This is a genomic window from Paenibacillus lupini, from assembly GCF_011761355.1.
In the GTDB taxonomy this organism is placed as follows: domain Bacteria; phylum Bacillota; class Bacilli; order Paenibacillales; family Paenibacillaceae; genus Pristimantibacillus; species Pristimantibacillus lupini.
In genome coordinates this window covers 1-115,343 of the sequence record NZ_JAASRW010000007.1, presented here as the reverse complement: position 1 = coordinate 115,343, position 115,343 = coordinate 1, and the positions used below count along the sequence as shown (strand labels likewise).

Annotated in this window: 115 protein-coding genes, 1 pseudogene and 1 riboswitch; of the genes and pseudogenes, 92 read left to right on the top strand and 24 right to left on the bottom strand. The window is 46.5% G+C overall.

Annotation, left to right across the window (positions count from 1 at the left end; genetic code table 11):
* Window positions 1-47: 47 nt before the first annotated feature.
* From FHS17_RS22375 to FHS17_RS22285, 19 genes and pseudogenes are all read left to right on the top strand, one after another.
* Window positions 48-821 carry a DUF3388 domain-containing protein gene (locus FHS17_RS22375; protein ID WP_167280690.1) on the top strand — a complete coding sequence of 258 codons (774 nt, stop codon included), beginning with the start codon at window positions 48-50 and terminating at the stop codon, window positions 819-821.
* An 18-nt stretch (window positions 822-839) separates the two neighbouring features.
* Complete coding sequence (locus FHS17_RS22370; RefSeq protein WP_167280689.1) at window positions 840-1,793, top strand: helix-turn-helix domain-containing protein; 954 nt, start codon at window positions 840-842, stop codon at window positions 1,791-1,793.
* Between the two features lie 23 nt (window positions 1,794-1,816).
* Window positions 1,817-2,308 (top strand): YajQ family cyclic di-GMP-binding protein, encoded by a 492-nt coding sequence (locus FHS17_RS22365; protein WP_167280688.1) that lies wholly within the window; start codon window positions 1,817-1,819, stop codon window positions 2,306-2,308.
* A gap of 219 nt (window positions 2,309-2,527) precedes the next feature.
* Window positions 2,528-3,106, top strand: coding sequence for a CDP-diacylglycerol--glycerol-3-phosphate 3-phosphatidyltransferase (pgsA, locus tag FHS17_RS22360; protein WP_167280687.1), 579 nt, complete (start codon window positions 2,528-2,530; stop codon window positions 3,104-3,106).
* Between the two features lie 81 nt (window positions 3,107-3,187).
* Window positions 3,188-4,438 carry a competence/damage-inducible protein A gene (locus FHS17_RS22355; RefSeq protein ID WP_167280686.1) on the top strand — a complete coding sequence of 417 codons (1,251 nt, stop codon included), beginning with the start codon at window positions 3,188-3,190 and terminating at the stop codon, window positions 4,436-4,438.
* A gap of 265 nt (window positions 4,439-4,703) precedes the next feature.
* Window positions 4,704-5,759 (top strand): recombinase RecA, encoded by a 1,056-nt coding sequence (gene recA / locus FHS17_RS22350; RefSeq protein WP_167280685.1) that lies wholly within the window; start codon window positions 4,704-4,706, stop codon window positions 5,757-5,759.
* A 122-nt stretch (window positions 5,760-5,881) separates the two neighbouring features.
* Entirely contained in the window at window positions 5,882-6,562 is a 681-nt protein-coding gene (locus FHS17_RS22345; protein WP_167280684.1) for a regulatory protein RecX, read from the top strand.
* 182 nt (window positions 6,563-6,744) lie between these two features.
* Window positions 6,745-8,286, top strand: a complete 1,542-nt coding sequence (gene rny / locus FHS17_RS22340) for a ribonuclease Y (RefSeq protein ID WP_167280683.1) — start codon at window positions 6,745-6,747, stop codon at window positions 8,284-8,286.
* A gap of 72 nt (window positions 8,287-8,358) precedes the next feature.
* The gene (locus FHS17_RS22335) at window positions 8,359-9,156 is read left to right on the top strand and encodes a TIGR00282 family metallophosphoesterase (RefSeq protein ID WP_167280682.1); all 798 of its coding nucleotides are present in this window, start codon (window positions 8,359-8,361) and stop codon (window positions 9,154-9,156) included.
* A gap of 139 nt (window positions 9,157-9,295) precedes the next feature.
* Entirely contained in the window at window positions 9,296-9,556 is a 261-nt protein-coding gene (locus tag FHS17_RS22330) for a stage V sporulation protein S (RefSeq protein WP_005550495.1), read from the top strand.
* 131 nt (window positions 9,557-9,687) lie between these two features.
* Complete coding sequence (locus FHS17_RS22325; protein WP_167280681.1) at window positions 9,688-10,632, top strand: dipeptidase; 945 nt, start codon at window positions 9,688-9,690, stop codon at window positions 10,630-10,632.
* Between the two features lie 196 nt (window positions 10,633-10,828).
* Window positions 10,829-12,562: a 2-oxoacid:acceptor oxidoreductase subunit alpha gene (locus tag FHS17_RS22320; RefSeq protein ID WP_167280680.1), complete on the top strand. Its 1,734-nt coding sequence runs from the start codon at window positions 10,829-10,831 to the stop codon at window positions 12,560-12,562.
* Between the two features lie 2 nt (window positions 12,563-12,564).
* A complete protein-coding gene (locus tag FHS17_RS22315) occupies window positions 12,565-13,431 on the top strand; it encodes a 2-oxoacid:ferredoxin oxidoreductase subunit beta (protein ID WP_167280679.1) in 867 nt (288 codons plus the stop codon).
* A gap of 82 nt (window positions 13,432-13,513) precedes the next feature.
* On the top strand, window positions 13,514-14,089 hold the full coding sequence (locus FHS17_RS22310; RefSeq protein ID WP_167280678.1) for a phosphate propanoyltransferase: 576 nt from the start codon (window positions 13,514-13,516) through the stop codon (window positions 14,087-14,089).
* Between the two features lie 144 nt (window positions 14,090-14,233).
* Complete coding sequence (miaB, locus tag FHS17_RS22305) at window positions 14,234-15,805, top strand: tRNA (N6-isopentenyl adenosine(37)-C2)-methylthiotransferase MiaB (protein ID WP_167280677.1); 1,572 nt, start codon at window positions 14,234-14,236, stop codon at window positions 15,803-15,805.
* A 31-nt stretch (window positions 15,806-15,836) separates the two neighbouring features.
* The gene (locus tag FHS17_RS22300) at window positions 15,837-16,322 is read left to right on the top strand and encodes a YlbF/YmcA family competence regulator (RefSeq protein ID WP_167280676.1); all 486 of its coding nucleotides are present in this window, start codon (window positions 15,837-15,839) and stop codon (window positions 16,320-16,322) included.
* A gap of 94 nt (window positions 16,323-16,416) precedes the next feature.
* Window positions 16,417-17,580: an iron-containing alcohol dehydrogenase gene (locus FHS17_RS22295; protein WP_167280675.1), complete on the top strand. Its 1,164-nt coding sequence runs from the start codon at window positions 16,417-16,419 to the stop codon at window positions 17,578-17,580.
* A 460-nt stretch (window positions 17,581-18,040) separates the two neighbouring features.
* A pseudogene (locus FHS17_RS22290) lies at window positions 18,041-18,502 on the top strand (NUDIX hydrolase).
* Between the two features lie 20 nt (window positions 18,503-18,522).
* The gene (locus FHS17_RS22285; protein WP_167280674.1) at window positions 18,523-19,539 is read left to right on the top strand and encodes a S66 family peptidase; all 1,017 of its coding nucleotides are present in this window, start codon (window positions 18,523-18,525) and stop codon (window positions 19,537-19,539) included.
* 63 nt (window positions 19,540-19,602) lie between these two features.
* Here the strand turns inward: FHS17_RS22285 and FHS17_RS22280 are convergent, their stop codons facing one another.
* Window positions 19,603-20,220: a biotin transporter BioY gene (locus tag FHS17_RS22280; protein WP_167280673.1), complete on the bottom strand. Its 618-nt coding sequence runs from the start codon at window positions 20,218-20,220 to the stop codon at window positions 19,603-19,605.
* 113 nt (window positions 20,221-20,333) lie between these two features.
* Here FHS17_RS22280 and FHS17_RS22275 point away from each other — a divergent pair, with 113 nt between their 5' ends.
* Window positions 20,334-21,179 (top strand): ATP-binding cassette domain-containing protein, encoded by an 846-nt coding sequence (locus FHS17_RS22275; RefSeq protein WP_167280672.1) that lies wholly within the window; start codon window positions 20,334-20,336, stop codon window positions 21,177-21,179.
* Complete coding sequence (locus tag FHS17_RS22270; protein ID WP_167280671.1) at window positions 21,173-22,867, top strand: ATP-binding cassette domain-containing protein; 1,695 nt, start codon at window positions 21,173-21,175, stop codon at window positions 22,865-22,867. The genes FHS17_RS22275 and FHS17_RS22270 overlap by 7 nt, the downstream gene beginning before the upstream one ends.
* Window positions 22,868-23,742: 875 nt before the next feature.
* On the opposite strand, the gene FHS17_RS22265 is transcribed toward FHS17_RS22270, so the two are convergent.
* Window positions 23,743-24,933 (bottom strand): MFS transporter, encoded by a 1,191-nt coding sequence (locus tag FHS17_RS22265; protein WP_167280670.1) that lies wholly within the window; start codon window positions 24,931-24,933, stop codon window positions 23,743-23,745.
* A 149-nt stretch (window positions 24,934-25,082) separates the two neighbouring features.
* On the opposite strand from FHS17_RS22265, the gene lepB reads away from it, so the two are divergent.
* The 16 genes from lepB (at window position 25,083) to FHS17_RS22185 (ending at window position 39,047) form a co-directional block, all read left to right on the top strand.
* Window positions 25,083-25,619, top strand: coding sequence for a signal peptidase I (gene lepB / locus FHS17_RS22260; RefSeq protein ID WP_167280669.1), 537 nt, complete (start codon window positions 25,083-25,085; stop codon window positions 25,617-25,619).
* 26 nt (window positions 25,620-25,645) lie between these two features.
* On the top strand, window positions 25,646-26,455 hold the full coding sequence (locus FHS17_RS22255) for a VanW family protein (protein ID WP_243865511.1): 810 nt from the start codon (window positions 25,646-25,648) through the stop codon (window positions 26,453-26,455).
* 81 nt (window positions 26,456-26,536) lie between these two features.
* Complete coding sequence (locus FHS17_RS22250; RefSeq protein WP_167280667.1) at window positions 26,537-26,860, top strand: DUF3889 domain-containing protein; 324 nt, start codon at window positions 26,537-26,539, stop codon at window positions 26,858-26,860.
* 104 nt (window positions 26,861-26,964) lie between these two features.
* The gene (locus tag FHS17_RS22245) at window positions 26,965-27,276 is read left to right on the top strand and encodes a heavy metal-binding domain-containing protein (RefSeq protein ID WP_167280666.1); all 312 of its coding nucleotides are present in this window, start codon (window positions 26,965-26,967) and stop codon (window positions 27,274-27,276) included.
* 119 nt (window positions 27,277-27,395) lie between these two features.
* Window positions 27,396-27,776, top strand: coding sequence for a DnaJ family domain-containing protein (locus FHS17_RS22240; protein ID WP_167280665.1), 381 nt, complete (start codon window positions 27,396-27,398; stop codon window positions 27,774-27,776).
* A 1-nt stretch (window position 27,777) separates the two neighbouring features.
* Entirely contained in the window at window positions 27,778-28,086 is a 309-nt protein-coding gene (locus FHS17_RS22235) for a rhodanese-like domain-containing protein (RefSeq protein WP_167280664.1), read from the top strand.
* A gap of 136 nt (window positions 28,087-28,222) precedes the next feature.
* A complete protein-coding gene (locus tag FHS17_RS22230; protein WP_167280663.1) occupies window positions 28,223-30,469 on the top strand; it encodes a heavy metal translocating P-type ATPase in 2,247 nt (748 codons plus the stop codon).
* 65 nt (window positions 30,470-30,534) lie between these two features.
* Window positions 30,535-30,751: riboswitch (cobalamin riboswitch) on the top strand.
* Window positions 30,752-30,897: 146 nt separating this feature from the next.
* On the top strand, window positions 30,898-31,893 hold the full coding sequence (locus tag FHS17_RS22225; protein ID WP_167280662.1) for an ABC transporter substrate-binding protein: 996 nt from the start codon (window positions 30,898-30,900) through the stop codon (window positions 31,891-31,893).
* A 1-nt stretch (window position 31,894) separates the two neighbouring features.
* Window positions 31,895-32,932: a FecCD family ABC transporter permease gene (locus tag FHS17_RS22220; protein WP_167280661.1), complete on the top strand. Its 1,038-nt coding sequence runs from the start codon at window positions 31,895-31,897 to the stop codon at window positions 32,930-32,932.
* Window positions 32,929-33,729, top strand: a complete 801-nt coding sequence (locus FHS17_RS22215) for a heme ABC transporter ATP-binding protein (protein WP_167280660.1) — start codon at window positions 32,929-32,931, stop codon at window positions 33,727-33,729. Before FHS17_RS22220 ends, FHS17_RS22215 begins: the two co-directional genes overlap by 4 nt.
* A gap of 32 nt (window positions 33,730-33,761) precedes the next feature.
* Complete coding sequence (gene cobT / locus FHS17_RS22210; protein WP_167280659.1) at window positions 33,762-34,826, top strand: nicotinate-nucleotide--dimethylbenzimidazole phosphoribosyltransferase; 1,065 nt, start codon at window positions 33,762-33,764, stop codon at window positions 34,824-34,826.
* 11 nt (window positions 34,827-34,837) lie between these two features.
* Window positions 34,838-35,458, top strand: a complete 621-nt coding sequence (gene cobU, locus FHS17_RS22205) for a bifunctional adenosylcobinamide kinase/adenosylcobinamide-phosphate guanylyltransferase (RefSeq protein ID WP_167280658.1) — start codon at window positions 34,838-34,840, stop codon at window positions 35,456-35,458.
* Window positions 35,455-36,435: an adenosylcobinamide-phosphate synthase CbiB gene (gene cbiB, locus FHS17_RS22200; RefSeq protein ID WP_167280657.1), complete on the top strand. Its 981-nt coding sequence runs from the start codon at window positions 35,455-35,457 to the stop codon at window positions 36,433-36,435. Before cobU ends, cbiB begins: the two co-directional genes overlap by 4 nt.
* Window positions 36,417-37,229, top strand: coding sequence for an adenosylcobinamide-GDP ribazoletransferase (cobS, locus tag FHS17_RS22195; protein WP_167280656.1), 813 nt, complete (start codon window positions 36,417-36,419; stop codon window positions 37,227-37,229). The genes cbiB and cobS overlap by 19 nt, the downstream gene beginning before the upstream one ends.
* 19 nt (window positions 37,230-37,248) lie before the next feature.
* Complete coding sequence (gene cobD / locus FHS17_RS22190) at window positions 37,249-38,340, top strand: threonine-phosphate decarboxylase CobD (RefSeq protein WP_167280655.1); 1,092 nt, start codon at window positions 37,249-37,251, stop codon at window positions 38,338-38,340.
* On the top strand, window positions 38,337-39,047 hold the full coding sequence (locus tag FHS17_RS22185; protein ID WP_167280654.1) for an adenosylcobinamide amidohydrolase: 711 nt from the start codon (window positions 38,337-38,339) through the stop codon (window positions 39,045-39,047). Before cobD ends, FHS17_RS22185 begins: the two co-directional genes overlap by 4 nt.
* A 58-nt stretch (window positions 39,048-39,105) precedes the next feature.
* On the opposite strand, the gene gluQRS is transcribed toward FHS17_RS22185, so the two are convergent.
* Complete coding sequence (gene gluQRS, locus FHS17_RS22180) at window positions 39,106-40,074, bottom strand: tRNA glutamyl-Q(34) synthetase GluQRS (RefSeq protein WP_167280653.1); 969 nt, start codon at window positions 40,072-40,074, stop codon at window positions 39,106-39,108.
* Window positions 40,075-40,199: 125 nt separating this feature from the next.
* On the opposite strand from gluQRS, the gene corA reads away from it, so the two are divergent.
* From corA to FHS17_RS22115, 13 genes are all read left to right on the top strand, one after another.
* On the top strand, window positions 40,200-41,153 hold the full coding sequence (corA, locus tag FHS17_RS22175; RefSeq protein ID WP_167280652.1) for a magnesium/cobalt transporter CorA: 954 nt from the start codon (window positions 40,200-40,202) through the stop codon (window positions 41,151-41,153).
* A gap of 30 nt (window positions 41,154-41,183) precedes the next feature.
* On the top strand, window positions 41,184-42,002 hold the full coding sequence (locus FHS17_RS22170; RefSeq protein ID WP_167280651.1) for a hypothetical protein: 819 nt from the start codon (window positions 41,184-41,186) through the stop codon (window positions 42,000-42,002).
* 109 nt (window positions 42,003-42,111) lie between these two features.
* Window positions 42,112-44,604, top strand: a complete 2,493-nt coding sequence (hrpB, locus tag FHS17_RS22165) for an ATP-dependent helicase HrpB (protein ID WP_167280650.1) — start codon at window positions 42,112-42,114, stop codon at window positions 44,602-44,604.
* A 20-nt stretch (window positions 44,605-44,624) separates the two neighbouring features.
* Complete coding sequence (locus tag FHS17_RS22160) at window positions 44,625-44,909, top strand: DUF1294 domain-containing protein (RefSeq protein WP_167280649.1); 285 nt, start codon at window positions 44,625-44,627, stop codon at window positions 44,907-44,909.
* A gap of 196 nt (window positions 44,910-45,105) precedes the next feature.
* Window positions 45,106-47,187, top strand: a complete 2,082-nt coding sequence (locus FHS17_RS22155) for a HelD family protein (RefSeq protein WP_167280648.1) — start codon at window positions 45,106-45,108, stop codon at window positions 47,185-47,187.
* 104 nt (window positions 47,188-47,291) lie between these two features.
* Window positions 47,292-48,080, top strand: coding sequence for a DsbA family protein (locus tag FHS17_RS22150; protein ID WP_243865497.1), 789 nt, complete (start codon window positions 47,292-47,294; stop codon window positions 48,078-48,080).
* 6 nt (window positions 48,081-48,086) lie between these two features.
* Window positions 48,087-48,533, top strand: coding sequence for a disulfide oxidoreductase (locus FHS17_RS22145; RefSeq protein WP_167280647.1), 447 nt, complete (start codon window positions 48,087-48,089; stop codon window positions 48,531-48,533).
* A gap of 149 nt (window positions 48,534-48,682) precedes the next feature.
* The gene (gene modB / locus FHS17_RS22140) at window positions 48,683-49,366 is read left to right on the top strand and encodes a molybdate ABC transporter permease subunit (protein WP_167280646.1); all 684 of its coding nucleotides are present in this window, start codon (window positions 48,683-48,685) and stop codon (window positions 49,364-49,366) included.
* Between the two features lie 92 nt (window positions 49,367-49,458).
* Window positions 49,459-50,562, top strand: coding sequence for a nitric oxide synthase oxygenase (locus tag FHS17_RS22135; protein WP_167280645.1), 1,104 nt, complete (start codon window positions 49,459-49,461; stop codon window positions 50,560-50,562).
* A gap of 21 nt (window positions 50,563-50,583) precedes the next feature.
* Window positions 50,584-51,723 (top strand): DUF3900 domain-containing protein, encoded by a 1,140-nt coding sequence (locus FHS17_RS22130; RefSeq protein ID WP_341805893.1) that lies wholly within the window; start codon window positions 50,584-50,586, stop codon window positions 51,721-51,723.
* 14 nt (window positions 51,724-51,737) lie between these two features.
* Window positions 51,738-52,097, top strand: coding sequence for a Lin0512 family protein (locus FHS17_RS22125; protein ID WP_167280644.1), 360 nt, complete (start codon window positions 51,738-51,740; stop codon window positions 52,095-52,097).
* A gap of 139 nt (window positions 52,098-52,236) precedes the next feature.
* Window positions 52,237-53,535 carry a hemolysin family protein gene (locus tag FHS17_RS22120; protein WP_167280643.1) on the top strand — a complete coding sequence of 433 codons (1,299 nt, stop codon included), beginning with the start codon at window positions 52,237-52,239 and terminating at the stop codon, window positions 53,533-53,535.
* A 150-nt stretch (window positions 53,536-53,685) separates the two neighbouring features.
* Window positions 53,686-54,474, top strand: a complete 789-nt coding sequence (locus tag FHS17_RS22115; RefSeq protein WP_167280642.1) for an undecaprenyl-diphosphate phosphatase — start codon at window positions 53,686-53,688, stop codon at window positions 54,472-54,474.
* A gap of 67 nt (window positions 54,475-54,541) precedes the next feature.
* Here FHS17_RS22115 and FHS17_RS22110 read toward each other — a convergent pair whose 3' ends face one another.
* Window positions 54,542-55,954, bottom strand: coding sequence for a hypothetical protein (locus tag FHS17_RS22110; RefSeq protein ID WP_167280641.1), 1,413 nt, complete (start codon window positions 55,952-55,954; stop codon window positions 54,542-54,544).
* A 209-nt stretch (window positions 55,955-56,163) separates the two neighbouring features.
* Here FHS17_RS22110 and FHS17_RS22105 point away from each other — a divergent pair, with 209 nt between their 5' ends.
* Entirely contained in the window at window positions 56,164-56,442 is a 279-nt protein-coding gene (locus FHS17_RS22105) for a hypothetical protein (protein ID WP_167280640.1), read from the top strand.
* Window positions 56,443-56,500: 58 nt separating this feature from the next.
* Here the strand turns inward: FHS17_RS22105 and FHS17_RS22100 are convergent, their stop codons facing one another.
* Window positions 56,501-57,127: a DedA family protein gene (locus FHS17_RS22100; protein WP_167280639.1), complete on the bottom strand. Its 627-nt coding sequence runs from the start codon at window positions 57,125-57,127 to the stop codon at window positions 56,501-56,503.
* A 211-nt stretch (window positions 57,128-57,338) separates the two neighbouring features.
* Here FHS17_RS22100 and FHS17_RS22095 point away from each other — a divergent pair, with 211 nt between their 5' ends.
* From FHS17_RS22095 to FHS17_RS21965, 28 genes are all read left to right on the top strand, one after another.
* Complete coding sequence (locus FHS17_RS22095; protein ID WP_167280638.1) at window positions 57,339-58,751, top strand: MDR family MFS transporter; 1,413 nt, start codon at window positions 57,339-57,341, stop codon at window positions 58,749-58,751.
* An 18-nt stretch (window positions 58,752-58,769) separates the two neighbouring features.
* Window positions 58,770-59,750: a serine hydrolase domain-containing protein gene (locus FHS17_RS22090; protein WP_243865496.1), complete on the top strand. Its 981-nt coding sequence runs from the start codon at window positions 58,770-58,772 to the stop codon at window positions 59,748-59,750.
* Window positions 59,751-59,832: 82 nt separating this feature from the next.
* A complete protein-coding gene (locus FHS17_RS22085) occupies window positions 59,833-61,794 on the top strand; it encodes a stalk domain-containing protein (protein ID WP_167280637.1) in 1,962 nt (653 codons plus the stop codon).
* Window positions 61,795-62,092: 298 nt separating this feature from the next.
* Window positions 62,093-63,679 carry a PucR family transcriptional regulator gene (locus tag FHS17_RS22080; RefSeq protein WP_167280636.1) on the top strand — a complete coding sequence of 529 codons (1,587 nt, stop codon included), beginning with the start codon at window positions 62,093-62,095 and terminating at the stop codon, window positions 63,677-63,679.
* A 43-nt stretch (window positions 63,680-63,722) separates the two neighbouring features.
* Window positions 63,723-65,048 (top strand): 5'-deoxyadenosine deaminase, encoded by a 1,326-nt coding sequence (locus tag FHS17_RS22075; RefSeq protein ID WP_167280635.1) that lies wholly within the window; start codon window positions 63,723-63,725, stop codon window positions 65,046-65,048.
* A gap of 53 nt (window positions 65,049-65,101) precedes the next feature.
* Window positions 65,102-66,169 carry an XdhC family protein gene (locus FHS17_RS22070; protein ID WP_167280634.1) on the top strand — a complete coding sequence of 356 codons (1,068 nt, stop codon included), beginning with the start codon at window positions 65,102-65,104 and terminating at the stop codon, window positions 66,167-66,169.
* On the top strand, window positions 66,051-66,692 hold the full coding sequence (locus FHS17_RS30705; protein WP_341805904.1) for a nucleotidyltransferase family protein: 642 nt from the start codon (window positions 66,051-66,053) through the stop codon (window positions 66,690-66,692). Before FHS17_RS22070 ends, FHS17_RS30705 begins: the two co-directional genes overlap by 119 nt.
* A gap of 184 nt (window positions 66,693-66,876) precedes the next feature.
* A complete protein-coding gene (locus FHS17_RS22065) occupies window positions 66,877-68,034 on the top strand; it encodes a BMP family ABC transporter substrate-binding protein (RefSeq protein ID WP_167280633.1) in 1,158 nt (385 codons plus the stop codon).
* 312 nt (window positions 68,035-68,346) lie between these two features.
* Window positions 68,347-69,891: an ABC transporter ATP-binding protein gene (locus tag FHS17_RS22060; protein ID WP_167280632.1), complete on the top strand. Its 1,545-nt coding sequence runs from the start codon at window positions 68,347-68,349 to the stop codon at window positions 69,889-69,891.
* Window positions 69,888-71,006 carry an ABC transporter permease gene (locus tag FHS17_RS22055; protein ID WP_167280631.1) on the top strand — a complete coding sequence of 373 codons (1,119 nt, stop codon included), beginning with the start codon at window positions 69,888-69,890 and terminating at the stop codon, window positions 71,004-71,006. The genes FHS17_RS22060 and FHS17_RS22055 overlap by 4 nt, the downstream gene beginning before the upstream one ends.
* A 17-nt stretch (window positions 71,007-71,023) precedes the next feature.
* Window positions 71,024-71,953 carry an ABC transporter permease gene (locus FHS17_RS22050; protein ID WP_167280630.1) on the top strand — a complete coding sequence of 310 codons (930 nt, stop codon included), beginning with the start codon at window positions 71,024-71,026 and terminating at the stop codon, window positions 71,951-71,953.
* Window positions 71,954-71,972: 19 nt separating this feature from the next.
* Window positions 71,973-72,875, top strand: coding sequence for an FAD binding domain-containing protein (locus tag FHS17_RS22045; RefSeq protein ID WP_167280629.1), 903 nt, complete (start codon window positions 71,973-71,975; stop codon window positions 72,873-72,875).
* A 21-nt stretch (window positions 72,876-72,896) separates the two neighbouring features.
* A complete protein-coding gene (gene pucD / locus FHS17_RS22040) occupies window positions 72,897-75,209 on the top strand; it encodes a xanthine dehydrogenase subunit D (protein ID WP_167280628.1) in 2,313 nt (770 codons plus the stop codon).
* Window positions 75,206-75,727, top strand: coding sequence for a (2Fe-2S)-binding protein (locus tag FHS17_RS22035; RefSeq protein ID WP_167280627.1), 522 nt, complete (start codon window positions 75,206-75,208; stop codon window positions 75,725-75,727). The genes pucD and FHS17_RS22035 overlap by 4 nt, the downstream gene beginning before the upstream one ends.
* Complete coding sequence (uraD, locus tag FHS17_RS22030) at window positions 75,708-76,202, top strand: 2-oxo-4-hydroxy-4-carboxy-5-ureidoimidazoline decarboxylase (RefSeq protein WP_167280626.1); 495 nt, start codon at window positions 75,708-75,710, stop codon at window positions 76,200-76,202. Before FHS17_RS22035 ends, uraD begins: the two co-directional genes overlap by 20 nt.
* Window positions 76,203-76,217: 15 nt before the next feature.
* A complete protein-coding gene (gene pucL / locus FHS17_RS22025; RefSeq protein WP_167280625.1) occupies window positions 76,218-77,177 on the top strand; it encodes a factor-independent urate hydroxylase in 960 nt (319 codons plus the stop codon).
* Window positions 77,178-77,182: 5 nt separating this feature from the next.
* Window positions 77,183-77,563, top strand: a complete 381-nt coding sequence (gene uraH, locus FHS17_RS22020; RefSeq protein ID WP_167280624.1) for a hydroxyisourate hydrolase — start codon at window positions 77,183-77,185, stop codon at window positions 77,561-77,563.
* A gap of 12 nt (window positions 77,564-77,575) precedes the next feature.
* Window positions 77,576-78,982: an allantoinase gene (locus FHS17_RS22015; RefSeq protein WP_167280623.1), complete on the top strand. Its 1,407-nt coding sequence runs from the start codon at window positions 77,576-77,578 to the stop codon at window positions 78,980-78,982.
* A gap of 15 nt (window positions 78,983-78,997) precedes the next feature.
* Window positions 78,998-80,254 (top strand): allantoate deiminase, encoded by a 1,257-nt coding sequence (gene allC, locus FHS17_RS22010; RefSeq protein ID WP_167280622.1) that lies wholly within the window; start codon window positions 78,998-79,000, stop codon window positions 80,252-80,254.
* Window positions 80,251-81,492 carry a pyridoxal-phosphate-dependent aminotransferase family protein gene (locus FHS17_RS22005; protein ID WP_167280621.1) on the top strand — a complete coding sequence of 414 codons (1,242 nt, stop codon included), beginning with the start codon at window positions 80,251-80,253 and terminating at the stop codon, window positions 81,490-81,492. The genes allC and FHS17_RS22005 overlap by 4 nt, the downstream gene beginning before the upstream one ends.
* 217 nt (window positions 81,493-81,709) lie before the next feature.
* On the top strand, window positions 81,710-82,753 hold the full coding sequence (gene add, locus FHS17_RS22000) for an adenosine deaminase (protein WP_167280620.1): 1,044 nt from the start codon (window positions 81,710-81,712) through the stop codon (window positions 82,751-82,753).
* A gap of 125 nt (window positions 82,754-82,878) precedes the next feature.
* Complete coding sequence (locus tag FHS17_RS21995; protein WP_167280619.1) at window positions 82,879-83,334, top strand: VOC family protein; 456 nt, start codon at window positions 82,879-82,881, stop codon at window positions 83,332-83,334.
* Between the two features lie 24 nt (window positions 83,335-83,358).
* Window positions 83,359-84,030: a ThuA domain-containing protein gene (locus FHS17_RS21990; protein WP_167280618.1), complete on the top strand. Its 672-nt coding sequence runs from the start codon at window positions 83,359-83,361 to the stop codon at window positions 84,028-84,030.
* Between the two features lie 89 nt (window positions 84,031-84,119).
* On the top strand, window positions 84,120-84,488 hold the full coding sequence (locus FHS17_RS21985) for a metalloregulator ArsR/SmtB family transcription factor (RefSeq protein ID WP_167280617.1): 369 nt from the start codon (window positions 84,120-84,122) through the stop codon (window positions 84,486-84,488).
* Between the two features lie 36 nt (window positions 84,489-84,524).
* Entirely contained in the window at window positions 84,525-85,031 is a 507-nt protein-coding gene (locus FHS17_RS21980) for a YfcE family phosphodiesterase (protein WP_167280616.1), read from the top strand.
* A gap of 13 nt (window positions 85,032-85,044) precedes the next feature.
* Complete coding sequence (locus FHS17_RS21975; protein ID WP_167280615.1) at window positions 85,045-85,821, top strand: metallophosphoesterase; 777 nt, start codon at window positions 85,045-85,047, stop codon at window positions 85,819-85,821.
* A 24-nt stretch (window positions 85,822-85,845) separates the two neighbouring features.
* Entirely contained in the window at window positions 85,846-86,031 is a 186-nt protein-coding gene (locus FHS17_RS21970) for a hypothetical protein (protein WP_167280614.1), read from the top strand.
* A gap of 14 nt (window positions 86,032-86,045) precedes the next feature.
* Window positions 86,046-86,318 (top strand): HesB/YadR/YfhF family protein, encoded by a 273-nt coding sequence (locus FHS17_RS21965; RefSeq protein WP_167280613.1) that lies wholly within the window; start codon window positions 86,046-86,048, stop codon window positions 86,316-86,318.
* 71 nt (window positions 86,319-86,389) lie between these two features.
* Here the strand turns inward: FHS17_RS21965 and FHS17_RS21960 are convergent, their stop codons facing one another.
* Window positions 86,390-87,037, bottom strand: a complete 648-nt coding sequence (locus FHS17_RS21960; protein ID WP_167280612.1) for a metal-dependent hydrolase — start codon at window positions 87,035-87,037, stop codon at window positions 86,390-86,392.
* Window positions 87,038-87,181: 144 nt separating this feature from the next.
* The gene (locus tag FHS17_RS21955; RefSeq protein ID WP_167280611.1) at window positions 87,182-87,490 is read right to left on the bottom strand and encodes a hypothetical protein; all 309 of its coding nucleotides are present in this window, start codon (window positions 87,488-87,490) and stop codon (window positions 87,182-87,184) included.
* 122 nt (window positions 87,491-87,612) lie between these two features.
* On the opposite strand from FHS17_RS21955, the gene FHS17_RS21950 reads away from it, so the two are divergent.
* From FHS17_RS21950 to FHS17_RS21905, 10 genes are all read left to right on the top strand, one after another.
* Window positions 87,613-88,461 carry an HAD family hydrolase gene (locus FHS17_RS21950; protein ID WP_167280610.1) on the top strand — a complete coding sequence of 283 codons (849 nt, stop codon included), beginning with the start codon at window positions 87,613-87,615 and terminating at the stop codon, window positions 88,459-88,461.
* 14 nt (window positions 88,462-88,475) lie between these two features.
* Entirely contained in the window at window positions 88,476-89,756 is a 1,281-nt protein-coding gene (locus FHS17_RS21945; RefSeq protein ID WP_167280609.1) for a D-alanyl-D-alanine carboxypeptidase family protein, read from the top strand.
* 185 nt (window positions 89,757-89,941) lie between these two features.
* Complete coding sequence (locus tag FHS17_RS21940) at window positions 89,942-90,901, top strand: nucleoside hydrolase (protein ID WP_167280608.1); 960 nt, start codon at window positions 89,942-89,944, stop codon at window positions 90,899-90,901.
* Entirely contained in the window at window positions 90,898-92,301 is a 1,404-nt protein-coding gene (locus FHS17_RS21935; RefSeq protein ID WP_167280607.1) for an 8-oxoguanine deaminase, read from the top strand. The genes FHS17_RS21940 and FHS17_RS21935 overlap by 4 nt, the downstream gene beginning before the upstream one ends.
* Before the next feature lie 37 nt (window positions 92,302-92,338).
* Window positions 92,339-92,851, top strand: a complete 513-nt coding sequence (locus tag FHS17_RS21930) for an acyl-CoA thioesterase (RefSeq protein WP_167280606.1) — start codon at window positions 92,339-92,341, stop codon at window positions 92,849-92,851.
* Between the two features lie 298 nt (window positions 92,852-93,149).
* Window positions 93,150-93,692 carry a hypothetical protein gene (locus FHS17_RS21925; protein WP_167280605.1) on the top strand — a complete coding sequence of 181 codons (543 nt, stop codon included), beginning with the start codon at window positions 93,150-93,152 and terminating at the stop codon, window positions 93,690-93,692.
* Between the two features lie 115 nt (window positions 93,693-93,807).
* Window positions 93,808-94,524 carry an SDR family oxidoreductase gene (locus tag FHS17_RS21920; RefSeq protein ID WP_167280604.1) on the top strand — a complete coding sequence of 239 codons (717 nt, stop codon included), beginning with the start codon at window positions 93,808-93,810 and terminating at the stop codon, window positions 94,522-94,524.
* Window positions 94,512-95,609, top strand: a complete 1,098-nt coding sequence (locus tag FHS17_RS21915) for an aminotransferase class I/II-fold pyridoxal phosphate-dependent enzyme (RefSeq protein ID WP_167280889.1) — start codon at window positions 94,512-94,514, stop codon at window positions 95,607-95,609. The genes FHS17_RS21920 and FHS17_RS21915 overlap by 13 nt, the downstream gene beginning before the upstream one ends.
* Before the next feature lie 44 nt (window positions 95,610-95,653).
* Window positions 95,654-96,616, top strand: coding sequence for an ATP-binding protein (locus FHS17_RS21910; RefSeq protein ID WP_167280603.1), 963 nt, complete (start codon window positions 95,654-95,656; stop codon window positions 96,614-96,616).
* 24 nt (window positions 96,617-96,640) lie between these two features.
* The gene (locus tag FHS17_RS21905) at window positions 96,641-97,531 is read left to right on the top strand and encodes a tetratricopeptide repeat protein (protein ID WP_167280602.1); all 891 of its coding nucleotides are present in this window, start codon (window positions 96,641-96,643) and stop codon (window positions 97,529-97,531) included.
* A gap of 50 nt (window positions 97,532-97,581) precedes the next feature.
* On the opposite strand, the gene FHS17_RS21900 is transcribed toward FHS17_RS21905, so the two are convergent.
* On the bottom strand, window positions 97,582-98,466 hold the full coding sequence (locus FHS17_RS21900; protein ID WP_167280601.1) for a LysR family transcriptional regulator: 885 nt from the start codon (window positions 98,464-98,466) through the stop codon (window positions 97,582-97,584).
* Between the two features lie 137 nt (window positions 98,467-98,603).
* Here FHS17_RS21900 and FHS17_RS21895 point away from each other — a divergent pair, with 137 nt between their 5' ends.
* The gene (locus FHS17_RS21895; RefSeq protein ID WP_167280600.1) at window positions 98,604-100,004 is read left to right on the top strand and encodes an MFS transporter; all 1,401 of its coding nucleotides are present in this window, start codon (window positions 98,604-98,606) and stop codon (window positions 100,002-100,004) included.
* 294 nt (window positions 100,005-100,298) lie between these two features.
* The gene (locus FHS17_RS21890) at window positions 100,299-101,045 is read left to right on the top strand and encodes a MerR family transcriptional regulator (RefSeq protein ID WP_167280599.1); all 747 of its coding nucleotides are present in this window, start codon (window positions 100,299-100,301) and stop codon (window positions 101,043-101,045) included.
* Between the two features lie 557 nt (window positions 101,046-101,602).
* On the opposite strand, the gene FHS17_RS21885 is transcribed toward FHS17_RS21890, so the two are convergent.
* The 14 genes from FHS17_RS21885 to FHS17_RS21820 all read right to left on the bottom strand — a co-directional run bounded on the left by FHS17_RS21885 (window position 101,603) and on the right by FHS17_RS21820 (window position 112,192).
* Window positions 101,603-101,926, bottom strand: coding sequence for a hypothetical protein (locus FHS17_RS21885; RefSeq protein WP_167280598.1), 324 nt, complete (start codon window positions 101,924-101,926; stop codon window positions 101,603-101,605).
* A gap of 182 nt (window positions 101,927-102,108) precedes the next feature.
* Window positions 102,109-102,753 carry an HAD-IA family hydrolase gene (locus tag FHS17_RS21880; RefSeq protein ID WP_167280597.1) on the bottom strand — a complete coding sequence of 215 codons (645 nt, stop codon included), beginning with the start codon at window positions 102,751-102,753 and terminating at the stop codon, window positions 102,109-102,111.
* A gap of 303 nt (window positions 102,754-103,056) precedes the next feature.
* Window positions 103,057-104,343 (bottom strand): IS110 family RNA-guided transposase, encoded by a 1,287-nt coding sequence (locus FHS17_RS21875; protein WP_167280596.1) that lies wholly within the window; start codon window positions 104,341-104,343, stop codon window positions 103,057-103,059.
* A 306-nt stretch (window positions 104,344-104,649) separates the two neighbouring features.
* Window positions 104,650-105,114, bottom strand: a complete 465-nt coding sequence (locus FHS17_RS21870; RefSeq protein WP_167280595.1) for a hypothetical protein — start codon at window positions 105,112-105,114, stop codon at window positions 104,650-104,652.
* Between the two features lie 150 nt (window positions 105,115-105,264).
* On the bottom strand, window positions 105,265-105,567 hold the full coding sequence (locus FHS17_RS21865; RefSeq protein ID WP_167280594.1) for an Imm53 family immunity protein: 303 nt from the start codon (window positions 105,565-105,567) through the stop codon (window positions 105,265-105,267).
* 202 nt (window positions 105,568-105,769) lie between these two features.
* The gene (locus FHS17_RS21860; RefSeq protein WP_167280593.1) at window positions 105,770-105,988 is read right to left on the bottom strand and encodes a DUF7660 family protein; all 219 of its coding nucleotides are present in this window, start codon (window positions 105,986-105,988) and stop codon (window positions 105,770-105,772) included.
* Between the two features lie 65 nt (window positions 105,989-106,053).
* Window positions 106,054-106,506 (bottom strand): hypothetical protein, encoded by a 453-nt coding sequence (locus FHS17_RS21855; protein WP_167280592.1) that lies wholly within the window; start codon window positions 106,504-106,506, stop codon window positions 106,054-106,056.
* A gap of 316 nt (window positions 106,507-106,822) precedes the next feature.
* Entirely contained in the window at window positions 106,823-107,407 is a 585-nt protein-coding gene (hisB, locus tag FHS17_RS21850; RefSeq protein ID WP_167280888.1) for an imidazoleglycerol-phosphate dehydratase HisB, read from the bottom strand.
* Between the two features lie 615 nt (window positions 107,408-108,022).
* Window positions 108,023-109,309 carry an IS110 family RNA-guided transposase gene (locus FHS17_RS21845; protein ID WP_167280591.1) on the bottom strand — a complete coding sequence of 429 codons (1,287 nt, stop codon included), beginning with the start codon at window positions 109,307-109,309 and terminating at the stop codon, window positions 108,023-108,025.
* A 124-nt stretch (window positions 109,310-109,433) separates the two neighbouring features.
* Window positions 109,434-109,709, bottom strand: coding sequence for a hypothetical protein (locus FHS17_RS21840; RefSeq protein ID WP_167280590.1), 276 nt, complete (start codon window positions 109,707-109,709; stop codon window positions 109,434-109,436).
* A gap of 146 nt (window positions 109,710-109,855) precedes the next feature.
* A complete protein-coding gene (locus FHS17_RS21835; protein ID WP_167280589.1) occupies window positions 109,856-110,260 on the bottom strand; it encodes a HEAT repeat domain-containing protein in 405 nt (134 codons plus the stop codon).
* A 240-nt stretch (window positions 110,261-110,500) separates the two neighbouring features.
* Window positions 110,501-110,899 carry a hypothetical protein gene (locus tag FHS17_RS21830; RefSeq protein WP_167280588.1) on the bottom strand — a complete coding sequence of 133 codons (399 nt, stop codon included), beginning with the start codon at window positions 110,897-110,899 and terminating at the stop codon, window positions 110,501-110,503.
* A gap of 198 nt (window positions 110,900-111,097) precedes the next feature.
* The gene (locus FHS17_RS21825) at window positions 111,098-111,562 is read right to left on the bottom strand and encodes a hypothetical protein (RefSeq protein WP_167280587.1); all 465 of its coding nucleotides are present in this window, start codon (window positions 111,560-111,562) and stop codon (window positions 111,098-111,100) included.
* Between the two features lie 180 nt (window positions 111,563-111,742).
* On the bottom strand, window positions 111,743-112,192 hold the full coding sequence (locus FHS17_RS21820) for a MerR family transcriptional regulator (protein ID WP_167280586.1): 450 nt from the start codon (window positions 112,190-112,192) through the stop codon (window positions 111,743-111,745).
* Window positions 112,193-112,362: 170 nt separating this feature from the next.
* Here FHS17_RS21820 and FHS17_RS21815 point away from each other — a divergent pair, with 170 nt between their 5' ends.
* Window positions 112,363-113,214, top strand: a complete 852-nt coding sequence (locus FHS17_RS21815; RefSeq protein WP_167280585.1) for an aldo/keto reductase — start codon at window positions 112,363-112,365, stop codon at window positions 113,212-113,214.
* Between the two features lie 191 nt (window positions 113,215-113,405).
* Here the strand turns inward: FHS17_RS21815 and FHS17_RS21810 are convergent, their stop codons facing one another.
* Together FHS17_RS21810 and FHS17_RS21805 are read right to left on the bottom strand one after the other, a co-directional pair.
* Window positions 113,406-113,675 (bottom strand): hypothetical protein, encoded by a 270-nt coding sequence (locus FHS17_RS21810; protein ID WP_167280584.1) that lies wholly within the window; start codon window positions 113,673-113,675, stop codon window positions 113,406-113,408.
* 256 nt (window positions 113,676-113,931) lie between these two features.
* Complete coding sequence (locus FHS17_RS21805) at window positions 113,932-115,023, bottom strand: FUSC family protein (RefSeq protein WP_167280583.1); 1,092 nt, start codon at window positions 115,021-115,023, stop codon at window positions 113,932-113,934.
* Between the last annotated feature and the right edge of the window lie 320 nt (window positions 115,024-115,343).

Genomic DNA, 115,343 nt, shown 5'->3' with positions numbered 1-115,343 from the left:
AAGCGATTCAATCGATTGGGATTGGTGACAACAAGGGACGGTGTGAAATGGGATCAAAGCAGCAATATTATATGGAGTATAAAATACATAAGAACAGGCCGGGCCTGCTCGGTGATATCGCATCACTGCTTGGGATGCTTGAAGTAAATATTATGACCATAAACGGTGTAGAGGATCGTACACGGGGGATGCTGCTTCAGACTGACGACGAAGAGAAGATCGTGCTGCTTGGCAAAATGCTTCAGAAGGTCGATAATATTACAGTCAACAAGCTTCGTACGCCAACAATCGTTGATATATTGGCTGTTCGTCATGGACGTTATATCGAAAGGGATTCCGATGATCGTAAAACGTTCCGTTTTACAAGGGATGAACTTGGTCTCTTAGTTGATTTCCTTGGTGAAGTATTCAAACGGGACGGCAATCAGGTGATTGGGCTTCGCGGTATGCCTCGTGTAGGTAAGACGGAATCGATTATTGCGGGCAGTGTTTGCTCCAATAAGCGGTGGACCTTTGTATCGTCAACGCTGCTCAGACAAACCGTAAGAAGTCAACTCTCCGAAGATGAGATGACGGATAACAATATCTTTATCATTGACGGTATTGTCAGCACAATCCGCTCAAATGAGAAGCATTACTCTCTGCTGCAGGAGATCATGGCGATGCCATCTACTAAAGTGATTGAGCATCCGGACATTTTTATTAAGGAATCGCAATATGACTACAGCCATTTTGATATGATTATTGAGCTTCGTAATACACCAGACGAAGAAATTACATATGAATCATTTACAGCAAATTATTCTGATAATGAATTCTAGCAGAGAGGAGTAGACACCATGTCAGATTTAGGAGCGTTGCTGCGTCAAGCAAGGGAAGAACGCGGATTAACGCTTGAGGATGTTCAGGAAACGACGAAAATACGCAAACGCTATCTGGAAGCAATCGAAAGCGGCGATCACAGCGTGCTGCCCGGAACCTTCTATTTACGTGCTTTTGTTAAAAACTATTGTGAAGCTGTTGGCCTAGATGCAGATGAAGTGCTGCGTCTCTATCAGCATGAGGTTCCTGCCTCGGTGACCGATCAGATTGTTGAAGCGGTACCAGCCAGACAGCCAAAGCGGGTTCAAACACGCTCATCGGAACGGATTAGCAAGCTCAGCTTCAACGTGATGATGTGGTCGTTCTTGATCTTGATCGTCGTTGTTGTATGGGTTTATTTCGTTAATAACAAATCCAGTGATACAAAAGAAATGGATGATACCAATATTACGGATCAGGCATCACCGCCTGCTGAGACCCAATCGCCGGACACGTCGAATGGCGGTACAAGTACTGGAACTCCAACTTCGACACCTACGCCAACACCAAGTCAAGACCCAACTACGCTGACATTCTCGTCTAAGATCGGTAAGGTGGATCATTATGACGTCGCTCCGGCAGGCGTGCTGCATAAAGTGGAGATCAAAGTCTCCGGCGGAACAAGCTGGACAGAAGTGCGTAAGGGCAGTAAGGACGGCGAAGCTCTGATTTCGAAAAATACAGAGGATGGATCTGTTCTCACTTATGATCTTGATCAGCCGCTTTACATTAACGTGGGTCGTGCAGACCTCAGTGCCATCACAGTTGACGGCGTAGCCATTAATGATGGCGACCGTGCCGGCTCGAAGAAAATCCAGCTAAACCCTGCTGAGGGTGCTGAAGGGACAGAGGGAACACAAAGCCAAAGTCCTGATAATACATCAACACCTGGGGATACAGCAGACACAGATAACCAACAAGGAACGGAATAGAACAAAGGGAGAGTTGTTTAAAGATGAGTTCAGAAAGTTCATTTGATATTGTATCGAAGATGGATATGCAAGAATTAAACAATGCCATTACACAAGCGGAACGCGAAATCGAGACGCGTTTTGACTTTAAAGGAAGTAAGAGCAGCATCAAGCTTGAGAAGGAAGAACTTATCATTGTTTCCGATGATGATTTCAAGCTGGAGAGTGTTCTTGATATTCTGAAGTCGAAGATGGCTAAGCGCGGCGTTCCGATTAAAAACCTGGAGTATGGCAAGGTCGAATCGGCTTCTGCACATACCGTTCGTCAAAAGATTAAGCTCAAGCAAGGTATTGAGCAGGATGATTCCAAGAAAATTAATATTCTTATTCGCGATTCCAAGCTGAAGGTGAAGAGCCAAATTCAAGGCGACCAGATCCGTGTAACCGGAAAAAGCCGAGATGATTTGCAGGCTGTTATGGCTTTGCTTCGCGGTGCGGATTTGAAAATCGAGCTGCAGTTCACGAACTACCGTTAATACGCCTTAATCCGGCCCTTCGCTGACGCTCCACGCGGCGGTTGAAGGGCTTTCGAACGATGATGCTTTCGTGTTTTGACACAGGAAATGGCATGTATTATACTAGTTGATAGCTTTTGGAAACGATCCGGGGGACATACAAATGACAGTACAAGCAATCATGCATCATTGCAGGAACAGGGCTAAACGCAATTCGGATTTGACCGGGGGTGTAAACAAATGAACCTGGCGAATAGGATAACGCTGGCTAGAATTATTTTAGTGCCGATCATTATGGTATTTCTGCTCGTCAATATTGATATTAAGCCGCTTGAGTTCGGCGACGATTACTCCATTACATACAATCAGATCATAGCGGCTATCATCTTTATCATAGCGGCAAGTACTGATGGGCTCGATGGCTACATCGCACGTAAGAACAAGATCGTAACGAATCTTGGGAAACTGCTTGATCCGCTTGCAGACAAACTGCTTGTTGCGGCTGTCCTGATCTCACTTGTGCAGATGGACAAGCTTGCGGCGTGGATGGCGATCGTGATTATCAGCCGTGAATTTGCTGTAACAGGTTTGCGTCAGATTGCTCTGCTTGATGGCAGTGTTATGGCTGCGAGCACTTGGGGCAAGTGGAAGACTGCCGTTCAAATTACGATGATTATTTCGCTCTTGCTTAACAACTTTCCGTTCTCGTTCATCGATTTTCCGTTTGACGAGATCATCAGCTGGCTGGCCGTTCTGATTACGGTGTATTCCGGTTTTGATTATTTCTTCAAGAATAAACATTTGATTCCTGTGCAATAAACATAAGTAATGATAAAGCATCTTTCCTGAAGAGGAGAGGTGCTTTTGCTTCCTAATGCTAAAAATCAAGGGGGAAATCGAATGAAAGCGGAAATTATTGCAGTTGGTACGGAGCTGCTGCTTGGTCAGATTGTAAATACAAACGCACAGTACTTGTCAAGAAAGCTTGCTTCGTTTGGCATTGATGTTTACTTCCAAACGGTAGTTGGCGATAATCCCGCCCGCATTCGTGAAGCAATTGAGATCGCGCGTGAACGTGCAGATTTGCTCGTCTTTACTGGTGGTCTTGGTCCTACTCAGGATGACTTGACGAAAGATGTGCTCGCAGCATATTTGAATCGGGGGCTGTCTATCCACCAGCCATCCATGGAAAAGATCGAGCACATGTTCAGCTCCCGAGGCATTCATATGGTGGAGAGCAATAGGCGGCAAGCGTTGATGATTGATGGCTGTGTACCAATCGATAATGAAGCGGGACTCGCCGTTGGGAATGGACTCTCTGAAGAGGGGACACATTATTTGCTGCTTCCTGGTCCACCGCGTGAAATGAAGCCGATGATTGAAGGCCCGGGTGCAGAGTGGCTGCGATCTATCCTTAGTACGGAAGAGCCGCTGTATTCACGGATTCTTATGTTTGCAGGTATTGGCGAATCTACGCTTGAAGCGAAGCTTATTGATCTTATCGAAGCACAGTCTGATCCTACTATTGCTCCTTATGCGAAGGAGGGTGAAGTAGCGATCCGTGTGTCAACGAAAGCGGCTAATGAAGCAGATGCAACGGCAAAGCTTGATAAAACCACCGCGGACATCATGCAGCGTGTAGGTCAACACTTATATGCAAGAGAAGAGATCACTTTAGAAGAACAGGTGGTTCAGCTCCTTAGGGCTTCCAGAAGAAAGCTTTCGACAGCGGAGAGTATAAGCGGAGGACTGCTAGCGGAGCTAATTACCGGCATTCCTGGCAGCAGCGGCGAATACTCAGGTGGTGTCGTCACCTATACAAACGAAATGAAGCATAAGCTGCTTGGCATTCCAATGGCCCAACTGGAGGGTGATGGAGCACCAGGTGCGATCAGTGAGTCCACTGCTGCGATGATGGCTGAGCGAGTGCGTCAGATTGGTGATTCCGATTTTGGTGTATCTTTAACGGGTGTTGCAGGTCCGGCTCAAGCGGAAGGCCATCCGGTAGGGCTCGTCTACTATGCCGTTGCAGAGCGTGGCAAGCCGACGGCGGTCTTTACCGGCCACTTCTCGGGTACTCGTGCGATTATCCGGATTCGAGCTGTTAAAGCTGCGTTATATCAATTATGGCTTAAACTAAGCGAACAGTAATTTGTCGGATTAACGTGAAAAAGCTTGCCTGATTGTACCAATTCCGTTATAATTGTCACTATACGGAAGAACCGTGGCGAAGATTACTTTGCTGCGGTTTTTTTATGTCTATTTTTAAAAGCTACTTAAGATGAGGAAAGCCGTTTTATCTTAGGAATGAAAGGACGTGGAAATAAAAAGACGAATGTATGTTCGAAAAAAAGCTTGGCTTTTGACTAGAAACAAGGTATCATACAATTATAAATGAATGAAGGATGTGAGTGGCTTGTCGGATCGTCGTGCTGCTTTAGAGATGGCTTTACGTCAAATTGAGAAGCAATTTGGTAAAGGTTCCATCATGAAATTAGGAGAATCCACACATATGCAAGTTGAAACCGTGCCGAGCGGTTCCCTTGCTTTAGATATTGCACTTGGAATTGGCGGTTTGCCGAGAGGTCGTATTATCGAGGTTTATGGACCGGAATCTTCCGGTAAAACAACAGTTGCCCTTCACGCGATTGCGGAAGTACAACGTATTGGCGGACAAGCAGCGTTTATCGATGCCGAGCATGCGCTCGATCCATCGTACGCCAATAAACTTGGCGTTAACATCGATGAGTTGCTGTTGTCTCAACCAGATACAGGCGAGCAAGCACTTGAAATTGCAGAAGCTCTCGTACGCAGCGGCGCGGTTGATATTATCGTTATCGACTCCGTTGCGGCTCTTGTACCAAAAGCAGAGATTGAAGGCGACATGGGTGATTCCCACGTTGGTCTGCAAGCACGTCTGATGTCGCAAGCACTTCGTAAATTGGGCGGCGCAATCAGCAAGTCGAAGACAATTGCAATCTTCATCAACCAATTGCGTGAGAAAGTCGGCGTTATGTTTGGTAACCCAGAGACAACACCAGGCGGACGCGCACTCAAGTTCTATTCTTCCGTTCGTCTTGATGTACGCCGTATTGAAACAATCAAACAAGGCAACGACATGGTCGGTAACCGTACACGTATCAAAGTCGTTAAGAATAAAGTTGCTCCGCCATTTAAGCAAGCTGAGGTCGATATTATGTACGGTGAGGGCATTTCGAGAGAAGGAAGCCTTGTCGATATTGGTACAGAGATGGACATCGTTCAGAAGAGTGGAGCATGGTTCTCCTACAACGGTGATCGCTTAGGTCAAGGCCGCGAGAATGCGAAGCAGTTCTTGAAGGACCATCCGCAGATCGCTGCAGTAATCGAGAAGCAAATCCGTGAACAAAGCAATTTGTCTGCTACGGCAGAGCCAGCTGACTTCTCAAAAGATGATGACGATGATTTCGATGAGTCGGAACTTGATGATTAATAATTCAACTTTCGCAGCTATGAATCCATACTGCGGAAGTTAAGTTAATAGCTTAGGAGCAACGCCGTCCCATTGAGGGCGGCGTTGCTTCTTTTTCGCCATAAAGAACGGAGTGAGTCTGAATGGTTATCGAGATTTCAGCGGTCGAGCAGGACCGCAAGGGACGAAAGCGTTACAACATCTTTACGAATGGTATGGAAGAGCCTTTATTCTCGGTGCACGAGGATTTATTAATTAAACACCGATTATTTAAGGGCACGACGCTCACCACGGATGAAATTACTGAGATAACGGAAGAAGATGATCGTTACAGGGCTTATGCGCTCGCAATTTACTATTTGGGGTTCAAAGCAAGGACTCGCAAAGAAATTGAGCAATTTTTGATGCGCAAGGCGTTCGAGTCGGAGCCAATTGCTTATACGCTTGAACGTTTAGAATCGGAGCATATTGTTGATGATGAAGAGTATGCGCGGCAATTTGCCAAGCAGCGTATCCGTTATAGTCAAAAGGGCAGCCGTTGGATAAAGCAGGAGCTGCAGCAGCGAGGAGTAACAAATCAAGCTGCGTCAGAAGCACTGGAAGCCATCGACCGAGATGATGAACTTGCGTCTGCGATTCATGCCGCAAAGAAGAAATGGCGCTCTCTTAAAGGAGAAAATAGAGAGAAACGTCAAAAACTCTTCTCCTTTTTAATGCGAAGAGGGTTTCCTTCGGATGTCGTTAAAGAGGCGGCAAAATCAGCAATAGATGAAGCGGAAATGGAACAGGTAGATGACGATGATGGGCTTTTGCTTGACAATTGATTTTGCCAAAAGATAAAATAAAATTGTATTCCTTTTATATCAGATCAATTTTCCTTCCAAAAGTTGATTTGAAACGATTATTTTCGTCAATAAGTTTTGAGAATGAATCGGTATGGAAACCGGCTAAAAACCTAATATCATCCCAAGCATTGCCTTGGTGAATGCAACGAGGAGGTGAACAAATGGACCCTATTTGGACGGTGTTGATCTGTCTCGTTGTTGGCGTTATTTTCTTTGGGATTGGTTATTTTATTCGCAAGTCGATTGCCGAGGCCAAAATTTCCAGCGCTGAGCAAGCTGCTGTTGTCATCGTAGAAAATGCGAAGAAGGAAGCAGAAGCTCAGAAGAAAGAAACGGTGCTCGAAGCAAAAGATGATATCCACAAACTCCGTACGGAGGCTGAAAAAGACATCCGAGAGCGGCGTAATGAGTCTTTGCGTCAAGAAAGACGTTTGCTCCAGAAAGAGGAGTCGCTGGATAAAAAGATAGAAGCACTCGAGCGCAAAGAAGAGTTAGTTGCCAACAAAGAGAAACGGATCGATGACACACAAGAACAAATTGATTCCATTTACAAGCAGCAGCTTAGTGAATTGGAGCGTATCTCCAGCTTGACTATGGAGGATGCGAAATCGATTATTTTGTCGAATGTGGAACAGGAAGTACGTCACGAAACAGCACAGATGATCAAAGAGATCGAGCAGCAGGCTAAAGAAGAAGCCGATCGTAAGGCGCGGGACATTATTTCACTCGCTATTCAACGTTGTGCGGCGGATCACGTAGCAGAGACGACTGTATCGGTCGTAACGCTGCCTAACGAAGAAATGAAAGGCCGCATAATTGGACGTGAGGGCCGTAATATCCGTGCACTCGAAACATTGACTGGTATCGATCTAATTATCGACGATACACCGGAAGCGGTCATTCTGTCAGGCTTTGACCCGATTAGACGTGAAATTGCTCGGACTTCACTTGAGAAGCTTGTTGCAGATGGTCGTATACATCCGGCTCGCATTGAAGAGATGGTCGAGAAGTCCCGTAAGGAAGTGGATGAGCGGATCCGTGAATACGGTGAGCAAGCTACTTTCGAGGTTGGGGTTCACGGTTTGCATCCTGACTTGATTAAAATTCTGGGACGTCTGAAGTATCGGACAAGCTACGGTCAGAACGTGCTGAAGCACTCGATGGAAGTTGCTTACTTGACAGGCCTGATGGCTGCTGAGCTTGGCGAAGATATTACTCTGGCTAAGCGCGCAGGCCTCCTGCACGATATCGGCAAGGCACTTGACCACGAGGTTGAGGGCTCACATGTTGAGATCGGCGTAGAACTGGCTAAGAAGTACAAAGAGCATCCTGTTGTTATCAACAGTATTGCTTCCCACCATGGAGATGTAGAAGCAACTTCTGTAATCGCGATGTTAGTAGGAGCAGCGGACGCCTTGTCTGCCGCACGTCCTGGCGCACGTCGTGAAACGCTTGAAACGTACATTAAACGTCTGGAGAAGCTGGAAGACATTTCGGAGTCGTTCGACGGCGTTGAGAAGTCTTTCGCAATCCAAGCAGGACGCGAAGTCCGTGTTATGGTTCAGCCTGAGAAGATTGACGATACGGAAGCATTCCGACTTGCACGCGACATTACGAAGAAAATCGAGAGTGAACTCGATTATCCGGGACATATTAAAGTTACGGTTATTCGTGAGACCCGTGCAGTTGAATATGCGAAGTAACACAAGCAAATAGCAAGAACGAAAAGTGGCTGCTTGTCAGCCACTTTTTTTGCATAATAAAGGAGTGGCAGAGTGAACGTATTATTTATTGGTGATATCGTAGGTAGTGTAGGCCGTAAAGCCCTGAAGCAGGTGCTTCCGGCACTTAAAAGTAAATATAATCCACATATTATTATCGTGAACGGTGAGAATGCTGCAGCAGGCCGTGGCATTACACAGACCATTGCCCGTGAGTTTTTTGAATGGGGCGTTCATGGTATTACGATGGGCAATCATACCTGGGACAATAAGGATATCTTTGAATGGATAGATGAAGAACCACGCATCGTGCGTCCGGCTAACTTCCCGGAAGGGACTCCAGGCCAAGGTTATGCATTAATTAAAGCAAACGGAAAGCAGTTAGCCATTATTAATTTGCAAGGCCGGACATTCCTGCCGCCAATTGACTGCCCATTCCGGAAGGCAGAAGATCTAGTTACACTGGCGAAAGAGAAGACCAACAATATTCTGGTTGATTTCCATGCAGAAGCTACCTCTGAGAAGATTGCTATGGGTTGGCATTTGGCTGGTCATGCTTCGATCGTAGTTGGTACCCATACCCATGTACAGACGAATGATGACCGTATTCTGCCGGGCGGAACAGCCTATCTTACAGATGTGGGTATGTCGGGTCCTCGTGACGGGGTGCTCGGTATGGATCGTAACGCTGTCCTGCATAAATTTTTGACGCAGCTGCCTACTCGATTCGTCGTGGACGAAGGGGATTGGCATTTGCATGCGGTATCGGTTCACATTGATGATGCGACTGGTGAAGCTACGAAAATTCAAAAAATCCGGTTGACGGAAGATGAATGGCTGCTCATGCAGTAGCTATATGAATATTCGAAAAGTTTAGTCAATTCTGAATTGTGTTGAAAGTTATTAGGATAATAGCAGGAATTTTTTAACCTCTCTCGAATACTATCTAAATAGTGGAATCCATCCATCATTCCCGAGGAGGTCCTTTTTCATGGAAGTATTAAAAGTTTCAGCAAAGTCCAATCCAAATTCCGTTGCAGGTGCGCTAGCCGGAGTTTTGCGTGAGCGCGGCGCCGCTGAATTGCAAGCCATCGGGGCGGGTGCACTAAATCAAGCGATCAAAGCAGTAGCGATTGCTCGCGGATTCGTAGCTCCGAGCGGGGTGGATTTAATCTGTGTGCCGGCATTTACTGACATTGTGATTGATGGAGAAGATCGTACAGCGATAAAGCTAATTGTAGAACCTAGGTAATTCGAAAAACCAAACGTCAAGTGCGGAGCTGAATTAGACCGGGTATTTGAACCTGTTTACGTAGTAGACAGGTTTTTTGCTTTGTTGGGGTTAATCCAGTTATTTATCTTGGTTGCAAAAGGCGGTGCGAAATGACCTTTACGGTGGCGGATTTTCATTGTGATGTATTAAGCAAACTGCTGGTTGATCCGAAGCTTTCTTTTCGAGATAGTGAATCTAATGCACTTGATGTTACGTATAAGCGATTAAAGGAATCGGGTGCTGTTCTTCAGACGTTTGCCGTCTACATACCGGAAAAGCTTAATGGCTCTATCGAACCCATTCTAGAAAGTATCGATCATTTCTATGAACAGGTGCTTACTTGTCCGGATATGATGCTTATTCGCAATCAAGCTGATTTAAGAGAGAGTCTCGCTACAGGAAAGATAGGTGCTTTGCTGTCCCTTGAAGGAGTAGACGGTCTGCAGGGCAGCATCCCCATCCTAAGGCTCCTACAACGCCTTGGCGTGCGAGCGGCAGGGCTAACCTGGAATTATGCGAACTGGGCCGCAGACGGCGTTATGGAGCCTCGTGGAGGGGGTCTGACGGCGAAGGGGAGAGCATTCGTCCAAGAATGCGATAATCTGGGTATACTGGTGGATGTATCGCATTTATCTGAGAAAGCGTTCTGGGATGTAGCGGATCTAGCCTCAAGAACGATTATAGCTTCTCATTCTAACGCAAAAGCGCTTCTTAACCATCCCCGTAATCTAACGAATGAACAAATAAAAGCTATTCTCGCTCTGCAGGGCTTAATCGGTGTGACATATGTGCCTTGGTTCGTAGCTGAAGGGGAGCAGGTCACAATCGATCATGTGCTAAGACATATCGAACACATATGTGAGCTTGGCGGCGAGCAGCATCTTATGCTTGGATCAGACTTTGACGGAATCGACAAATATGTAAGTGGTTTGACTCATCCTGGTGAGGTGTACAGGCTTCGGGAGGCTCTGCTGAAAAGGTACTCGGAACAGCAGACCAAGCAGTTTTTATCGGGTAATGCGCTTTCATTTTTAGCTGCCCATTTGCCTGCGTAATGAGCTGCTTGTCCCATCTTAATCCGCTATAAATTCAATCGAAAATGATTATGCGATCATTAAGCGTTTACATCTTGCAATTTTCAAACCACACCTTTACACTTGTTGTGACTGTTTATTCATAATACAAATTATTGTTGGATATTGCCTTAGTAATGTACGCGGCTTAAGCCATCAAAAAGAGGAGATGGGCGTTTTGATTAGTCAATTGTCTTGGAAGATCGGAGGGCAACAAGGGGAAGGCGTCGAAAGTACGGACCGTATCTTTTCCACGGCGCTTAACCGGCTTGGGTATTATCTATATGGATATCGTCATTTCTCGTCGCGAATCAAGGGCGGACATACGAATAATAAGATTCGAATCAGCACATACCCAATTCGGGCGATCTCCGATGATCTGGACATCCTCGTGGCGTTCGACCAAGAAAGTATAGATTTGAATGCAAAAGAGCTTCGCACCGGCGGCGTAATCGTGGCAGATGCGAAGTTTAATCCGGTTGTACCTGAAGGAATCGATGCTAGACTCTTCGCAGTACCAATTACGAAGATGGCAGAAGAGCTTGGTACTTCCCTAATGAAGAACATGGTTGCTTCCGGCGCATCCTGGGCATTGCTTGGGCTGCCGCTTGAAGTATTCAATAAAGCAGTAGAAGAAGAGTTCGGCCGTAAAGGCGCAGCAATCGTGGAGAAAAATATCGAAGCGGTTAAGCTTGGTGCGGAGTTCGTACTAGAGCAAGCGGGTGGACCACTTGACGAGTTTAAGCTGGGTGATGCAGATGGCCAGCAAAAGCTGTTTATGATTGGCAACGAAGCAATTGGCCTTGGTTGTATCGCAGCTGGCTGCCGACTTATGTCAGCGTATCCAATTACTCCCGCATCTGAGATTATGGAATATCTTATTAAGAAGCTTCCTGCGCTTGGCGGCACAGTTGTTCAAACGGAAGACGAAATCGCAGCCGTTACGATGGCAATTGGCGCTAACTATGCTGGTGTCCGTACGATGACGGCATCTGCCGGACCTGGTCTATCACTGATGATGGAAGCCATTGGCCTAGCAGGTATGACAGAGACTCCGCTTGTCATTGTGGATACGCAGCGCGGTGGTCCTTCCACAGGTTTGCCAACAAAGCAGGAACAATCCGACTTGAACGCGATGGTATACGGTACGCATGGCGAGATTCCTAAGATCGTTATCGCACCGGCATCGATCGAAGACTGCTTCTATGATATGATCGAAGCCTTTAACTTAGCTGAGCAGTATCAAGTACCAGTTATCGTGATGACGGATCTACAGCTGTCGCTCGGCAAACAATCCTGTGAGCCGTTTGACTTTAATTCGATCCAGATCAACCGCGGCAAGCTGGTAGAAGAAGGGCCTGAGCTTGAGCAGCATCAGCTGTTCAAACGTTATGAGTTGACAGAAGACGGCGTCTCGCCTCGTATACTGCCTGGTGCCAAAAATGGTATTCACCATGTCACTGGCGTGGAACATGACGAGACAGGACGTCCTTCGGAGAGCGCCACTAACCGTCTGAAAATGATGGATAAACGTCTGCATAAGCTGGATGATCTCTTTATTCGTGAAGGTCTTCGTGTTGATGCGCCTAACGAGACGCCGGATCTTCTCATTATCGGCATGGGCTCAACAGGCGGCACGATCGATCAAGCCCGCGAATGGCTGACAAATGACGGTATTACAACGAACCACATTACAATCCGTCAGATTCATCCGTTCCCAACAGAGCAATTGCTTCCTCACTTGCAACAGGCGAAAAAAGTCGTTGTTATCGAGAACAATGCGACGGCACAGCTCGCTGGCCAGATCAAAATGAATGCAGGCTTTGCTGAAAAAATCCGCAACCTGCTGAAATATGACGGCAATCCGTTCCTGCCATCTGAAGTTTATAAAGCGTGCAAGGAGTTGGACTAATTATGGCAACATTTAAAGAGTTTAGAAATAATGTGAAGCCGAACTGGTGCCCGGGCTGTGGAGACTTCTCCATCCAAGCAGCTATTCAACGTGCGGCAGCTAATGTAGGCCTGGAGCCGGAAGAGCTTGCTGTTATTTCGGGTATCGGCTGTTCCGGCCGTATTTCCGGTTACATTAACGCATACGGTCTTCATGGTATTCATGGCCGTGCGCTTCCGATCGCACAAGGTGTTAAGCTTGCTAACCGCGAGCTGACTGTTATCGCATCTGGCGGTGACGGCGACGGATTCGCGATTGGTATGGGTCACACCGTGCATGCTATTCGTCGTAACCTGAACATTACGTATATCGTAATGGATAACCAAATCTATGGTCTGACGAAGGGGCAAACATCTCCACGAAGCGCTGAAGGCTTCAAGACCAAATCGACGCCGGAAGGCTCGATCGAGTCGACATTGTCGCCGCTTGAGATTGCTTTATCTGCTGGTGCTACTTTTGTAGCCCAATCTTTCTCCAGTGATCTGAAACAGTTGACTGCTTTGATCGAAGCGGGTATTAAGCATGAAGGCTTCTCGCTGATCAACGTATTCAGCCCATGTGTTACATTTAACAAAATCAACACGTACGACTGGTTCAAAGAAAATATCGTTAACCTGGAGCAATTCCCGGATTACGATCCTACGAACCGCGTAACCGCAATGAATAAAATCATGGAGACAAACGGCATGCTCACGGGTCTGATCTATCAGAACACGGTGCGTAAGTCGTATGAGGATATGATTACCGGCTTCCGTCAGGAAGCGCTGGCTAAACAAGATCTTTCACTGTCCGAAGAGCACTTCGCGAAGCTTGTAGCTGAATTTAAATAAGTGTATGATGGGCATACGGCCTTTTTTCACAAAAAGCCGTATGCTTTTTAATTTTGATAGGATTACAAAGGAGTAGAATCAAATGGAACAAAAATTAGTGCCCGTAGGCGTATCGGCAAGACATATTCATTTATCTGCGGAGCATGTCGCTATATTATTTGGAGAAGGCAGCGAACTGACGATTGCTAAACCGTTGTCGCAGCCTGGTCAATATGCTGCTAATGAGACGGTTGCAGTCATCGGACCAAAAGGTACTTTCCCGAAAGTAAGAATTCTAGGTCCTGTACGCCAGTCTACACAACTGGAAGTATCGCGTACAGATGCGTTCTCGCTTGGTGTAAACCCGCCTGTAAGGGAATCTGGCAATACTGCAGGCTCGGCCGGCATTACCCTTAAAGGACCAGCTGGTGAAGTGACAATTGAAGAGGGCGTAATCGTTGCTGCTCGTCATATTCATTTCCATACCTCTGATGCTAACAAGTGGGGAATTGCCGATAAACAACAGCTGAAAGTTCGCTTCCAAGGCGAGCGTGGCGTTGTATTCGAGCATGTAATCGCTCGTGTATCTCCAGACTTTGCACTGGATATGCATATTGATACCGACGAGGCGAACGCTGCAGGCATCAAGAACGGCGACACAGCAGAAATCATCGATTAGGTCGTTGAGTGGATAAAGAGGCTGACAAGCGGTTATACACCGTTGTCAGCCTCTTTTGTCGCCCGCGGATTAATAGATATCAATGTGGCAGTTATGCTATAATTTTGTATTAGGGATATTTCATGTAGAGGGAAGTGAACAACCATGTCTAAGGGTAAAGCTCAAGCCGACAAGGTTAAAGACTATTCCAAATACTTTGACTTCTCGGATGCTAAGGTGCTAAGTGAGGAAGACGGGGTAACGACCTATCGGATTAAAGGGCGGAACGTTCAAATTAACTCCACGCCTGATTACAAAGAAGAAAAGAAACGCGGCAAAGAAGACATTGAAGTTCATTATGATTTCATCATTCCTGAGGAGCTTCAGTCACTCGGTAAGGGGAAATTTTACTTAATACAAACATACGGCTGCCAAATGAACGAGCATGACACAGAAGTGATGAAGGGCATGTTCGAAGAGATGGGTTATACAGCCACGGATGACCGCCAGCAGGCGGATGTGATCCTGCTTAATACTTGCGCCATTCGGGAGAATGCCGAAGATAAAGTATTTGGTGAGCTTGGTCATCTGAAGACGTTAAAGCTGCAAAAGCCAGGTTTACTGCTAGGTGTTTGCGGATGCATGTCACAGGAAGAGTCGGTAGTAGGCAAAATCCTGCAAAAGCATGCTTTTGTCGATATGATTTTTGGTACTCATAACATTCATCGGTTACCGCATTTGTTACAAAACGCTTATTTCAGCAAAGAGATGGTCGTTGAGGTATGGTCCAAAGAAGGCGACATCATCGAAAATATGCCCAAGAAGCGGGATGGCATGCGTGCATGGGTCAACATCATGTACGGCTGCGATAAATTCTGTACATACTGCATTGTACCCTATACAAGGGGGAAGGAGCGCAGTCGTCGTCCTGAGGATGTGATTGCCGAGGTTCGTGAGCTCGTTCGCCAAGGGTTTAAAGAGATTACTCTGCTTGGACAAAATGTAAACGCCTACGGCAAGGATTTTGAAGATATCTCCTATCGGTTTGGCGATTTGATGCAGGATATTTCTAAGATAGATATTCCTAGGGTTCGTTTTACGACCAGCCATCCGCGGGATTTCGACGATCATCTGATTGATGTTCTGGCACAGGGAGGCAATCTGGTCGAGCATATTCACTTGCCGGTCCAATCCGGCAGCACGGAAGTGCTCAAACGAATGAGCCGCAAATATTCGAGCGAACTTTATCTGGAGCTAGTTGCCAAGATTAAACGGGCGATTCCGAATGTTTCTCTTTCAACCGATATTATCGTTGGTTTTCCTGGTGAGACTGATGAGCAGTTTGAGGAGACGATGTCGTTAGTTCAGAAGGTTGGATTCGACTTTGCCTATACGTTCATCTACTCTCCTCGTGAGGGAACACCTGCAGCAGGTATGGAAGACAATGTCCCTGCGGAAGTGAAGAAGAAGCGTCTGAAGAGGCTCAATGAGCTGATGGCAGAGCTTGGCCGCAAGAGCCATGAGCGAATGGAAGGCGAGATTGTTGAGGTGCTTGTCGAAGGCGAGAGTAAGAACAATGCACATATTTTGGCGGGCCGGACTCGTACGAATAAGCTCGTTCACTTCGAAGGTCCAAAGGAATGGATTGGACAATTTGTACATGTTCGTGTAACAGAAGCAAAAACATGGTATATTAAAGCAGAACCTTTGGCGAATTCCGCCAGCAATGTATCTTAAGATGTGACTCAAATAATGGGAGAGATGATAGATGTCCGAACAGCAGACTGCAGTTAATACTCACCACCATCATGATCATGAGCATGGCCATACGTGTGATGTGCCGAAATTTGATACACGTGACCTTCTCGTACGTGATGATATTATGGAAAAAGCGAAGGAGCTTGCTGGCTTGATCTTTACTTCCGAGGAAGTACAGCAATATCGCCGTGCCGAGAAGCAAATTCAAGGCAATGACCGCGTTCAATCGCTTATCACAATGATTAAGAAGAAGCAAAAAGAAGTGGTAGCCTTTGAAACAACTTTCAAGAATGAGCAAATGGTGAAAAAAATCGAAGGCGAAATGGAAACGCTGCAGGATGAACTGGATGGCATTCCAATCGTATCGGAGTTCCAGCAAAGCCAATCCGACATTAACTATTTGCTTCAGCTTGTTATCTCAATCGTTCGTGATACCGTATCAGAGAAAATCAATGTAGAAGACGCTCAAGTTGAAGCGCCTGAAGAATGTGACTAAAATAAATGGAGAGGCGGTTCTTTTTTATGAAGAACGCTTCTCTTTCTTTTTCACCCCAATAAAAATCATGTTCCTTAAAGGAGAGAGATAAACCATGAATCCATTTACATACTATAACCCTACCCGCCTGCATTTTGGTGAAGGGCAACTGAAACAGCTTCCTGTCGAAGCAGCTAGCCTTGGTAAACGTGTACTGCTTGTCTATGGTGGTGGCAGCATTAAGCGTAACGGACTATATGAGCGAGTTCTTGCGAAGCTGAATGAAGCAGGTTGTTCAGTTACTGAACTGAGCGGAGTTGAGCCTAACCCGCGTTTATCGACGGTACACCGCGGTGCTGACCTATGTCGTTCGGAGTCCATTGATTGGGTACTTGCAGTTGGCGGCGGCAGTACGATTGACTGTGCGAAAGCAATTATTATTGCTGCGAAATATGAGGGGAACTTCTGGGATGTCGTCAGCAGGAAGGCGAAACCGGAAGCGGCTCTTCCGCTTGGTACGGTCCTTACACTTGCAGCAACCGGTTCAGAGATGAATTCCGGTTCTGTTATTACAAATGAAGAAACGCTTGAGAAGCATGGCTGGGGCAACGTCCTTGCTTACCCGACCTTCTCGATTCTTGATCCTGCGTTTACGGCGAGTGCTCCAAAAGATCACACGGTCTATGGTATGGTCGATATGATGGCACATGTGATCGAACAGTATTTCCACCATGATGCCAACACGCCAGTTCAGGACGGCTTCTGTGAGACGATCCTGCGTACGGTTATTGCGACGGCTCCAGGTCTTGTGAATGATCTGACGAATGTAAAGCTGCGTGAAACGATTCTGTATTGCGGTACAATGGCACTGAACGGTACGCTGTCGATGGGTGTAATCGGCGATTGGGCGAACCATGATATGGAGCATGCCGTCTCCGCTGTATACGATATTCCACATGGCGGTGGTCTGGCGATCCTGTTCCCGAACTGGATGAACTACGTGGTTGAAGATAACGTAGGTCGCTTTAAGCAATTCGCGGTAAATGTATTCGGAGTTGAAGCAGCAGATCGTGACGATCTCGAAGTTGCACGCGAGGGAATCGCGAAGCTCCGTGAGTTCTGGAATTCGATCGGCGCTCCTTCGCGCCTCGCGGATTATGATATTGACGACAGCAGACTCGAGGAAATGGCGGAGAAAACAACAGGCAGCGGTACACGCGGTAACTTCCGCAAGCTGAAGAAAGAAGATGTGGCGGCGATTTATCGTTTGTCGCTGTAAGGAATTGAGTGGGGAGAGGCTGTCTTGTAAGCCATGTTTTGTTCGGAGAATCCAAGTACTGCGTAAAAGGTTTGGACCTCCGATCGCTGTTGTTCTCGGATTTCTTGATTCCAACTCGCTTAAGCGGTTGAAATCCGAGAACAAAGGCGAGCACTGCGTTTCTCCGGCTCAAACCTTTTACTCCGCACATTGGCCCTCCCACAACGCAAGAGCTAAGCTTAAAGATCCAGCCTAATTTTTTTGCTAGAATGGTTGGTGGTCGTTCTATTCTCACAAAGAGTGGAATTCGATTGGAAGAACATTCGTATACGGCAGATGCTGCTTAACCTATAAAAGAGGGGTTATCCCATCGTCATTTTGATGACTTTTGGGACAGCTCCTTTTTTGTTTTGTAATATGGAGGGATATTCCAAATGGATGTCGTATTTGTTAATCATTATAAATTTAGAGGTATGAATCTATGTCTAACAGTCCTAACTATATTCGATTTATTCGTGAGAAAGCAGGAAATGAATTAATCTTTCTCAATTTAACAGGGGCGATTATTTGCAATGATAACAATGAGATACTGCTGCAGAAGAGAGGCGACCGCAATGCTTGGGGGTTTCCAGGAGGTGCAATGGAGCTTGGAGAATCTGCAGCAGAAACGGCAGTTCGTGAGGTATTAGAGGAAACAGGGTTAACAGTGGAGGTGGAGCACCTTATCGGTGTGTACACTAAATATTTTGATGAATAGGACAAAGCTCAGACGATTGCGTTCTTTTTCAAATGTAAGCCTGTTGAAGGAGAACTTAAAATTGACGGGGATGAAACGCTGGAGCTTGCCAATTTTCCAATTACAGATGTCCCAACGCTCTTTGTTCAGCAGCATCAGGATGCCTTAGAAGATTATTTGGCGCATCGCACGGGTTGTTATAGATAAGGATTGAAAGGGGGATGTGTATGATTCATTATCCGCTACTTCACAAAGGTGCGACGATAGGGGTAACGGCGCCTTCCTCAGGAGTAAGTACAGACCTGCATGAACTGTTGAGATTAGCCTGCAGCCGTATGGAGGCCAATGGATACAGCCTGATTTGCGGAGAGACCGTGTGGACGGAGCATAAAGCGAAGTCAGCTCCTGCGAAAGTAAGGGCAACGGAATTCAATCAGATGATGAAGGATGATACGATTGGAATGATTTTTCCACCTTGGGGTGGTGAGCTGCTGATCGAAGTGTTGGAGTTTATAGATTGGGAGCAGATCAAGAGAAAGTGGATAATGGGCTATTCCGATATAAGTGTATTATTGCTGGCCGTTACATTAAAGACAGGAATCGCCACGGCACATGGGGCAAATCTAATTGATCAGCGAGGAGAATGGTCTGATCAGACGACTGGGATGTGGGAAAACGTTTTAACTACGAACATCGGGGAATCTGTCGTTCAGCAATCATCTCCCTATTATCAAAAAGAATGGAACCATGATGATCCCTCTCCATGTGTTTTTCATTTGAATGAATCAACTTCCTGGCAAGTCGTCTCGCATGAGGCTGTGAAAATTCAAGGGCGCTTACTAGGTGGATGTATTGATGTTATCAGACATTTAATTGGGACTCCTTACGGTGATGTCAGGCATTTTCAACAGCATGTGATTTCGAAAGAACCCATTGTGTGGTATCTGGAAAATTGTGAGCTCAATACAGCAGATATACGGAGATCACTTGTGCAAATGAAGCTGGCTGGCTGGTTTGACCATTGTGCAGGTATTTTGTTTGGCAGAAGCGGGGTTAATCGGCCAGTCGGTAACTATACGTTGGAGGATATGTATCAGGAGCTTGCGGAAGAATTGGAGATTCCGATTGTTTATGATATCGATTGTGGTCATGTTCCTCCTCAAATGACGTTTATAAACGGAGCGTTGGCAGTGATTGAAGCAGGGGATGGAAAAGGAGTTGTGAGACAATTTTTCGCTCCTTAATGGGGTTAAATATATATTCATTAAAAGAACCATCCCGTCGTCAAAGGATGGTTCTTTATTATTTTAAGCAGTTGTATGGATCGACTTGTTACCTTTTGTCGATTGGATTGACGACTGAATTCGTTGAATATATGGTTTAAGAGATAGTACAATAATAACCGCCACAAAGGATTTGATCGCGTCGCCTGGCAGGTATGGATAACAGGCAGCGGTCATTGCTTTGCTGAAGTCTAGACCCGTAACATGCATCAGCCAAGGTACTCCAGGTACATAAGTCAGGAACGAACCTAGCAATTCAAACACAATAAATAAAGCAATAATGGAGAAAATGCGGTTACGCATGATGAATTCAGTCCGGAAGAGTGCTTGAGTAGCAAAGCCAATCAATAGAGCACAGAATGGGAAGGCAAAAATAAATCCGCCTGTATGGCCTGTTAAAGTCTCAAGTCCCCCTTTGCCACCAAAAAGTGGCAAGCCTGTTGCCGCTAGGGCAATGACGATCACAATGGAGATAAAGCTCTTACGCGGACCTAGAATGGCACCGGCCAATGTAACGGCGAGCGTCTGGAGAGTAATAGGCACGTAAGAACCAACTTTAATCTGAATGGCGCTCATAACAATGAATAGGGCTGCGAATAGGGCGATAAATACAGAGCTTCGAATAGAACTACTTGTGCGCATAATGGATCGACTCCTTTAATTATTGCGTTTTTAATGTTAACCATTTATATTTGAATTAGGTTAACAAATCGGATTTTAGCACAGCTTGATCATTTGGGGAAGAGGTTAGATGAATGTTTTTGGCAAAAAATTTGGTGGAGCTGTCCAACGTGTCAGTAAAGCCTCTTACATATGGAGACAAAATGAATGCCCAGCCATACTTGCTTCAGCATATTGAGGTGTCGATGGCTGGAGGGGAATGGATCACCTTTATTGGCCGCAACGGAAGCGGGAAAAGCACACTGGCAAGGGTGATCGCGGGATTTGGTGCGATGCATATAGAGGGAAGGGTTGAGCGGGATCCGGTTCGTTTTGTAACGGGGCAGGTTCCAATTGTTCTGCAACAGCCAGATGCTTCAATGATTGGTTCGACGCCATGGGAAGATGTCGTCATGATGCTTGAGCAGCATGGAGTAGAAGGATCGAAGATTCCAGAGCTTGCGGAAGACGCGCTGCGTCTAGTTGGTATGCATATTCGAATGCATCAACGCGTTGAGACCTTATCCGGCGGGCAAAAGCAGCTGACGGCAATTGCAGGCTGCCTAGCCGTGCAATCGCCTATGTTAATCCTCGATGAAGTAACAGCGATGCTGGACCCCGAAGCCTGTATCCATGTTCTAGAGAAGGTGCGAGAGTTGAATAAACGAGGAGTTACCGTCATCTGGATCACTCAGAAGCTTGAAGAGCTTGCAGCAAGTGACCGTGTATTGGCACTCGAGCAAGGGGAAGTGCGTTTTGATCATAAAGCAGAGAGTTTCTTCGCGAGGGATGAGGATGGCCGTAGCATCTGTGAGAGTATGGGCTTCACGGCTCCATATGTGATACAAACCGCATGGGAGTTAGAGAAGCTAGGGTTGCCGCTTGAATCGCTGCCTATGACACCTGAGACCTTAGCGAAGGCGGTGCAACAAAGATGGTAGGGGATTGGAAGTTAAATCAGGCAACGGTTGTTGCACAAAATGAACGGGAAAAGCAATTGCTGAGCGGGATTAATCTTACTTTCCGTTCAGGCGCCATTACTTTACTTGTTGGCCATAACGGTTCAGGCAAATCAACCTTATTGGAGACAATAGCAGGATTAAGACGCCTGCATAGTGGGAGTATTGAACAAGGCAATGAATCGTTATGGACAAGCGAAGGAAGAAAACCCCGGTTAAACAAGACTATCGTGATGAATACCGGAATTGCGCTGCAGCAATCGGAATCACAATGGTTCGCTTCAACCGTTAGGGAAGAGTTTGACTACTCTCTTAAACCATATGGAATCACATCGGAGGAGAGGGAGAAGAGGATTATCAGTGCAATGGAGCAGGCGGGGCTGCCACTGGAATTGCTTGAACGGGATCCTTGGACGCTAAGCGGAGGACAGCAGCGAAGGCTTGCGATCGCATGTTTATTGGCATGCGAGCCGCAATGGCTGCTGCTTGATGAGCCGACGGCGGGGTTAGACGCCGACGGCATCCGCCGCCTGTGCGCGATGCTTGATGCGCACAGGGCGGCGGGGCGCGGAGCGGTCGTGGCAACGCACGACCTCGACGCGCTGCTGCCGCTCGCGGACGAAGTCGCCGTTATTGACGGCGGCTCTGTCCGCGAAGCGGCTCCCGCGGCATCGTGGGCGGCGGCACACGCCCACGATGCCGCAGCGCCGCAGGCACAGCGCGCGCTTGCGCAGCTGCGCGCGGCAGGGTTTGCGCCGCCGGCGGAGCCAAGCGGCGCGCCGTGGCCGGCGCCGCGCGAGCTCGCGGCGCTGCTGGCGGCGCAGCGCGCCGCCACACCCGTGCAGGCTGCTGCTGCGCAAACCGCAGCCGCCTGCACGGCAGCAACAGAGCCGCCGCCAATATCGGCGGCTCCCATTACAACCACCACGCTCGCGCAGCCTAACCGGCTCGCTTCGCGCTTCGATCCGCGGGCGCTAATCGCCGCGTATCTGCTGCTTGCGACAACGATCCTGCTCCAGCATAGCTGGGCAGGGCTCGCTGTCGCCGCAGCCTTATCCGCAGCAGCGCTAATCCCGCTGTGGGAACAAATAAGGCCCTGGCTAAAAGCCATCCGGGCCTACATCATTATGATCGCAATTATTGCCATTATTGCGGGACTGCATTTTAATCCAGTATCTTTTGACTGGGCACCGGCGATGCAAAACTTACAGCGCTTCAGCGGGCTTCTGCTCGTCATGATGCTTGGCATGCCGCTTATGGCTCTCGTAACTCCGCTTCGTGTGCAGCGAAGCTTGGAGCAGACGTTTGGCTGGTTGAATCGATTTAAAGTTCCAGTTACACAAGTTGCGTTAACGGTCACCTTAATCTTCCGCTTCATTCCGCTCCTTGCAGATGAGTGGGAGCGATATGTTAAGATCGCTCATGCACGGGGGAAAGCAACAACAGCATCCAGATCACTTCCATTCCGAATGCTGCTTCCTGCAATGGTACCCTATATTCGTTCTTTACTTCGTATGGCAGAGCAAATGGCAGATGCACTGGAAGCACGGGGTATCGGACACCCGGCTGCAAAGCCAACCCAAGGCCTGCGTCTGCGATTTAGCCGAGAAGATATGCTGATTGTTATATTCGCTGCAACTGCCGCAGCCATCCTGATCTTTATTCGTTGATCTAAAATTGAACTGATACTAATTAGTTAGTCTCTAACCATTCTGATCTTTATTCCTTAGTCTCAATGATTAACCGAACTGATCTTTATTAGTTTCTGTCAATCATTTTACTGTTCTGATGCTTATGAGTTGTCTTGGTGGTTTAACCGTTCTGACCCATATAATTAGCCACATTAAATAAATGTTTATGATGATCCTGACTCTTTTAGTCAGCCCCTGCAAATCATTAATTCAATTAATATTTAACCTAATTAAATAATCAAGGGCTCAAAGGCAAAATGCAAGAGAGCTCTCTCTTCATCAAACTTTTCACTACACCAGCTGGACTTAGAACACTTGAAATAAGACCCTGCGAGGGTCTTATTTTTTAATTTTGCAAAGAATCAAGCTATCTCGAGCATCTGAAATGCAATAAGACCCTGCCTGGGTCTTATGCAGTGAACATTAAGTGGAATTAGTAATCATAAGACCCTCGCAGGGTCTTATTTTATTAATCTTCGCACAAAAATCAAGCTGCCTCGAGCATCAGAAATGCAATAAGACCCCGGGAGGGTCTTAAGAAGTGTTCGTTAAGTGCAACTAGTAATCATAAGACCCTGTGAGGGTCTTATATTCTTATTTTGAGCAAAAAATCAAGCTACATTGAGCATATGGAATGAAATAAGACCCTGCTAGGGTCTTATGCTGTGTTCATTAAGTTGTATTAGTAATCATAAGACCCTCGCAGGGTCTTATTCTCTTAATCTTGGCAAAAAATCAAGCTTCCTTAAACATCAGAAGCAATAATCGTTCGTTATATGTAACTGGTAGACAGCCATAAGACCCTCTGAGGATCTTATGACTACTATCCCATTGGACTGGACAACTCCATCACCCTACTTCAATACTCCCCTCATCATCTTCCTCCGATCATGCCTATAAAACACAACACATAACAGAACTGCCATTAATCCAAAAACTCCGCCAAGAGCGAAGCCGCTGTTTAATCCCCAGCTTTCGTTCAGCCAGCCTGCCAGGAAGGGACCAGCGAACATGCCGGCTGCGTATACCGCTTGATACAGACCCATAGCGGTCGCGCGGCCTTGGGGATTTACGTCGCGGATGGCGAGCCCAAGAAGAAGTGGGATATGCAGGCCTTGGGCAAAGCCATTAATGATCTGTGTAAACATAAGAACCCAAATATTATGAACGAAACAGATCGATATGGTGCAGATCGCACTAAGGACGAAGCCTGTGCCAATCGTGACCCAGTTGCCAAACCGCGGTGCGAACCAGCTTGCTGTGAACATCGAAGCGAGAGCATGAGGCGCCATGAAGGCGAACACAAGCAGGGTAAGCTCGAGTCCGCTGCTGCCCAGTGCCTCGGCTTTGAGCGGCGTAAATCCGAACATCGTAATGAACAGTACACAATGCGCAAGTAAAGACAGCATAGCAACCTGCAGCAGAAGCTTCGTTTGGATCACACTTCGAATCATCGAGAACGAGATTCCGCTGCGCTCATGCAGCGGTTTGTCTGGTTCATGAATGAGAAGTGCGAGCAGCAAGCCAATTCCTCCGATAACGGCCCCGAGCACAAATGGAGCATCTTCTCCAAATCCATCGGACATCCACCCACTAAGCAGCATACCGATCATCTGACCGGAGACGGTCATCACACTAATATTGCCCATCGCTTTAGTCGCTTCCTCAGCGGCAAAATAATTCGCATACATTACCGTAAAAGCGACCCATGTCGAGGCGCATAATCCTGCCATAGCACGGCCCGCAAGCGGCCACAACCAGCTTCCCGGAATAATGAACAAGAGACAGCTGACACTTGCAGCCAGCATGCCAAGCAGTATAAACGGTTTTCTTTTTCCCCAGCGATCAGACAACATCCCTAATGGAAAACGAATGAGCAGCTGCACAAAGCCGTAGCTGCCAAGCACAATACCGATTAAATCAAGCGACAGCCCTCGTGTGCTCAAATACGGAGACAATGTTGGTACGTATGTATACATCGCAATCCAGAACATTAAGGTAACCGTCATAAAAAGTAGTCGATGATTTCGTGTTGATGGTTCCATTCCTGCTACCTCCCTCATATAAATCTACTTTATAAGACATGCCTCAGCCTGTCACTTCTAATTTTGCTTACCTCCAGGAAACCTTTCACCGGGTAGAAGCGTTATAGGTGTGGCCCCTGTCAATTTTTTCTAGTGCAAGGGGTGCTGGAATGGATGAACAACTAACCAGGAAGACCGTAGTGTTAAGAGAGCTTCGAGATTGGACGCTGTCTATAATCTTGGCGATCATCATCGCATTACTGTTCCAAAATTATGTTTACGCGCAATCCGAAGTACATAACATCTCTATGCAAAATACACTTGTCGCAGGTCAGAGACTGATCGAGGATAAATGGTCCTATCGGTTCAAGTCACCAGAACGTGGTGACATTGTTGTCATCCATGGCCCAGAAAGCCCCTTAAGGTTAGTAAAGCGAGTAGTAGGACTCCCCGGCGATATCATTGATGTGCGTGATGGTGCAGTTTATTTGAACGGGATGCAATACGTAGAACCCTATGTAAAAGGGCAAACGTTATCTGGAACAATGTCATTTCCGTACACCGTTGCACCCAAGCAGTTGTTCGTCATGGGAGATAACCGCGAGCATAGTGAAGACAGCCGGGAGATTGGCCCAATTGCTTTTTCCAGTATCGAAGGGAAAGTTGTTATCCGGATTTGGCCTCTTACCAAATTTGGACTTCTATGAGAGGAGACTTAAGGTTGAACAATCTGATGCAGCATCGTCCGGTCAAACGATCGATATTACGCCTGAAGGCGGGCAAATGGTGGTTTACCAACAAGAGGAGATTGAAATGGCTGCTAAGCGGAACAAAGCTGGCCAAGATCCGCAAAGAGCAATCTTTGCCTTGTGTCGTTTATACGCATGCAACGCCGTTAATGAGACAACTACGCAATGTCGAAATGTGGCTCCAGACAAATAAAGTAATAAATCTGCGGCTGGCAGCGGAAAAGCTAAACGGCATTGTTCTGATGCCTGGCGAGACCTTTTCCTACTGGCGTGCAATTGGCAAACCTACGAGGCAAAAAGGATACGTTGACGGAATGATCTTATTTTATGGGACTTATAAGACGGGAGTTGGCGGGGGACTTTGCCAGATGTCTAATCTTCTTTATTGGATGACGCTCCATACTCCATTGCAGGTTGTTGAGCGGCATCGCCACAGCTACGATGTATTCCCTGACGCAGGACGCACGCAGCCCTTTGGGAGTGGAGCAACCTGTGCATACAATTATTTGGATCTGCAAATCTATAATTCGACGGATGAGCCGTATCAGTTGGTCGTAGGTCTTACGGAAGATAAGCTTGTGGGAGAATGGCGCTCATCTCTGCCGGCCAAATACCGTTATGAAGTGCTCGAGAAAGATCACCGCATCGAATTAAAGCCTTGGGGTGGTTATATCCGAAGCAATGCCATTTATCGAAAAAAGTATGCTCTGGAGGAAGGTGACCTGCTGGGCGAAGAATATATTACAGGCAATGAAGCGATTATGATGTACGCACCATTGCTTGAGCAGAGCTGACCATGTATGCTTGCCGCTTTCTACAGCCACACTAACCTATAGACCAATTCTTTTAGATTGGAAAATAGGAGGCTGTACGGGATGAAGTCCTTGAGACAACCGTTAATCTATATGATTCTAGTCACGATGTTTGTTATGGCTGCTCCATCGATGGCGTATGCTGAACCGGCGTATGCCAAATACGGCAGAATTGCGATGCAGGAGGCAGCTAACCGGTATCCGGAAGCTGATATTATCGATTACAAATATGAAGGACGTTTTCCATCTGGGACAACAAATGCGGAAGAGCGGTTTGTTTTATGGCTCAGAGGAGCCGGCTCCGAATTTGGCGTGCGGGTCCGCATACAAGTGGTGGCGGATACAGGCGATGTGAGAGACGTTCAATTAGAAGAAATCAATCAGTAGTCAGGATTTAAAAAAAATGAAACATCTGACGGAAGCTGACGTATTTCATGATAAGTCTTTTAGTTATAAAGTAAGTTTCATTATACCGAGAGGGGTAAATAATCATGTTAGTGTCAACAACTGCAACGCTTGAAGGACATCCTATTATCGAATATTCAGGTATTGTAACGGGTGAAGCCATTATGGGGGCGAATGTTGTCCGCGACTTTTTCGCATCAATCACCGATATTGTTGGGGGTCGTTCGGGAGCCTACGAAAGCAAACTGAAAGAAGCAAGAGATGTCGCTTTTGCCGAAATGAAAAATCAGGCTTCACGGCTTGGAGCAAATGCGATTGTTGGTATCGATATTGACTATGAGGTTGTACGTGACGGCATGCTGATGGTAGCCGTAAGTGGTACGGCAGTACGAATTTAACAAACTTTAGAGGAAGCTTCCGGCTGACCGGGGGCTTCTTTTCCATTCCTATGACCTTACGCTAGACATCGAATACTTGAAACCGTTACAATTCAGAAGTATAGGAGGCGGGATCGAATATGGATTTCATGTCCTCAATGGTTGAACAACGCATTAAGGAAGCAATGGCAAAAGGGCAATTCGATAATCTGAAAGGCAAGGGTCAGCCACTGGAGCTTGAGGATAACTCTCATGTGCCGGAAGAGCTGCGTGTGGCTTACAAGCTGCTGAGTAATGCTGGCATGATTCCTGAAGAGATGGTTATCCAGAAGGAAATTGTGAGTCTCCGTGATCTGATCCGTTTATGCCAGAATCCTGATGAACAGGCTGTCTTGAAGAAGAAGCTGACCGAGAAGGAAATCAGGTATAAGATGCTTATGGAAGCTCGGGGACTGCAGCAATCACCTGCCTTTCAGCAGTATGAGTCTAAGATCTTGAAGAAATTTGAAGGAGTGGAATGACGTGTATTCCGAAATTACACCAGCAGAAGTAGAAGAGCGCCTGAAGAGTGGCGAGAAATTGCATTTGATCGATGTTCGCGAGGATGACGAGTGGGAATCCGGACATATTCAGGAAGCAGTTAGTCTTCCTCTATCTGTGTTCGGAGAACGCTTTGGCGAGCTGCCGAAAGACGAATCACTGATTATGGTTTGCCGCAGCGGTGGTCGCAGTGGAAAAGCTTGCGATTTCCTGCATGCACAAGGCTATAAGGTAACGAATATGACCGGTGGTATGCTCGCGTGGGACGGCGAAGTCGCATACGGCAAATAATAAGGAAGCGTGCATAGTGGGAAATCCCCATTAGCACGCTTTTTTTTGTGCATGGTAACTCCATTCGTATCATATAGATTAACGCAGGAGCTTGTTCGAGTGGACGGATGGACAAGTAAAGGGCGGGTGAAGCTGTATGGACAGTATGGATGATAAGGGAATAACGATAGATCTTTCTGTGCAAGGGATGAGTTGTACCGCATGTGCGGCAAGAATTGAGAAAACAGTAGGGAAAATGCCAGGTGTTGAAGCAGTAGCGGTCAGCTATTCAGCAAGAACAGCCTGGGTGCAATATAAGCCTGATCAAATTCAACCGCTTAAGATTATGGAGCAGATAGGCAAGATCGGTTTTAAGGCGGCTCTGCCTGAGCATGCGAAGGAAGGTTTTGAGAAGGAACGCAGCCTGCTTAAGCTAAGGCTGATTATCTCGCTGATCTTAACGGCTCCTTTGCTAACGGCGATGGTTCAGCACTTGGCACCTTTTGCCAAGATCGAGATGCCTTCGTTGTTGACCAATCCTTGGCTGCAGCTTGGACTAGCTACGATTATTCAGTTCATTATTGGCCTGCCATTCTATATCGGGGCTTATCATGCGGTGCGTTCGCGTGCGACCAATATGGACGTGCTGGTAGCGACAGGTACGTCGGCTGCTTATTTGTACAGCCATTACCTCGTGTTTAATGCGGATCGTGCTGCTTTATTTGCTCATGAAGTACCCTTATATTTCGAGACATCAGCTGTTGTCATAACGGCCGTTCTACTTGGCAAATTTATCGAAGCGTCAGTGACCTCTCGGGCACAGTCGGATGCTTCGGGTTACAGCAAGCTGCTGAATACAGTGGTCAGGGTGGAGCGGGCAGGCGTGATGATGGACATTCAAACGGAATTTGTCCGAGAGAATGATTATGTCATTGTTCAAGCTGGACAGGTTATCCCTGTCGATGGGATTATAGCGAGTGGTGAATCGGAAATAAACGAGTCTTTGCTTACAGGTGAAAGCGTACCTCTAGCCAAACGTCCCGGCGATCCCGTGTGGGCGGGTACGAGGAATGACAGTGGGGCATTACGCATTCGAACGACGGCAGCAGGCCATTCCACCATGTTAAGCCGGATTGTGGATTTGGTACGGCAGGCGCAGCGTTCGAAGTCCATGATTCAACGTCAGGTGGATACGGTATCTGCCTGGTTTGTTCCTGCAATGCTGATGCTGTCGCTTGGTACTTTTGTTCTTTGGATAACGGTGGCCGACCCAGGGAATTGGACGATGGCATTCCGCTGTGCGGTTGCGGTTGTGCTTGCTGCATGCCCATGTGCATTAGGACTTGCTACACCAATCTCGCTTGTTGTAGCTTCAAGCAGGCTTGCGAAACGGGGAATTGTCGTCAAAGAGGCGGGAGCGCTCGAACGGTTAGCTCAGCTCGATATGCTTGTGCTTGATAAGACAGGTACCTTAACAGAAGGGAAGCCGCGCGTCAGTCAAGTGCACACGACGTTTGGCAGCCGTCAAGGTTTGCTGCGTCTTGCAGCTGCGGTTGAGGCAAGCTCCACACATCCACTTGCCATTGCGGTACGAGCGGAGGCTATGCAAGCGGGTCTTGTTCCACCGGCTGCAACGGATTTCGAATATACAACGGGTAAAGGGGTAGAAGCGGTTGTGGAGCAGCGGAAAATTGGTGTTGGCAACGCTAGCTTCGCAGCTACAAAGCATTGGACGTTCGCAAGCGCTTCGATTCGCAGCTTTGCAGAGGAGCGCCAGCAGCTTGGTGAGACGGTGCTCTATACATCGGATAATAATAAGGTGATCGGAGCGATTTCCTTCATTGATGCCGTTAAGCCTTATGCAAAAGCAGCAGTGACCCAGCTTCGTAAAGCCGGGGTGACGGTAATCGTAGCGACAGGAGATCATCCGGCACCAGCACTAAATGCGGCACAAATTGCCGGTATCAACCCAACACAAGTACATGCGAATATGCTCCCTGAAGATAAGCTTGCGCTCGTAGAGAGATTGAAAGAGCAGGATTATAAAGTCGGAATGGCCGGTGACGGCTGGAATGACGCTCCTGCACTAGCTGCAGCCGATGTAGGGATGGCGATGGGAGATGGAACAGATGCTGCCTTAACGGCTGGCCATATTACACTGCTGCAGCCTCGGATGACAGCTATACCGGAGGCTTTGCTGATCAGCCGTCTGACAGTTCGTAATGTCCGGCAGAATTTGACGTTTGCTTTTATCTATAACGCGCTCATTATTCCATTCGCAGCATGCGGACTGCTTCAGCCTTGGATGGCTGGAACAGCGATGGCGTTTAGTTCCGTCTCTGTTGTTGGCAATGCGATCCGGCTTAATGCTCGTCTTAGAAAAGCAGCTGTTCAACCAAGTTAGGTGCATCAGTGTAAGCTTGGCTGGACAATTCTAGAATATGGGTGGTATAGTTACGTTGGTCGTAATTGAATATTCGTGAAACAGGTGCTGCTAGAGCCATGAGGCTCTTGCAAGCTTAATAGGGAAGTCCGGTTAAAATCCGGCACGGACCCGCCACTGTAAGAAGCGGTCTACTTTGTTTAGACCTGTACGTCAGCATAAGTCACTGGGTAATGAGAGCCTGGGAAGACGCTGTACGTATACGCTTCAAGTCAGGAGACCTGCCTGTTTGCATAACGCTGTACCTACGTGGAATTAGGGAAGTGTTGGAATGAGGGATCTTGTCCTTTTTGCGTTCGCGCGCAGGGGACTTCCGGCATTTCCGGCACATTTGCCGGGAATGCCTTTTTTAATTTCACAAATAGTAGATGAGGGAGTGCAAAGGTACAATGAAAGAGAGAAACATGAAGAAACTGATTTTGGCAGTCATGCTGACCGCAATGCTTGTCATCATGGCGGCTTGCGGCTCGAACAAAGACAACACAAATGAGGGAGCAAATACAGGCACAGCCAATTCGGCAGCTCCAAGTGAGCAGCCTAGCAATAGTCCTGCTGCTGCAGCAGAGACAGTATATCCCCTTAAAGTAACGGATGCGACAGGTACTGAGTTATCCTTCGAGAAGGCGCCAACAAAGGTTGTTTCCATAGCGCCAAGTGAGACCGAAGTGATTTATGCTATTGGAGCTGGTGAAGAGGTTGTTGGTGTAGACTCTAACAGCAACTATCCAGAAGAAACAAAGTCGAAGGCTCAAGTAGGGGACATGAATACGAATATTGAAGCAGTAGTAGCGCTTAATCCAGATCTTGTACTGGCTTCATCAAGCATGAATGTCGATGCGATTGAACAGCTTCGTAAGTTGAACATTCCAGTTCTTGCAACTGATCCGTTGACTTATGATGAAACCATTGCCAAAATTGAGACAATCGGTAAAATTATGAATAAGAACGATGAAGCTGCTGGTGTAGCAGAGCATATGCGTACGGTGAAGCAGCAGGTAACTGATGCAGTGAAGGATGCTCCTAAGAAACTTGTTTATCTTGAATTCTCGCCAGGCTGGACAGTTGGTTCGGGTACATTCCTCGACGAGCTGCTCACGATTGCCGGCGGAACGAATGCAAGCAGTGCACAAGCAGGCTGGTATGAAGTAAGTGCAGAAGAGATTGTTAAGCAGAATCCTGCTATTATCCTATATCCTGATTTGGAGGTAGATCCGAACCCGATCGTCTCCGCCCTTAACAGCCGTCCAGGCTGGGATGCGATTGATGCAGTGAAGAACAAACAAATGTTTGCCATTGGCAATGACGAAAGCTCACGTGTAGGCCCACGCCTTGCAGACAGTCTGCTGGAAATTGCGAAAGTTCTTCACCCGGATCTTATTAAGTAATATGAAAAGAAAATTAGCGGTCTACGGAGGAGCAGCCATGCTCCTTCTTGCTGTTTCTATCGTAGCTAGCCTATCGATCGGCTCTTCGACGATTTCGTTCTCTGATGTATGGGGAATTCTATTACATCAACTTCCATGGATGGATGATGCAAGTGACCATTGGAGTGCTGGAGAGATCGCGATTGTCACACAAGTCAGGCTCTCCCGCGTATTGCTTGGTGTCTTAGTCGGCGCATGTCTTGGGCTTGCCGGAGCGGGATTTCAAGGTGTACTGCGTAATCCACTTGCCGATCCATACACACTAGGCGTGTCATCTGGCAGCTCGGTAGGAGCGGCTTTTCTTATTTTATTTGGTTACCAGACATTAATTGGCGAGTGGACCATTCCGGTCATTGCTTTTGTAACGGGGACACTCACTTTGCTTGGCGTATTTTTTCTTGCTCGCAGCAGAGGTGTTATGCAGATCGAGACACTTGTATTATCCGGTGTTATTATTCAATCCTTCCTTGGAGCTTTTGTATCGTTGATGGTATCGATGTCGAATGATGTGGTTAACCAGATTTTGTTCTGGCTGATGGGGTCGCTCGCGATGAAGAACTGGGCAGACATTTATGTCGTACTGCCTTGCCTTGTTATCGGCTTGCCGCTGCTCATCGCTTATGGTCAAGCGCTCAATCTGTTTGTGCTGGGTGAGCGCCATGCCGCACATCTTGGTATTCGAGTGGAACGGACGAAGCTCATTGTACTTATCGGCTCGACGCTGCTTACGGCGGCAGCTGTATCGGTCAGTGGAGTAATCGGATTTGTAGGACTGGTTGTTCCTCATCTCATCCGATTAATTGTTGGCCCTGATTATCGGCTGTTAATCCCCTTATCAGCGTTTGGCGGAGGCATCTTCATCTTATGGTCGGATACCATCGCACGAGTGGTGCTCGCACCAAAGGAAATCCCGCTAGGTGTTGTTACGGCATTATTAGGGGCTCCGTTCTTTGCTTATTTATTGTATCGACGTAAAAAAGGACAGGAGGGCCAAGTATGATCTCCGTAGAGCGATTAAGCAAGACGGTTAACGGCCGTCCTGTACTAGACAACATCACATTCGAACTGGAGCCTGGCCGAATTCATGGGATTATCGGACCAAACGGTGTAGGCAAATCAACTTTACTGCAGCTGTTATCTGGAGTCATGAAGCCTTCATCTGGCGAGGTGAGTTTTGATGGAGCGAGGATGTCTGGTTACTCCCGGAAGGCGCTTGCGAAAAGGCTTGCCGTGCTTCAACAAGGCGGCCTGCCGCCTGCTGGTTTTACGGTTAGGCAGGTCATTGAGATGGGCAGATTCCCTTATCAGAACTGGTTTGGTGATGAGAGGGAGGACCATTCGGCTTTGATTGATTTTGCTTTAGAGTCGATGGGGCTCTCCGATCTAGCCAATCGGGCATTGGATCAGCTCAGCGGTGGTGAGCGGCAGCGCGTCGCACTGGCGAAAGTGATGGTGCAGGAGCCGGAAGTAATATTACTTGATGAGCCTACAACGTATTTGGACATCGGTTATCAAGTGCAGCTGCTGGATACGGTCCGGCAATGGCAGCAGGATCGTGGCCTCACCGTTGGTGCTGTCTTGCATGATCTTAATCTGGCATCCTTGTATTGTGATCAGATTATAGTTCTGCATCAAGGCGGAGTAGCTGCAAGAGGTACACCAATGGAAGTGCTAACCGAAGCCTTAATCAGTGAAGTGTATCAGACGGAAGCTTCGATCGTGATTCACCCTATTACTGGAACACCACAAATCTTGCTGCAGCCTAAGGGTTCAAGACAGATACTAGCTGTTACATAGATACATAACGAATCGAAAGAAGGTTTGAACCAATGGCTAATTCAGCTTATGCTCAATTAGAGAACGTAATCGGACAAATTACACTTTACCAGGAATCAGCTGCTCAGCATGCAAAAGCGCATTCCGACCAATTGACAAAGCCAATTGGCAGTCTCGGTAAGCTAGAGGAAATCGCATTCCGATTAGCCGGTATATCCGGCAGATTATGGCCGAACCTCAGCCGGAAAGCAGTAGTTGTGATGGCTGGTGACCATGGCGTCTGTGAGGAAGGAGTAAGTGCTTATCCTCAAGAGGTTACTCCACAGATGGTGTTGAACTTCCTTGGCGGCGGAGCTGCGGTAAATGTGCTTGCTCGTCAAGCAGGAGCTGATGTGTATTGCGTGGATATGGGCGTTAATGCCGATATTGAGCATCCTGATTTGATCAACCGCAAGGTTGTACGAGGAACAGCCAATATGGCGAAGCAGCCTGCGATGAGCCGGGACGAGGCGATGCAGGCCATTATGGCCGGTATTCAAGTTGCCGACGAGTTGGCGAAGCAGGGGTATCGATTGTTTGCGACAGGTGAGATGGGGATTGGTAATACAACGCCTAGCGCAGCACTAACTTCGGTATTAACCGGATTATCACCGGAACAGTCGGTTGGCAGAGGGACTGGCATTAATGATGAGAGCTGGAGACATAAGATTGAAGTCGTTAAACGGGCGATTGCTGTCAACGAGCCAGATGCAGCAGATCCGATCGATGTGCTTGCCAAGGTTGGCGGAGCAGAGATTGCGGGGATGGCTGGCTTCATCATTGGAGCAGCGGCAAATGGCTGCCCAGTTGTGATAGACGGTTTTATTTCTTCCGTTGCTGCGCTGGTAGCGGTACGTCTGGCGGAGCAAGTGAAGCCTTATCTATTTGCATCCCATCTATCCCAAGAGCAAGGCCATGCTACAGTGCTGGAATCGATGGGTTTGTCGCCGATGATTCAACTGGATATGAGGCTTGGCGAAGGAACAGGTGCCGTATTATGCTTCCATTTCATTGATGCAGCATTAAAGCTGATGCAGGAAATGGCGACTTTTGATAGTGCAGGTGTCTCCAGAGAGTAGGTGCTATAAAGATGGTGATGTTAGTGACCGGTGGGGCGAGGAGCGGCAAAAGCTCCTTCGCTGAGCAGTTGGCTGCCCGGTTAGGTGAAGATGGAGTCTACCTCGCTACGAGCCGGGTGTGGGATGAAGAAATGGCGGAGCGGGTAGAGATGCATCGCCGCAGCCGGGAGCAAGGCGATTTCAAATGGGAAACCATAGAAGAACCGTTGGAGCTGCCTAGACGTCTGCTTGAGTTGACAAGCGAAGCAGCCAAGCAGATAGAGCTCGGACAGAAACCACCAGTAGTACTCGTTGATTGTTTGACCTTATGGCTGACGAATCTACTGCTGGAAGTAGAAGAGCGGGAACAATCCGAATCAGCGGTAGAACAACATCCTGTTCCTGTTATATGGATGGGTGAACAAATCGATGCGTTTATCCGAGCTGCATCGGAATACCCTTATCCTCTCATACTTGTTACCAACGAAGTGGGAGATGGGATCGTTCCTGCGTATCCGCTTGGCAGAAGATTTAGAGATGAAGCGGGAAGGCTTAATCAACGGATTGCTGCCGCTTCCGAGAAGGTTTTCCTTGTTACAGCGGGAATTCCAATTGAACTAAAAGCCTTACAATTTCGGTGGGAGAGCTTATGATCTTTTATTCTTTGCATGAAATCTTGCTGCTTATTGCTGCAGCTATTGCGATAGACTGGATCATCGGCGATCCGAAGTGGCCGACCCATCCTGTAATTTGGATCGGTCGGCTTATTCGTGTGCTTGAGAGGTATCTTCGGGCTAATGAGGAGGGGCGAAGCGCAGCACAGGTAAAAGCAACTGGGATCCTCCTCATGGCGGTAACCCTGGTTCTATCTTTTGGAACAATGTGGGCAATTACGGCCGCAGCAGCTTGGATTCATCCATGGGTCGGCTATATCGTCAGCGCTTGGTTTATTTCGACGACAATTGCTGTCAAAGGGCTGAAGGATGCAGCGATGCTCGTCTACCGCCCTTTAATTGCCGATAGATTAGAAGACGCACGTAAATACGTGGGATATATCGTAGGTCGTGATACCTCACAATTAACGCCTTCAGAAGCTTCAAGAGCGGCTGTCGAGACGGTAGCGGAAAATACGGTAGATGCCTTTGTATCACCAATATTGTTCGCTCTGATAGGCGCTGCGCCAGTAGCGATGATGTATCGTGCTGCCAATACCCTTGATTCCATGGTTGGTTACCGTAATGAACATTATGTAAACTTTGGGTGGTGTTCAGCAAGAATCGATGATGTTCTGAATTATATACCGGCACGATTAACAGGATTGATGTTAACGGTTGCAGCCCTCCTGCATAAAAGGATGTCTGCTGCACGTGCCTGGTCATCCATAAGTAAGTTTGCCCGCCGCCATCCAAGCCCTAACAGTGGTATCCCGGAATCAGCTGTAGCAGGTGCGCTTGGCATTGAGCTTGGCGGTCTCAATTATTACTTTGGCGAGCCAAGCGAGCGGGCAAGAATGGGTTGGCCGCTAAGAGAGCTGGAGCCTTATGATATCGTGCGTTCCGTTTGGCTGTTATACGTGGTAAGTATTCTGATAATGGTTGGAGTGTTAACGATATGGTTATTTCTACTATAAAGCGCCATGGACAAGCCGCAGCCGCTGCTTTACAATTTCTGACGCGAATCCCGGTACCGCTTACGGTTCCTTTTGAGCCGGTGACGCTTGCACGGACGGTCATTTATTTTCCATTGGCTGGTGTAATCATCGGAGCTATACTTGCTGGTGTGCTTGGTGTGCTCGAGCTCTTTTCACCATCCATGCCTTCAGCGGTGCTGCTGCTTATTGTCTGGACAGCGTTAAGTGGAGGGCTGCATCTTGATGGCTGGATGGATACGGCCGATGGTGTACTGAGCCATCGCTCGCGTGAACGGATGCTGGAAATTATGAAGGACAGCCGTGTTGGCGCTATGGGTGTAATCGCCGCGGTCCTGCTGCTGCTGTTCAAATTTGCTGTGCTGGCAGAATGGCTGGGACAGGAGGATGGAAAGCATGTGGTGTCACTACTTGCAATTGTCCCGATCTGGAGTCGTTGGTGGATGGGAGCAGCCATTGCAGGCTGGCCAAATGCGAGACAAGGAGAAGGGATCGGGGCATTGTTCCATCTTGCTTCCCTTCGTCAAGTGACGGGAGGATTTGTAGTAGCAGTTCTCTTAACGGTTATATGTACAACGATTGATGGTTTTTCATTGTATGAAACGATAGTCGTCTTGATTGGTTGTGTGTTGCTTACATGGATAAGTGGGACATTGCTCGCGGTATGGCTTAGCCGTAAACTTGGCGGATTAACAGGAGATACCTACGGTGCTTTGAACGAAGCAGTTGAAGCGGTTCTATTATTTGCAGGTTTACTGGCTATTCACGTAATCTAGCGATGAGAGGGGAACAATCATGCTTGAACGTTATGGACATGGGGGAGACTTACGGACGGCGGAAGAAACCTACGGCTTTCCTGCAAGGCAATTTATTGATTTCAGTTCCAATATGAATCCATTTGGCCCGCCTGAGGGAGTGAAACGTGTCCTATTGCAATATGCCGAGCAGATTGATCGGTATCCGGATCCTGCCGTGCGAGGGCTTCGAGCAAAGCTGGCGCAGCTTCATAGGGTGGACGAGCAGTCGATTCTGATTGGGAATGGTGCAGCAGAATTAATTGATCTGGTCGTTCGTGCAATTAAGCCAACGATGACTGCATTAGCCTATCCTTGTTTCACGGAGTATGGTGATGCGATTATTAAGGCTGGAGGCTCTATTACACCGGTGATGTTATCGCCTGAAAATGATTTTGCCTTGACTGAATCGATGCTTGCCGAATGTAATGCTCGTTTTTATATGTTTGGTTCCCCAAACAACCCTACAGGCCAACTAGTTGATCCTACTCTTATTATGAAGCTGGTCTATAGAGGTGCCACGGTTGTGGTAGACGAAGCATTTATGGATTTTATACCGGAAGAAGAGAAGTTTACGCTAATTCGAGAAGCTGCTGTTAATGAGCGGCTGTTTGTGATTCGATCCATGACCAAATTTTATGCGATACCGGGTATTCGTCTTGGCTATATGGTGGGAGCACCTCAGCAGATTACGGCATTACGCAAGCTTCAAGTACCATGGAGCGTGAATTCTCTGGCTCAGTTAATTGGAGAAGCGGTACTAGATGAACAAGAGTATGCCGCCCGTACAATGGAATGGCTGAAGGATGAACGTCCTTGGCTCATTGGCAGGCTGGAAGAGCTTGGCCTGCGGGTTATTCCAGGTGCGGTTAATTATTTGCTTGTACAGCTGCCAGAACGGCCAGGACTGACAGCGGCTAGCCTGCAGTATGAGATGGGGCGGATGGGTGTGCTCATTCGCGATGCTTCCCATTTTATTGGACTAGATGACTCATATTGCCGATTTGCTATAAAGCTTAGGCATCAAAATAAATGGCTGCTGCAAGCGCTTGAACGAGGTTTATCTAAATTCCAGGAAGCAGGCATCCGATGAGTCAGCCTTTTCGTCATGGAGAGAGCTTTGAGTCTGTCGTTTGGAAAGGCGTTAAAATTACACTCCTGGAAGATCGAATCGAAATCGCTAGTCCAGTTCAGCTAAAGACACTAAGTAATGCGATACATAACGGTGGTATGGCAGATGCTTTTACGGTTGTGAATTGGAAAGTTCCACTTGATTATGCGGGGATGGATCCGGTGAAGGATACGGAAAGTCAGTTTAACCAATGGGGATATACGCCGGAACAAACCATAGGTTTGCTAACGGCGGCCAAGCTGACACATGCCTCGGTAGCCGAGTTGGAAGGGGATCGCTATAAGCTGCTGTGCATTACTACGGCTGGCACTCGTAATGCAGCTAGAGCGGGGGTGCAGCGGGAAACATTCTCGGCCTATTCGGCTGGTACAATTAATACAGTGCTGCTCATAGACGGCCAAATGACGGAATCAGCTATGACGAATGCAGTGATCACGTATGCGGAAGCGAAGGCAGCAGCTTTACAGGACTTACAGCTGCTAGATCCGGATAATGGCCAAATTGCCACAGGAACCACGACAGATGCGATCGTTATTGGGGTTAGCGGGAGTAAGGAATATGAGGCCATACATGCTTATGCTGGAACCGCAACAACAATAGGCAACGCCATTGGCAGACTCGTATACGAGACGGTATATGAATCATGCCAAACACAGCACGAGAGCTGATTCCGATCCATCACGTTGAACGTGGGGCTGGAACTAGCTCTCGTTTTTTTTACTCTATTCAGTTGAACAGCCGCTTCATCAAAGTATCATGAATGGTAATTGACTCGGTTGGAATCCGAGTTAAATCAAAACAATGAATAAGCTCAGATGCTGCAACGGGTTCGAACCGTTCGAGTTGACCAGCTAGATAGGCCAGCCAACCGATTATTTGTTCGGAGCGTACGCCTGCTGCCTTTAGCCCCGCGAGGGAAGTATCTCCATGGCGTTTGGCAAGCCGCTTGCCGTCTTCACCAAGCAAGAGGGGGATATGTGCAAAACGTGGCGCTTGCAAACCAAGAGCATCGTACAACATGAGCTGACGTGGTGTGGAATCCAGCAGATCTCCTCCACGCAGGACATCTGTGATTCCCATAGCTGCGTCATCTACAACAACCGCAAGTTGATAGCTCACGATTCCGTCCGCGCGCCGGACAACGAAGTCGCCGCCTGCTCCAGGCGGGAAATGTTGGATACCGGCTATGCCATCGTTAAATAGAATTGGCCTTTCTTCGTCTGTACGGAACCGAAGGGAAGGATCCTTATGGACTTGCCGTTCCTGTCTCTCTTCAGCGGTAAGCAGACGGCAAGTGTCTGGATAGGCTGGTCCTTCGGCTGACAGCCCATGTGGTGCGCTGGCGATAGCATGAAGCTCAGCGCGGCTGCAATAGCAGGGATAAAGTTGACCGCTTTGCAGAAGCTTCTCCATGGCGGCTCCATAGAGATGAATTCTTTCACTTTGTGTGTAGGGAGCATACGGCCCGCCAACATCCGGGCCTTCGTCCCAATCCAGCCCAAGCCAGCGCAAATCGGCGAGCGCTTGCTCTGCAAGCTCTGGGCGGCAGCGCGGCCCATCGATGTCTTCCATCCGCAGAACAAATTGTCCGTTCTGTTTGCGGATCTGCAGCCAAGCGAGCAAGGCTGCCCAAGCGTTGCCGAGATGCATCATCCCGGACGGAGTAGGGGCGAAGCGTCCGCGTATATTCGACATAACGATCGACTCTCCTTTATTGACAACGATGATAGCATGACCTTTTTACCGTGTGCAACTTTTTTACAGAATGGCTTCTACACGTTAAAATAGGAGAATCGGTTATTACGATGGAGGATACAGCTATGATTCGAATAAAAGGGTATACGAAAGATAAGACGTGGATGAATGACCTGCAACTAAATGATTTGAAGGAGCTCGATTTGGACTGGTATTGGGTGGACTTCAGTGAACCGGTTCCTGCGGAAACGAAGCTGCTCGACAGTTATTTTCATTTTCATCCTCTGGCCATTGAGGACTGCTGCCACTTGCTGCAGCGTCCGAAGCTTGACCACTACGATGATACGCATTTTTTTGTACTGCATTCAGTTGACGCCAAGAGCCTGGAGGTACAAGAGGTTAATCTATTTATTGGTCCCCGGTTTATTGTGACCTATCATGTGCAGGAATCGCATGAGATTAACGATGCGTGGGGGAAGATTCAGCATGCCTCCAAGCTTGGTGAGGACGGCTATATGTTCGCGGCATATATGATCATTGACCAGTTGGTCGATCAATATTTTCCCGCTGTACAGGAGCTTGAAGAGCAAGTGCTCGATATGGAGATTGGAAGTGGAAGTGAAAGCTCGGATCAGATGACGATGGACGCGATCTTTAATATCCGTTCACGGCTGTTAAGGCTCCGTAAGACGATTTTGCCAATGCGGGATTTGCTCTACCGTACGCTTAATACCGAACGAATTGAAGGACTTAACGGTTATCTAGCATTCTATAGGGATATTTATGACCATCTCCTCAAGTTGACGGAAATGACAGATGCTGCACGTGAAATGACTGCGGATTTACGGGACAGCTTTATGTCCTATAGCTCGAATCGGATGAACTCGATTATGAAGACGCTGACGGTTATTACGACAATCTTTATGCCACTGACGTTTCTTGCTGGGATCTATGGAATGAATTTTAATAATATGCCGGAGCTTAGCTGGCACTGGGGATATTTTGGCCTAATAGGCTTTATGGTGTTGATCGGGGCAGGTATGTACGTCTGGTTCCGTAGAAAAGGCTGGTTCGATTAGGAAGAGAATGGCGGGGGATTGAAGTACATAATGAATAACGAATCGATAGAGACAATCAATCGAAAGAGAAAACTGCAAATCATTGCCGTGATGGGAGGGATCTTCCTAGTCCTTGCACTGCTGTTTGCTGTGATGCTCTACGCTCTTCAAGTAAAGAGTAAAGGGTCTGTAGAAAAGGGGCCATCTGCCTATACATACGAAGAACTGTTATCATCAAACGGGATGGAACTGCATGTGCTAAAGACGAGCCCATCGAATGTAACGCTCACTTCTATTCAGAATAATGTTGCACTAACACCGTTTTATGGCGTGAATGGCGGATTCTTCTACGAGAAGGCGCTGCTTAGTATTGCTGTTGTTGACGGGATGCCTGTTAACGGTGAGATCAAAGAGTATGGTTCAGGTGATGAAAATGCTAAATATGCACGGGGAACACTCGTCTGGGATGGAGCATCCGATAAGTTGTCTGTCCAAGTGGTACGTAACGCATCTGATCTGAAGGTAATGGATCATACGAGATTTTGGGCGCAGGGCGGAATTAGTATGAGCCTTGGCCAGGATCAAGATTGGCTTAAACAAATGAAGCACGAGCAGGCACCAAATCCAGAGGATAATCGTCTTCGTTCCGCGATGGTATATGACCATGAAGGTATGCTGTATTTGATCGTCAGCAGTACCAAAGGCTCCCTGCAAGCGTTCCGTGATGCCATTGTAGAGCAAGTGGCTGTGGGCAACCTGGAGGACGGTATTTTCTTGGACGGCGATGGCTCTTCTCAGCTTCGGTCAGCGGAAAAAATATTGACCGGCGATAATCGCCCGGTTGCTCAGATGGTCCGGCTTGTGAAATAATTTACGGCATTAATTATTATTTATTTTACGTCATTAAATAATATTTATTAATGGCATTAATTTGTTGGTGATTAACGAGGTTAAACGATTGAAAGGATATGTGTGAATCATGACGCAACTGCCAATAGACCGAGTATTGCCTCAAGTGTTAGAGGCGCTGCAGAAAGGAACAAATGCTGTATTAGTCGCTGAGCCTGGGGCAGGTAAGACGACTCGAGTTCCGCTTGCACTTCTTAAGGAAGCTTGGCTGGAGGGACGCAAGATTATTATGCTGGAGCCGCGCCGACTTGCTGCACGATCTGCTGCGAAGTATATGGCGAGCATGCTTGGAGAACAAGTTGGCGATACCGTTGGTTACCGTGTTCGTCTTGATACAAAGGTAAGCGCGCGAACGAAGATTGAAGTCGTTACAGAAGGTGTCCTAACGAGAATGCTGCAAGAGGATCAAGCTTTGGAACAGGTTGGGGCTGTCTTGTTTGATGAATTCCATGAGCGGCATCTTCACGGTGATCTTGGACTGGCGTTAGCCTTGCAATCCCAAACCCTGCTGCGAGAGGATCTACGTCTTGTTGTCATGTCTGCAACACTTGATGCGGAGCCGGTGGCGGAACTGCTAGGTGGAGCTCCAATCATAAAGAGCAGCGGGCGAGTATACCCGGTGGAGACGTTTTATCGGAGCACAAGGATAGAAGGCAAGGTTGAGCCGCAAATTGCTCAGACAATTGTACAAGCTCTACGTGAACATGCTGGTGATGTACTTGTCTTTCTACCTGGTATAGGGGAGATTCGGCGTACAGCTGGTTTACTTGCTCAAGCCGGGCTGGATTCATCCATTCGAATTACCGAGCTGCATGGCAGTCTGCCGCTGGAAGCACAGGATGCGGCAGTTGCACCATGCAAGCCAGGCGAGCGCAAAGTTGTTCTCGCCACCTCGATTGCGGAGTCCAGCTTAACAGTAGAGGGAATACGGATTGTTGTGGACAGCGGCCTTATGCGGGTACCACGCTTCTCGCCTCGTACGGGGATGACAAGACTTGCGACAACTTCTGTATCTCAGGCTTCCGCTGATCAGCGGCGAGGTCGGGCAGGACGCCTCGCACCTGGTGTCTGTTACCGGCTTTGGACCGAGCAGGAGCATCCTTATTTGCCACTTCAGAACACCCCAGAACTGCTAGAGACAGACTTGACGCCGTTAGCGCTCGAGCTTGCCGTATGGGGAGTGATGAAACCAACTGAACTGGCATGGCTTGATCCTCCACCACAAGTTGCCTACCGCCAATCGTTTGATCTCTTAACGCTACTGCATGCTATAGATGAAGAGGGAAGACCAACGGAGTGGGGGAGCCGAATCGCGAAGCTAGGCCTCCATCCAAGGCTAGGCTTTATGCTGCTGAAGGCAGAGCAGCTTGGCTTAGCAGCGGCAGCATGTGAACTCGCTGCTCTGCTTAGTGAGCGTGATCTGCTGCCACAGGAGCGTAATGTGGATGTTAGGCTTCGACTGGAAGCGCTGCGTGGCTATAGTGGCCGGCTGGTAGCGGATCGGGGAGCCATACAGCGAGTTAAGGCTCAGGCTCAGCAATGGAGCCGAATGCTTCAGGAGAATGGAAAGCAGCAGCAATTGGCTGATGGCTCAGAAGGTATTGCCGATATAGGTTTGCTTCTTGCCTTCGCTTATCCGGACCGAATTGCACAGCGGCGATCGGATGGCCGATATTTGCTTGCGAACGGAAGAGGAGCTGTGCTGCCAGAGCTTCAGCCCATGTCTCGAGCGGCGTATCTTGTGGCTGCTGAGCTGGATGATGCGGGAGTGGAAAGCCGAATCCGGCTCGCGGCTGAGCTGAATATGGACAGGCTGGAGCAGGCAGCAGGTGAACAGCTGCAAGTTGAAGAAGCAGTGGAATGGGATATGGACGCTCATGCGGTTCGTGCCCGCCGAAGAATTCGGCTGGGCGCTATTATTTTAAAGGAAGCGCCGCTTCAGCAGCCCTCACCTGAACGAGTAGCTATAGCGCTGGCTGACGGGATTGCCCGCGAAGGGCTGGAGCTTTTGTCCATGTCGAAAGCTGCTAAGCAGCTGCAGGCGAGAATGCTCCTGATGGCACAACATAACAGCGGCTGGCCAGATGTATCCGAAGAAAACCTTCTAGCAACGGTCCAAGACTGGCTGTTGCCTCATCTATATGGAATGAAAAACCGCTCCGATCTGCAGCGGCTTAATATGGTCCAGCTGCTGGAAGGCTTGCTTAGCTGGACACAGAGGCAGGAGCTTGACGAGCAGGTGCCAACACATATGACGGTTCCAAGCGGTTCGCGAATACCGATTGATTATAGCGATCCAGATGCCCCGTTTATTGCGGTGCGTCTCCAGGAGCTGTTTGGACTTCAAGAAACGCCGCGGCTTGCAGGAGGAAGGCTTCCACTAACGCTGCACTTGCTGTCGCCTTCGCAGCGACCAGTTCAAGTGACAAGAGACTTACAAAGCTTCTGGAATGAGGCTTATTTTGAAGTGAAGAAGGATTTGAAGGGACGATATCCGAAGCATTATTGGCCGGATGATCCTTATGCGGCACAGCCGACGAATCGGGTAAAGCCGCGTACTTAAGCAGGAGCAGGGGGATTATTATGGAGATTCTTATTATCTATTTACTTGTTATTAATATAATTGCTTTTGTCATTATGGGAATGGACAAGAGCTATGCCAGACATAAGAAGAGACGTGTACCGGAGAAAAGGTTGTTTGGTATTAGTGCAATCGGCGGGGCACTTGGTGCCTGGATCGGGATGCAGGTATGGCGGCACAAAACCAAACATACTTCTTTTCGGGTAGGTATTCCGCTCTTATTTGTCTTTAATCTGGTAGTCATCTATTACCTATTGAGATTGATCGGAATGAATTTCGAGCTGTAATTGCTTACAACTCTCGTCCTGTGGTATATTGGTTATTCGTTTTTTCCAAAATGCTTACGAGGTAAGAATCACCGCCAACGGCTGTATTGCAGCCTATGGTACGATAATTCTTTGGATTATGCTTACGAGGTAAGAATCACCGCTTTGGCAATAGTAATGCCACATCTGTGGTAATTCTTTTTAGGAGGTAACTGACATGACACAGGTTCAAAGTGCCTATCAAGAAGAGCAAGAAAGACTGGCTCGATCGATGGACGATATTAAGAGTCAGCTGGCTGGCATTGGCCCCCGTTATACGGGTGATGATTTTACGGAGCAAATGCTCGATTTGCAGCGTGAAGAACGCAAACGGCGTCTGGAGGTAGCCTTCCGTGAACCCTACTTCGGTAGAATTGACTTCGAAGAGCTGCCAAATGGCGAGAATAAGCCGTTGTATATCGGCAAAGCTGGTGTTGCGAAGCAAGGCAGCAATGAGCTGCTCGTCGTAGATTGGCGTGCCCCTGTAGCCAGCCTATTCTATTCTTTTACAGGCGGGGAGGATGCAGCTGCCTATGTCGCGCCGGAAGGCGAGATTGAAGGCTTTGTTCATCTGAAGCGTAACTTTATGGTAAGGCAAGGCGAGCTTGTCCGTATGGTAGACAGCTATGTTCGTGGGAAAGATGAAGAATCCGTAACGGATGAATTCCTTTTATACCGCCTAGGCGAGAACAAAGATAATAAATTGAGGGATATCGTTTCTACGATCCAGCATGAGCAGGACAGAATCATCCGGTCGGAACGTAATAAGGCCCTGTTCATTCAGGGGGTTGCAGGTAGTGGTAAAACAACAGTAGCTCTTCACCGGCTGGCGTTCCTGCTTTATCAATATGCTGACCGAGTAAAAGCTGAGCGGATGATTATCTTCGCTCCCAACCGTATGTTCCTTGATTATATCTCCGGAGTCCTCCCTGAGCTTGGGGTAGGCGACATTCTGCAAACGACATTCGTTGACTGGTCGCTGGAGCTGCTTGGCCATGAGGTGAAGCTGCGCAGTGCATCAGATGCTCTATCGTATTGGTTTGAGGAGCATCGATCGGCAGAAGAGATGGCGAATGCACCGGGCAGAATAAAAGGCTCGCTCACATTTAAAGAAGCGATCGACACCCGCATCGAAGAGCTCGAGCAGCGGCTTGTACCCGTTATTCCTTTTGAGCCTCTGCCAGGATTGATTTTAAAACCAGAACTCATGAAAGAATGGTTCGAAACCGATTACGGTGATGAGACTTTAATGAAGAAGCGGGACCGACTCGTCAACCGTATTCGCCGCTGGTTTGAATCGGAGCTGAAGCTTCGGAAGGTCGTTGATAAGAAGCTGCGCGCCAAAGCACAGACCAAACTGAACGCCTTTTCGAAGAAAATTCCTTCTTTCACGGCACCTCAGCTATACGCTTCCTTGTTCGGAGGAAAACAAGCTGTAACGGTTATCCCGAAAGCAATTGCTTCAGCAACGGCAGCTTCCTTAAAGAACGGACAGGTAGAAGCTGAAGACCTAGCACCGCTAGTGTACATTCATCTGCGTCTGTATGGCCTGCAGATTTCGTCTTACGATCATATCGTAATTGACGAAGCGCAAGACTACTCTCCATTCCAGCTAGAAGCGCTGAGGTTGTGTCAGAAATCACCATCGATGACGGTGCTTGGTGACTTGCAGCAGGGGATTCATGCTTACGCTGGTATTCAGAGCTGGACGGAGCTTATTGATCTATTCACAGAAGAGCAGACAGGTTTCTTCGAACTGAACCGAAGCTATCGTTCAACTATGGAGATTATTGAATTCGCGAATCGTATTCTGGGAGCAATGGGTGGCGGTGTGAAACCGGCGGTACCTGTGTTCCGTAGCGGTGATCCGGTTGAGGTCGAGCAAGTCACGGATAAAGAATGGTTGAGCAGAATCGTATCGTCTGTACAAGAATGGCAGGCTACTGGCCAATTCCAGACGATCTCGGTTATCGGCCGCACAGCAGAGCAATGTTCCGAACTACATGAGTTCTTGCTTAGCAAGGGACTTGATGCATCACTAGTCCAAAGCAAACAGCCGGAGTATGGCGGAGGCTTATCTGTTGTGCCGGTGTATTTGTCCAAAGGATTGGAGTTCGACGCGGTATTAATTGCTGATGCCGGGGCTGATAAGTATTCGGAAAATGATGCGAAGCTGTTGTATGTTGGCTGTACAAGAGCACTTCATAAGCTGAAATTACTTCATCGCGATTCATTAACGTCATTAATTAGTAAAGAATAGTTACTTTAAATATGACAGTATTTCGTCATGTCTCAGCTTCATATTGACATTAATGCCCGTTGTAACTAGGCTACAAGTATAGGCGTATTCCGAGCACCGTACGCATGAAATTGTGTGCGGTGCTGCTGAGCCTCATTCAAATGCCGGGAAGGGAATGGACAAGTTTGAGTAATCAAGTGAAAGCGAAACAACGGCCAAGGCCAAATACGAAGTATCAACCGGTTAAGAAGCAATCCAACAAGTCGCTGCTCGTATTAACACTAGCGATTGTAGCTGTTATTGTCGTTATTATTCTTGGCATCAATCATCAATCGAAACAGCAAGCGGAATTAAGCAACAAGGTGTATGATATCGATTTAACTGGCATGCCTATGAAGGGCAGTGCAGATGCTCCGGTCAAAATTGTCGAGTTCGGCGATTACAAATGTCCGGTTTGTCAATATTTTGCGCAGAACGTAGAGCCTCAGATTGAAAAAGATTTCATTGATACAGGTAAAGCAGCACTTTATTTCGCGAATTATACGTTTATCGGTCCTGACTCCGTAACCGCAGCACTGGCGGCGGAATCTGTACAACAGCAAAGCAATGATGCTTTCTGGCCTTATTACAAAGCGATCTATGATAACCAACAAAATGAGAAGACCAATTGGGCAACATCAGATTATCTGGTACAACTCGCGAAGGATGCGAATCTTTCGATTGACTTCGACAAGCTGAAGAAGGATATCGACGATAAGACGTACCAAAGCGAAGTTAACAAGGATAATGCAATGGTAGGTCCGCTGAATGTTACCGGTACACCAACACTCTTTATTAATGGTGTGCAGTATGCAGGCAACCTAGATTACGCGAGCATTAAAGCAGCAATTGATGAAGCGGTTAATAAGGAGTAGGAACGATTGACAACGACAACCGAAACCGAAATCTATGAAAGCTGGTTCCAGCGGTATGGTTTGTATTTGGCTTGGATTGTCTCATTAGTTGCTACAGGAGGATCCTTGTATTTCAGTGAAATACGCGGGTTTATCCCATGTGATTTGTGCTGGTACCAGCGTATCTTCATGTATCCGCAAGTTATTCTGCTTGGCATTGCTGTTTACCGCAGCGACCGCAGAATCATTGGATACGTATTGCCTCTTAGCGTGATTGGGATGCTCATTTCGATCTATCATAACTTTGAGATCTGGTTCCCAAAGGTTGGCGAAATGATGCCATGCCGCTCAGGTATCCCATGCAACTATGATTATTTGAACTGGCTTGGTTTCATTACGATCCCGCTTATGGCATTGACGGCATTTATCTTTATCCTTATTTTCTTGGTGCTGGGCCGTCAAAAAAGCGAATAATTAAGATGGTTAATTATAATCGCCGCATTCTCTTCAGATTGAAGGGATGTGGCGATTTTTCTGTTTAATATTGATGTGACATTTACACCTTGCATAGGGCTTGTCTATAATGGTTTACATCATGGGTATTGGTATCGGAGTGAATCAGATTGTCGGAATGGACTTGGGAGGATTGGTCAGCACCGCTGGTGTTATCCTTGAAAATATGTTTTACAGCCAGCCTATTCGTAGCCATTCTTGGCGTATGGGCTGCCTGGTGGATGACGAGAAAGAAACGTCGAGGGAAGCTTATTCTTGAGACAATCTTTATGCTGCCGCTTGTATTGCCGCCAACGGTCATTGGATTCCTGTTGCTTGTTACGCTAGGGCGCAGAGGATGGGTTGGAATCGCTTATGAATGGCTGTTTAATCAGCCCATTATCTTCACTTGGATTGCTGGCATCATTGCAGCTGTAGTAGTTGCATTCCCACTTGTTTATCAAACGATGAAGACAGGTTTTCAAGGGGTAGAGCGGCATCTGGAGGATTCAGCAAGATCGGTTGGAGCAGGAGAATGGCAGGTATTTCGTTATATAACGCTGCCACTAGCTGGTCGTTCGTTTGTATCTTCCTACATTCTTGGCTTCGCTAGAAGTCTTGGAGAGTTTGGAGCAACGCTTATGATAGCAGGTAATATCCCAGGAGTGACTCAAACAACACCAACAGCGATCTATACTGCAGTCGAATCTGGACATATGACGTTAGCCTGGTCATGGACAGCAGCTATTATCGCAGTATCCTTCCTGATGTTAATTGTGACAGGACGGTTAAATGAAACGTTGAACAATAAGTGAACTCCGTTGTTTCCAGGCTCATTGAGGTGGCGACAGCGAAAAAAATACGGTATCGTAAGAGGAAAGTCGGTTTTGGGAAGTAGGCACAAAGTATGATTGCAACAGAACTCTACAAAGAGGCAGAGCAGTTTATAGCCGATTGTTATATAGAATTAGGAAAAACCGAAACAGAAGCAAAGCAGCGGCTTGCGGAAATTGAGCAGTCTATCGTAAAGACAGGCAGCTATGAGCACACCATGGAGGAACTTCGTCACGGGGCTAGAGTGGCTTGGCGCAACAGCAATCGCTGTATTGGCCGCTTATTCTGGCAGTCGCTTGAAGTGAGAGATGCACGATCATTACATAAGACGGATGAGATTGCGGAATCGATATTTAACCACATGAAATATGCAACAAATGATGGACGAATCCGTCCGACGATAACGGTCTTTGCCCCTCAGCAGGGAGAAAAGCGAATTCGAATATGGAATCATCAGTTGGTACGTTATGCAGGGTATGACACGGAAATGGGAGTGGTCGGTGACCCAGCTTCAGTTGCTTTTACCCGTGTATGTACAACATTGGGCTGGCAAGGTGCAAGGACTGCCTTTGATATTCTGCCGCTCGTCATTCAAGTGAATAATGAGCCGCCGAGATGGTATGAGTTGCCGGAAGGACTTGTGAAGGAAGTGCCCTTATCCCACCCAGAAATCGCAAATTTCGAGGAGCTAAATCTGCAATGGTATGCCGTTCCGTTTATCTCGGATATGATGCTTGAGATTGGGGGTATAACGTATTCAGCGGCGCCGTTTAACGGCTGGTACATGGGAACGGAAATTGGAGCACGCAATCTTGCTGATATTGGCCGATATAATCAGCTTCCGAACGTAGCCAAGCTTATGGGCCTTGATACAACGACTAATACTTCCCTATGGAAGGACCGTGCGATGACAGAGCTGAACGTTGCTGTTATTCATTCTTACAAAAAACACGGCGTCAGCATCGTTGATCATCATACAGCTGCCGAGCAGTTCATGCGCTTCACTCAGCAGGAGCAAAATAACGGTCGTCAATTAACTGGTAATTGGTCGTGGTTAATTCCACCGATGTCGCCGTCTACAACACCGGTCTGGCATCGCGGATTTGATAACACGGAGTTGAAGCCGACTTATCGCTATCAGAAGCTGCCATATGTTCTTAATGATTATGAAGCTTAATGACATGGGGGAAACGACAAAGTGGATTTCAGAATGGAATATTTATCTTTCTTCGTTATCGTAACAGATGGTGAGGACAGCTCGTCCTCGAAACGATACAAGCATTTTCAAACGTTGGATGAAGACGATTATGAAGATAGCGAGATCAAGCGATTCCTTGACGGCGAGTTTACCCGGATTGTAAAACGTAAGGTAGAGCGCAATCCCAATACGGAGAATGCTCCGACGAAAATTGGACGATTTATGGTTGAACCAGGCTATGAGCTGGGTAGTAATCAGAACTATAACTTGTTCCAACGTCTACGGGAAGCCGACAGCAAGGAACGTTTTATCGGTATCGCCGATGAATTGGTACATATTTATATGGATACGACAGCGGTTCGCGGCGGGGCATTTATTATTGCCAGAGCAAAGCTGAACACTTATTTCGATGAACCTTTCCTGTTCCTGCTCAAATGTGATTTCGAGCCAAAAATCGCGCGCATCTCGGACGAACGAAGCTTGATCTCCCATGTTGAGATGGCTATCAGTGCACGTGGCATGAAGTCAATCCAATATCCGCATATGCCGGAGGAAGGAGCTCTTGATCAATGGGAGCTCAAAATTCATCAGGCTTCACATGCTCGCTATTTCGAGGATTTCCTGAAGTTCGTATCCTACGAGAAGCCTTTGCCTGAAGTGATGGGTGAGCAGGTGCTTGGGATGGTCCAGCAGTATATGGAGGACAAATGGCAAGCTGCTCCTGAAAGTGTGGAACGTCGTGAGGAAGAGAATGCTATTGAAGTATGGGCGGCAAGCGAGAAGCGTGAGCTGCAGGAATATTGGACGCATGAGCAGGTAACAACAGCTTCCGCCGCTCTTGTTGAGCAGAAGCCGGATCTGCCTTTCTCGTTTAAGCTTGGTGGGGTAACGATAAAAGGGCTGCTTGCAGACTTTGGGGTAACATTGCATTTCGCAAAACATAATGGACGTTATGTAACCGTGATTGAAGGTGATGCATTCCAATTCGAAAAAGGCGTATCGCCAGTCGAGCTGCTGCAGCCGCCGGATCTTGAAGAAATTCTGCCGATTATCGGTACGAATGTGAAAGAAGAACCAGCAATACCGCCGTATGAAGATGACAACTCATCTGCGGCGCAAGATGATGATGTACCTTGGTAATGGAGGGGAACGGAATGGACAAATTATTTTTTATTGAGATCGGAATGGGCTGTGATCTGCATGGCCAGAACATCACGAAAGCATCAATACGTGCGGTTCAGAATGCAATTCATCATAATTCAATGCCGGGTCTTCGATCGGTCTTACCAGGTGGGACACTCGACAATATGAAGGTACATGTCAAGCTTGCCGTTCCTTGTGACAAGGAATTGCTTGATGTAGAGCAGGTTAAGGCGGTTCTGCCTTATGGTCAGGTTACCGTTGAAATCATGGACGGCGGTATGATGACAACAAGTGGTGTCGTTCTGCCGGATAAAGAGGATAAGAATGATCTGATCTACATCGTGAATGCATCGGTGGAAGTGGGTTATTAATAGGCGAGGTTAAGTGTAAACCGTATATCTGTCCATTAGTGGATAGGTATACGGTTTATTTTTGCAGGATTCATGAATGCGTGGACGGGGTAACATACAAGTAGTTATCAACAGTTCAGAAGAAAAGAAGGAGACGCTCATGGTTCTGAAACTGATCTTGTTTGCGGTGCTGCTGTTTTGTTCCGCTTTCTTCGTAGCAACTGAATTTGCAGTCGTCCGCCTTCGTACCAGCAGGGTGCAGCAATTGGTCGCTGAAGGGGTTCGTAATGGAGCAGCGGTTCAAAATGTTTTGCAGCACTTGGACAGCTATTTGTCCGCCTGCCAGCTTGGCATAACCATCACTGCGCTTGGACTCGGCTGGCTTGGAGAGCCGACGGTTCATGATTTGCTTGATCCATTGTTTCACCAGCTTCATATTGGCGGCGAACTGGTTAATGTCTTGTCATTTATTTTATCTTTCGCCGTTGTTACCTACTTGCATGTCGTTCTTGGCGAGCTGGCACCTAAGACCGTAGCTATTATCAAACCGGAGCAAATTAGTTTATCCGTTGCTCCTATTATCATTGGCTTTTATAAAGTGATGTTTCCGTTTATCTGGCTGCTTAACGGCTCGGCCAACGGCGTTGTGAGGCTGCTTGGCTTCAAGCCAACAGGAGAGCAGGAAGCTCATTCCGAAGAAGAGATCCGGAGTATTATGTCGGAGAGCTACGAAAGCGGAAAAATAAATAAAAGCGAGCTCAGCTACGTAAACCGGATATTCGAATTTGACGAACGGTTAGCTCGGGAGATCATGGTTCCGCGGACGGATATGGTCTGTTTGTTTATGGAGAACTCCAAGGTGGAGAATATCTCGATTATCCGCAAAGAACAGTATACCCGGTTCCCTGTTGCTAAGGGCAGCAAGGATAATATCGTCGGGATCATTAATACGAAGCAGTTCTTTATGCAGTATTTTGGTAACAATGAGACTGATGTTGCAACGATGCTTCAGCCTGTTATGTCTGTACCGGAAGTGATGCCAATCAAGAAGCTGCTTCGTAAGATGCAGCTGGAACGGGTGCATATCGCTATTTTGCATGATGAATACGGTGGGACATCCGGACTGATTACGATCGAAGATATTATTGAGGAGATCGTTGGAGAAATTCGTGATGAATTTGATGCCGATGAGGTGAAGGAAATTGATGCGGTCGAGCCGAATCGTTTTATTGTAGACGGCAAAGCGCTGATTGGTGAGGTTAATGTAGCCATTGGCTGCCATCTGGAAAGCCATGATGTAGATTCGATTGGCGGCTGGTTATATAATCAATACCCGGATCTGGAAGTCGGGGAGCCGCAGGATCACGAAGAGCTGACTTTTATCATACGGGAGAAAGAACGGCATCGGATCCGTAAAATCGAAATTATCTTCCATGTAGTTAACCCCGTTAATGAATAGGGACTGATGAGCCGTATTCCTATGATGGAAATGCGGCTTTTCTCCTAAAACGTTGGTTGCTTTCGCTCGTCTTACGCTTGTGCTATTATTAAAAGGTTGGTTTAAAGAGAAGTGCCACACGCGGAAATAATAGGAGATGGAGGACTACATTTGGGAGATTTATTTAATGCCATTATTATGGGCATCATTGAAGGCTTGACGGAGTTTTTACCTGTCTCTTCAACCGGACATTTGATTCTGACTGCAGATTTGCTGAACTTCCAGGATGACCGTGCCAAAGTGTTCGAGGTTGTTATACAACTTGGTGCCGTGCTAGCCGTCCTCGTGTTGTATCGGAGAAAATTTATCAGCTTGCTTAACTTTAACTTCAAGGAATCATCCGGCATTAACGCCTTGCACATTATTCTAGCCATGATTCCAGCTGGTGTAATTGGTGTGTTGCTTCATGGATTCATCAAAGATTATTTATTCAGCTCAGAAACGGTTCTTATTGGTCTGGTTGCAGGCGGTATACTAATGATTGTTGCAGACCGCATCAAGAAGAAAGTTACAGCAGAAGAGCTTGATGACATTACATACAAGCAAGCATTCGCAATTGGCTTATTTCAGGTTCTCGCACTTTGGCCAGGCTTCTCGCGTTCTGGCTCTACGATGTCTGGCGGTATGTTCTTCGGAACAAGCCAAAAGGCTGCGGCCGAGTTCACTTTTCTCGTATCAGTACCGATCATGGCTGGTGCAAGTGGTGTTGACTTGATTCAAAGCCGTGAGTTTCTGACAGGATCGGATACACCACTCTTTATCATTGGCTTTATCGCTGCATTTATCGTTGCAATGATTGCTATCGTAACTTTCTTGAATCTTATTAAGAAGCTTAGCTTGTCCTGGTTCGCGTATTATCGCTTTGCACTTGCTATTGTATTTGCATTTATTATATTGTAACCAAAAGCAAAAGGGATGGTTCAAAGGGTCGAGAGACCTTTCGAATCATCCTTTTCTTTATACTCGTTTACACCAGGAACATCGCTACAATCGTAGTTACGCTAAGGCCGATAATAACGGGCTTCAAATTGCGGCGTGCCAATTCGAAGGGACTGACTCCGCAAATAGCTGCTGCAGGGATAAGCGCCCAAGGTACAAGCGTACCACCGCCGACCCAAATCGCGGCTACTTGGCCAAGAGCGGTTAAGGTAGCGACACCTGAACCAATTGCACCGCCGAACAGCTGAGCGATAGAGCCAGCAAGCGAGATGCCGGAGAAGCCAGATCCATCAAGACCGGTGACGGCTCCTACGAGCGTCAAGGTTACAGAGCCCACCTCGCCATTGACGGGGACATTATTAGCAAGGGCGACACCAAGATCGTTCACGATGCCTTGAGAGCCTGCTGGCAGCGTATCTCCGAAGATAGCGGTAAAGCCGGAGTCACCAAGATAGAAGAATGCGGCGATTGGAATGACAGGTCCAAACACTTTGAAGCCGAACACGAAGCCTTCGATCAAATAACTTGTTGTTTTCTCCAGCCCTTTGTTCTTATGAGCAAGCATCGTGATGAGGAGCATGATGAAGATAGCGGTTCCCCCTACAAGTGCGGTTGCATCGCCGCCCTGGAGATCTAACAGGAACATCGTTACTACGTCAGCAGCAAAGAGAAGCGGGATCAAGACGGCTAAAGTGATTTTTGCTCCGCGAGACAGTACATTTTTATAGGCTAGATCTTCACCGCCTGTAAGCTTTTTATCTCCTTCGACATTGCTGATAATGCCGTCATTCCATTTGCCCGTCTTCATATCCCGGCGCATCATCCAAAAGGCCGCAATGGTGGTGACAAGACCCATTACGATGACGAGCGGGATACTCGCTTGCATAACGTCACTAACAGGAAGACCAGCCGCATCAGCTGTAAGCTTTGGAGCACCTTGGATAATGTAGTCACCTGATAATGCAATCCCGTGACCAAACAAGTTCATCGCCATTGCTGCTCCAAGTGCTGGCAAGCCCACACGTAAAGCAACTGGCAGCAATACTGCACCAATCAGGGCAACGGCTGGTGAAGGCCAGAAGAACCAGGAGGTAACCATCATAATAAGACCGATTCCCCAGAAAGCTAGTGTAGGTGTCCGTAGGAAACGGGTGAACGGGTAGATCATCACTTCGTTTATGCCGGTTCGGATCAGGACCCGGCTCATTGCAACGATTATGGATATAATGAGAATAGTGCCCATTAATTCAGTAATTGCGTAGATGAAGCTGTTGAACACGCCGCTGACAGAGTCGCTCAGCGATTCGGTTGCCAATAGGCCAAGTACAAAGATGCCGACGATACATATGAGCGACGTATCGCGCCGCATAAGCATAAAGCCGATGATGGCAACGATAAACACGAGATACACCCAATGCAGCGCCACTAAATCAATGGCCATAACAATCACCCTCTCATGGGATACCCGGCTGCGGTATCCGCTGCCGTAATGTACAGTATGCAAGGCCTATCATAGGCGTTCATCACGGGAGTTATGAGAATGTGCTTAAGAGCGGTGATCATTTGTTGACGAATGTCACAAACCGTATACAATGAATAAACAGGCTATTTTTACAAAATGAACGAATCTCGGAAGGAAGATTAGAACAAATGGATAATGTAAAAATATTAGGGGCATCAATGGACTATACGAAGGAAAATGGCTTCGTTGGCCGTATACAGTTCGAAATAGTTGGACAACAGAACCAATACGAAATGACCATTCATAGCCGGAAAAGAACCGAATGGGGATATGGTTTGTTCTTCCTGAATGAATCAGGCGACGAGGACGAGCTGCTTGCCGTTGAGGATATGCTCGAAGAGGATGACGAGCTGTTTGATTACCTGGTAAATGCAGCAGAAGAGAAGTTAGTATTAGAGCATCATTAAGAATGGATATAAAAAACCTCCGATAAATCCCAAAGTGGGAATCGGAGGTTTTTTATGCTTACATGGAACGTTCTGCTTTTTCGTTCTTCTTCGCAGTTCGGTTCCGGATGAACAGCCAGGCTGCTGCACCTGCCGCTACGGCTAGAAGGACATATACAACGATCATGCCGTTATCGGCAATCGTATTTCCGAGGGATTGAACCTTGTCACCTACAAATGTACCAATAATAAAGTAAATCAAAGTCCATAAGAAGGCGCTTGGATAAGCAAAAAGGGCAAATCGTCTGTAATTCATCTTGTTCGTGCCTCCTACAAACGGCATCACATGCCGCAGGACAGGGAGGACAAGACCGATACTAAGCGCGAAACCGCCATATTTTTCACTCATATGCTGAGCTTGATTCACGAATTTATCCATGTTCTTCTTTTTCATAAACCAATCGAACACTTTGCTTCCGGCAAACCGGCCGATGGAGTAATTAAAGGTCATAGCCGAGCAGATTCCAAGGAAGACCATTAAGTAAGCTGGAACCGGGCTAAGCAGACCCGATGCTGCGAATGCTCCTCCTGTCATGACGACAACCTCATTCGGAACAGGCAGCCCGATCAAGCCCAAACACAGAACTAGGAAGAGAGACACATAGCCGAACTGATCAATTATGGAAACTAAGAAGTCATAACCCATTTGTATATTCATCCCTTACTAATAAGCATTTTTTGAGTTACATATTTAATTTTAAGGCACTCCTATAAGGCTAACATAAATGAGTGGTTTCGAATAGGGTGATTCCTCATCCAAAAAGCCCAAAAGGATTGATCTTTTCCAGTTGTGAGTACCATAATAGAGAGCTCAGACAAATGAAATAAATTCATAATGTCACCGGAAAGGAGAAATAATGAATACAACAAGCAACCGACGTACGGTAACCATTGCTTTATTCGTCGCAACCTTCCTGGCAGCGATTGAAGGAACAATCGTCAGTACCGCGATGCCCAGCATAACTGGAGAGCTGAATGGCATTCAGCAATACAGCTGGATTATTTCGATTTACTTATTGGCTACGGTTATTACCACACCGATTTATGGCAAGCTATCCGACCTGTTCGGACGAAAAAGAATGTTTATTGCAGGAGCGATCATTTTTCTTGCAGGCTCCATGTTATCCGGGCTTGCCCAGACGATGTCGCAGCTTATTGCTTTTCGAGCTTTACAAGGCCTTGGGGCAGGCGCTTTAACGACGATTCCTTACACCATTATCGGTGATTTATATCCATTCGAACAACGGGCCAAGGTCCAGGGCTGGATGTCCAGTATCTGGGGCATTGCAGGTATCACGGGTCCACTGGCAGGCGGCTTGCTCGTCGATTATGTGTCCTGGCGGGCGATATTTTATATGAACCTTCCGTTTGGCATCGTGGCGATCTTGCTGCTAACCACATCCATGAAGGAAGCGTTCGCGAAACAGAAACGTTATATTGATTATCCGGGAATTGCCGCATTCTCTATAGGGATGTTTGCGTTCTTGTATGCGCTGACCATTCTTCGTGAGACGAATGAAACAAGTCATTCTTCGATGATTATCATCTTACTTTTGCTTGCTGCTGCGTTCTTCTTGGCCTTATTTTTCTTCATCGAGAAACGCTCTCCTGAGCCGATAATCCCGCTTCAATTATTTAAACTGCGCACGATAAGCACGGTGAATGCAATCAGCTTTCTGCTTTGTGTAATCAATGTTGTTGCGATCTTTTATCTGCCGCTGTGGATTCAAGGCGTCATCGGAGAGAGTGCTACATATTCAGGACTGGCCATGATCCCATTGTCGATTGGCTGGCCGCTTGGAGCTATCCTTGCCGGGAATTGGATCGCCAAGCTAGGCATGCGCAAGATCGCTTTTGTTGGTTCAATGTTTCTGGTTGTCGGAAGCATAGGCTTCATGCTGATGACGGAACATACATCAATCGTACTCTTTATGATTTATACGTTCCTGTCCGGTATGTCATTCGGGCTATCCTTAACGAGCTTTACGGTTGCAGTCAGTTCATCGGTATCATGGGAGCTGCGCGGCGCAGCTATCGGAAGCAATAACTTTATCCGAACACTTGGTCAGACGGTTGGGATCGCGTTATTTGGACTTCTGCTGCATACGGGCAGCACAGAAGTCATTGATGCAGATAAGCTGGAACATAGCCTTCACCGGATCTTTATCATCTTGGTCGGACTATCTGTAATCGTCATGCTGGCAATGCTTGCTTTGCCAAGGACGACTACGCAAGCCACAGCTTCCGATACCGCAGATGCATCTTCCTAGAAAGGCTGATTATTGAGCATGACAATGACACCTAACATAGATGATCTTTACTTACGTACCGTATCCACAACCGTTGCAGGACTAGATGAAGCAAAGCTGGATCAAATGAAGAAATGGTTAGTGGAGTGGAAGATGACCACCGCCATCATTTTAAGGGAAGATGCAGTCGCTTGGGAATGGTACAGCAGAGGCGAAGACACGGTTGGACCACTGTTGTCTTGTACAAAAAGCCTTCTGTCCGCTTTGGTCGGGATCGCTATTGCTGAAGGCCATATCCAAAGTGTAGAGCAGCCTATTGCCGATTATTTCGAAGGTCTGCCGGATGATGGCATTCAAATTAAGCATCTGCTGACGATGACGTCCGGCTGGGATTGGCCTGACTTTGATAAGCCGTATAAAGCAATGAAGAAATCGGCAGATCCGATTCGGTTTGTACTTGATCGTCCACTTATCAGTGAACCCGGGACTGCCTATCTTTACAACTCTGGCGGATCACATCTTCTATCCGTCATCCTGTCGAAAGCAACAGGGCAAAGCGCGCTGGATTATGCGACAAGCCGCCTTTTTAAGCCGATGGGCTTCCATCAAGTGAAATGGACCTCTCACAAGGGGATTAACGAAGGAGGAACCGGGCTGCAGCTTTATGGCCGTGATTTGGCGAAGCTTGGCCTTCTTTATTTGCGGGAAGGGGATTGGTTCGGCAAGCAGCTGATCTCAGCAGAATGGATTCAAGAGTCAACGAGAAAGCATCATCGCGGCCTTCTTCACTACGAGCCTCCTATCTATGGGGCCTACGGCTATCATTGGTGGCAGTCGCCAGCTGAGCATAATGGGGCTTTTGACTGTTATTTTGCCTTTGGTCATGGGGGGCAGTATTTGCTTGTTGCGCCTGAAGAACGACTCGTAGTTGTGCTTCGTAAAGCACTTGCGGGACGGAACGAGGCGGTCCTATCTCGTAATATTTTATTTGAACATATTGCAGGAGCCAGAAATAAATAGTCTTAAAGGTGCAACCTTTTGTGCTAGGATGCGTTTAATCTATGTCTGTTCAAACCATCCATTTAGAGAAAAGGAGAATCCCATGTTTAAGAAAGTCACCTTAGTCGTACTTGCTGCATTGCTCTTGTTTGCAGTACCTGTTGGAGCACAAAGCTCCGGCGCAGGGCAAAACCAACTGATCCTTCTTCAGAAAACAAAGCAAATGTACCATAACGGCAAACTTTATTTAGCAGCTCAGCCGCTTACAGAATTAAAAGGGACAACCTATATTTCCGCTACTGCTATTGCCGGTAGATTAGGTGCAACTGTCCAGTATGATGCCAGCAAGAAGGAATATATCCTTCGTGATGCAACTAGAGAGCTTCGTTATGCGGTGAACAAATCTTCCTATACCGTTAACGGAACTCGCATGACGTTTACAGGTAAGCCTTTTGTGCAAAACGGCAGTCTGATGATCCCGCTTCGTTCGGTGTTCAGCCCGTTTGGCATCACTCTATCTTCCATTCCAGCTGAGAAAAAGCTGGTCTTGAAATGGACACTCAAGCCGATTGCCAAATTTGCGGTCAGCCCTTCGGTCATCTATGCCGGCCAAACAGAAGTGACTTATGCTGATCAATCCTATCAGCCTAGTGGCGCAGCTATTGTAAACGAACGCTGGGAAGGCAAACAAACAACATTTGCTGAAGCGGGAACTTATAAAGTGACCAAATGGGTTCAAGATGCAAACGGCGTATGGAGCGATCCTTATTCGGTAACGGTGAACGTGTTGCCGCAGAATATGCCGCCAGAAGCACGGTTTGCAACGGACAAGTCCTATTACAAGATGGGCGAACTCATTTCATATAATGATATTAGCTCGGATGACGAGAACAAGATTACGAAGCGGGAATGGACGAATAACGCCAAAGCCTTCTTCGAACCGGGCGAACAGACCGTAACTTTGAAAGTAACAGATTCACATGGCTTGACGAGCGAATTCTCACAGATCGTTACGATCACAGATGAATCGCTTTATACGAAACAAGAGTTCGATCAGCTGTACACCGATCAAGGTGAGAAATTCACGATCGACGGCGCTGGCGTGTTAAAGCTTCCTACGCAGCCATACACGGTTGTTAATACGGGGCAGCAAACGTTTATTCGCAGCAACAGCCCTGAAATGATTAATGACGAGGGTATCTATTATCAAGATACCGCTAGCGGCAATGTTCGCTTCCTTATTCATAACCAGAATAACCGTCCTAATCCTGTAAAAGTTTATATCGTAGCAACTAATGAGAACAGTACAGCAGCTACTGTTACAGATGAGCGTATTGGACTTGGTGGTCCTGCGCCTTATGTCACTCAAGCTGGTAAAGCAGCAACCGCGAATTACCTGCTGTCCAGAACGACTAATCCAGTAGGAACGGTTACAACGATTCCTGCAGGTCAAAGTCGTGTTGTTCTCAGCCCGCTTAGCAGCAAAGAAGTTGTTAATGGCCGTATTCTTACGATGTACGCAGATGTAACTACTTCAGCACCAATCAAATTCAGCGTCATTGTTGTAGATGCAAGCAAAGACGTGCTGCAGGCATTGCCGCAGCTTCCGATCCTGCCACGCGACGGCAAGCATGTTCGTGGTACATTCGAGAATGCTAACCGCAGCATCAACGTACTGCAGACGATCGGCGATGTTCCGTCCCGTATGATTCTTGCGGACAAAGTAGTGGACACTCGTTTGTCGGGTTATGATGTTCTGACAGGTGAAGCGATGTCTAACGACGGCAACAATGGAGCAATGTATGTTCTGAATCTATGGCATGTGAAGCCACATACGCTTATTGCACTGAATCCTCGCGGTGGCCATTATGGCGGTGCATTCCTGATCAACAACAAGCTAGTTTATGCGACAAACACGACAATTCTGAGTAATGCGAATGAAGCCGGCGTCCTTTATCGGACAGGGGATACGGAAGAATCGGTAACGATTGCGTTCACACCAGCTTCCGGCAGTAATCTTCCGATAAACCTGCTGTTCCTTCCATTGCCTGAATTAAAGCAATAGTTCTTATTCGATCGATACCGATGCCGATAAAAGCGAAATTCGCTTTTATCGGCATTTTTTTTGCACTCCAGTTGTATTCTATGTCGAGAAGCCTTTGAGAATATTAATCCCATGTTAAACTCATGTCATGTATTTGGGTTAAATCTCCAAATTTATTGTCGATTAGACGAAATATCGCTAGTTTAAGAGTTTATGTGGTTAAATATATTCACATCCCTATTGATTAACGCCACTCTCTGATTTAAGATGTTATATAAAATGACGTGGATTAGTTTTACATATGGAGCGGAGGTGCGCGATGCATTTGACAGTTGAACAGGCGCTGAATGTATTTCCTTTATCAGAGGGAAAGCTTGTCGCCGGTACAGCAGGTCGTAATCGGATTGTAAGATCTGTCAATGTAATGGATGCGCCGGATATTACGGATTGGATCAAGGAAGGGGAAATGTTATTTACAACCGCCTACTTGATCAAAGATCATCCTCAGGATGCGACTGAGCTGCTGGCTAAGCTGAACCAGCGGGGTTCATCAGGGCTAGGGATCAAGCTCGGACGGTTCTGGGATGCTATTCCTGATCAATTAATTGCTTATGCGGATGAGCTTGGTTTTCCATTAATAGAGCTGCCGTACCAATTTACTTTTTCTGATCAAATGAGCGGCTTATTTAAGGAAGAGTTAAGGCGTAATACCGGAGTGCTGCAGGACATATTCGATAAGCAGGTCCGTTTAATGCGTATGGCGCTTAAGACAGATCATATTACGGAACTGTTTGATTCCGTTGCGGATATTATCGGGTTCCCGATGGCGATCATTGGATCAAGAGGACAAATGGTCTATAACAGCTCGCAAGTACCCGATGTTGAATTAACGAGCAGCTGGCCGTGGCCTCAGCAGCAGAAGTGGATGAAAAACAAACAGTGGCAGGCGTTCCGAATTCCGCTAATGAAGCAATCGCGTTGTACGGGTTTTGTCCTATTTTTTAATCCCCAATTATTCCTTTCTACCATAGAAGAGAGCTTGTATTTGCAAGCTGCGGAGCTATTATCCTATCAAATGAATTTTAATTATGAAGACTATTTCGAATTGTCGGTTCAAAAGGATTTTGGTGTCCTCATCAAACGATATCTTCGTAATGGAATGCCGATCGACAAAGTGGTAGAGTATGCAGACCGCTGGGAGCTTGAGCTTTTTGCGGGCAACTATACTTGTGTCCTTAGTGATACGACGCAGGCTGTCGCCGGACAAAGGATCGAGAAGCTGGAAAAGCTGAAGTCGGATTTTTTAAGCCACACGAAACTGCAAGAACTGAAGGGGATGCATATTGTAATGGAAGAAGGCTTGCTTTCTGTATTTCCTGAGATTGAAGGGCAGACTGAGAGTAGTCTGGAATCCGCGTTAAATGTATGCTTCGCATCTATTCAACGTGAGAGCGGAGATAGTCCACGTGCGGCAGTCAGTGCTAGAAAGAAAAGACCTGATCAGCTGTTTGAGGGTTTTGACGAATGCAGACAGACGCAAAGGCTTGCGACCGAGTGGGGTGTTGGGCAATCCATCACGACATTCGCGACGATGGACTTAGCTATTGTGTTCGAACATGTGTCCAGAGATCGGATGGAAGCCTTCTGTAATCGCTGGTTAGGTGGACTTGTAAGTAAAGATCCTGACTATGCGAGCGAAATGCTGCGGACACTAGAAACGTATTTGGAGCAGGATGGTCAACTGAATGAGACCGCGAAGAAGCTTTACATTCACCGTAATACGGCAACTTATCGGATTGAGAAGCTAAGCGAGATTCTTGGCGTTGATTTTAAGAAAATGAATGATCTGCTCAGACTTAAGATCGCTTTCCTGTTCCGTAAGCTGCTCATTAACGAACAATCCTAAACGACATTAATTAAATAAGCTTCATAGCAAAGGAGCGGTACACATGGGTTCCACATTAATCCGCAATGCCGTCATTATGACGATGAATGAGACGAATGATATTTTAGTCGGAGATGTTCTCGTAATTGGTAATCAGATTGCCCAAATTGGTGCGAATATTCAGGTAACAGATGTTGATCGAGTTATTGAAGCAGGCGGGAAAGTGCTGCTGCCTGGATTTATTCAGACACACATTCATTTATGTCAGACGTTATTCCGCGGACGTGCGGATGATCTGGAATTGATCGATTGGTTAAGAACTCGGATATGGCCGCTGGAAGCTGCTCATAATGAGGACTCTGTCTACTATTCAGCAATGCTTGGTATTGGAGAATTGATCCGCAGCGGTACAACGACGATTCTGGATATGGAGACAGTCAATCATACTGAATCAGCATTCCAGGCTATTCTCGAGAGCGGAATCCGTGCCGTCTCCGGCAAAGTGATGATGGATCATGGAACAGAGGTTCCACTGGCGCTTCAGGAGAAGACGGAACAGTCGCTGAAGGAAAGTGTGGAGCTGCTTGAGAAGTGGCATGGAGCGGCTGGCGGCAGAATTGAATATGCTTTCTGCCCGCGGTTTGTTGTCTCCTGTACGGAAGAGCTGCTTATCGGAGTTAGAGACCTGTCCGCACAATATGGCGTGAAGGTACATACTCACGCGTCGGAAAATCGGGAAGAAATCTCGATCGTAGAGTCGGAACGTGGGCTCAGGAACGTTGTTTATCTTGATCATATTGGGCTTGCGAAGCCAAATCTGATTCTAGCTCATAGCATTTGGCTTGATGAGGAAGAGAAACGGATAATTAAGGAAAGAGGCGTTAAGGTAACCCACTGTCCGGGTTCAAATCTGAAGCTGGCCTCAGGTGTCGCAGAGGTACCGGAGCTGCTCAAGGAAGGTATCGATGTAGGGATTGGAGCGGACGGTGCGCCTTGTAATAACAATTTGGATATGTTCCAGGAGATGCGCCTCACCGCCTTTATACAGAAGGTAAAGCATGGTCCAACCGTCATGAATGCCAAAACGGTGCTGCAAATGGCAACCATGGGTGGTGCGCGGGTGCTTGGTCTGGAGGATAAGATCGGAAGTATTGAAGTCGGTAAGCTTGCGGATCTGCAGCTGCTTGATCTGGAAGACTTCCACGTCTATCCGTCCTTTGATGCAGATTGGTATTCGAGAGTTGTCTATGCCGCTACTCGAGGTGATGTTGACACGGTTATGATTGATGGGCAAGTTGTGATGGAAAGCCGAATCATGAAGACAATTGATAAGCCGCTAGTATTACGTGAAGCGGATCGGACGTTAAAGGAACTGCTGGCGAGACTATAGCAGAGGGTATAGCAAAAGGCCTTGATCATTGAATGGAAAAGGTGGGACAGCCGATGGATATGTTAGACATCTTGCGGGCAATTCGGCAGCTTGAACAGCCGGCGGTCCTGGCAACCATTGTTGAGGTTGAAGGCCACGCGTATCGAAAGGCCGGTGCAGCTATGCTGCTCATGGGGAGCGGGGAGACAATCGGAACGGTAAGTCCGGGTTGTATTGAATCGGATTTGCTGGAACGTGTACCGGCAATCTGTGAAGCCAATCAATACGAAATGGTTGAATACAATATGAAGCCGGATGAAGATCCGATCTGGGGAGAATCGGTAGGATGCGGAGGGGTTATTCGTATTCTTCTCGAGCCTGTCGAGGGAGAACTGCGAGAGCTTCTGCTTGCGGCATTAGAGCAGCTAAATAGAGGGGTTGAAGTTCGGCTTTCTCGTGAAATTCGAGGGCAAGAGCTTAGTTATGAGCTTTGCACCAAAGATACAGCCGTTAACTCTACATCTAATGATTGGCAGTACTCCATGACCTTGACACCCCGCCAGAGAGTTATTTTGTTTGGGGCAGGACTGGATGCTATTCCAATCTATCATCTCTTAACCCAAAGCAGCTTTCGTGTTATTGTTGCAGATTGGCGGCCAGGATTACTTGCCTCCTTCTCCGGTGCGGAGATTGCTCTTGGGACACCAGAGCGATTGGAAGGGGAAATACAGCTTTATGAGAATGATGCGGTTATCGTGTGCAGCCACCATCTGCATTACGACCGTGAAATGATTCATATGTCGCTGGCTAATAAGACGAGGTATATTGGCGTGATGGGTTCATCCAAGCGAATTAATATGTTATTTGAAGGAGACACTCCTCCTGCCAATGTGAAAGCTCCCATTGGTCTTTCCATTGGGGCTGAAGGGCCATACGAGATTGCTGTCAGCATAACTGCTGAGTTTATTGCCTTACGTAAGGAATGGCAGAATCAAGAGCACCACAAGGAGGCTCGAAATGATTATATCCGGCATTTATTTGGCAGCGGGACAGAGCAGTCGGATGGGCAAACCGAAGCTGCCGCTCGAGCTTTCCCCGGGCTTAGCGCTCGGCAGTATGGCGCTTCGTGCTCTATTGGATAGCGAAATGGAGCAAATGCATGTTGTTGTTCGTCCGGACGACCCGTTGAACTGGCTTGCAGGCTTAAGAAACGATCCTCGTTATACTACCAAACTTCATATTGTCGTCTGCGAAGAAACTAGCCTAGGAATGTCTTATTCGATTCGTGCTGGAGTAGACGCCGCGCTTTCCAGCTCCCCGACATCCGATGCAATCGTGATCGGGCTTGGTGACCAACCTTTTGTCACGGCTGCTATGGTGCGGCGTCTTCTTTCTATTATGAGAGAGCGTCCTGAACTAGATTTCGCTGCTTCCTCTGTTGCGGGTGTAGTTATGCCACCGGCTGTAATTAGCAAATCGATGTTTGTGGCACTTCGTGGACTTCGTGGAGATATGGGAGCTCGCAAGCTGTTTGGATCTTCTGATTATAGTGGAGAAGTTATAACGTACGAAGGGGAAGAGGCTGATCTGCTGCTGGATGTGGATGATGAGAACAGCCTCCATTTGGCAGAGCGTAGATATCGGCTTATCCGCGAACGAAGATAACGATGTCACTTATTATTACATAAAAAACAATTAAGACGTGCATCGTGCACAATGAGTGTTCGTAATTTTATCTCCACTCCCAATCTCATGTCACATATATTGACGCTACTATCACGCGGAAGTATAGTGAAGCTACATCAACCACAGCGGTCATGATGATTAAAGAGAGTCGGGGAGGAACTATATGAAATATCTCGTTAAAGCACGTACAGTGGGGTTAGCATTTCTCGTATTAATGGTCGTTATCTTATCCGCTTGTTCCAGTAATAACAACAATAAGACAAGTGAAACAGCGAATAACGGCAATGCGCAGGCATCGGCAGATCCGGCAGCTACAGACAGCGGCAAGAAGCTTCCACGAGTCGCATTCGTGTATATCGGGCCTCCAGGAGACGGCGGCTGGACCTTCGAACATGACAACGGCAGAAAGTACATGGAAGAAAAGCTTGGCATTAAAGCTGACACGGTAGAAAATGTACCGGAAAGCGCGGACGCTGAACGCGTCATTACAGAACTGGCCCAAAACCATGACATCATTTTCACAACTAGCTTCGGTTACATGGACCCGACTCTGAATGTAGCGAAGAAGTTCCCAGATGTGAAATTTATGCACACAGCCGGCTACAAAACAGCTGACAATATGTCCACTTATTTCGGTAAGAACTATGAAGCCAGCTACCTGAGTGGTATTGCGGCAGGCAAAATGACCAAATCGAATGTGATCGGTTATGTCGGTGCCTTCCCAATTCCAGAAGTCATCTACAACATTAACGCTTTTGCCCTTGGCATTCAAAGTGTAAATCCGGATGCAAAGGTTGACGTGGTATGGAGCAACACTTGGTATGATCCAACGGCTGAACGTCAAGCGGCAATCAGCCTGCTGGATAAAGGAGCAGACGTCCTGCTTGCTTACCAGGATTCCCCTGCAACACTACAAGCAGCTGCTGAGCGCGGCGCACTCGCTGGCGGTAATGACTCTGATATGACTCGCTATGCACCAGAAGCATACTTAACGAACCCAACATGGAACTGGGGTCCCTATTATACACAAGTTGTTCAATCTGTGATCGACGGTACTTGGAAGAGTGAGCAATTCTCCGGGGATATGGTAGATGGCATGGTTGGTCTTGCTCCTCTTGGACCTAGCATTCCAGATGATGTGAAGAAGCTGGTTGAAGACGCGAAGGCGAAAGTCTTGAGCGGCGAGCTAAATGTGTTCAGTGGACCAATCCTAGATGCATCTGGCGCTTCTAAGCTGGAAGCAGGCCAAACAATGAGCCTTGAGGACATTCTTGGGATGAATTGGTTCGTAAAAGGCGTGGAAGGAACTATTCCTAAATAACAGGAAGCAGGCCTAAGCAGCCGATCAACAAATCCCTTACCCGAGGGATTTGTTGATTTATAGGCTTCCAGTTAGGTGACAATTCTCAAGAAAATGCTTACGTAGTAAGAATCATCACAATAGGCCAGAAAGTGGTCCAATTGTGTGACAATTCTTTAAGCACATGCTTACGAAGTAAGAATCATCACCAACAGCCTAAACCAGGCTGCTGGTGTGATAATTCTTTAAGCACATGCTTACGAAGTAAGAATCATCACAATTAGCCAGAAAGCGGTCTAATTGTGTGACAATTCTTTTTAGGGGGAAGCGCGAATGCTCGAAACCTACTCTGTAGAAATGCAGCATATCGTCAAGCAATTCGGCTCCGTTATCGCCAATGATCAAGTTGATTTCAAGGCTAAATCCGGAGAAATTCATGCTCTTCTTGGAGAGAACGGTGCAGGTAAAAGCACGATGATGTGTATGCTGTCCGGTGTGTATCGTCCAACAAGCGGTGATATTTACATCCACGGCAAGAATGTAAAGATTCGGTCTCCTAAGGATGCAATGAAGCTTGGTATCGGCATGGTGTTCCAAAACTTCAGGCTGGTGCAAACCTTAACGGCAGCGGAGAACATTATTCTTGGTGAAAAAACATCGTTCTGGCGCGGGCCAGGCTGGATGAAGAAGAAGCAGGAAGAAATTGATGCGATTGCGACTAAGTTTGGTCTAACCTTCCCGGTTGACCGCCCGATCTGGCAGCTCTCAGTAGGTGAGCAGCAGCGGGTGGAAATCGTCAAGACGTTATACCGTGGTGCAGATCTCATTATTTTGGATGAACCAACCTCGGTACTCACGCCAGGCGAAGCAGAACAGTTGTTCATCACGCTTGCACAGATGAAGGCGGAAGGCAAAACGGTCATTATTACGACGCATAAATTAAAAGAAGTGATGGCCATCTCCGACAGCATCTCGATCATGCGTAAAGGTCGTCTCACGCATACGATAGAGAAAAGCGAGACGAATGAACGAGAGCTGGCAAGGTTGATGGTTGGTAAAGAGCTGGCCGCTGCCAAACCGCTAGCGAGTCGTCCGAAGGGCAAACCACTTCTGATCGTAGATGAGCTGGATGTGTTTGCAGATCATGGGCGTAAAGCGCTGGATAAAATGGAATTCACTGTACATGAAGGTGAAATCGTTGGTGTTGCTGGTGTTGCTGGTAATGGTCAAAAAGAGCTTGCTGAGGTTCTTACCGGACTTCGCCCATGGCGTAAAGGTACGATTGAATTCAATGGCGCTCCATTAAAAAATGCATCGGTTCGTGGAGCAATCGAAGCTCGTATAGCGCATGTACCGGAGAATCGGATGAAAAGTGGTCTAGCCGGCAGCCTTGGTGCTGTTGATAACCTGTTGTTCAAATCATATCGGACTAATGAACGTTCCCGCTTCGGATTCTTACGCTCGAGTGCGAACCGCAGCTGGTCACAGAAGCTTGTGGAGCAGTTCGATGTGAAGACACCGGGACTCGATACACCAGTTAGACAATTGTCCGGTGGTAACCAACAGAAGCTGCTATTCGCTAGAGAAGTGGAACAGGATCCACTCTTAATGGTTGCCGTTCACCCTACACAAGGGCTGGATGTTGGCGCAACGGAGGGTGTACATCGTCTTCTGACCGAAATGCGTGGACAAGACAAAAGCGTTCTGCTCATTTCTGAAGATTTGGATGAGGTTATGCAGCTGTCCGACCGCATATTAGTAATCTATAACGGTCGTATGGTTGGTGAGTTAGCAAGAGGAGAGGCTACCCGTGAGCAGATCGGCCTATTCATGGCAGGTGTGCGGGATACGGAAGCAGAGGAGGAGAAGGTCGTATGAGCAAGCAGCCGGTACAAAGCACAATTGCAATCGAACAGCCTGAAGCAGCACCACGCCGCAAACTGCTGTCTCTAAGAATCGAACTGGATCCGTCAAGGAAAGAAAGCCCATGGTGGATGACGATCATCTCCGTGCTGCTTGCCTTGGTCTTCTGCGGCATCTTTATTGCAGCAAACGGCATGAATCCGATCACGGTTTATTCCAAAATGATTACCGGAGCTTTCGGATCCTCATTTGGCATCACTGAAACGCTTGTCAAATCTATTCCGCTTCTTCTATGCGGCATTGGTGTAGCGATTGCCTACCGGATCTCGGTATGGAATATCGGGGCGGAAGGACAATTCCTTGCCGGCGCGATGGCGGCAACGGCGGTTACGGTCTATTTTCCGAATATGCCTGGTTACCTGGTTATCCCAGCCATGGTCGTATTCAGTATCGCAGGTGGTGGAATTTGGGGTCTATTGACCGCGATTCCGCGCACTTACTTCCAAGTGAATGAACTTATCTCATCCTTGATGTTGAACTATGTAGCACTGCTTGCTTTGAACTACTTCGTATTTGGTCCCTGGAAAGATCCAGAAGGCTTTAACTTCCCAGGTACACCGGTATTTACAGATGCACAGTCGCTTCCACTGTTTGGTGATACAAGACTGCATTTGGGTATCGTCTTCGCTATCGTTGCCGTTCTGCTGTACGCCTTTCTGATGAAATATACGCGCTGGGGCTATGAGCTACGATTAATTGGTGCTAACCCGGAAGCAGCGAAAAATGCAGGTATCAAGATTAGCCGACATATTCTGCTTGTTATGTTAATCAGCGGCGGCATGGCTGGCCTTGCAGGTATGGCGGAAGTATCCGGCGTGACGCATCGTCTGATGTATGGCATTTCCCCAGGCTATGGCTACACAGCCATTATTGTAGCGTGGCTTGCGAAGCTGAATCCGGTTGGTCTCGTTGTATCTTCAGTCCTGTTCGGCGGTCTGATTGTCGGAGGGTTCAGTGTTCAAACGATTGGCTTGCCTTCTTCGATCTCTTCTATGATCCAAGGTGCGATTCTCTTCTTCCTGATCGCAGGCAGTATGGCCAGCAAATTTCGTATTCGTAGAAACGCATAGAAGGGGCGGTGTAGACAATGGATGTATTTGTACAAATTATCGTGGCCGCCATCTCTTCAGGCACACCGCTCTTATTCGCAACGCTGGGCGGTATACTGATTGAACGTTCCGGCATTATCCAGCTTGGCGCCGAGGGACTTATGTTAATGGGTGCTGTTATCGCTTGTATGACATATCTGCATACTGGCAATCTAGCTCTTACCTTGCTTGCCGCATGTGCAATCAGCGCTGTACTTGGTGTCGTTCATGCCTTTATGTGTGTCACGCTGAGAGCGAATCAAATTGTGAGTGGTCTTGCCTTAACGTTATTTGGCACCGGACTTAGCGCATATATCGGTAAAAGCATCACTGGCCAGCCAGTTGCTGGTGCTGTACCAAAAGTTAACCTCAATTGGCTCGAAGATGTACCTGTAATTGGCGGAATATTCTCACATCTTGATATTTTAACTTGGTTCAGCTTCATTCTTGTCATTGTGCTGCACTTATACATTCACCGGACTTCATGGGGCTTACACCTGAGAGCAATCGGCGATAACCCACCAACGGCAGATGTAATGGGGATTCGGGTACAGACGTTCCGTTACGGCTATATCATTATTGGCTCGATGCTGATTGGTCTTGCTGGAGCGGATCTGCTTATGGTGTATTCGCCTACCTGGATCGAAGGAATGACAGCGGGCCGTGGATGGATTGCCGTAGCGCTCATTATCTTCGCAAGATGGAATCCCATTCGCGCTTTGTTCTGTGCTTACTTCTTTGGTGCACTGGATACAATCGGCTTCCGTATCCAATTGATAGGCAGCGAGATCCCATCTTATTTCCTCAAAATGATTCCTTACATCGTTACGATTCTTGTCTTGATGTTCCTCGGCTGGCGTAACCGCAACAAGCCGTCGGGCTCACCGGAATCACTTGGTACACCATATATTCGTGAACAAAGATTCTAGGGCGAAAGGGGATGGAGTTATGGCTGCGAATGCACAAGGAGTGGCTGAAGCTCCTTTCGTATGGCATCCAAGGAGTGCTGCGGAGGCTTGGCAGCTGAAGCAGACACTTGGAACGGAAGGTGTGTTTACCGCAGGGGCAACACTACTGCGAACGCAATGGGAGTCGGGGCTGGCGGTTATGCCAAACCACTTCATTAATATTGGAGCAATTGAAGAGCTGCATGGGTTTGAGATCGATAGCGTGTCAGGAACAGGAAGCTTCGGGGCTATGACAACTCTATCGCATATTCGAACGAGTCCGCAGGTAGGAGAAAGCTTCCCGGTTCTGGTAGAAGCTACTCGCAATATTGCAGCACCGTCCATTCGTAATTTGGCTACAATCGGCGGCAATATCTTGTCGATGGTTGGTGATTCGCTGCCAGCATTGCTCCTATATGATTCCGTCTTGCATTGGCATGACGGTACAAATGGTCTCCAGGAACCGCTGTCGGAATGGCTGTCTACGGCTTCTGCCCATGCTGCCTGGAAGGAACGGCTGCTCATGTCGGTCGAGCTTACTTTACCCATTCTGGATTCGAATACGAAGCGATTCGTCGCTTACCATAAAGTCGGCAGACGGGATGCTTTTACACCGTCTGTTGTCACAGCTGCACTAACGATGCAACTCGATTCAGAGGATCGGCTGAGCGATGTGCGCCTTGCACTTGGCGGCGGACAGACAATTCCGTATCGCTTGGAATCTATCGAATCGTATTTAAACGGCAAGCTTGCGAATAAGAAGACGATATCAGAGGTGTATGCCTTGATCGTCGAACAATTCGAGCCTAAGGGTGATACGTTCGTACCTGTCAGCTATCGCAAGAAAGCAGCGGCGAATTTGATTGCCTCGGAATTATGGAAGGCAGCCAGAACGGCTCGTTAAAGAGAGGGTGGGTGGTCAAACATGCTGTTAAATAGACAAGGAAGCGGAGCCCGCTGGCGGAATCGTCCTGACGGTCCCGATAAAGTAATGGGGAAGCTGGCTTATCTAACCGATATGACAGCCCCTGATATGCTGATTGGCCGAGTACTTCGAAGTCCACATCCTCATGCGCGGATTACAGCCATCCGAACGGAGAAAGCCGAAGAGCTGGATGGGGTTCATGCCGTTATAACACATAAAGACGTTCCTGGTTTGAATCGGTACGGAATCGCTCAACCAGACCAGCCGGTACTGTGTGAGGATCGTGTACGGTATGTCGGTGATGCTGTTGCAGCAGTAGCAGCGGATACACTGGAAATCGCAGAGCAAGCGCTGCGGCTGATCGAGGTCGATTATGAGCTTCTTCCAATCGTTGAGGACGCGGAATATGCGCTCACGGATGATGCACCACAGCTTCATACGCAAGGCAATCTGCTTCACCGGAAAGACTTCAAGCGTGGAGATGTGGCTGTAGGCTTTGACAGCTGTGCACATGTCGTGGAAGAGACGTACTACACGCCTCGGCAGATGCATACGTACATGGAGACCGAAGGGGGATTGTTCATCTTTGGCGAGGATGGCCGACTAACCGTCTATGCGCCTACCCAGCACGGCTTTATGGACCGTATGCAGCTCGCTCGTATTCTCGCCATTCCACAAAGTGAGATTCGGATCGTATCCAGTCCTATAGGCGGATCCTTTGGTGGTAAAGATGAGTTGAACGTCCAGCCATATGGAGCGCTGCTCGCAAGAGTAACGAATCGTCCAGTGAAGTTTCATAACTCCAGATGGGAATCGGTTCGGGCGGGACTCAAGCGACATCCGATGAAAATTACAATGAAGACCGGTGTTGATGGGAACGGAAGACTGATTGCTCATCAAGTTAGAATCATTGCAGATACCGGTCCTTATGCCACCTTAGGAGCAGAAGTATTAAACTTTGCTGTCGAGCATGTCATTGGTCCTTATCAATATCAACATCTTGATGTTGACGGATTCTCGGTCTATACGAACAACGGCATGTCAGGCGAGTTCCGTGGTTTTGGAGGAAATCAGGCGATATTTGCGCTTGAAGGTCAATTCGATCGTCTAGCGGAAAAACTCGGCATGGATCCTTGGGAGCTTAGGCTCCTCAATATGCGTAAGCCAGAGGATCTTGGACCGTTTGATCAGCCGATTGCGTCGACAGAAGGTGCGAAGCAGGTATCTGATGCGATGACGTCCAGCACCTTGTGGCAGGAACGCGGTAAATCAAACACAGCGGAGGATGAGCAAGCTGAGCCATGGACCCGTACAGGTATTGGTGCTGCCTTTACGATGCATGGAGCGGGGCTTGGCTTTGGTATTCCGGATCCGGGGGGCGGCCGACTGACGCTTGCTCGAGACGGTAAGATCGAAGCGGTATTCAGTTATGAAGAGTTTGGTCAAGGGCTTATTGCTTCCTTGGAACAAATGCTGATCGAACAGTTCGGCTTTGCTGCAGAAGACATTCGTATCATTATTGGTGATTCCGATGTCGTACCTGACGGCGGCTCAACGACTGCTTCCAGAGCTACCAGCATGATGTGGAAATCGCTGCAGAACTTAAGACCCTTATTTGAAGAAGCTGTTCTTGGCAAGGCAGCAGAGCATATTCAGCTTCCAGCCAAGCAGTTGAGATTTGGTGAAGGTGGTATATATCGCATTGATGGAGGTTCGGATGCTCTGACAGACAAATGTCTGATCACATATCCGGATCTTGCAGCCCTATGCGGCGAACCAGTTAGCTGCACAACACAATTTAACTTCCCGGTTTCAGCAACCGATAAGGTAGGCGCACATTTCCTGTACACGTACTCTGCGGTTGCCGTGAAGGTAGAAGTAAATCAATTAACCGGACGTGTCCGTGTGCTCCATCAATATCATGCGGTTGCAGCTGGTCCGGTCATCAATCCGCAAGGGTTTCTTGGTCAAATCGAAGGCGGAAGCAGTATAGCGCTCGGATTTGCGCTTACAGAGGATGCCGTCATGAGCGGCGGCCAATATGTAACGAAAAACCTCGATACGTATCTTGTCCCAACCATCGCTGAGCATCGAGGTACTATTGATGTCCAACCGATTGAAGAATTGCCGGAAAGTGATAACTATGGACCACGAGGTATCGGCGAGGTTGGCTCGGTAACGCTGGCACCAGCGATAGCAGCAGCGATCTATGACGCGGTAGGCATACGGGTAACGAAGCTGCCTATCGATCCTGAGCTATTGCAAGCCGAATCTTTCGACACTTTACTAGATAAGGCGGTGACCAGAGAATGAAAGATTCGATGAAGCCGGTATCTCCACTAGACACGAGTTCAATTCCCTGCACCATCAATGGTAGTGAGATTAACTTGAATGTCCCTCCAGCCAAACGACTCCTGTCTGTCCTGCGGGACGATCTGGCAATGACAGGCACGAAGCGTTCCTGTGATATCGGCAGATGTGGTGCTTGTATGGTTATGGTGGACGGTGTGCCCGTCAATTCCTGTCTCACGATGGCTTATCAATGTACAGGCAAGTCAATCACCACAATAGAAGGTATTTCGGCTAGCGGTATGGACCCGATCCAGCGTGCCTTTCTCCAGGAAGGCGGCTTCCAATGCGGTTACTGTACGCCAGGCATGATTATTTCCGTAAAAGCACTGCTTGACCATAATCCAGATCCTAGTGCACTCGAAATCGAAGAAGCGTTATCCGGCAATATATGCCGCTGCACCGGCTATGGCGGAATTAAGAGAGCGGTACAGAAAGCGATAGAGTGGAGGAAGGAAGCTTATGAATCTATCACTGATTAATGATTTGACGAAGGAGCAGTTTACCGAGACGCTGGGAGCTGTCTTCGAGCATTCCCCTTGGGTTGCCGAGCAAGCCTACGAGGCTCGTCCTTTTAATACCGTAGATGAACTGCATGATGTAATGGTCAAGGTTGTTGTCGATTCACCAGAAGAGTCGAAGATTGCCTTATTCCGAGCGCATCCTGATCTAGCCACAAGAATCAAAATCGGCGATTACTCGACCAAGGAGCAGCAAGGAGCCGGACTTGACCGACTGACACCGGAAGAGTTCGATATATTCTCGGCTTCCAATCAGCGGTATACAGATAAATTTGGATTCCCGTTCATCCTGGCTGTTCGAGGAAAGAACAAATCGGATATTTTAGCCGCCATGGAAACTAGAATCGATAACAGTCTGAAGGAAGAAGCAGACGAAGCATTATGGCAAATCGCTCGAATTACGAAATTTCGGTTACACGATCTCATTACAGAATAGAAGGGAATGGTATTCATGCTTAAACTTCGCAGCGGTCGTACTCTTTATTATGGTAAAGGTGATGTACTCTCTTATCGCACTTATGCTAACCCATTATCTGTAAAAGCAGTTCCTGAATCCGCCTATACCGGTGACAGTAATGTCATCTTTGCCCATAATATAACGTTTGCCGTAAGCGGCGAACAGCTTCTCACCTCGTTTATTGAAGGAGATAATTCCCTCGTAGTTGCGACAGATTCGATGAAAAACTTTATCCTGCGCAATACAGCTGCTTATGAAGGCAGCACCACAGAAGGACTGCTTGCCTTTATCAGCTCGAAATTTATGGATCGTTACTCGCATATTGACGCGGTGGAGCTGAGTGCCGATCGTATTCCGTTCCAAACCCTGGAAGTAGCTTCTCCTTCTGGCGAAGGACTAGAGCCAAGCCCACTCGTCTACCGCCGTTCGCATAATGATCATACCAGCGCCTCGATGAAGCTTGTCCGCAAAGACGGTGCGCCAGTGATCGAATCACATGAATGTGCGATTACGGATCTGCAATTAATTAAAGTAAGCGGCAGTTCCTTCTATGGATTTGTTCGCGACGAATATACAACTTTACCAGAAAGCTATGATCGGCCTTTGTTTATCTTCCTTGATGTATTCTGGAAGTATGCGGAGTCCGAGCATGCGCTTGATGCCAAGCTTGGCAGCTATGTTCCGGCAGAACAAATTCGCGATATTACGCACAACCTGTTCCATGAAATGAAATCGCCATCCATCCAGTTCTTAATCTACCAAGTAGGTCTTCGTATATTAACCCGCTTCCCGCAATTGTCCGAGGTTCGTTTCGAATCCAATAACCGGACTTGGGAGACGATCGTTGACAATACTGAAGCTGATCCAGCTGGTGTCTATACAGAACCACGTCCGCCATTTGGCTTCCAAGGCTTTACGATGACGCAAGAAGACTTGATTCAAGGCGGGGAGTGAGCTGGATGAGCGGCGGACGAATTACGACTCATGTGCTGGATACGTCAAGAGGCAAGCCTGCTGCAGATTTGCAGGTTGAACTGTGGTTGATCGAGCATACAGAAGGCTCCGCGGAAGGCCGTACGTTATTACGAACAGCAGCAACCAATGAGGACGGGCGACTTAACGACCCTCTTCTTGATAGTGATGAAATGCTTGCCGCTGTTTACGAGATAGTGTTCTGCGCGGGAGACTACTTCCGAGATGAGCGAAGAAGACATATTCTCGAAGCCGAACCAGTCTTCGACCGTATCCCCATTCGATTCTATGCCTCAGATGCAAATGCTCATTATCATATTCCGCTGCTGGTCGCTCCAGGCGGCTACAGCACCTATCGAGGAAGCTAGGAGGGAAGCAGGATGAACCAAAGTTTTGATCGCATTATTCGTAACGGGATGGTCGTGCTTCCTGATGGAACTTATAAACTCGATATTGGTATTCTTAATGGTCAAATCGCAGCGATCTCAGACTCACTCGCTGATTCTGCTGCTGATCATGTGCTTGATGCAGAAGGTCAATATGTCCTGCCGGGTATGATCGATATCCATGTTCACTTTAATGAACCCAATTTCGGCCATTGGGAAGGCTTCGCCACTGGATCATCAGCACTAGCTGCCGGTGGATGTACAGCATATGCGGATATGCCGCTTAACGGTAATCCGCCTACAGTTACTCCTGAAGCGCTGGAGCTAAAAGGCAAGCTGGCTGTGGGGAGCTCAGTTGTTGATTATACGTTCTGGGGCGGTTTGGTTCCGGGTAAGTTAGATCAGCTGGAAGCCATGTATGCCAACGGGGTACGAGGATTTAAAGCCTTTATGTCCAATCCTGGCGGTGAAGGAGAAGGCCGGTTTCGTGAGGTGGATGACTGGACGTTATACGAAGGGATGAAGCGAATTGCCGCATTAGGCGAAGGCGGCTTTGTCGCCCTCCATGCGGAGAGTGATGCTATAACATCCCATTTGGCAGAACAAGCCATTCGTGAGGGTCGTACCGATGCGCGCGCCTTCGTCCAATCCCGCCCAGTCATTGCGGAGCTCGAAGCGGTTAACAAAGCAATCCTGTTCTCAGAGCAAACAGGCTGTGAGGTTCATTTTGTCCATATCAGCAGTGTAGAAGCAGTCGAACTGATCGACCGCGCGAAGAAGCGTGGTGTCGCAGTAACAGTCGAGACTTGTCCCCATTACTTGGTGCTGACCGAGGAGGATATGGTTACGATTGGCCCCGCCGCCAAATGTGCGCCTCCCCTTCGGTGTGTTGACCAGAAGGAAGGACTCTGGCGCATGATTAAGGAAGGGAAGCTAGATGTTATTGCCTCCGATCATTCGCCTTGTCCGCCGGATCTCAAGCTTGATGAGTCACTTACCTTCTTTGAAGCATGGGGCGGCATTGCAGGCGCGCAAAGCAGTCTGGAGCTTATGCTGGACGAAGGCTGGGTGAAACGTCAAATTCCGCTGCATGAGTTATCGGAACTGCTGTCGGCAGGACCTGCAAAACGGTTTGGACTATACCCGCAGAAGGGTCTTATCGCCGAAGGGGCAGATGCGGATCTGGTGCTTGTGGATCCGAATCGTTCATATACCCTGACAAGCGAGCAATTATGGCAAAGACATCAAGTCAGCCCTTATATCGGCCGGGAATTCACCTGTAAAGTGACAACAACTTTGGTCAGAGGCATAACGGTCTATACAGAAGAACACGGCGTACAAGTGGCGAAGCAAGGACAACTTCTGCTGAAGCCTATTCATACACCCCAACAAACCCCATAAGAGGAGGCTGTTACGATGAGGATACCGATGGAACAAGAAGCCGCCTCCTTTGTTTCCCGCCTTCTTGATGAACTGGCCTCGTTTGGCGCAGATGAACAAGGAGGAGTGACGAGGCTTTTATACTCTCCTGAATGGCTGCAAGCGCAAATCTACCTGGCTGAGCAGATGAAGACTCTTGGCATGGACGTCCGGTTTGACCGTGTGGGTAATCTATTCGGTCGTCTGGAAGGAAGCACCTTAGGAGCTCCTGTTATTCTGACTGGCTCCCATATTGATACGGTACGCTCGGGAGGTCAATACGACGGTGCCTATGGCATCGCCGCAGCTATCGCAGCTGTTACTTACTTGAAAGATACGTATGGACAGCCGATAAATACACTTGAGATTGTCTCCTTCTGTGAGGAAGAAGGCAGCCGCTTTCCACTCACTTACTGGGGATCAGGCAATATGACGGGATTATACGACTGGCAAAGCGGCGGCATTGTGTTTGATTCCGATGGCATAAGCCTGCAAGAAGCAATGGAGTCAGCGGGCTTTGGCAAGCCGGAGCAAGAAGCAAGCATAAGGCGGGATATCGGCGCATTCGTTGAGCTTCATATTGAGCAAGGCCCAGTCCTAGAGCGTCAGCGTAAACGGATCGGTATCGTTGAAGCGATTGTTGGTCAGCGGCGATATGTGGTAACCGTTCGCGGAGAGACGAATCATGCAGGAACAACACCGATGTCCATGCGCCATGATGCCTTGGTTGGTGCCGCGGAGATGATCCTGCAGCTTGAAGCGGATGCGCTCCTTAGTGGTGAGCAGCTAGTCGCTACAGTTGGCCGAATCGAATGCGTGCCAAATACGCCAAACGTTGTACCGGGATCCGTAAGCTTTACCGTAGATATCCGTCATATTGATGAAGCGGTAATTGCAAAATTTTGCGATAATGTAATTGCAAAGTTTAATGAAGTAGCCAAGTGGCGGGGACTGGAGCTAACAATTGTTCCTTGGCTCGAAGCAAAGCCTGCACCAATGAACCGTGAGCTAAGCGATAAGCTGGAGCGTATCTCGAATGATTTGTCTCTGCCATACCGCAGAATGGTTAGTGGAGCGGGACATGATGCTCAAATGTTTACCGGTCTTTGTCCAACGGCAATGCTGTTCGTGCCAAGCAAGTCAGGTATCAGCCATTCGCCGCAGGAATATACATCACCTGAAGAGCTGGCTGAGGGAGTCTCCGTACTAGCCGCATTACTATACGAGTTAGCCTACGAGGGGAAATTACCATGAAACGATATGCCGAACTAGCGCCATCCCAAAGAACGATTATGACTCCTGGCCCTGTTGAAGTGGACCCAAGAGTCCTTCGTGCCCTTTCTTATCCGATACTCGGCCAATTCGATCCGGAGTTCACCTCCTATATGAACGATACGATGGAGATGCTGCGTGCTCTTTTCCAGACGAGCAACCAATGGGCATTCCCGATTGATGGGACTTCACGCTCCGGAATCGAAGCTGTTCTGACGAGCTTGATTGAACCAGGGGATAAAGTGCTCATTCCGATCTATGGCCGTTTCGGCAATCTGCTCTATGAGATCGCGGAACGCTGCGGCGCAGAGGTTACTTCCATAGAGAAGGAATGGGGTACCGTCTTCACGCCAGAAGAAGTGATCAGCGCTATTCATCGTGAGAAGCCGGCACTGGTGCTGATGGTACACGGTGAGACGTCGACAGGTCGTATACAGCCGCTCGCAGAGATCGGCAAAGCATGCCGTGAATTGGGTATTCTCTTTGTCGTAGATGCAGTGGCCACGATTGGCGGCGTTCCTGTACGAACGGATGAATGGTGTATCGATGCGGTTATCGGCGGTACACAAAAATGTTTGTCCGTGCCATCCGGTATGGCCCCAATCACGTATAACGATATCGCAGCGAAAAAAATCAATGCCCGTAAAACAATCGAACGAGGATTGCGTACATTACTAGATTCAAATACGGACGATATAATTAACCGCCCACCGGTTATTAGAAGCAACTACTTTGATCTCAGCCAGCTGCAGGATTACTGGAGCTCGGCTAGGCTAAATCACCATACCGAAATGACCTCTATGCTGTATGCCCTGCGTGAAGGACTTCGCCTCGTGCTCGATGAAGGATTGGATGAACGGTTTACGCGTCATCGTCTTCATGAATCGGCTTTGGTCGCTGGCCTCGAAGCGATGGGGCTTACCTTATATGGTGATCCAAGCTGCAAGCTTCCTGTAGTTACGTGTATCAACATCCCAGATGGCATTGACGGCGAATCGGTCCGCAATATGCTGCTTAACAGCTTTGGTATTGAGATCGCCAGCTCCTTCGGCAGCTTGAAAGGAAAAATATGGCGGATCGGCACGATGGGCTACAGCTGCCGCCAGACGAACGTCCTCCAATTGCTTGGCGCACTGGAAGCGGTGCTGATCCGTCACGGTGCTTCGATCCATACCGGAACGGGATTACAGGCTGCACTGGATGTTTATGAGCAAAAATAGTAAAATGACGAGACGAGCGTAAACGGCTGCTCCCTTCTAAGAAGGAGCAGCATACGTTTCGCGTGTGAAATATAAGCCCTGTATTGAGCAAAACATATACTTTCTTATATTTGAAACGGTTTGAAACGGTATCCACCTTCGGCTAACGCTTAGAAGGGAGATGCCGTTTCTGCTATCGACCTATTGAATAATCGACCTGGAAGGAAGGTGTTACATCATGAATCAAGCTTTGCTGGAACAAATTAAACGACTGCCCAAGATCGATCTGCATGTGCATTTGGACGGCAGTGTGAAGCCGGATACGATTCGTGAGCTTGCTGAGGCACAAGGGAAAGCACTGCCTGTAGGAGCAGAAGGTGATTTAACACCTTGGATGCAAATAGATGAGAACTGTACTAGTCTGGTGGAATATTTGAGTAAGTTTGATTTTGTGCTGCCATTTATGCAGACGGCTGAAGCCCTTGAGCGTATTGCGCAAGAGGTCGTTCAACAAGCGGCAGAAGCACACTGTTTATATGTAGAAGTACGTTTTGCCCCGATGCTTCATACGCTCGAAGGACTGACTGCAAGTGACGCCATACGTCATACGATTGCCGGATTACGGGCTGGAGAACATTTGTTCGGTATCAAAGCAAGGGTCATTGTAATCTGCATGCGGCATGATTCCGTCGAGAAGAATCTTGAGGTAATCGAGGCTGCAAAAGAGTATTACGATCAAGGAGTAGTGGCCGTTGATCTGGCAGGTGACGAAGCGGGATTCCCGCCGCAGATTCATCGTTCAGTATTCGGGCTTGCAAGCTCTTACGAGCTGCCAATTACCATTCACGCAGGGGAAGCCGGCGGTTCGGATAATGTACGTGAATCGATCACTAGACTTGGTGCGCGGCGAATTGGTCATGGTGTTCGTATTACGGAAGATCCCACGGTCATAGAATTAGTAAAGGCAACTAGAACGCCGCTGGAGATGTGTCCTGTAAGCAATATTCAGACGAAGGCCGTATCCGGCTGGGATACTTACCCGATCCGCTCCTTCATGGAGCAAGGCGTTATCGTTACGGTAAATACGGACAACATGACCGTATCAGGCACTACGATGAACCTTGAATATGAAATGCTGGCAGAGCATTGCGGCTTTACGCTGAAGGAGCTTGCACAGCTCGCTATGAACAGTGCGGAAGCAGCCTTTCTGTTAGGCGAGGAAAAGGAAGAGCTGAAAGAGGCTGTACAGAGTGCCCTGAACCAACTTGATCTATCACTCTAGTCTTATTTTTGCGCGGGAAGGCAGGGATATCGGAATGGATGGCGAACCTATCCGAGTAGTGTGGGAACGTTATCATAGGTTACCTGCCAACCTTCAGCGTGAAGAAAAGAAAGGGTGTTCTAACGATGAGCCAATCAGCAATTGGAAACAAAATGATTACCCAAATCGGAATTCTTGTGCATGATATCGAAGCCGTAAGCAAAGCCTATGCCGATTTCTTTGGCGTAGACACCCCAGAATGGTTCTGGACGGATACACCGGATAAGGCGCAGACTGAGTACCTCGGCGAGCCATCGCAGGCACGTGCGAAGCTGGCTTTTTTCAATATGGATTCCGTTCAATTGGAGCTTATTGAGCCTGATTCCCATCCGAGCACTTGGCGCAATCATCTGAATGAGCATGGCGAAGGTCCTCATCATATCGCGTTTGTTATAGAAGGCATGAAAGAGAAGATCGCAATCATGGAAGGGAAAGGAATGAAGCTGCAGCAGAAGGGCGAATACACAGGCGGGCGTTATGCTTATTTGGATTCCGTTCCTCAGCTTAAGATATTGGTGGAGCTGCTAGAAAACGATAGATAACAACAGGAAGGAGCTAAACAGCTTATGCACAAACTATTGGCGGTTATCGGAGACTACTATCATCCGGAGACGGATATAGCAGACGGGCTCGAGCAAAGTCTAGCTTCATGGCTGAATAGTGGTAAGGTAAGCCTGACCTATACAACGGTAGATCGGCTTGCCAAAGCCCTTCAAGATAAGCCTGATGCGGTCATCCTCTTCAAAGACGATAAAATCAATCCGGCTGATGAGCGTCCTATTCACTGGCTTGATGCAGATACAGAACAGGCAATGCTTCAATATGTGTATGAAGGAGGAGGCTGGTTATCCTGGCATTCCGGCCTTGCATCCTATCCGGAGGACGGCGCTTACATATCAATGACCAGGGGCTATTTCAAATACCATCCCGATCAAAAGCTTGTACGGTTCACAGCCGCACCAAGCGCAACAGCAGACGGTTCTGAGCATTTCGCCATCGATCCAGCGATTAGCTTCGAGTCGAAGGAAGAGCATTATTTCGTCCACTGTGAAGAAGCAAGTACAAATGTATTCATGCGCACCTCCTCGGAAGATGGCGAATCGATTGGCGGATGGTCTCATCCCTATGGGAAAGGAAGAGTGTGCTGCCTGACACCGGCCCATAATCTTCATACGCTGATCTTACCGGAGATGAAACAATTGCTTGAAGCTTGTGTACGCTGGTGCGCACGGGCATAAACATTCATAAAGACGCTTAAGCTCCTTGTATAGAGGAGCTTCTTCTTTTTCTGCTATAATGTCGATATGTACATAAGGTGGTGCTCCAAGTGGAAAAAATGATCGAAGACCAATGTGACGATTCCTGTCTGGGCACGGATCTGCATGATGACAGTATGGTGAATGCCAGGGTAGAAGAGAAGACGGCGATAGATTTGGCGGAGTTGTTCAAGGCGCTTGGTGATCCAACCCGTGTGAAGATGATCTATGCCTTGCTTGATCGCGAACTATGTGTTCATGATCTTTGCCAAGTGCTCGAGATGGCGCAATCTGCGGTTTCACATCAATTACGTTACTTACGTAATGTCCGCATCGTGAAGCGCCGCAAAGCCGGCAAGACCGTCTATTATTCATTAGACGATGACCACGTAAAGGAAATATTTATTCAGACGCTCCAGCATGTGCAGCATTATTCCTGAGGGATCCGAACTCGGAAGGTAAAGGAGTGCAGCAGGGTGAAAATTGTAGTCGTCTCTGACACCCATATGCCGCGAATGGCGAAGGCTCTTCCGCCGCGTCTAATTGTGGAGCTGGACAATGCTGATCTCATTCTCCATGCAGGGGATTGGACCAGCTCTTCGGTATATGGCGAGTTATCGAAATACGCACCTGTGAAGGGGGTAGCCGGTAATAATGACGGGGAGGTTATCGTCAAAAAGCTGGGCTATAAGAAAATCGTAACTTGCGGAGGGAAGCGGATTGGTCTTGTGCATGGACATCTTCCTTACTCCAGCAAGAAAGCAGAGCAAAATGCAGCTCTATCCTTTACGCTTAAGCAAGTGGATGCGATTGTGTTCGGACATTCCCATATTCCGTTCATGCGGGAGCAGAATGGCATCTTGTTGTTTAACCCTGGCTCGCCAACAGCCAAGCGCAAGCAGCCTCAATATTCATTTGGCATTATGAGTATCATCGATGGTCAATTAAAGGCTCGGCATATCTTTTACGATAATAAGGTGTAATAGGGAGGTTAGAATGATCGTCTATATTCTGATCGGGCTGGCGGCCCTAATTGTTCTAGTCTACTGTCTGCTTATCCTGCCCACTCAGTGGCTGAAGGTAGAACAGGTGCATTATAAGACAGGAGCGGGAATTAAAGTGCTGCAGATCAGCGATATTCATATCGAGCACATCAGAATTCCGGCACGCCGATTAATTCGATTAATAGGGACAGAGCGTCCCTCGTATATTGTGTTAACGGGAGATTTCACGGAGCTTGCTCCCTATCTGTCTAAGGTCCATCGATATATTAAGGAGCTTGCATCAACTGGTGTGCCGATGCTCGCTGTGTATGGGAATCATGACCATCATTTGGCTCCTGCCAAGCTTCAGCAATTGACGAAGATGCTTGAAGAGGAAGGCGTTCGTCTTTTGCATAATGAGATGTATGATGCGGGACATTATCAGTTTATTGGCATTGACGATTGGACGAGTAAGAAGAGTGATCCGGACAAGGCTTTTGCAAAGGCAGATCCGACTAAGCCAACAATTGTTCTGACTCATGATCCAAACGTTGTATTGCATATTAAGCAGAGATTCACGTATCTGATGGCGGGACATTTCCACGGGATGCAGTTTCATCTTCCGTTCCTATTCAAGTATTTGAGGAAAGGCGCGCTTCCTGCAGCAGGTATTTATAAAGGTATGCATCAGATGGACAATGGCATGATTTATATTTCGAAGGGAATCAGCCAGACAGGTACTAATGCGAGATTCCTTATGCGTAGTGAAGTAACCATTCATCATCTGTAATCGTTGCTGAGGGAGCGGGTAAGGTTGGAGCCTGATAAACATTGCAAGATTGAAAGAATCGGGATCGTAATGCGTATTGAAGAACAACAGGTTGTGTTAGAAGTAGAAGGCAAGCTTGTCAACGTGCCGCGTGCCAAGACATCGGATTCATTAGAAGTTAACGATTCTGTGCGCTGGAGCAGGACGATATGGATCAAGATTATGGAATAGGAGGTGAATCTGATATGAAAATGAGCGTTACTCCTGCCGCAACGGCACTTTTCAAACAAGAATGGGGTTTCAAGAACGACGATAGCGTGCGCATCTTTGTCCGGTACAGCGGCGGCGGAGAAGACGCCTTCTCCTTTGGCATTATGAAGGATACCGCGCGTTACCCGGCGGTTAAGATCGTGGAAGACGGTATTATGTTCTATATGGAGGAAAATGATGCGTGGTACATGGAAGGAAAAGATCTCACCATCGACTGCCGCAATGACAATATCGTATTTCTTCGTTAATACTAAGATACAAAGAAAGACGCTTCACCCTAGTGAACAATAGGATGCGAAGCGTCTTTCTTTGTATCTGCTTAGAGAAACGGCAGCTTAATTGACTTCTTGTAGATAGGATACAGCCATTTCACACCACTTGGCGTAAGTGTATCCGCAATCAGATGAGATAAGTATCCAGCGACTGCAACGTGCATGAGGCCTTCAAGCTCAAGCTGCTTCTCCAGCCCCAAGGCGATAGCGCCCCATGCAATGACCGCCCACACCGTGTGTGTCAAACCACGATGCTTCAGCCAAGGCGCCCAAGCGACAAACACGCCAAAGCCTATTAACCAGCTCATGTTATACGCAATACCGCCATAGATCAAGGCAGCACCAACACTGCTTACAAGCGCGTTCCGAATCACGCCAGTTCGGACGACCAGACCAAGCAGCAGTAGAGCCGCACATGCGATGATAAGCGGAATATCAACATAGTGATCGGATATGTACAAATAAGCGGTAACCGCTGTTAACAGCCAGCCTCCACCAAGCAGAAGACCATGCAGCCATTTGGATAACTTGCTGGCTTTCGAGCTGAGCAGACTTGGGCCATCCAGATCGGCACTTAAAGCAGAAAATGCTGCAACTCCTAAATAAGTCGCTGCATGAACGATTGTAAACGGATAGTGTGCAGCCGCTGCCGCGCCAATCGCAACACCAATTGTAAGATGAGTAGTCCCTTTCATTCGTCCTCCTATGACTGACCTTGCAGTATTAATCAAACATATGTTCGCATAGCTATTATAGCGCATATTTGATGATAATTCTACATTCGTTGACATAACTCTTTTTATGTCGATCTAGTCAAGAGGAGTAGAGATATTATTATGCTAACGATTCTTTCTAGGACGACGCTCCATCTCTTCTGATACAACAAAAGCAAGCTCTTCATTGCCAAATAGTGACAACACCTGAAGCACCGTATCATCATCAATATCACCAGCTTGTTCCTTAGGAGCCGTTAATGTCATCACTTCGAGCAGCCGTCCATTACTTACTTGATGCGGATAGGCTCTCGCATACAGCTCTACAGCATCTAGACCATGATTGACGCACCATTGCGCGAACACAAGGATCATCGTATCTTCATCCTGTTTATATCTTTCTATGATAATCTGTTCCATTTCTTTTGAATTCATTGCTATTTCTCCTTTAAGAAGGTAATATAATTACGAAAAAATATTCATAAAAGACGGACTGTAATATGAATTTTGACAGATAGGAATCCATTAAGCAGCCTATAATTATGGGGGAATATTCCATGTCATCGTACTATTTAACAGATCTTGATGGAACGTTGCTTCGTTCAGATGAGACGATGTCGGATGATACGATTGAGCAGCTTAAGGAAGCGATTGGAGCAGGAATTGTGTTTAGCTATTCGACGGCAAGGAGTTATACGAGTTCAGCTAAGGTAACTTCTGACATTCCGTGGCGGTATCCCGTTGTGATATACAATGGTGCCATGATCTATGATCCGGTGGAGAAGCGGGTTCTTGGCGGAAACTGGTTAAGTGCGGAGCTTTCCAATCGCATTATTGAAGCGGGACGCAGGCATCAGCTTGTACCACTTGTGTTTGCCTTAGATGAGAATGACCAAGAGAAAGTTCTGCACGAGAAACTGCATCGGATAGGAGATCTTTCTTTTTATAATAGTAGACCGAATGATCCTCGTTTTCAAGAAAGCAAACGGCTGGATTTAGATGCGAAGTATCGTATTCTTATTATGTCGTACATTGGATTGTATGAAGAGTTGGAACCTGTCAAACAAACGTTAGAACAATTATATAATGGACTTGTTCATATTGAGTTCATAAAAGATGCGTATATTAGAGATCATTATTTTCTTGAAATCAGTCATCCCTTGGCAAATAAAGGTGAAGGGGTACGGTTGTGGTCACAGCTGGTTGGCTGTGAGGTTCATGATGTAACCGTTTTCGGCGATAATCTGAACGATATAGGGATGTTTCAAGTGGCGGGCACTCGAGTCGCGGTTGCAAATGCCCATGAACGGATCATAGCATTAGCAGATCACGTCATTGGAACAAGTAATGAAGATGCAGTAGCCGGCTATATTACGGAACAAAGGTCGCGTTTGACTACAAGATGATAAAGAGGGAAGCTATGAGACCATTTCAAGGCCTGATCGCAATGATGTTTGTATTTCTCATATTTTTATCACCCATGCAAGTTTATGCGGAAGATTCCTTACAGACGACGGATCAAACGGATCAAACGGAACAATCCGCTGAGCCACCTCCAGATCTGCCTAATGCAGGAGCAGCTATTCTCATTGATGCTAAATCCGGTGCAGTATTGGTCGCCAAGAATGAAACAGAACGCCTCTATCCTGCCAGCATTACAAAGATTGTGACGGGCATTATCGCTCTAGAGCAATCAGATCCCGCAGATATGGTGACGGTGTCGAAAAACGCACGTGGGGAAGACGGCACGCGGATCTATCTGGCGGAAGGCGAACAAAAGCCAATGCTTGATCTCATTGAAGGCATGTTAATTAACTCGGGTAACGATGCCGCAACTGCGATTGCCGAGCATATTGACGGTACGAAGGAACAATTCGCAGAGCGCATGAATGATTTTGTTCATAAGCTTGGTGCCTGGGACACGAACTTCGTGAATCCAAGTGGTCTGCCTGATGATAATCAATATACGACGGCAAGGGATATGGCGAAGATTGCCCAATATGCCATGCAAAATGAGCAATTCCGCCAAGTTGTCTCGACTAAATCCAGACCATGGGTTGGTCAAGAATGGGTCTCCAAACTTGAAAATCATAATAAGCTGCTGAGCAGCTATGAAGGTGCCATTGGCGTGAAGAATGGATTTACCCAAGCTGCAGGTTATACACTGGTCTCAGCGGCTGAACGCGGGGATACAGAGCTAATAGGCGTCATCCTGAAAGGTACAACGGACGCTGGTGTGTACAAGGATATGACCAAGCTGCTTGATTACGGTTTTGCTCATTTTACTAGCACTTTATATATGGATGTCGATGAGAAACATACGTTCGCAACTCGGGATACAGGTAAACAAATGGAGTTCATTAGCGCAACACCTCTCTGGGTGACGATCAAGGATGGTGAGATTCCAGTCCTTGCAGTGGATTCGAATGGCACGACGTATGTTCAATCCTCACAGGTGTATACACCTTCAGAATCAGTAGCCACCTTAATGCCAATCGTGCCTCTTGCCGATCAGGCGGAAGTGCAGATTGCGTCAGTTACGAAAACGGGCACGACAAATACCGGCGAACAAAGAGCAGAATCATCCGGCTGGCATATGGGGGTTACGATTACATGGTCCATCATGTTAGTATTCATGCTGATGTCTGGTCGAATCATGTATGTAAGGCAGCGAAAAAGACGATTCTATAAATATAAATAGTAATGTAAATGCTGAAGAGCCAGGACTTCTTGATAAGTCTTGGCTCTTTTGTATCGGAAGAATTAGACACTGATCACAAGAGAACGGCTATTTTTTAGGTATAAGAACGAATCCTGGCCTAATCAAAAGCAAAGCTTGGCTAATTGGTTTACAATATAGGTATATTTGGATAGGAGGAATAGCCGATGAGCGAGAAAACGCACATTATACTTGATGTAGACACAGGAATCGACGATGCATTGGCGATTCTGTATGCTTTGCTGTCACCAGACATTCATGTCGAAGGATTGACTACAGGCTTTGGTAATATTGATGTAGGACAAGCTACGGAGAACACGCTTCGGCTTATCAAGCTAGCGAATTGCGGCTATGAAGTTCCGGTAGCAGCAGGAGCGGCTGGCCCGTTGAAACGAGAATACGCAGGGCCTGTTCCACACATACACGGACATAATGGGATTGGTGACGCCGAGATTCCACCATCTGAGCAGCAGCCTGTCAAGGAATCGGCAGCCGAGTTTATTGTCCGCAAGGCATACGAATTGCCAGGTGAGCTTGTCGTTGTAACGGTAGGCAGAATGACGAATTTGGCATTGGCTTTGACACTAGATCCAGCGATCGCGAGCAAGATTAAGAAGGTTGTTGTAATGGGTGGTACTGTCTTTGCTCCAGGCAATGTTACACCGGTTAGTGAAGCAAATTTATGGGGTGACCCTGAAGCAGCTGCACAGGTGTTCCGCTCGGAGGTTCCACTTACGATCGTTGGCCTGGATGTTACGCTGAAAGTTCGATTGTCTCGCAGTCATCTTGATCAATTACGCCGGTTAGCTCCGGCTCAGAAGCAGCCCATTGTCGATTTTCTGCATGTGGCGTTGGAGCGTTATTTCGATTTCTATCTGGAATCGAATCAATACCTTGGCGAATGTCCGATGCATGATCCACTGGCTGTACTAGTTGCCGTAAATCCATCTCTCGTAACTACACGTGAATTGCATGCTGACATTGACTGCGGACAAGGACATACGGCTGGTATGATCATTACAGATCGAAGAGTGAATCCGAAGGTTGGACGTGAGATTACATTCTGCTTAGATGTGGAGGAGGATCGTGCATTGCGGCAAATGCTGTCCGTGTTCTTACAACCATGAGTACATTACTAATTAAGAATGCCCGCAGCATTGTCACCATGGATGGCGAGAACCGTGTCATTCGTAATGGTAGTCTCTATGCTGTAGGACAGGAAATCGTCGCAATCGGTGAGGATCTGCCTTATGAGACAGCGGATCGCGTTATAGATGCCAAGCATAAAATTGTTTATCCGGGCCTAATTAATACGCATCATCACTTGTATCAAACCCTAACCCGGAACATTCCGCTGGCGCAGGACTGCTCGTTATTTGACTGGCTCCTGACGTTATATGAGATTTGGCGCCATCTGGAGCCGGAGGATGTCTACCTGAGTGCTATGACAGGGCTTGGAGAGCTGCTCAAGAGTGGTTGTACAACGTCATCGGATCACTTTTATGTTTTCCCAAATGGGGTTTCCGAGCACTTGCTGGACGAAGAGATTCGGGCAGCTTCTGAGCTTGGTATGCGGTTCTTCCCGACAAGAGGCTCGATGAGTCTTGGCCGATCCAAAGGCGGCTTGCCGCCTGATGAAGTGACCCAGACCGAATCGGTTATCTTGCGCGATACCCAGCGCGTTATCGAGCGATATCATAATGCGGATCGTTTCTCCATGCTGCGTGTTGGTGTAGCGCCGTGCTCGCCGTTCTCTGTTTCCCGAGACTTGCTGAAGGAATCTTCGGAACTTGCGCGGTGTTACGGGGTTAGAATGCATACCCATCTCGCGGAGACGATGGATGAAGAGCAATTCTGCCTCGAGAAGCTAGGCGTTCGACCACTTGAATATATGGAGCAGACAGGCTGGGTTGGGGATGATGTCTGGTATGCACATGGCATATGGTTTAATGACAGCGAGATTCATCGTATGGGAGCTTGCGGCTGCGGCGTAGCCCATTGTCCATCCAGCAATATGAAGCTGTCCTCAGGCGCCATACCAATCCGTAAGCTGCTTGATGCAGGCGTAAAGGTTGGGATTGGTGTTGACGGTTCGGCATCCAATGATGCTTCTAATATGCTGTGGGATCTGCGGATGGCCTATTTGCTTCATAAGCATGAATTGCAGAGGCGTGGCCTTACAACCAATGAGACTTTATCTCTTGCTACTCGCGGTTCGGCACGTGTGCTTGGCTGGGAGAATGATATCGGTTCCCTTGAGGTAGGAAAAGCAGCAGATTTATTTATGCTTGATTCGAGAAAGTTGGGGTTTGCAGGCGCTTTATTCGATGATGCAGCGCTGCCTTTAACGGTTGGGGCTACACAAGCCGATATGACGATTGTTGGCGGCCGTGTAGTCGTTGAGGATGGAAGGCTGGTCGGTATCGATGAGGAACAGCTTGCCTTCCGTACACAGCTTGCTGCAGACCGACTTGTCAATTCAGCCTCTCTGCGACTTGGAATAGATTATAGAAAATATAGAGGATAGCATACTACATATACAATATTAGAAAAGGGTGGGTCACATGGAAGAACGTTATTCTCGCGCATCCAGATGTTATAAGACAGCAAGGATTTTTCCTACGGATGTGAACAATCACAATACTTTATTCGGCGGTAAGCTGATGGCTTATATTGATGATATTGCCTCAATTGCAGCAACCAAGCACTGCCGGAAAACGGTTGTTACGGCTTCAACCGACTCCGTCGATTTCTTGTCCCCGATCCGGCCTTCGGATTCGGTGTGTCTGGTGTCCTTCGTGACTTGGACTGGCCGAACTTCCGTAGAAGTATTTGTTAAGGTCATTAAAGAAGATTTGTTAAGCGGAGAGCGCGTAGTGGCAGCAACTTCGTTCCTAACTTTTGTTGCCCTTGATCAGGATAATCGGCCCGTTCCGGTGCCGCAGGTTATTCCGGAATCGGAAGAAGAAATTAAGCTGCATGAGACAGCGCCTCACCGCGCAGAGATGCGACGGATCCGTCGTGAGGAAAGTAAGAAATTTGCTGATTATTTAACGGTTTCCCATCCTTGGGATTAATAAAGCCGCAACAAAAAATGCGCAATCAGCTTGATTGCGCATTAACTACATATTGGATACAGCAATAAACGAAGATGGCCATGGCGATACATACTCCAATTACTATATATACGGCTCTTTTTCCATTCATACGAGGGCACCAGCTTTCTATGTACATCGATCTTGTCTATTATAAACGAATCCGATTGTAATGTCATATCGAGTCAATGCTTGATTCAAACCCCGTTGTTACATATACTTTTAGAATCGGGTTGTAAATCCGGAGTAGTAAGTATGGCAAGAGGGGAATGACGACAAAATGGAGCAAGGTTCCAAATCGCTGAAGGATGATACGAACATTCCGCAAGAGGAATTTTTCGCTGCTGCCGCATTATTTTGCCGCGCATATCCGACATTCGTAGCGGAGATTGACCGAGTAGAAGCTGAACGGGGTAAGCTCAATGACTTCCAGCTTATGCTTGCGGTGAACAAAGCCAAGGAAAGTCTAGTGATTCTAGGCTGGGACTGTAGAAAAGCCGTTAATGCGTTATTTGAAACGTATGTAGAAGTTTATAAGCATAGCAGTAAGGAAGATGCTAATCATTGGGCAGAATCAACCTTTGGCTGCAGTAAAACACTAATCTACGAGCCTTCGATTGAAGATGAAGAGATTGTGGAACAAGGCTTGTATCTTGAAATGCGAATCGAGCAGCTTACCGCACTTATTCATGAGCAGGAAACGACTCTGCTGCAAAATTATCGCGAGCTGTACCGGCTCAAGATTGCCGCTGCCCATGAAGCGGAGGCAGAGAATTCTTTCGAGGCTTCAGAGCCTGAAAGTAAAGAAGAGGAAGACGAGTAACAGAGGAGAGGCCGTTGTCCAACCAGACAACGGTCTTTTTGTGCTGCGATGCTTCGTAATCGATTTCATGTTAAAATGATGTGAGGTGCATTGGAGAGAGGGGAATGGGAAATAGATGAGCAAAGCGATCGTTGTAACTGGTGCGGACCGCGGGGTTGGTCTTGCTCTGACTGCGGAATGGCTAAGAGGTGGACACCAGGTATTCGCTGGACAATATTCCGAAAGCTCTGGATTACAGGAACTTCAGCAGGAATTTGGAGATCGTCTTACCATCTTTCCTCTGGATGTGTCGAATGAGGCTAGTGTGAAGCAAGCTTATGATGTGGTGGCATCCTTGACGGATAAACTGGATGTTCTTATAAATAACGCAGCGATATTGGGAGATATTAGAAATACCATTCTTGATGAGCTTCAGTATGAAGAAATGCTGAATGTCTTTAATGTCAATGCCTTAGGCAGCCTGCGTATGAGCCAAGCTTTCACGCCACTGCTGCTGCAAAGTGACTCGAAGCTGATTGCCAATATTTCATCGGAAGCAGGAAGTATTGCCGATTGCTGGCGTGATGCCTGGTATGCGTACTGTATGTCCAAAGCTGCCGTTAATATGCAGTCGAAGCTCATTCATAATGGCCTGAAGCCGCATGGCGGACGTGTGCTTGTTATTCATCCGGGCTGGGTGAAGACTCATATGCAAGGGAAGCTTGATGAGGCTGCTGAGCTCACACCGGCACAATCCGCAGCTGGTATTACGAACGTTATACTTACAGCACTGACAACAGACGTTATGGAATGCGAATATGTAGATTATGAAGGTAGGAAATTAAATTGGTAAACACACTTCTAGAAGCCTTTAACAAAACGACTTACCCGGTTGTAGGACATGGTAAACGAGATATTCAAGTATTGAAGGATGCCTTCGATGAACTAGATGGCACAATCGATAGCGATATATATGGCACAGGGAAAGTCATTGAGGATTTCCAGGCCAAAATAGCAGCATATCTGGGCAAGCCTTCGGCGGTATTTTTCCCAAGCGGCACAATGGCACAGCAAATTGCTCTTCGTATGTGGTGTGATGAGAAAGGGATTCGTAAGATTGCCTATCATCCTTTGTGTCATTTGGAGATCCATGAACAGAATGGCTTGAGAGAGCTGCATCAGATCGAGCCGGTGCTTCTTGCAGATAAGAATAGCTTAATTACGCTCGAAGATGTGCTGCAAATGAAGGAAGATATCGCATGTCTCTTGCTTGAGCTGCCTCAACGGGAGATTGGCGGTCAATTGCCTGCTTATGAGGAGCTTGAAGCGATTGCTGCACATTGCAAAGCGAAAGGCATTAAGCTGCATCTTGACGGAGCTAGATTGTATGAGATATTGCCGTATTACGGGAAAACCGCAGCAGAAATCTGCAGCTTGTTTGACAGCGTATATGTTTCCTTTTACAAAGGAATCGGTGGTATCGCAGGGGCTATTCTTGCTGGCGAGGAAGCGTTCATGACTCAATCGAAGATCTGGAAACGGCGCCAAGGCGGGGATCTGATCAGTCTTTACCCTTATATTATAAGTGCAGACCAAGCCTTTGATGAGCGGCTGCCGAAGATGGAGCAGTACTATCACGATGCGATTGAACTGGCTGCAATGTACAATGACTGCGATGGGATTACGACGAGACCCGTTGTTCCGGTGTCGAATATGTTCCATGTGCATATTGAGCTGCCAAAGGAATCGTTCGAAAAGCTTCTCATCCCGGTGTTTGAAGAAACGGGAGTTGGCTTGACCGGCAATGTGCGGGATTTTGGAGAAGGTAGTTCGTACTATGAAGTAAGTCTTGGGGACCGCTATGCAGATATTCCGAAGGAGCAGCTGGGACAAGCTTTCACACTGCTTAACCAGAAAATAAAACAAATTATCGCATAAACATGATAAAATTTTCGTTATAGCGTGGTTGAGGAGGAATCGATATGTCGGATTTTGATCAGGATGAGTTAGCGGAAAGACGACGTAATAAATTGAAGCTTATTCAGTTTAACAAAGATGATCAGTCCTTGATCGAATCGGAAAAGCCAAAGGAAACCTTCGAGGATGTTGGCGGGCTGGAAGATGTGAAAAAGAAGATTCGTATGAACTTCATTCTTCCGCTGAAGCAGCCGGAAATCTTTAAGGCGTATGGCAAGGAAGCCGGCGGAAGCTTGCTGCTGTTTGGACCTCCAGGATGTGGGAAAACATTCTTAGCGCGTGCTGTTGCTGGAGAAATTGACGCGAATTTTATTCATATTGAGCTGCAGGCAATCCTATCGATGTATGTTGGACAAAGCGAGCATAATTTGCATGATGTATTCCAGAAGGCCCGGGACAACAAGCCATGCGTGATCTTTATTGATGAGCTTGATGCGATGGGGGGAAGCCGTCATCAGATGAGGCAGCATCATGAGCGGATGCTCGTCAATCAGCTTCTTACGGAGCTTGATGGGCTGCAGTCTGCAAATGATAATGTGTTTGTCATCGGTGCGACGAATACACCATGGTATCTGGATTCCGCTTTGCGGCGGCCAGGACGGTTCAACCATCTCGTGTTCGTACCACCTCCAGAAGAGGAAGAACGGAATACCATTCTGCAGTTGAAGCTTGCGGGTAAGCCTACTAATAGTTTAAATCTATCTAAGCTGGCTGGCGAGACAAAGCTATTCTCGGGCGCGGACCTCGAGCAGGTTGTGGCAGATGCCGTTGATTCGGCTATGGAGCGTACATTCGAGACTGGAGAGATTCAGCCGATCACGCAGGATGATCTGAGGAAGTCTATTAAAGGCCGGAAGGCCACGACGGTAGAATGGTTCTCTACAGCAAGAAACTATGCCACATTCAGTGATGTGAATGGTGATTATCAGATCGTACTTGATTATGCGAAGAAGCATGGTATCAAATAGTTTTATAGGCGGGAGGACTGTCTTGTGGAAGATACAGAAGATACGATAACCCCATCGTCTGCGACAGCATATACGTCTATCTATCAGCTGATTTATTGGAAGCGATATAAGGAAGCACTTGTTGAGACGGAAAAGCTGTTACGTGAAGACCCTCATGATCCGGATCCTTATGCCTTATACGGTCAGATTTTCTTACTTATGGGTGATAAGGAGAAAGCGATACATTGGGTGAATGAAGCTTTGAGAAGAGATCCTGAGAATCATCTGGGATGGTATGTCCGTGTCTCGGCTTATTATGAAGCAGATAACGAAACGGCATTTAACGAAGCCGTATCAGAAGCGCTGCGGATTGACCCTTATGAAGCTCATTATTACTTCTTGAAGGCAAACCAGCATGTGAAAAAAGGCAAGCATGCTCATGCCAAAGCACAAATGGAGATCGCACTGGATCTCGAGCCGGAGAAGCCGATTTATCTGGCTATTCTTTGTTACATTGAAGCTTTGTTAGGCAATGATGAGGTATCCAAAGAGCTGGACCGTCAGGCTATCCGCTATGATGCCGAGCAGCCCGATGTTCTGATGTATCTAGCCTGGGCAGCAGCTAGACGTGGTGATTATAAGCTTCAAGAGACGTATATGCGTAGTGCGGTACGTTTAAATCCCGATGACAAGCAGTATCAGAATGAATATTTGGAGTCGCTTCAGCATCAATTTTTACTCTATCGGATCTGTTTATGGCCTAATAAATTATTCCGTAAAATGAAGCCTTGGCAAATTTTTGTCGGGTGGGCGGTTTGCTGGCTGCTCTTTAAGCCGCTGGTTCTGGTGTTTATTGCCCTTCATATTCTAGCCCATTGGTCGACAAAAGCTATTATTCATGTTCGTGTGTTTGGCTGGCGCAGGCGAAGAAGCTAATGATAGATATACCGGATCGATACTCTCAGGAGTTCGATCCGATTTTTTATTTATTTTGATTCGGGATGAAAATAAGAGCCTAAGAACTCCAAGTACTGCTTAGCTGCTCGAGGCAAATATCGCTTCTCATTCCAGGCGATTGAGAACTCGCGTTCACAGAATGGCGACTCAATACTGAGCAGCTTAACGTTCGGATCTTCGTTTGTGTTATGAGGAACGAAGGCAACCCCGAGTCCCGCTTGTACTAAGCTCCATAAAGCCGATGGCTCATCCACTTCGCAAATAACATTCCTAGTGATACCAGCAGCATCGCAATAAGCATTATTGATATGACGGAAAGGATGCTCGGTATGATATTCGATAAAAGCTTCATTCGCAGCTTCGGCTAATGTGATATTTTCTCTTCCAGCTAATCGATGTGTCATTGGAACGGCAAGGTTAACTTCTGCCTTCAATACGATTTGTTCTCGAATCCAGGATTGATTCAAGGAAGCAGCAATGAAGCAGAGATCAACATCGCCGCGCTCTAGAAGAGAGATCATATCGTTAGAAGCTGCAGGAGGGATCTGAACCACGCGAAACAGGATCTCTGGATTAACCTTACGGAATTCGCTTATAGAGGAGGAGAGACGACTAAGCGTTGGTGTGGCAAGTCTTATGGTTCCTTGCTCCGTGTCTAACATATCCACCAATTCGCGCCGTCCTTCATCAAGAGCTCCCAGTGCAATCTCAACCTGCTGCAGGAATGCTCGGCCGAATCGATTCAAGCGGATCTGCCGGTTTTGCCGATCAAACAAAGGGACACCAACATCCTCTTCGAGACGAGAGATTGTCTTACTAAGCGCTGGCTGCGCGATTCGAAGCTCCTCGGCTGCTCTTGTCATGTGCTCATGTCTGGCAACCGTGCGAAAATATTGAAGCTGCAGCAGTTCCATAATATCGGCCTCCAAGCCTTATATTGAACTTTTTCCATATACCTGAGTATATAATAACATACATAAATATATATTATCATTTATCGATTCGGAGGGGTATATTGGTAAGTGTAAAGATAAATAGGAGGGAGATCACTATGGCTGTCGAACAAACGGATTCCACTCAACCTCTGAATGGGAACCTATTAATTAAACTTCTTGCGTTCACATTGATTCTGTCCTCGATGAGCGCTACGGTGTTCAATATCGTTCTTCCGGAGATTCGAGTGGACTATGACCTGTCAGTTGCTCAGGTCAGTTGGGTATCCACCTCATACTTGCTTATATACGCAGTTGGCTCTGTGCTCTACGGCAAGCTGCTTGACCGTTATCAAGCCAAAAATCTGATTACCTTCGGATTACTCGTATTCGCATCCGGCTCATTACTTGGGTTGTTCGCTGGATCCTACGCATTTGTGCTGATGGCAAGAATCCTGCAAGCAGTCGGAGCGGCTGTCATCCCGGCTTTAGCCATGTTAATTCCTGTCCGCTTCTTTCCACCAGAGAGAAGAGGTCATGCGCTTGGAATCTCGGCCACCGGACTAGCACTAGGAAATGCCGTTGGTCCAATCGTGTCTTCGCTGCTCGTATCGTTTGTTCATTGGCGGTGGTTGTTCGCTATACCTTTACTTATTCTGATTACGCTGCCGTATTATCGAAAATATCTCAACACGGAAATTAGAGCAGGAGGAAGCATCGATTGGCTTGGTGGAGGTCTTCTGGCGGGTACAGTAGCTTTGCTGCTTCTTGCCATTACACAAAGTAATAGGTGGCTGGGAGCCGGAAGCGCGTTGTTGCTCTTAGGCTTCTCTCTGCGGATTCGGATGGCTTCTGATCCATTTGTTTCAAGGGCACTCATGAAAGATCGTGTTTATTTAACGGGATTAACAATCGCGGCGCTTGTGATGAGTGTCAGTTATGCCTTGCCTTTCCTGACGCCTCAGTTATTGTCGGATATTAATCAGTTAGAGCCAGGATGGGTCGGTTTCGTCATGGTACCTGGTGCTTGCGTATCTGCTTATCTCGGCCGAAAAGTCGGCAAATTGGCAGATACAAAGGGTAATTCTTTTGTGTACCATACAGCTTCTCTGTTACTTTTCAGCTGTTTCCTTTTGTTATCGTTATTCATAGGAAGTCCGGCTGTTATAATCGGTTTTATTTTCACCCTTGGCAATGTTGGCCAAATGTTCATGCAGATTGCACTCTCGAATACAATCTCGCGCAGCATTCCGAAGGATCAGATTGGCGTTGGGATGGGGCTTATGACGCTATGTAACTTCCTCGCGGGGGCGATATCAACGGGGATCTATGGAAAAATCATGGATGATGGCGCAGATGTGAGCTGGATTCCATGGCATTCGAACGAAGCTTCCTACGTTTTTAGTAATCTGTATCTGGTCTTGGCCATTATCCATGTCGGAATTCTGCTTCTCTATCGAAGGGTCTTTGTCAGCAGGAAGAAGGCTGATGCTGCAGCTCAAGTTATGGGAAGGCAATAAAATAAAATAGATGATAAAACCGGATCGATTCTCTTGTGAGAGATCGATCCGGTTTTTTAAGTCATCCAGGCAGCAATGTCGCTGCTGAATGGATTGCCATAATCACCCAAAGCCGAAGATGGACGGTTAAAACACGGCGAAAAACATGATGGATTGGAAAATATATAAGTTTAACGAGCGCAGCCCAAGTTTTTATAGAGGAGGATTGACTCTCCCCTTAGGGGAGACTATAAACTTCAATATGTGACCGGCCGGTACGAATATTCCGAACAAGATCATTTAGGAGGAGGATTTATGTTTTATACGGTAAAAGATGTCTCAGAAATGTCTCATGTGACGATCAAGACGCTGCATCATTATCACAAAATCGGATTGCTTATGCCTTATGAAATCAGCGATGCCGGGTATCGATTGTATGGAATGAAAGAACTGGAAAGGCTGCAGGAAATTCTCTTTTACCGAGAGTTAGAGATCTCACTAGATCAGATAAAAGAATTATTAGGTTCAGATCTCGATAGGCTGACTATTCTTCAGCAGCAACAGGACTTACTTATTGGTCGGGCTCAGAGACTGGATACGATCTTACAAACCATAGATGCCTCCATCAGTGCGATAAAGAAAGGAATACCCATGGACAATAAACAATTATTTGCCGGCTTTCATAACGAGGAACAATGGAACGAAGCACTGCGCGATCATAATAATCATTTGCAGGAGACCTACGGCATCGAGCCGTTCGAGATCAAGGAAGCGGAAGTACCAAGTATGAATGAGCAAGCTCTAGAAGCTATGACTTTCATGAATGAAATAGCGGATTGCTTGAAAAGTGGTGTCAAGCATCATGATAGCAGGGTTAGAACTCTTATTAGTAATCACCTTGCTTTTATGAAAGAGCACGGTCATTCTATTTCGGCCGAAGATTATGTTGTGCAAACTCGATTTTTCTTAAGCGATGATTTTCACCTTGCCATGCTGGAAGGCCAGCAAACAGGATTGGCTTATTATCTAGCAGCGGCCGCGGAGGCTTATATGGAGAGTTAAAGGAATGAATAATATGTGTAAACGCTTTCATTAATAATGAAAAACCAGGCAAATTGAGTATGATTTGCTTGGTTTTTTGTATGAAAAAGATTAATGAGCTTAAATAAGTTTGTTTAAGATAACTGTGTAAAGAATAATTCGTTATGATCATGGTAAAGAATTTACTACGGATTGGAATTAAGATTCATCAGCCGAAAAAAAATTAAAATGAATTAACCGATTAACCAGCTGATTGAAATTCGTGCAATCCATGAAATCAGCTGTACAAATGATCAACTGTAGAATTAGCTGCAGATCAGCTAATCTGATAATCATTAAAATGTGAAACTGTGAACCGCGAAATTAGATTTAAACAGCAAGAGAAATGAAATTGAAGCAACATAATGAAGCATGAATGCGAATATGAGAGCTTAAAGCAAAATCAACGAAAAAGAGCAAAATCAACCAAATTGACCAGAAGCACTTTTATCCTGGTCTTATTTGATACTACTTTTTCACAAAACCCGTATTTTATACATATGTCAGTAAAACGATGTAAACTCATATTATACAAGGTTTTATATGGTGTCGTTAGATTGGTTCCGGTAATCGTAATCGAAAAACATGTACAAGTTACTAGATAAAGGAAATGCATTGATCATTTGGTTAACATCGATCAACTTTGCGGGGCTATCAAAAGTATTCCATAATTGAACGGACGATTCCTGGTCGTTCCTGTAGTCTATAAGCTGCTGCTGATTTTTTGAAAAATGCTTTATATATCTCTCACGGACAGCAAACGATTCCTCAAGATTTAATCGTTGAAACATGTCGACCATTTGATTTTCAGACAACTTATTTTTAGCATAGTTTTCAATAGTTTCTCTAAGCATGTCATCCATGTTAACAACCTCCTTAGAAATGAAAAGCCGGTAGCAAGTGTAATTCTTATAAGTTATTCAACCAGATATTGGAACTACCCTGCCCTTTAGCTGAATAAAAATAGAGCAGCTGCCGTTGTGACAAACTGCTCCTGGATGGCTGAACTAACGTTCCCTGTTAGCTGAATGGCGACCTAATCTAATTAGGAATTTAAAGTTTGTATTAACCGTTCAAACTCAAGTTCTAACATACTGTAATCATCGAAGAATAAACCTTTGGTTAGTTCATTCGGAACAATGACGGTGTGCATTCCTGCTGCTCTTGCGGCTTTAGCCCCGTTCGGGGAATCTTCAAAAGCTATGGCATTTTGTGAGTTAACGCCAAAATAATCTAATACATTTAAATAAAGCTCTGGGTCTGGCTTCACATTTTTAACATCTTCGTGAGTTCGGATACAGTCAAAATATCCAACAAGATTTAATTCTTCTAAATTCGGCATAACCCAATCATAGGGAGCACTAGAGGCTAGTCCAATTTTCAAACCCAGGTTTTTTGCTGAATTTAAATAATTCACAACACCTGGACGCTCTTTTTCATTTTGAATCAACATGTCGTATTTTTGTCTTCTTAACATTCTCAATTCTTCACGATTGATTGGTCTCCCAATACAATCTTGCAAATAGGAATACGGGTCAAAGGCATTCATATGACCGCCTATTCTTTTGCTATATAATTCTAACGGGAGTTCAATATCATGTAGTCTAAAGACTTCTTGAAATGAAAAAAATTCAAATGTTTCTGTATCTCGTATCAAACCATCAAAATCAAATATAACAACTTCAATCACATACATCACCCCATACTTTATTACTCTAACAAGTTACTGCTTTATTGAGATAAATCAATTATAGCCTGATTTCCCATTTTTCGTAAACATTTGTTTGAATATCTTAGGCTCATGGCGGTCAACCCTCCCATGTCTCACAGAGTCTACGCTCCCACATTCCTTCATTCAACCTGTCCATGAGGTGGAGGTCGGATATGCTGCCCGACAGGATCTTCGTCCGTATGTTAGTTTTGTTCCGACTCATCCGTGCTTCATTTGTCTGTAACTTTGTATTTGCGTCCGTCTTCTATGAAAAACGTGAATCTAAGCTGCTAACGACACTACCTTAAATCGCGGGATATCCTGTAACATCCTTTCTTCACTAAACTGACGTCCCTTCTTCAAGACACAAAAGAGAATTCGAATCAGCTTACCGCAAAGCGCAATGAGCGACTGCATTTTTTTCAACGGGTTGGTTGGCCGTTTTGTGTAGTACTGATGCAATTCCTTAAAAGCACGATTCTTTGCCACTAGTGGCATCATGACACGAAATAGCAGTGCCCGTAATCGCTTTCGACCACGCTTGGTGATCTTTGTCTGCCCCTTGTGTTTACCGGACGTGTTTTCTTTTAAGTTCAATCCTGCCAGCCTTATGATTTGCTTAGGATGACGGTAACGCTCAATGTCGCCAACTTCAGCCAGAAATCCAGCTATGCTATCTCGGCCTATGCCTTTAATGGCCATTAATTTCTTCACATGAGGGATTTGCTCCAGGAGCTCATCCAGCTTTGCCTCTAGCTCTTCAAACTTACTTTCAAGCAATTCATATTGTGTTAATAGCAGCTTGAGCTCGATTCTTGCTAGTTCTGTACCTTCTCGTATGCCAACGGAACGGCTTGCTGCTGCTTTCAGACATCTCATACGTTCTATTCCCAGACCTCGTTTGGCAACTTCTCTGAGATGCCTCAGCAGAGATTCCTCTGACTGAGTAACCAGCTCATGCGGCAACAAACAAAGACCGAGCATCTGGCGTGCAGACTTGCATTCCCAATCCTTAAACACCGTGAGAAACTCAGGAAAGTACCGATCCAACCAATTATGAACGCGGCCTTGCACCACACGCAGGTCGGTCGACAGATGATCGCGAATTTTCATCGCTTCCCTTAGTTCGGCATAGATGCCTTGGGGCAGATTAGGTACGGCGTATCTTCCGTCTTTGACGAGCTGTGCGATGACTTTGGCATCTTTAATGTCGTTCTTGGTCGGCGAATTGTCATCCAATTCTTTGCTTTTCTTCACGTGTAACGGATTAACCACGACGCATAAAACTTGTTGTTCTCGTAGGAAATACGCGAGATTCAGCCAGTAATGGCCAGTCGGTTCCATGCCAACTACGACATCCTTAAACCCTTGCTCCGTTGCAATCTTATGAAACCAGCAAACGAACAATTCAAAGCCCTCTCGGTTATTTTCAAACGTAATTGTCCTCCCGAGTTCAACTCCGCGGTAGTCTTGTGCTCGGGCCACATGTTTGAATTTTGCGATGTCGACACCGACAATTAATGTAGAAGAAGTGATTTGATTAATGCGTTCATTTTGAGTAGAATTCATTTTGTACTCTCCTTGGTTTGTATTTGGATCCGGTCGCTGGCCAGCATCTGGGACCCACATACATCATACCAAGGAGTCTTTTTGTTTCTCAAATCTCGTATTTCTTCATAATAGGAATGCTGCCCTTTACTTCAATAAGGCTGCAGCGGATCCTCTGATCTGCTGCAGCCTTATTGATTGAACTATAGTTCCCCGTTAACTCAATCATTTTGAGCTATATTTCTGACAATAAGTTCAATTGAGTCAGTCGTTGAGTACCAGTCAAAATGTGAATGCCCAATAAAAGAAACAGCTAAATAAGCACATTTATGCATCAACAAATTCAAAACCCAGTTTAGATGTGTTCAACATAGCTAAATGACTATCAGCATGTATTTTCAGTTGTTTCTCATACTTCCAGCTCTCCCATTTATCCCATATTGCTTCATCGTGATTCCTAATCACTGCTAACTCGAATTTTCTTGGCTTATTATGATTAATAATTGATTTTATTTCCTTAATCATTTTTCTCCCCAATGGGTTAACTGCTCCATTAAAAATAACAAGATCAGCATTAAACTGATTTTCGCGTTGAAGAAAAACTACATCATTTGTGTCATTTACATGCTTGAATAAACTAGACATCAAAAACATTTCTGGAGAATCATTTGCATCAATTAGTAAAAAATGCCCTAACTCTTCTCTCACAGTGATTCCGATATCTTTTTGCTTCAAATGCACTACAGTTAGTTGTAATGTACCTACTTTAACCTCAGTTCTTTCTATGATCAAAGGTTATCCTCCATCTAGTAACGAAATATCTCCATTTTTCTTCAGAAGGTAAATAGTTAGCTTTAAGTTCTACTACCTCGTTACTTTAACGAGCAAAGGAGCAACTGCCACGATGAAGAACTCCTTCTGGAACTAACGTTCCCAGTTAGCTTAACGAGTTTCCTCATTATCTGATGCCCATTGTTTAAAAATGTTCAATATCTCACTTAGGTTCTTAACCCCACCAGCACCAGTAAATACTCCATCTCTAACAATACAGAAGAACCAATCATCCTCTTCTGTATTAACTTCTATAGAATTAAAACGTTTTTTCTCTAAGTAAGTATCCGACAAATTAATTTCTACTGACCACCCTGGATTATCAACTGTCTCAATTTTGATACCATATAAATGCTCCCAATCTCCATTGCAGTTCTGCTCAAACCAATTCTGAATCCATACTAATACATCCACTTTCTTTATCCTCCTTAGGTATTAAACGTGGACGGTAATTTTCTTATCCTTAAATGCTCATTACTTCAATAAGAAAAAACTACCGATTCTTGTCGGCAACTGTGTTAGTGTTTGTTTTGAGCTACGTGTCCCGTTAGAGCTTATTAACCTGTGCTTATGGTCTCATAGGATTGTGTTCCAGATAGTACTTAAGTTAAATTGCTCATTCGTATGCTTTCCCGGCTAATAATGAGGTTGCAAATATATTCCAGCTTGGAGTATTAGTAACGGATTCTGAATCTGTTAGCCATGCTTCCATAGCTTCCAAAAAATCTTCAAGTGTTTGGTTCTCCCAGCTATCAGCATTATAAGTTAAATCATGTCTCAAGGTATTTAGGAATTTCACAAAATCTTCTTTTGTGAATACATCATTTGGGCCCATACTATTCAGGTCCTCCCTTTTTCATATCAGGTAAAGTTCCTCTTTAAATCGTCATTCAATTTCTTTTATTTTTTTACATGAACCTCGAATACATGTTCTTCATTATAGATTACAGCAATTTGTTTGATTGACTTAATAGCTATTACAAATTCATGATTTTCCGATTTAGTCCAAAGTTCAGTAATAGCCGCGCTGCTGTCATTTACCAATACGCTTGCCCAAACAGGATCATTAACATTAGGTACAGCAATAAGCCATTCATTTATATCTTTCAAAAATGTTAATTGTTCTTTAATCCATTCAAGAAAATCCACTTCTTGATCCTTATTAATACTGTTAGTAGGAACAGATTCGTATTTTCGGGTTTCTCTTAACAAGGGCTGAAATCCCTCTACCCATATTGAATTAGTATCTTCTACATTTATTAAGTTCATGGTTTGAAAGTTTTCCAAAATTTTTTTGGCTTCCATTAAGGATATTTTTCTGCGTATTAATTCTAATCGTTTGTTAACTAGCATCCATATTTTCTCCTGTTTTTATCATAGATATGATGGTTTCTCTGATGTGTATATTATAATTTATCTTATCTAAAACCTAACTTATAAAGATTTTCCCTTGCTAATTTAAACATCCACCATAGTATTATGTCATCTCTAATAATACCATATATTGGAACTATCTTGCCCATTAGCTTTATAAAAATAGAGCAGCTGCCGCTAGGCAAACTGCTCCCTATATCGTTTGAATTAACGTTCATCGTTAGCGTAATCATCAGATGTCACAAAATCATACCCTATATATTTTTAACACACTAAACATCTATAGATATATTGTTCATAAAGATAACGTACCCTTCGTAGATGGAATAATATCGCTTGTTATCCTAATTGCTTTCTTCAACGCATCGCCGAATGCCACGAAAATCGCCTCATTTATATGATGTGTATTTTTGCCGTATTCCAAATTGATGTGAATGGTTATCCCGCTATTATTCGCTACTGCGACAAAAAACTCTTCCGTTAATTCAGTTTCAAACTCGCCTACTCGAGCTGAAGGCATTTCCACGTTAAACACTAAAAAAGAGCGATTAGATATACTCAAATCCACTAATGCTAAGCTCTCGTCCATAGGTATACGCGAACTACCATAACGGTTTATTCCTTTTTTATCTCCTATAGCCTTTTTGATTGCTTGTCCCAAGCATATTCCAATGTCCTCAACCGTGTGATGCCCATCTATCTCTAAATCACCTTTGCAATCCACATTTAATTTTATTCCTGCCCTAAAAGCAAATAGCGTGAGCATATGGTTAAAGAATCCAATTCCAGTGTTGATTTTGCCTTCAGTATATTCATCGAGATTTAGCTCCAGTTTAATTTCTGTTTCTTTTGTTTTTCTGTTAATTAATGCTTCTCTCACCATAAGAAACTCCCTTCAAAATAGGTTTTGTTTTTTGACATTGCTGTCTAAGTGAAGTCGATTATACAGACCAAATCCTTTATCGCTTTACTTCTCTAATATATTATCGCAATAAAGCGTTTGTGTAAAGTTTTGTAAGTCAGTTGCCATGTTAATCTGCCCTTTAGCTTAATAAAAAAAGCAACCAGACGTAATGCGCCGGCTGCCGTCGTGTTGCTGAACTAACGTCTCCCATCCCTCGTTTTTAATGGTTTATCTCACATATACTCACTCATTCGCAGGATTTCGTCACCTTGGATCATGTCCATCTCAGGAAACAACGCAGACGATGCCGCATGAGGTGGTTGGCTGGGCATGCGGAAATAGAGGAAGACTCAGGAAAATATTCCCCAGACTGTTTCTACTGCACGCATACCCCACACAATCCTTGGAGGTTCACCCTCCCACAACTCAACGGGTCAATGCCCTTACATTCCTTCGTTATACCTGTCCAAGGTGTGGAGACCGATAGCGTTTAGCGGATGGGTCATAGCCCTTAAGGGAGACGAATTCGGTCCTCCGTGCTTTCTTTGTGAAATCCCGCGAATGAGTCAATATACGTGATTACTTCTTAATTTAAGCTGCTTCTGACCAGGTCAAGACGGTTTTTTCTGGCGTGAACTTTTCTCCTCGTTGAACAATACCAACTAGAACTCTTGCCAGCTTTCCTATGAGCTTAAATATGGATTGCTGCTTTTTCATTTTCTTTTCTTGCACATTATGCTCATGCAGATGGCGGAAAACAGGGTTATTCCACACGAGTTGAACAGTTGCAAGATAGAGATATTTTCGTAAGGCAGAGTCTCCTCGCTTTGAGAGAACAATTTGACCTTTCCGCCTTCCAGATGAACTTTCAGCCAGATTCAGACCAGCCTTACGCATTACCTGACGTCCATGCGCATACTGCCTTAGGTCCCCAGTACCAGCTAAAATAGCCGCCGTGAAGATCTTTCCAAGTCCCTTTATGGTACGAAGTTGCTGCGCCATAGGAATCTCTGAAAGCAGTACTTCGATGTCCCTTTCAATCTGTTCCAGCATCGCAGTTACACGCTCAAATTCTTCAATGAGCCGTCTTAAATCTGCTTTTGCTTCTTCTGCTGCGGCTTGTTCTCCGACACTACATTTCGCTCGTGCAATAAGTTGCGCAGCCTTTTCGAGCCCTGTTGAGCCCCCGGCTCGCTGCATATGCATTCTCCAGGCCTCAATGACATCCAGTACTCTATAGTTCTCCAGATCATGTGGGCATGGAAAAGTTTTGAGAGTTGCCAATGATCGCTTACAAGTCCAGTCTTTGAATACAGAAGGATATTCGGGAAACCGAATGTCCAGCCAACGTACAATCCGATTCTGTAGCCGTACACTATTAGTCACCCAGAACTCCCGATCACTCATTATTGTCTTAATTCGTTGAAACACAAGTGATTGACGTGTGTACTCATAGTAGAATCCTCGGCTCACTGTGTCTGCTATGACAAGAGCATCTTTAGGGTCATTCTTCGATGGGCTGTTATCCCTGTTTTCTTTATTTCTCTTGGTCGTGGCTGGATTTACCATGACCACATGTACGCCTTTATCTGATAACCAGTTGGCTAAATTAAACCAGTAGTGACCCGTTGGTTCCATGCCGATAATGAGCTTCTTTAATCGATATTTCTGCTGTAATTCATTCATCCATCGGTTCAATTTTTCAAACCCTTCAATGGAATTCGAGAATGATAGATGCCGTTTAGAAACGACGATTCCCCTGAAATTAGTAGCCTGAGCAACGTGCGTTTCTTTGGCCATGTCGATCCCGATGACAAGATGTGAGGTGGTAATCTGTTCAATCCGTTGATTTTGTGCATCAGTTTGCTTAAACTTCATAATAAGAGCGCCTCCTTGATGTGTTGTCGACAAACCCATCATAACGAGGCGCTCCCTTTTTTTCAAAGCTCATTTCTTAAGCTCTACAGGAATGTTTAGCTCAATCAATCCTTAATGAATGACATTAGATTTCTTTAAAACTTTTACTTTTGTTTTTTAACTTCCGATAAATGTAAGCAATCGGGAACCAGAGCATAACACCGTGACCTGCACCAACTAATGCCATGATAACTGGCATGAATAAAATTGATATTAATCCGCCCTTGTATCCTTTAACTGCATTACTTCCTATACTGAAAGTAAATTCATTTGAATTAATCGAATATATAAACATTCCAAACCCAATCAGTAATCCAAAAATCCCATATACAATTACTGATTTCTTTACAACAGTTCGCATGGTGATACCCTTATATACACTGAATTGGCTGTTTGCTCAGATTTCTGCGTTAGCTCAATTTTATTCATCAATACTAACTGATAAAATGGAGTAATGTAAGGAGTTAATCTGTTTCAAAACTTCCAATGCAGCAAGTTTTCGATACTTCATTCCTGTCTTCCAAGATTCAAGTGCAAATTGTTCTGCATACTTGATTCAATAATACCTAGTGCCAAAAGTGCTCTTCTTTTTACATACTCGTCTGAGTCTTCATAATACTTAACAATAATCTCTTCTGCTTCCGGCAATATCAATGCGATGTGCGAAAGGTAGTGTGCCAGCTGCCATTTGGTTTCAGCATCAGGATATGATACTCCCTGCTTCCCAAGAAACAGTAAACTTTCCGGGGTATCGGTCAATTTATGAACCAGCAATTCACACTCATTGTCCCTCCCGATAATATATAACAAATTATTTATTGTTCTTTGATCCCAATCATAATAAGTTGTGGTGTCGATTAAAATATCAAATGTCGTATTTAGTAGTTCCCAGTTGTATACGTAGTTTCCCACTCAAATTCATGCTTTATTGTCTTAGACCACTGCCAAAAAGCATCAATCTGTTCATCAAGCTTCTGATAAATATCTTTATTTGGATCGTGAATTATCTTGTACAAATCATCCATAAAACACCACCAAGAGTTTATTTCAATAATACCACATATTGGAACTATCCTACCTTTTACTCGAACAATAAACCGGCAGCAGATAAGTGATCTGCTGCCGGTTTTTGTTTTGAACTAATGTTCCCAGTTAGCTTAGAGACTCTGCGTTTGAATGAAGTTCAAGAATCTCAATTACCTCAGCTGTTGCAACCTTTCTTGAGCCTTCCATAAAGTACCCTTTGACTCCATTCCTTAACTTATTTATGTGAACTCTTTTCCGCATTTCAGGGAAAATAATCCACATCCTTGCTGTCCCCTCTAAGGGAACAGGGGTTGTATCATCTAAAATAATGTTTCCGGTAGCATCTTCAAACTCTGGATGTATCATATAAATTCCGTCTTTTAGATTGTCCCCATCATAAAAGAAATCTGAACGGTAACCCTGACGTGGAAGGGTCTTTCTCCCGCCTTCTTCTTTAGAAAAAAATTTATATCTGACTCTAAAGTCAGGTTCATGTTTTCTTATTTGAGTATAAGGAATCCACATCAATTTTCCCTCCCCTCCTACAAAGAATAATTTCATTTTGATTATACAAGACAATTAGTAAAAATAGCTAAACGCAAAAAAGGAGTAGCTGCCGCGGTGGCAAACTACACCCTGAATCATTGAACTAAAGTTCCCAGATAGTTCAACAAAGGTTTCTTCTCTATATCTGTTAATAAGTCACATAGTATACGTTAAAGCTTAACGATTAATCTCTGGTTTCAGTTCAATTGTTTCTGTATTTCCATTCCAATTGACCTGCACCTTAACCAAGGAATTTTGAGCTGCAATGGCGCCATTACCTCCAGAAGAACCTAGATAATAAATTCCAGCTTCTGAATGGTCACTGGGCAAAGTACCACTTCCAGATCCTCCACCTTCAGTATCATAAGCATAACTTAATTCACCTGTCGGTCCTGGCTGCTTTCCAATGTACTTTAAGACAAGTTTCGAAGTGTGTTCATCATTATCTTTCATTTTGTATACGTGATAAGCTGCTGCCCAATGATCGGTATGCCCTTTGTATTCGTAAACAAATTCTATATTTTTGACTTTAGAAATCTCTTCGATATCATTTTTCTCAATACCCGAATAAATATTGCTATTCCCTTTACACCCGCTAAGTACAATCGCACATAACAATATAATTCCGAGTAAACACTTCATTTTCACCACTCCTCTCTAACAATGCGTAAAGCCTGAAATAAGCTCTTCAATAGTTGGCTGCCACCACGCTAACGTTCCCCAATAGCTCAAACTTGACAGATGTGAATCTTGTTTATTGCCTATCTAATAAAAAATATAAATCCGAGTAGGATTCAAAGCGGTTAAGTCTCACGTGATATCTTACGCTTTCAGTGAAGCAGATGAGTAAAATACGTCACTATGCATATGCTTGATTTTGTCCCAGTTGCCAGGATTCATCGTGTCTGGAGAGCGGTGCTCCAGAATGGCCTGATATAGGGCGGTTTTTTGTTCCAAATGGGCAACATGCTGATTAGCTTCTTCAAGCTTAGCGATTGCCTCCTCTTTATGCTCCATCATGAGTGCATAGCGTTGCGGGAGGGTCGTTTCCCCTTCAAGACAGAGATCAACGTACATTTTGATAACTTCAATCGGCATCCCGGATTGCTTGAGGCATTTGATACCATGCAGCCAGTTGATCGATTCATCGTCAAACATCCGAATATTGTTTTGATTACGCTGTAGGCTTGGCACCAGACCTTTATCCGTGTAAAAGCGTACTGCGTGCTCGGTGAGTCCCGTTATCTGAGCGGCTTCTTTGACTGTACGCATTGTGAAATCCCCCTTGGAAAATAAATATGAAAGCAGCTTGACTTCGTGTAACACGAAGGTACTAAGCTAAGTGTAACGCAAACGGGGCGTAACTGGAATCCCCTCTGCAAACGCCCGATTAGGGGGAGCGCCGTTTGCTGTTATACATTTAAACACTGGGAGGAATTACAATGCAAGCCGTAACATTAAACAATGGTGTCAAAATGCCGATCATCGGCTTCGGGGTTTATCAAGTTCCTGATGCTGAAGAATGCGAGAAAGCCGTATATGAAGCGCTGATGGCTGGTTACCGCCTAATCGATACTGCCTCCGGTTATCTGAATGAGGAAGCGGTGGGCCGTGCGATCAAGCGCAGCGGTATACCACGTGAGGAGTTGTTCATCACAACCAAGCTTTGGGTTCAGGATGCCAGCTACGAGAGTGCCAAGCTTGCATTTGCCAAATCCCTGAAGAAGCTCCAGCTCGACTATCTGGATTTATACCTTATTCACCAGCCTTTCGGCGATTACTACGGCGCTTGGCGTGCGATGGAAGAGTTGTACCGTGAAGGCAAAATCAAGGCGATCGGGGTCAGCAATTTCCTGCCTGACCGTTTGATGGACCTTATCGTGCATAACGAGATCGTGCCTGCCGTCAATCAGGTCGAAACACACCCGTTTTACCATCAGATCGAGAGCGCCGCTTTTATGAAAGAGCAGGGAGTGCAGCACCAGTCGTGGGCGCCTTTGGCTGAAGGACTTAACAACTTGTTTGGGAACGAAGTGCTGACCTCGATCGCAGAAAAACACAACAAGTCCGTCGCCCAAGTCGTGCTTCGCTGGCTTGTTCAGCACGGAGTCGTTGTAATTCCGAAGTCGGTGAAGAAAGAACGGATCATCGAAAACTTTAACATTTTCGATTTTGAATTGAGCACGGGCGACATCGAACAAATTTCCACTCTTGATACGCAGAAAAGTCTTTTCTTATCGTACCACGATCCGGAAGTCGCCAAGATGATGGGGAACTGGAAAGTCGATCTGTAAACTGATTAAGCGTACATCTCATCATGCATTTTCATGCATTTATCCTCATCTGTAAAGAAAGGACAGGGCAATCTCCCTGTCCTTTCTTTACAATTCTGTCCGTTACTTCAATGGAAAAAGGAGCAGCGCCGCGATGGCCTGCTGCCGCTGTTGACTGTTGAACTATAGTCTCCAGATAGTTTAACAATCCGTTAAACTATATCGAACATAAATACACCAATAATAACCACCACAAGACATGAGGAGAAGCTGACTAATTTAAGGGGATGAGTAAACTTATATTGATGAAACGGAGCGATTCTACCAACAATCTCCCCAAACAGGGTTGTACCTAAAATAATAATAATCGCCTTAATTATTGCGCTGTCCAGTGATTCAATAACATAAAGAATGAACAGTAACCATAAGTAGCCTAAGAAAGCGTTTAGAATAACGGACAAGAGGACTTGTTTGTATTTCATCAAATAACCCCCTTTCAGTTTGTATATGCTTATTATACCTTTTTCTGGATAATGTCAGAACAAATATACACTTGTTCCACTAATCTGCCCTTTCGTTGAGAAAACGGCAGCTCATTATGTGTGAGCTGCCTCGGTCTTTATTGAGCTAATGTTACCCGTTAGCTGAAGAACGACTTGTGTAAGTGTAAATTCTGCAAGCGTTGTTCTTCCACAAGACTAATTTGTGACTACCAGATAATCGTTTTGAAATGAATGATTAAGTTTTCCCAACAGCGTTCCCTTGAGAGGCTTTTTTCCATATATAAAAACCAAGAACATAAGCAAGTACGCAGCCAATCATTGTATCAAGTAATCGATATTCTAACAAATATGCTGTCACTGGACTACCGGTACTGAACATCATTAACATTAACGGTGTCATAAGCATGGCATAGATCGCATAACTTCGATTTTTAAAAATAGGGCGAACCGCACCAAGTAATCCGATAACGACTATACTATTCCATTCCGGCAGAGACCACAGCAACAAACAGCTTCCGAGTAGTACACCTACCGCTGTACCTATGCCTCTTTGAAAAATACGTCTTTGTGAATAGGCTAAATCACGTTTGAGGACAATAGCCACTGTTAAGCCGATCCAATAGGAACGTTCAAGATGGAATACAATCCCTATCGATTGTGCCGCTATCATACATAATGCGACTCGAACTGTGTATTTCCAGCCTGAAAAATGAGTTAATTTACTCCGCCAATGTGCAAATCGTTGCTTATAAGAAATCTTAGCGTTTTGAACTGAAACTTTGTGATCCCGCGATTTCTTTAGGAATCCCACAATAACAGATACGATTATTCCCAATAAAGAACCTGTTGCAAAATAAGCAGGTATTATGAAAATGTCCTGATGCAACCCTCCATCGCCCATACTTGAACCAATAATGGAAAGTATCACAAATTGGACGCTGGCTATTGCAACAGATCTGCTTATTCCTCCCAGCAGCGCTGCCAATGTCGAAATCATTACAATTAAACCACCTGTAATCCAGCCGTGCCCTGCTATAATTATGCCAATAAATATTGCAATTGTCCCTGTCGCCATTGTACGAAATAGTTCAGTTGTATGTTTCTTGATTGTTCCATCAGACGAAGTATCATTTGTAATCATTACACCAAAAGTAGATAATAATCCGAACATTAAATTATTCAAATAGAATCCTATAGAAATGCAGCCTGCCATCCCGATAAACCCTGCGATAACTTGCGGGTAATTGATCGGCGCTTCATTTGACCATTGCAGAGTATCTTTCAATATAAATCCTAAGCCTGTGTTCCCTTGGTCACTTTTACTCATTATGTATCCTCCACTTAATCTAAATTCTGAGGTAATTATAATACCGGACATTCTTTGACTCCCACCACATTATGCTAGGGATCTAAACGAATTGTAAAGTGACGAAATTCTGTCGTTAACTGCCCTTTACTTCAATAAGGCTGCAGCAGATCCTCCGATCTGCTGCAGCCTTATTGATAGTTCCTCGTTAGAATTCCTGTAAAACGAATAATTTGGCGTTTGAATAAAAACGAGCGCCTCGGTACGATGGGATTATGCAACGGGTCAAAAGCCCTTTAAATCCACATCAGGAGGTCGCTCTATCATGAAGTTTAAGGCAC

Coding starts and splice junctions, on each gene's coding strand:
- FHS17_RS22230 (WP_167280663.1), top strand. CDS start 28,223: ATGGACAGTATGGATGATAAGGGAATAACGATAGATCTTTCTGTGCAA.
- FHS17_RS22270 (WP_167280671.1), top strand. CDS start 21,173: ATGGTAGGGGATTGGAAGTTAAATCAGGCAACGGTTGTTGCACAAAAT.
- FHS17_RS22065 (WP_167280633.1), top strand. CDS start 66,877: ATGAAATATCTCGTTAAAGCACGTACAGTGGGGTTAGCATTTCTCGTA.
- FHS17_RS21940 (WP_167280608.1), top strand. CDS start 89,942: ATGAGCGAGAAAACGCACATTATACTTGATGTAGACACAGGAATCGAC.
- FHS17_RS22255 (WP_243865511.1), top strand. CDS start 25,646: ATGCAGCATCGTCCGGTCAAACGATCGATATTACGCCTGAAGGCGGGC.
- FHS17_RS21825 (WP_167280587.1), bottom strand. CDS start 111,562: ATGAAGTGTTTACTCGGAATTATATTGTTATGTGCGATTGTACTTAGC.
- FHS17_RS22225 (WP_167280662.1), top strand. CDS start 30,898: ATGAAAGAGAGAAACATGAAGAAACTGATTTTGGCAGTCATGCTGACC.
- FHS17_RS21955 (WP_167280611.1), bottom strand. CDS start 87,490: ATGAATTCAAAAGAAATGGAACAGATTATCATAGAAAGATATAAACAG.
- FHS17_RS22035 (WP_167280627.1), top strand. CDS start 75,206: ATGAAAGATTCGATGAAGCCGGTATCTCCACTAGACACGAGTTCAATT.
- cbiB (WP_167280657.1), top strand. CDS start 35,455: ATGATCTTTTATTCTTTGCATGAAATCTTGCTGCTTATTGCTGCAGCT.
- uraD (WP_167280626.1), top strand. CDS start 75,708: ATGAATCTATCACTGATTAATGATTTGACGAAGGAGCAGTTTACCGAG.
- FHS17_RS22135 (WP_167280645.1), top strand. CDS start 49,459: ATGATTGCAACAGAACTCTACAAAGAGGCAGAGCAGTTTATAGCCGAT.
- FHS17_RS22155 (WP_167280648.1), top strand. CDS start 45,106: ATGACACAGGTTCAAAGTGCCTATCAAGAAGAGCAAGAAAGACTGGCT.
- FHS17_RS22330 (WP_005550495.1), top strand. CDS start 9,296: ATGGAAGTATTAAAAGTTTCAGCAAAGTCCAATCCAAATTCCGTTGCA.
- gluQRS (WP_167280653.1), bottom strand. CDS start 40,074: ATGTCGAATATACGCGGACGCTTCGCCCCTACTCCGTCCGGGATGATG.
- FHS17_RS22220 (WP_167280661.1), top strand. CDS start 31,895: ATGAAAAGAAAATTAGCGGTCTACGGAGGAGCAGCCATGCTCCTTCTT.
- hrpB (WP_167280650.1), top strand. CDS start 42,112: ATGACGCAACTGCCAATAGACCGAGTATTGCCTCAAGTGTTAGAGGCG.
- FHS17_RS22050 (WP_167280630.1), top strand. CDS start 71,024: ATGGATGTATTTGTACAAATTATCGTGGCCGCCATCTCTTCAGGCACA.
- cobU (WP_167280658.1), top strand. CDS start 34,838: ATGGTGATGTTAGTGACCGGTGGGGCGAGGAGCGGCAAAAGCTCCTTC.
- FHS17_RS21960 (WP_167280612.1), bottom strand. CDS start 87,037: ATGAAAGGGACTACTCATCTTACAATTGGTGTTGCGATTGGCGCGGCA.
- FHS17_RS21965 (WP_167280613.1), top strand. CDS start 86,046: ATGAAAATGAGCGTTACTCCTGCCGCAACGGCACTTTTCAAACAAGAA.
- FHS17_RS21860 (WP_167280593.1), bottom strand. CDS start 105,988: ATGGGCCCAAATGATGTATTCACAAAAGAAGATTTTGTGAAATTCCTA.
- FHS17_RS21810 (WP_167280584.1), bottom strand. CDS start 113,675: ATGAAATACAAACAAGTCCTCTTGTCCGTTATTCTAAACGCTTTCTTA.
- FHS17_RS21820 (WP_167280586.1), bottom strand. CDS start 112,192: ATGCGTACAGTCAAAGAAGCCGCTCAGATAACGGGACTCACCGAGCAC.
- FHS17_RS22060 (WP_167280632.1), top strand. CDS start 68,347: ATGCTCGAAACCTACTCTGTAGAAATGCAGCATATCGTCAAGCAATTC.
- FHS17_RS22355 (WP_167280686.1), top strand. CDS start 3,188: ATGAAAGCGGAAATTATTGCAGTTGGTACGGAGCTGCTGCTTGGTCAG.
- FHS17_RS21845 (WP_167280591.1), bottom strand. CDS start 109,309: ATGAAGTTTAAGCAAACTGATGCACAAAATCAACGGATTGAACAGATT.
- FHS17_RS21975 (WP_167280615.1), top strand. CDS start 85,045: ATGATCGTCTATATTCTGATCGGGCTGGCGGCCCTAATTGTTCTAGTC.
- FHS17_RS22085 (WP_167280637.1), top strand. CDS start 59,833: ATGTTTAAGAAAGTCACCTTAGTCGTACTTGCTGCATTGCTCTTGTTT.
- FHS17_RS22100 (WP_167280639.1), bottom strand. CDS start 57,127: ATGGGTTATGACTTCTTAGTTTCCATAATTGATCAGTTCGGCTATGTG.
- FHS17_RS22015 (WP_167280623.1), top strand. CDS start 77,576: ATGAACCAAAGTTTTGATCGCATTATTCGTAACGGGATGGTCGTGCTT.
- FHS17_RS22045 (WP_167280629.1), top strand. CDS start 71,973: ATGGCTGCGAATGCACAAGGAGTGGCTGAAGCTCCTTTCGTATGGCAT.
- cobS (WP_167280656.1), top strand. CDS start 36,417: ATGGTTATTTCTACTATAAAGCGCCATGGACAAGCCGCAGCCGCTGCT.
- FHS17_RS22090 (WP_243865496.1), top strand. CDS start 58,770: ATGACAATGACACCTAACATAGATGATCTTTACTTACGTACCGTATCC.
- FHS17_RS21830 (WP_167280588.1), bottom strand. CDS start 110,899: ATGTGGATTCCTTATACTCAAATAAGAAAACATGAACCTGACTTTAGA.
- FHS17_RS21895 (WP_167280600.1), top strand. CDS start 98,604: ATGGCTGTCGAACAAACGGATTCCACTCAACCTCTGAATGGGAACCTA.
- FHS17_RS22125 (WP_167280644.1), top strand. CDS start 51,738: ATGGACAAATTATTTTTTATTGAGATCGGAATGGGCTGTGATCTGCAT.
- pucL (WP_167280625.1), top strand. CDS start 76,218: ATGCTTAAACTTCGCAGCGGTCGTACTCTTTATTATGGTAAAGGTGAT.
- FHS17_RS21930 (WP_167280606.1), top strand. CDS start 92,339: ATGGAAGAACGTTATTCTCGCGCATCCAGATGTTATAAGACAGCAAGG.
- FHS17_RS21815 (WP_167280585.1), top strand. CDS start 112,363: ATGCAAGCCGTAACATTAAACAATGGTGTCAAAATGCCGATCATCGGC.
- uraH (WP_167280624.1), top strand. CDS start 77,183: ATGAGCGGCGGACGAATTACGACTCATGTGCTGGATACGTCAAGAGGC.
- FHS17_RS21945 (WP_167280609.1), top strand. CDS start 88,476: ATGAGACCATTTCAAGGCCTGATCGCAATGATGTTTGTATTTCTCATA.
- FHS17_RS22275 (WP_167280672.1), top strand. CDS start 20,334: ATGTTTTTGGCAAAAAATTTGGTGGAGCTGTCCAACGTGTCAGTAAAG.
- FHS17_RS21920 (WP_167280604.1), top strand. CDS start 93,808: ATGAGCAAAGCGATCGTTGTAACTGGTGCGGACCGCGGGGTTGGTCTT.
- FHS17_RS21885 (WP_167280598.1), bottom strand. CDS start 101,926: ATGGATGACATGCTTAGAGAAACTATTGAAAACTATGCTAAAAATAAG.
- FHS17_RS22080 (WP_167280636.1), top strand. CDS start 62,093: ATGCATTTGACAGTTGAACAGGCGCTGAATGTATTTCCTTTATCAGAG.
- cobT (WP_167280659.1), top strand. CDS start 33,762: ATGGCTAATTCAGCTTATGCTCAATTAGAGAACGTAATCGGACAAATT.
- lepB (WP_167280669.1), top strand. CDS start 25,083: ATGGATGAACAACTAACCAGGAAGACCGTAGTGTTAAGAGAGCTTCGA.
- FHS17_RS21950 (WP_167280610.1), top strand. CDS start 87,613: ATGTCATCGTACTATTTAACAGATCTTGATGGAACGTTGCTTCGTTCA.
- FHS17_RS22310 (WP_167280678.1), top strand. CDS start 13,514: ATGGAACAAAAATTAGTGCCCGTAGGCGTATCGGCAAGACATATTCAT.
- FHS17_RS22325 (WP_167280681.1), top strand. CDS start 9,688: ATGACCTTTACGGTGGCGGATTTTCATTGTGATGTATTAAGCAAACTG.
- FHS17_RS22245 (WP_167280666.1), top strand. CDS start 26,965: ATGTTAGTGTCAACAACTGCAACGCTTGAAGGACATCCTATTATCGAA.
- FHS17_RS22075 (WP_167280635.1), top strand. CDS start 63,723: ATGGGTTCCACATTAATCCGCAATGCCGTCATTATGACGATGAATGAG.
- FHS17_RS21900 (WP_167280601.1), bottom strand. CDS start 98,466: ATGGAACTGCTGCAGCTTCAATATTTTCGCACGGTTGCCAGACATGAG.
- FHS17_RS22110 (WP_167280641.1), bottom strand. CDS start 55,954: ATGGCCATTGATTTAGTGGCGCTGCATTGGGTGTATCTCGTGTTTATC.
- FHS17_RS22265 (WP_167280670.1), bottom strand. CDS start 24,933: ATGGAACCATCAACACGAAATCATCGACTACTTTTTATGACGGTTACC.
- FHS17_RS22005 (WP_167280621.1), top strand. CDS start 80,251: ATGAAACGATATGCCGAACTAGCGCCATCCCAAAGAACGATTATGACT.
- FHS17_RS21995 (WP_167280619.1), top strand. CDS start 82,879: ATGAGCCAATCAGCAATTGGAAACAAAATGATTACCCAAATCGGAATT.
- FHS17_RS22055 (WP_167280631.1), top strand. CDS start 69,888: ATGAGCAAGCAGCCGGTACAAAGCACAATTGCAATCGAACAGCCTGAA.
- FHS17_RS21855 (WP_167280592.1), bottom strand. CDS start 106,506: ATGCTAGTTAACAAACGATTAGAATTAATACGCAGAAAAATATCCTTA.
- FHS17_RS21990 (WP_167280618.1), top strand. CDS start 83,359: ATGCACAAACTATTGGCGGTTATCGGAGACTACTATCATCCGGAGACG.
- cobD (WP_167280655.1), top strand. CDS start 37,249: ATGCTTGAACGTTATGGACATGGGGGAGACTTACGGACGGCGGAAGAA.
- FHS17_RS22095 (WP_167280638.1), top strand. CDS start 57,339: ATGAATACAACAAGCAACCGACGTACGGTAACCATTGCTTTATTCGTC.
- allC (WP_167280622.1), top strand. CDS start 78,998: ATGAGGATACCGATGGAACAAGAAGCCGCCTCCTTTGTTTCCCGCCTT.
- FHS17_RS22215 (WP_167280660.1), top strand. CDS start 32,929: ATGATCTCCGTAGAGCGATTAAGCAAGACGGTTAACGGCCGTCCTGTA.
- FHS17_RS21910 (WP_167280603.1), top strand. CDS start 95,654: ATGTCGGATTTTGATCAGGATGAGTTAGCGGAAAGACGACGTAATAAA.
- FHS17_RS22105 (WP_167280640.1), top strand. CDS start 56,164: ATGGATAATGTAAAAATATTAGGGGCATCAATGGACTATACGAAGGAA.
- FHS17_RS22250 (WP_167280667.1), top strand. CDS start 26,537: ATGAAGTCCTTGAGACAACCGTTAATCTATATGATTCTAGTCACGATG.
- pucD (WP_167280628.1), top strand. CDS start 72,897: ATGCTGTTAAATAGACAAGGAAGCGGAGCCCGCTGGCGGAATCGTCCT.
- FHS17_RS22120 (WP_167280643.1), top strand. CDS start 52,237: ATGGTTCTGAAACTGATCTTGTTTGCGGTGCTGCTGTTTTGTTCCGCT.
- FHS17_RS21925 (WP_167280605.1), top strand. CDS start 93,150: ATGGAGCAAGGTTCCAAATCGCTGAAGGATGATACGAACATTCCGCAA.
- FHS17_RS22070 (WP_167280634.1), top strand. CDS start 65,102: ATGGATATGTTAGACATCTTGCGGGCAATTCGGCAGCTTGAACAGCCG.
- FHS17_RS22285 (WP_167280674.1), top strand. CDS start 18,523: ATGATTCATTATCCGCTACTTCACAAAGGTGCGACGATAGGGGTAACG.
- FHS17_RS22295 (WP_167280675.1), top strand. CDS start 16,417: ATGAATCCATTTACATACTATAACCCTACCCGCCTGCATTTTGGTGAA.
- rny (WP_167280683.1), top strand. CDS start 6,745: ATGGACCCTATTTGGACGGTGTTGATCTGTCTCGTTGTTGGCGTTATT.
- FHS17_RS22370 (WP_167280689.1), top strand. CDS start 840: ATGTCAGATTTAGGAGCGTTGCTGCGTCAAGCAAGGGAAGAACGCGGA.
- FHS17_RS22160 (WP_167280649.1), top strand. CDS start 44,625: ATGGAGATTCTTATTATCTATTTACTTGTTATTAATATAATTGCTTTT.
- pgsA (WP_167280687.1), top strand. CDS start 2,528: ATGAACCTGGCGAATAGGATAACGCTGGCTAGAATTATTTTAGTGCCG.
- FHS17_RS22315 (WP_167280679.1), top strand. CDS start 12,565: ATGGCAACATTTAAAGAGTTTAGAAATAATGTGAAGCCGAACTGGTGC.
- miaB (WP_167280677.1), top strand. CDS start 14,234: ATGTCTAAGGGTAAAGCTCAAGCCGACAAGGTTAAAGACTATTCCAAA.
- FHS17_RS22375 (WP_167280690.1), top strand. CDS start 48: ATGGGATCAAAGCAGCAATATTATATGGAGTATAAAATACATAAGAAC.
- FHS17_RS22365 (WP_167280688.1), top strand. CDS start 1,817: ATGAGTTCAGAAAGTTCATTTGATATTGTATCGAAGATGGATATGCAA.
- FHS17_RS22170 (WP_167280651.1), top strand. CDS start 41,184: ATGAATAACGAATCGATAGAGACAATCAATCGAAAGAGAAAACTGCAA.
- FHS17_RS21935 (WP_167280607.1), top strand. CDS start 90,898: ATGAGTACATTACTAATTAAGAATGCCCGCAGCATTGTCACCATGGAT.
- FHS17_RS22240 (WP_167280665.1), top strand. CDS start 27,396: ATGGATTTCATGTCCTCAATGGTTGAACAACGCATTAAGGAAGCAATG.
- FHS17_RS22300 (WP_167280676.1), top strand. CDS start 15,837: ATGTCCGAACAGCAGACTGCAGTTAATACTCACCACCATCATGATCAT.
- FHS17_RS22185 (WP_167280654.1), top strand. CDS start 38,337: ATGAGTCAGCCTTTTCGTCATGGAGAGAGCTTTGAGTCTGTCGTTTGG.
- corA (WP_167280652.1), top strand. CDS start 40,200: ATGATTCGAATAAAAGGGTATACGAAAGATAAGACGTGGATGAATGAC.
- FHS17_RS22150 (WP_243865497.1), top strand. CDS start 47,292: ATGAAATTGTGTGCGGTGCTGCTGAGCCTCATTCAAATGCCGGGAAGG.
- FHS17_RS22345 (WP_167280684.1), top strand. CDS start 5,882: ATGGTTATCGAGATTTCAGCGGTCGAGCAGGACCGCAAGGGACGAAAG.
- FHS17_RS21890 (WP_167280599.1), top strand. CDS start 100,299: ATGTTTTATACGGTAAAAGATGTCTCAGAAATGTCTCATGTGACGATC.
- FHS17_RS21805 (WP_167280583.1), bottom strand. CDS start 115,023: ATGAGTAAAAGTGACCAAGGGAACACAGGCTTAGGATTTATATTGAAA.
- add (WP_167280620.1), top strand. CDS start 81,710: ATGAATCAAGCTTTGCTGGAACAAATTAAACGACTGCCCAAGATCGAT.
- FHS17_RS21875 (WP_167280596.1), bottom strand. CDS start 104,343: ATGAATTCTACTCAAAATGAACGCATTAATCAAATCACTTCTTCTACA.
- FHS17_RS21840 (WP_167280590.1), bottom strand. CDS start 109,709: ATGCGAACTGTTGTAAAGAAATCAGTAATTGTATATGGGATTTTTGGA.
- FHS17_RS22280 (WP_167280673.1), bottom strand. CDS start 20,220: ATGCGCACAAGTAGTTCTATTCGAAGCTCTGTATTTATCGCCCTATTC.